The sequence below is a fragment of the Roseinatronobacter sp. genome, assembly GCF_051859525.1.
Classification (GTDB): Bacteria; Pseudomonadota; Alphaproteobacteria; order Rhodobacterales; family Rhodobacteraceae; genus Roseinatronobacter.
In genome coordinates, this window is the sequence record NZ_JBHYFM010000009.1 from 1 (window position 1) to 108,978 (window position 108,978).

At 61.0% G+C, this 108,978-nt stretch carries 115 protein-coding genes and 3 tRNA genes (1 of these 118 only partly in view); 68 read left to right on the plus strand and 50 right to left on the minus strand.

The window, feature by feature from the left end; all coding sequences use genetic code 11:
* From ACTIE1_RS09095 to ACTIE1_RS09120, 6 genes are all read left to right on the plus strand, one after another.
* Positions 1-365, plus strand: a 365-nt coding sequence (locus tag ACTIE1_RS09095) for a PhnD/SsuA/transferrin family substrate-binding protein (protein ID WP_439563346.1), incomplete at its 5' end; no start/stop codon positions are given.
* 85 nt (positions 366-450) lie between these two features.
* A complete protein-coding gene (phnC, locus tag ACTIE1_RS09100; protein ID WP_439562756.1) occupies positions 451-1,269 on the plus strand; it encodes a phosphonate ABC transporter ATP-binding protein in 819 nt (272 codons plus the stop codon).
* A gap of 1 nt (position 1,270) precedes the next feature.
* Positions 1,271-1,513, plus strand: coding sequence for a hypothetical protein (locus tag ACTIE1_RS09105; RefSeq protein ID WP_439562757.1), 243 nt, complete (start codon positions 1,271-1,273; stop codon positions 1,511-1,513).
* Between the two features lie 84 nt (positions 1,514-1,597).
* Positions 1,598-2,203, plus strand: a complete 606-nt coding sequence (gene phnE, locus ACTIE1_RS09110) for a phosphonate ABC transporter, permease protein PhnE (protein WP_439562821.1) — start codon at positions 1,598-1,600, stop codon at positions 2,201-2,203.
* A complete protein-coding gene (gene phnE / locus ACTIE1_RS09115) occupies positions 2,200-3,057 on the plus strand; it encodes a phosphonate ABC transporter, permease protein PhnE (RefSeq protein ID WP_439562758.1) in 858 nt (285 codons plus the stop codon). Before phnE (ACTIE1_RS09110) ends, phnE (ACTIE1_RS09115) begins: the two co-directional genes overlap by 4 nt.
* 81 nt (positions 3,058-3,138) lie before the next feature.
* On the plus strand, positions 3,139-3,771 hold the full coding sequence (locus ACTIE1_RS09120) for a DapH/DapD/GlmU-related protein (protein WP_439562759.1): 633 nt from the start codon (positions 3,139-3,141) through the stop codon (positions 3,769-3,771).
* Between the two features lie 9 nt (positions 3,772-3,780).
* On the opposite strand, the gene ACTIE1_RS09125 is transcribed toward ACTIE1_RS09120, so the two are convergent.
* The 3 genes from ACTIE1_RS09125 to phnF form a co-directional block, all read right to left on the minus strand.
* Positions 3,781-4,329 (minus strand): NUDIX domain-containing protein, encoded by a 549-nt coding sequence (locus tag ACTIE1_RS09125; RefSeq protein ID WP_439562760.1) that lies wholly within the window; start codon positions 4,327-4,329, stop codon positions 3,781-3,783.
* 7 nt (positions 4,330-4,336) lie between these two features.
* Positions 4,337-5,518: an alpha-D-ribose 1-methylphosphonate 5-triphosphate diphosphatase gene (locus ACTIE1_RS09130; protein WP_439562761.1), complete on the minus strand. Its 1,182-nt coding sequence runs from the start codon at positions 5,516-5,518 to the stop codon at positions 4,337-4,339.
* 76 nt (positions 5,519-5,594) lie between these two features.
* Positions 5,595-6,302 carry a phosphonate metabolism transcriptional regulator PhnF gene (phnF, locus tag ACTIE1_RS09135; protein WP_439562762.1) on the minus strand — a complete coding sequence of 236 codons (708 nt, stop codon included), beginning with the start codon at positions 6,300-6,302 and terminating at the stop codon, positions 5,595-5,597.
* 89 nt (positions 6,303-6,391) lie between these two features.
* On the opposite strand from phnF, the gene phnG reads away from it, so the two are divergent.
* The 7 genes from phnG to phnN all read left to right on the plus strand — a co-directional run bounded on the left by phnG (position 6,392) and on the right by phnN (position 11,499).
* A complete protein-coding gene (gene phnG, locus ACTIE1_RS09140; RefSeq protein WP_439562763.1) occupies positions 6,392-6,832 on the plus strand; it encodes a phosphonate C-P lyase system protein PhnG in 441 nt (146 codons plus the stop codon).
* Positions 6,829-7,395, plus strand: coding sequence for a phosphonate C-P lyase system protein PhnH (phnH, locus tag ACTIE1_RS09145; RefSeq protein ID WP_439563347.1), 567 nt, complete (start codon positions 6,829-6,831; stop codon positions 7,393-7,395). The genes phnG and phnH overlap by 4 nt, the downstream gene beginning before the upstream one ends.
* Positions 7,395-8,495 (plus strand): carbon-phosphorus lyase complex subunit PhnI, encoded by a 1,101-nt coding sequence (locus tag ACTIE1_RS09150; RefSeq protein ID WP_439562765.1) that lies wholly within the window; start codon positions 7,395-7,397, stop codon positions 8,493-8,495. The genes phnH and ACTIE1_RS09150 overlap by 1 nt, the downstream gene beginning before the upstream one ends.
* 81 nt (positions 8,496-8,576) lie before the next feature.
* A complete protein-coding gene (locus ACTIE1_RS09155; RefSeq protein WP_439562766.1) occupies positions 8,577-9,428 on the plus strand; it encodes an alpha-D-ribose 1-methylphosphonate 5-phosphate C-P-lyase PhnJ in 852 nt (283 codons plus the stop codon).
* On the plus strand, positions 9,425-10,195 hold the full coding sequence (phnK, locus tag ACTIE1_RS09160) for a phosphonate C-P lyase system protein PhnK (RefSeq protein ID WP_439562767.1): 771 nt from the start codon (positions 9,425-9,427) through the stop codon (positions 10,193-10,195). The genes ACTIE1_RS09155 and phnK overlap by 4 nt, the downstream gene beginning before the upstream one ends.
* A gap of 60 nt (positions 10,196-10,255) precedes the next feature.
* A complete protein-coding gene (phnL, locus tag ACTIE1_RS09165) occupies positions 10,256-10,942 on the plus strand; it encodes a phosphonate C-P lyase system protein PhnL (RefSeq protein ID WP_439562768.1) in 687 nt (228 codons plus the stop codon).
* Positions 10,939-11,499: a phosphonate metabolism protein/1,5-bisphosphokinase (PRPP-forming) PhnN gene (gene phnN, locus ACTIE1_RS09170; protein ID WP_439562769.1), complete on the plus strand. Its 561-nt coding sequence runs from the start codon at positions 10,939-10,941 to the stop codon at positions 11,497-11,499. The genes phnL and phnN overlap by 4 nt, the downstream gene beginning before the upstream one ends.
* On the opposite strand, the gene ACTIE1_RS09175 is transcribed toward phnN, so the two are convergent.
* On the minus strand, positions 11,474-12,154 hold the full coding sequence (locus ACTIE1_RS09175) for a DUF1045 domain-containing protein (protein ID WP_439562770.1): 681 nt from the start codon (positions 12,152-12,154) through the stop codon (positions 11,474-11,476). The two genes, phnN and ACTIE1_RS09175, sit on opposite strands and share 26 nt — an antisense overlap.
* An 80-nt stretch (positions 12,155-12,234) precedes the next feature.
* Between ACTIE1_RS09175 and ACTIE1_RS09180 the strand changes: the two genes are divergently transcribed.
* Positions 12,235-13,389, plus strand: a complete 1,155-nt coding sequence (locus tag ACTIE1_RS09180) for an alpha-D-ribose 1-methylphosphonate 5-triphosphate diphosphatase (protein WP_439562771.1) — start codon at positions 12,235-12,237, stop codon at positions 13,387-13,389.
* Positions 13,390-13,951: 562 nt separating this feature from the next.
* Here ACTIE1_RS09180 and acuI read toward each other — a convergent pair.
* From acuI to ACTIE1_RS09195, 3 genes are read right to left on the minus strand one after another with little or no spacing between them, the layout of a single operon-like run.
* Positions 13,952-14,944 (minus strand): acryloyl-CoA reductase, encoded by a 993-nt coding sequence (acuI, locus tag ACTIE1_RS09185; protein ID WP_439562772.1) that lies wholly within the window; start codon positions 14,942-14,944, stop codon positions 13,952-13,954.
* A 21-nt stretch (positions 14,945-14,965) separates the two neighbouring features.
* Positions 14,966-15,613, minus strand: a complete 648-nt coding sequence (locus ACTIE1_RS09190; protein WP_439562773.1) for a DUF1326 domain-containing protein — start codon at positions 15,611-15,613, stop codon at positions 14,966-14,968.
* Entirely contained in the window at positions 15,610-16,386 is a 777-nt protein-coding gene (locus tag ACTIE1_RS09195) for a DUF2182 domain-containing protein (RefSeq protein ID WP_439563348.1), read from the minus strand. The genes ACTIE1_RS09190 and ACTIE1_RS09195 overlap by 4 nt, the downstream gene beginning before the upstream one ends.
* A gap of 133 nt (positions 16,387-16,519) precedes the next feature.
* Between ACTIE1_RS09195 and ACTIE1_RS09200 the strand changes: the two genes are divergently transcribed.
* Entirely contained in the window at positions 16,520-17,251 is a 732-nt protein-coding gene (locus ACTIE1_RS09200; protein ID WP_439562775.1) for a FadR/GntR family transcriptional regulator, read from the plus strand.
* A 195-nt stretch (positions 17,252-17,446) separates the two neighbouring features.
* On the opposite strand, the gene ACTIE1_RS09205 is transcribed toward ACTIE1_RS09200, so the two are convergent.
* The 7 genes from ACTIE1_RS09205 to ACTIE1_RS09235 all read right to left on the minus strand — a co-directional run bounded on the left by ACTIE1_RS09205 (position 17,447) and on the right by ACTIE1_RS09235 (position 24,243).
* On the minus strand, positions 17,447-18,181 hold the full coding sequence (locus ACTIE1_RS09205; protein ID WP_439562776.1) for a GntR family transcriptional regulator: 735 nt from the start codon (positions 18,179-18,181) through the stop codon (positions 17,447-17,449).
* On the minus strand, positions 18,178-19,065 hold the full coding sequence (locus ACTIE1_RS09210; RefSeq protein ID WP_439562777.1) for an N-acetylmuramic acid 6-phosphate etherase: 888 nt from the start codon (positions 19,063-19,065) through the stop codon (positions 18,178-18,180). The genes ACTIE1_RS09205 and ACTIE1_RS09210 overlap by 4 nt, the downstream gene beginning before the upstream one ends.
* Positions 19,066-19,100: 35 nt before the next feature.
* Positions 19,101-20,102: an ABC transporter ATP-binding protein gene (locus ACTIE1_RS09215; RefSeq protein WP_439562778.1), complete on the minus strand. Its 1,002-nt coding sequence runs from the start codon at positions 20,100-20,102 to the stop codon at positions 19,101-19,103.
* Between the two features lie 19 nt (positions 20,103-20,121).
* A complete protein-coding gene (locus ACTIE1_RS09220; RefSeq protein ID WP_439562779.1) occupies positions 20,122-21,147 on the minus strand; it encodes a Gfo/Idh/MocA family protein in 1,026 nt (341 codons plus the stop codon).
* Positions 21,144-21,980: a carbohydrate ABC transporter permease gene (locus ACTIE1_RS09225; RefSeq protein ID WP_439562780.1), complete on the minus strand. Its 837-nt coding sequence runs from the start codon at positions 21,978-21,980 to the stop codon at positions 21,144-21,146. The genes ACTIE1_RS09220 and ACTIE1_RS09225 overlap by 4 nt, the downstream gene beginning before the upstream one ends.
* Before the next feature lie 9 nt (positions 21,981-21,989).
* The gene (locus tag ACTIE1_RS09230; protein ID WP_439562781.1) at positions 21,990-22,925 is read right to left on the minus strand and encodes a carbohydrate ABC transporter permease; all 936 of its coding nucleotides are present in this window, start codon (positions 22,923-22,925) and stop codon (positions 21,990-21,992) included.
* Positions 22,926-22,989: 64 nt separating this feature from the next.
* On the minus strand, positions 22,990-24,243 hold the full coding sequence (locus ACTIE1_RS09235) for an ABC transporter substrate-binding protein (RefSeq protein WP_439562782.1): 1,254 nt from the start codon (positions 24,241-24,243) through the stop codon (positions 22,990-22,992).
* Between the two features lie 301 nt (positions 24,244-24,544).
* Between ACTIE1_RS09235 and ACTIE1_RS09240 the strand changes: the two genes are divergently transcribed.
* Genes ACTIE1_RS09240 through ACTIE1_RS09250 form a run of 3 tightly spaced genes read left to right on the plus strand, consistent with a single transcriptional unit; the run spans position 24,545 to position 27,623 of the window.
* Positions 24,545-25,447 carry a BadF/BadG/BcrA/BcrD ATPase family protein gene (locus tag ACTIE1_RS09240; RefSeq protein ID WP_439562783.1) on the plus strand — a complete coding sequence of 301 codons (903 nt, stop codon included), beginning with the start codon at positions 24,545-24,547 and terminating at the stop codon, positions 25,445-25,447.
* Positions 25,444-26,466 carry an SIS domain-containing protein gene (locus tag ACTIE1_RS09245; RefSeq protein WP_439562784.1) on the plus strand — a complete coding sequence of 341 codons (1,023 nt, stop codon included), beginning with the start codon at positions 25,444-25,446 and terminating at the stop codon, positions 26,464-26,466. The genes ACTIE1_RS09240 and ACTIE1_RS09245 overlap by 4 nt, the downstream gene beginning before the upstream one ends.
* Positions 26,466-27,623: an N-acetylglucosamine-6-phosphate deacetylase gene (locus ACTIE1_RS09250; RefSeq protein WP_439562785.1), complete on the plus strand. Its 1,158-nt coding sequence runs from the start codon at positions 26,466-26,468 to the stop codon at positions 27,621-27,623. The genes ACTIE1_RS09245 and ACTIE1_RS09250 overlap by 1 nt, the downstream gene beginning before the upstream one ends.
* Before the next feature lie 277 nt (positions 27,624-27,900).
* Here the strand turns inward: ACTIE1_RS09250 and ACTIE1_RS09255 are convergent.
* Together ACTIE1_RS09255 and ACTIE1_RS09260 are read right to left on the minus strand one after the other, a co-directional pair.
* A tRNA-Cys gene (locus ACTIE1_RS09255) sits at positions 27,901-27,974 on the minus strand.
* 49 nt (positions 27,975-28,023) lie between these two features.
* The gene (locus ACTIE1_RS09260) at positions 28,024-28,407 is read right to left on the minus strand and encodes an HIT domain-containing protein (RefSeq protein ID WP_439562786.1); all 384 of its coding nucleotides are present in this window, start codon (positions 28,405-28,407) and stop codon (positions 28,024-28,026) included.
* 89 nt (positions 28,408-28,496) lie between these two features.
* Between ACTIE1_RS09260 and ACTIE1_RS09265 the strand changes: the two genes are divergently transcribed.
* A complete protein-coding gene (locus tag ACTIE1_RS09265) occupies positions 28,497-29,336 on the plus strand; it encodes a sulfotransferase family 2 domain-containing protein (protein WP_439562787.1) in 840 nt (279 codons plus the stop codon).
* 154 nt (positions 29,337-29,490) lie between these two features.
* On the opposite strand, the gene ACTIE1_RS09270 is transcribed toward ACTIE1_RS09265, so the two are convergent.
* The 3 genes from ACTIE1_RS09270 to ACTIE1_RS09280 form a co-directional block, all read right to left on the minus strand.
* Complete coding sequence (locus tag ACTIE1_RS09270; protein ID WP_439562788.1) at positions 29,491-30,936, minus strand: aldehyde dehydrogenase family protein; 1,446 nt, start codon at positions 30,934-30,936, stop codon at positions 29,491-29,493.
* Positions 30,937-31,004: 68 nt separating this feature from the next.
* Positions 31,005-31,709, minus strand: a complete 705-nt coding sequence (locus ACTIE1_RS09275; RefSeq protein ID WP_439562789.1) for a winged helix-turn-helix domain-containing protein — start codon at positions 31,707-31,709, stop codon at positions 31,005-31,007.
* A complete protein-coding gene (locus ACTIE1_RS09280) occupies positions 31,681-31,971 on the minus strand; it encodes a hypothetical protein (RefSeq protein WP_439562790.1) in 291 nt (96 codons plus the stop codon). The genes ACTIE1_RS09275 and ACTIE1_RS09280 overlap by 29 nt, the downstream gene beginning before the upstream one ends.
* 150 nt (positions 31,972-32,121) lie before the next feature.
* Between ACTIE1_RS09280 and ACTIE1_RS09285 the strand changes: the two genes are divergently transcribed.
* The 4 genes from ACTIE1_RS09285 (at position 32,122) to ACTIE1_RS09300 (ending at position 36,497) form a co-directional block, all read left to right on the plus strand.
* Positions 32,122-32,796, plus strand: a complete 675-nt coding sequence (locus tag ACTIE1_RS09285) for a hypothetical protein (RefSeq protein ID WP_439562791.1) — start codon at positions 32,122-32,124, stop codon at positions 32,794-32,796.
* A gap of 39 nt (positions 32,797-32,835) precedes the next feature.
* The gene (locus ACTIE1_RS09290; RefSeq protein WP_439562792.1) at positions 32,836-33,459 is read left to right on the plus strand and encodes a ribonuclease HII; all 624 of its coding nucleotides are present in this window, start codon (positions 32,836-32,838) and stop codon (positions 33,457-33,459) included.
* A 113-nt stretch (positions 33,460-33,572) separates the two neighbouring features.
* Positions 33,573-34,676, plus strand: coding sequence for a site-specific DNA-methyltransferase (locus ACTIE1_RS09295; RefSeq protein WP_439562793.1), 1,104 nt, complete (start codon positions 33,573-33,575; stop codon positions 34,674-34,676).
* A gap of 246 nt (positions 34,677-34,922) precedes the next feature.
* Complete coding sequence (locus ACTIE1_RS09300; protein ID WP_439562794.1) at positions 34,923-36,497, plus strand: gamma-glutamyltransferase family protein; 1,575 nt, start codon at positions 34,923-34,925, stop codon at positions 36,495-36,497.
* 101 nt (positions 36,498-36,598) lie between these two features.
* Here the strand turns inward: ACTIE1_RS09300 and ACTIE1_RS09305 are convergent, their stop codons facing one another.
* The 3 genes from ACTIE1_RS09305 to ACTIE1_RS09315 form a co-directional block, all read right to left on the minus strand.
* Entirely contained in the window at positions 36,599-36,934 is a 336-nt protein-coding gene (locus ACTIE1_RS09305) for a carboxymuconolactone decarboxylase family protein (RefSeq protein WP_439562795.1), read from the minus strand.
* 94 nt (positions 36,935-37,028) lie between these two features.
* On the minus strand, positions 37,029-37,688 hold the full coding sequence (locus tag ACTIE1_RS09310) for a ChrR family anti-sigma-E factor (RefSeq protein ID WP_439562796.1): 660 nt from the start codon (positions 37,686-37,688) through the stop codon (positions 37,029-37,031).
* A gap of 17 nt (positions 37,689-37,705) precedes the next feature.
* The gene (locus ACTIE1_RS09315; protein WP_439562822.1) at positions 37,706-38,266 is read right to left on the minus strand and encodes a sigma-70 family RNA polymerase sigma factor; all 561 of its coding nucleotides are present in this window, start codon (positions 38,264-38,266) and stop codon (positions 37,706-37,708) included.
* 223 nt (positions 38,267-38,489) lie between these two features.
* Between ACTIE1_RS09315 and ACTIE1_RS09320 the strand changes: the two genes are divergently transcribed.
* The 6 genes from ACTIE1_RS09320 to ACTIE1_RS09345 all read left to right on the plus strand — a co-directional run bounded on the left by ACTIE1_RS09320 (position 38,490) and on the right by ACTIE1_RS09345 (position 43,586).
* Positions 38,490-39,788: an NAD(P)/FAD-dependent oxidoreductase gene (locus ACTIE1_RS09320; RefSeq protein ID WP_439562797.1), complete on the plus strand. Its 1,299-nt coding sequence runs from the start codon at positions 38,490-38,492 to the stop codon at positions 39,786-39,788.
* A complete protein-coding gene (locus ACTIE1_RS09325; RefSeq protein ID WP_439562798.1) occupies positions 39,785-40,558 on the plus strand; it encodes a DUF1365 domain-containing protein in 774 nt (257 codons plus the stop codon). The genes ACTIE1_RS09320 and ACTIE1_RS09325 overlap by 4 nt, the downstream gene beginning before the upstream one ends.
* Positions 40,555-41,823: an MFS transporter gene (locus ACTIE1_RS09330; protein ID WP_439562799.1), complete on the plus strand. Its 1,269-nt coding sequence runs from the start codon at positions 40,555-40,557 to the stop codon at positions 41,821-41,823. The genes ACTIE1_RS09325 and ACTIE1_RS09330 overlap by 4 nt, the downstream gene beginning before the upstream one ends.
* Before the next feature lie 2 nt (positions 41,824-41,825).
* Positions 41,826-42,386, plus strand: a complete 561-nt coding sequence (locus tag ACTIE1_RS09335; RefSeq protein ID WP_439562800.1) for a DUF3833 domain-containing protein — start codon at positions 41,826-41,828, stop codon at positions 42,384-42,386.
* Positions 42,383-43,126: an SDR family NAD(P)-dependent oxidoreductase gene (locus ACTIE1_RS09340; RefSeq protein ID WP_439562801.1), complete on the plus strand. Its 744-nt coding sequence runs from the start codon at positions 42,383-42,385 to the stop codon at positions 43,124-43,126. Before ACTIE1_RS09335 ends, ACTIE1_RS09340 begins: the two co-directional genes overlap by 4 nt.
* Positions 43,127-43,256: 130 nt before the next feature.
* Complete coding sequence (locus ACTIE1_RS09345; protein WP_439562802.1) at positions 43,257-43,586, plus strand: DUF3775 domain-containing protein; 330 nt, start codon at positions 43,257-43,259, stop codon at positions 43,584-43,586.
* A 30-nt stretch (positions 43,587-43,616) separates the two neighbouring features.
* Here ACTIE1_RS09345 and ACTIE1_RS09350 read toward each other — a convergent pair whose 3' ends face one another.
* A complete protein-coding gene (locus tag ACTIE1_RS09350) occupies positions 43,617-44,126 on the minus strand; it encodes a holin family protein (protein ID WP_439562803.1) in 510 nt (169 codons plus the stop codon).
* Between the two features lie 300 nt (positions 44,127-44,426).
* Positions 44,427-45,026: a holin-associated N-acetylmuramidase gene (locus ACTIE1_RS09355; protein ID WP_439562804.1), complete on the minus strand. Its 600-nt coding sequence runs from the start codon at positions 45,024-45,026 to the stop codon at positions 44,427-44,429.
* 163 nt (positions 45,027-45,189) lie between these two features.
* Between ACTIE1_RS09355 and ribB the strand changes: the two genes are divergently transcribed.
* The 4 genes from ribB to aat are packed head-to-tail and all read left to right on the plus strand — an operon-like array spanning position 45,190 to position 47,998.
* Positions 45,190-46,317, plus strand: a complete 1,128-nt coding sequence (ribB, locus tag ACTIE1_RS09360) for a 3,4-dihydroxy-2-butanone-4-phosphate synthase (protein ID WP_439562805.1) — start codon at positions 45,190-45,192, stop codon at positions 46,315-46,317.
* A gap of 1 nt (position 46,318) precedes the next feature.
* Positions 46,319-46,867 (plus strand): 6,7-dimethyl-8-ribityllumazine synthase, encoded by a 549-nt coding sequence (locus ACTIE1_RS09365; RefSeq protein ID WP_439562806.1) that lies wholly within the window; start codon positions 46,319-46,321, stop codon positions 46,865-46,867.
* Positions 46,868-46,869: 2 nt separating this feature from the next.
* A complete protein-coding gene (gene nusB, locus ACTIE1_RS09370) occupies positions 46,870-47,352 on the plus strand; it encodes a transcription antitermination factor NusB (RefSeq protein ID WP_439562807.1) in 483 nt (160 codons plus the stop codon).
* Positions 47,353-47,359: 7 nt separating this feature from the next.
* Entirely contained in the window at positions 47,360-47,998 is a 639-nt protein-coding gene (aat, locus tag ACTIE1_RS09375) for a leucyl/phenylalanyl-tRNA--protein transferase (RefSeq protein WP_439562823.1), read from the plus strand.
* Here aat and ACTIE1_RS09380 read toward each other — a convergent pair.
* Both ACTIE1_RS09380 and ACTIE1_RS09385 read right to left on the minus strand, forming a co-directional pair.
* On the minus strand, positions 47,962-48,354 hold the full coding sequence (locus tag ACTIE1_RS09380; protein WP_439562808.1) for a DUF2155 domain-containing protein: 393 nt from the start codon (positions 48,352-48,354) through the stop codon (positions 47,962-47,964). The genes aat and ACTIE1_RS09380 overlap by 37 nt on opposite strands.
* Before the next feature lie 188 nt (positions 48,355-48,542).
* Positions 48,543-48,917: an NADH:ubiquinone oxidoreductase subunit NDUFA12 gene (locus ACTIE1_RS09385; RefSeq protein WP_439562809.1), complete on the minus strand. Its 375-nt coding sequence runs from the start codon at positions 48,915-48,917 to the stop codon at positions 48,543-48,545.
* A gap of 185 nt (positions 48,918-49,102) precedes the next feature.
* Here ACTIE1_RS09385 and msrB point away from each other — a divergent pair, with 185 nt between their 5' ends.
* Positions 49,103-49,546 (plus strand): peptide-methionine (R)-S-oxide reductase MsrB, encoded by a 444-nt coding sequence (gene msrB / locus ACTIE1_RS09390; protein ID WP_439562810.1) that lies wholly within the window; start codon positions 49,103-49,105, stop codon positions 49,544-49,546.
* 392 nt (positions 49,547-49,938) lie between these two features.
* The gene (locus tag ACTIE1_RS09395; protein WP_439562811.1) at positions 49,939-51,366 is read left to right on the plus strand and encodes a protein adenylyltransferase SelO; all 1,428 of its coding nucleotides are present in this window, start codon (positions 49,939-49,941) and stop codon (positions 51,364-51,366) included.
* Positions 51,367-51,408: 42 nt separating this feature from the next.
* Here the strand turns inward: ACTIE1_RS09395 and ACTIE1_RS09400 are convergent, their stop codons facing one another.
* The 4 genes from ACTIE1_RS09400 to tsaD are packed head-to-tail and all read right to left on the minus strand — an operon-like array spanning position 51,409 to position 54,177.
* Positions 51,409-51,828 (minus strand): EVE domain-containing protein, encoded by a 420-nt coding sequence (locus tag ACTIE1_RS09400; RefSeq protein WP_439562812.1) that lies wholly within the window; start codon positions 51,826-51,828, stop codon positions 51,409-51,411.
* The gene (locus ACTIE1_RS09405; protein ID WP_439562813.1) at positions 51,828-52,103 is read right to left on the minus strand and encodes a YciI family protein; all 276 of its coding nucleotides are present in this window, start codon (positions 52,101-52,103) and stop codon (positions 51,828-51,830) included. The genes ACTIE1_RS09400 and ACTIE1_RS09405 overlap by 1 nt, the downstream gene beginning before the upstream one ends.
* A gap of 20 nt (positions 52,104-52,123) precedes the next feature.
* The gene (locus tag ACTIE1_RS09410) at positions 52,124-53,089 is read right to left on the minus strand and encodes an NAD(P)H-dependent glycerol-3-phosphate dehydrogenase (RefSeq protein ID WP_439562814.1); all 966 of its coding nucleotides are present in this window, start codon (positions 53,087-53,089) and stop codon (positions 52,124-52,126) included.
* Positions 53,086-54,177 carry a tRNA (adenosine(37)-N6)-threonylcarbamoyltransferase complex transferase subunit TsaD gene (tsaD, locus tag ACTIE1_RS09415; protein ID WP_439563355.1) on the minus strand — a complete coding sequence of 364 codons (1,092 nt, stop codon included), beginning with the start codon at positions 54,175-54,177 and terminating at the stop codon, positions 53,086-53,088. The genes ACTIE1_RS09410 and tsaD overlap by 4 nt, the downstream gene beginning before the upstream one ends.
* Before the next feature lie 104 nt (positions 54,178-54,281).
* Here tsaD and ACTIE1_RS09420 point away from each other — a divergent pair, with 104 nt between their 5' ends.
* The 5 genes from ACTIE1_RS09420 to ACTIE1_RS09440 all read left to right on the plus strand — a co-directional run bounded on the left by ACTIE1_RS09420 (position 54,282) and on the right by ACTIE1_RS09440 (position 59,475).
* On the plus strand, positions 54,282-55,022 hold the full coding sequence (locus ACTIE1_RS09420) for a uroporphyrinogen-III synthase (protein WP_439562816.1): 741 nt from the start codon (positions 54,282-54,284) through the stop codon (positions 55,020-55,022).
* Between the two features lie 57 nt (positions 55,023-55,079).
* Entirely contained in the window at positions 55,080-56,477 is a 1,398-nt protein-coding gene (locus ACTIE1_RS09425; RefSeq protein ID WP_439562817.1) for a hypothetical protein, read from the plus strand.
* Positions 56,478-56,487: 10 nt separating this feature from the next.
* Positions 56,488-57,966 carry a heme biosynthesis protein HemY gene (locus ACTIE1_RS09430; protein WP_439562818.1) on the plus strand — a complete coding sequence of 493 codons (1,479 nt, stop codon included), beginning with the start codon at positions 56,488-56,490 and terminating at the stop codon, positions 57,964-57,966.
* A 136-nt stretch (positions 57,967-58,102) separates the two neighbouring features.
* A tRNA-Thr gene (locus tag ACTIE1_RS09435) sits at positions 58,103-58,178 on the plus strand.
* Between the two features lie 601 nt (positions 58,179-58,779).
* Positions 58,780-59,475, plus strand: a complete 696-nt coding sequence (locus ACTIE1_RS09440; RefSeq protein ID WP_439563082.1) for a DNA alkylation repair protein — start codon at positions 58,780-58,782, stop codon at positions 59,473-59,475.
* Here the strand turns inward: ACTIE1_RS09440 and ACTIE1_RS09445 are convergent.
* Positions 59,472-59,684 carry a hypothetical protein gene (locus tag ACTIE1_RS09445; protein WP_439563349.1) on the minus strand — a complete coding sequence of 71 codons (213 nt, stop codon included), beginning with the start codon at positions 59,682-59,684 and terminating at the stop codon, positions 59,472-59,474. The two genes, ACTIE1_RS09440 and ACTIE1_RS09445, sit on opposite strands and share 4 nt — an antisense overlap.
* A 354-nt stretch (positions 59,685-60,038) precedes the next feature.
* Here ACTIE1_RS09445 and ACTIE1_RS09450 point away from each other — a divergent pair, with 354 nt between their 5' ends.
* The 3 genes from ACTIE1_RS09450 (at position 60,039) to ACTIE1_RS09460 (ending at position 62,732) form a co-directional block, all read left to right on the plus strand.
* Positions 60,039-60,305 (plus strand): helix-turn-helix domain-containing protein, encoded by a 267-nt coding sequence (locus ACTIE1_RS09450; protein WP_439563350.1) that lies wholly within the window; start codon positions 60,039-60,041, stop codon positions 60,303-60,305.
* Between the two features lie 26 nt (positions 60,306-60,331).
* Entirely contained in the window at positions 60,332-62,023 is a 1,692-nt protein-coding gene (locus ACTIE1_RS09455; RefSeq protein ID WP_439563079.1) for a SulP family inorganic anion transporter, read from the plus strand.
* A gap of 136 nt (positions 62,024-62,159) precedes the next feature.
* The gene (locus tag ACTIE1_RS09460; RefSeq protein WP_439563078.1) at positions 62,160-62,732 is read left to right on the plus strand and encodes a hypothetical protein; all 573 of its coding nucleotides are present in this window, start codon (positions 62,160-62,162) and stop codon (positions 62,730-62,732) included.
* A gap of 102 nt (positions 62,733-62,834) precedes the next feature.
* Here ACTIE1_RS09460 and ACTIE1_RS09465 read toward each other — a convergent pair whose 3' ends face one another.
* The 3 genes from ACTIE1_RS09465 to ACTIE1_RS09475 all read right to left on the minus strand — a co-directional run bounded on the left by ACTIE1_RS09465 (position 62,835) and on the right by ACTIE1_RS09475 (position 66,088).
* Positions 62,835-64,298, minus strand: coding sequence for an amidohydrolase family protein (locus ACTIE1_RS09465; protein ID WP_439563077.1), 1,464 nt, complete (start codon positions 64,296-64,298; stop codon positions 62,835-62,837).
* 94 nt (positions 64,299-64,392) lie between these two features.
* Positions 64,393-65,223, minus strand: a complete 831-nt coding sequence (locus tag ACTIE1_RS09470) for an IclR family transcriptional regulator domain-containing protein (RefSeq protein WP_439563076.1) — start codon at positions 65,221-65,223, stop codon at positions 64,393-64,395.
* A 4-nt stretch (positions 65,224-65,227) separates the two neighbouring features.
* Positions 65,228-66,088 carry a dioxygenase gene (locus ACTIE1_RS09475; protein WP_439563075.1) on the minus strand — a complete coding sequence of 287 codons (861 nt, stop codon included), beginning with the start codon at positions 66,086-66,088 and terminating at the stop codon, positions 65,228-65,230.
* Between the two features lie 116 nt (positions 66,089-66,204).
* Here ACTIE1_RS09475 and ACTIE1_RS09480 point away from each other — a divergent pair, with 116 nt between their 5' ends.
* The 9 genes from ACTIE1_RS09480 to ACTIE1_RS09520 all read left to right on the plus strand — a co-directional run bounded on the left by ACTIE1_RS09480 (position 66,205) and on the right by ACTIE1_RS09520 (position 75,152).
* The gene (locus ACTIE1_RS09480; protein WP_439563074.1) at positions 66,205-67,002 is read left to right on the plus strand and encodes a citryl-CoA lyase; all 798 of its coding nucleotides are present in this window, start codon (positions 66,205-66,207) and stop codon (positions 67,000-67,002) included.
* 3 nt (positions 67,003-67,005) lie between these two features.
* Positions 67,006-68,151 (plus strand): CaiB/BaiF CoA transferase family protein, encoded by a 1,146-nt coding sequence (locus ACTIE1_RS09485; protein WP_439563073.1) that lies wholly within the window; start codon positions 67,006-67,008, stop codon positions 68,149-68,151.
* A 51-nt stretch (positions 68,152-68,202) separates the two neighbouring features.
* Positions 68,203-69,279, plus strand: a complete 1,077-nt coding sequence (locus tag ACTIE1_RS09490; protein ID WP_439563072.1) for a C4-dicarboxylate TRAP transporter substrate-binding protein — start codon at positions 68,203-68,205, stop codon at positions 69,277-69,279.
* A 9-nt stretch (positions 69,280-69,288) separates the two neighbouring features.
* Complete coding sequence (locus ACTIE1_RS09495) at positions 69,289-69,867, plus strand: TRAP transporter small permease subunit (protein WP_439563351.1); 579 nt, start codon at positions 69,289-69,291, stop codon at positions 69,865-69,867.
* The gene (locus tag ACTIE1_RS09500) at positions 69,854-71,167 is read left to right on the plus strand and encodes a TRAP transporter large permease (protein WP_439563070.1); all 1,314 of its coding nucleotides are present in this window, start codon (positions 69,854-69,856) and stop codon (positions 71,165-71,167) included. The genes ACTIE1_RS09495 and ACTIE1_RS09500 overlap by 14 nt, the downstream gene beginning before the upstream one ends.
* 13 nt (positions 71,168-71,180) lie before the next feature.
* On the plus strand, positions 71,181-71,732 hold the full coding sequence (locus tag ACTIE1_RS09505) for an NADPH-dependent FMN reductase (protein WP_439563069.1): 552 nt from the start codon (positions 71,181-71,183) through the stop codon (positions 71,730-71,732).
* A 202-nt stretch (positions 71,733-71,934) separates the two neighbouring features.
* Positions 71,935-72,855, plus strand: a complete 921-nt coding sequence (locus tag ACTIE1_RS09510) for an HlyD family secretion protein (RefSeq protein WP_439563068.1) — start codon at positions 71,935-71,937, stop codon at positions 72,853-72,855.
* 3 nt (positions 72,856-72,858) lie between these two features.
* Entirely contained in the window at positions 72,859-74,013 is a 1,155-nt protein-coding gene (locus tag ACTIE1_RS09515; RefSeq protein WP_439563067.1) for an ABC transporter permease, read from the plus strand.
* Entirely contained in the window at positions 74,010-75,152 is a 1,143-nt protein-coding gene (locus ACTIE1_RS09520) for an ABC transporter permease (protein ID WP_439563066.1), read from the plus strand. The genes ACTIE1_RS09515 and ACTIE1_RS09520 overlap by 4 nt, the downstream gene beginning before the upstream one ends.
* Before the next feature lie 145 nt (positions 75,153-75,297).
* Here ACTIE1_RS09520 and ACTIE1_RS09525 read toward each other — a convergent pair whose 3' ends face one another.
* Complete coding sequence (locus ACTIE1_RS09525) at positions 75,298-76,182, minus strand: LysR family transcriptional regulator (RefSeq protein WP_439563065.1); 885 nt, start codon at positions 76,180-76,182, stop codon at positions 75,298-75,300.
* Between the two features lie 137 nt (positions 76,183-76,319).
* Here ACTIE1_RS09525 and ACTIE1_RS09530 point away from each other — a divergent pair, with 137 nt between their 5' ends.
* The 6 genes from ACTIE1_RS09530 to ACTIE1_RS09555 are packed head-to-tail and all read left to right on the plus strand — an operon-like array spanning position 76,320 to position 83,589.
* Positions 76,320-77,294 carry an ABC transporter permease gene (locus tag ACTIE1_RS09530; protein WP_439563064.1) on the plus strand — a complete coding sequence of 325 codons (975 nt, stop codon included), beginning with the start codon at positions 76,320-76,322 and terminating at the stop codon, positions 77,292-77,294.
* Positions 77,291-78,217 (plus strand): ABC transporter permease, encoded by a 927-nt coding sequence (locus ACTIE1_RS09535; RefSeq protein ID WP_439563063.1) that lies wholly within the window; start codon positions 77,291-77,293, stop codon positions 78,215-78,217. The genes ACTIE1_RS09530 and ACTIE1_RS09535 overlap by 4 nt, the downstream gene beginning before the upstream one ends.
* The gene (locus tag ACTIE1_RS09540) at positions 78,214-79,185 is read left to right on the plus strand and encodes an ABC transporter ATP-binding protein (RefSeq protein WP_439563062.1); all 972 of its coding nucleotides are present in this window, start codon (positions 78,214-78,216) and stop codon (positions 79,183-79,185) included. Before ACTIE1_RS09535 ends, ACTIE1_RS09540 begins: the two co-directional genes overlap by 4 nt.
* Complete coding sequence (locus ACTIE1_RS09545; protein ID WP_439563061.1) at positions 79,182-80,162, plus strand: ABC transporter ATP-binding protein; 981 nt, start codon at positions 79,182-79,184, stop codon at positions 80,160-80,162. The genes ACTIE1_RS09540 and ACTIE1_RS09545 overlap by 4 nt, the downstream gene beginning before the upstream one ends.
* Before the next feature lie 17 nt (positions 80,163-80,179).
* A complete protein-coding gene (locus ACTIE1_RS09550) occupies positions 80,180-81,733 on the plus strand; it encodes an ABC transporter substrate-binding protein (protein WP_439563060.1) in 1,554 nt (517 codons plus the stop codon).
* A 5-nt stretch (positions 81,734-81,738) separates the two neighbouring features.
* Complete coding sequence (locus tag ACTIE1_RS09555; RefSeq protein ID WP_439563352.1) at positions 81,739-83,589, plus strand: CocE/NonD family hydrolase; 1,851 nt, start codon at positions 81,739-81,741, stop codon at positions 83,587-83,589.
* A 303-nt stretch (positions 83,590-83,892) separates the two neighbouring features.
* Here ACTIE1_RS09555 and ACTIE1_RS09560 read toward each other — a convergent pair.
* Positions 83,893-83,979, minus strand: a tRNA-Leu gene (locus tag ACTIE1_RS09560).
* Positions 83,980-84,148: 169 nt separating this feature from the next.
* On the opposite strand from ACTIE1_RS09560, the gene ACTIE1_RS09565 reads away from it, so the two are divergent.
* Positions 84,149-85,141, plus strand: a complete 993-nt coding sequence (locus ACTIE1_RS09565) for a complex I NDUFA9 subunit family protein (RefSeq protein ID WP_439563058.1) — start codon at positions 84,149-84,151, stop codon at positions 85,139-85,141.
* A 147-nt stretch (positions 85,142-85,288) separates the two neighbouring features.
* On the opposite strand, the gene ACTIE1_RS09570 is transcribed toward ACTIE1_RS09565, so the two are convergent.
* The 7 genes from ACTIE1_RS09570 to ACTIE1_RS09600 form a co-directional block, all read right to left on the minus strand.
* Positions 85,289-85,849 carry a fasciclin domain-containing protein gene (locus ACTIE1_RS09570; protein ID WP_439563057.1) on the minus strand — a complete coding sequence of 187 codons (561 nt, stop codon included), beginning with the start codon at positions 85,847-85,849 and terminating at the stop codon, positions 85,289-85,291.
* A gap of 111 nt (positions 85,850-85,960) precedes the next feature.
* Entirely contained in the window at positions 85,961-86,632 is a 672-nt protein-coding gene (locus ACTIE1_RS09575) for an anti-sigma factor (protein WP_439563056.1), read from the minus strand.
* The gene (locus ACTIE1_RS09580) at positions 86,629-87,201 is read right to left on the minus strand and encodes a sigma-70 family RNA polymerase sigma factor (RefSeq protein ID WP_439563055.1); all 573 of its coding nucleotides are present in this window, start codon (positions 87,199-87,201) and stop codon (positions 86,629-86,631) included. Before ACTIE1_RS09580 ends, ACTIE1_RS09575 begins: the two co-directional genes overlap by 4 nt.
* 72 nt (positions 87,202-87,273) lie before the next feature.
* Positions 87,274-87,714 carry a MarR family winged helix-turn-helix transcriptional regulator gene (locus tag ACTIE1_RS09585; protein WP_439563054.1) on the minus strand — a complete coding sequence of 147 codons (441 nt, stop codon included), beginning with the start codon at positions 87,712-87,714 and terminating at the stop codon, positions 87,274-87,276.
* Positions 87,711-88,550, minus strand: coding sequence for a carbon-nitrogen hydrolase family protein (locus tag ACTIE1_RS09590; RefSeq protein WP_439563083.1), 840 nt, complete (start codon positions 88,548-88,550; stop codon positions 87,711-87,713). Before ACTIE1_RS09590 ends, ACTIE1_RS09585 begins: the two co-directional genes overlap by 4 nt.
* 10 nt (positions 88,551-88,560) lie before the next feature.
* Positions 88,561-88,818 carry a glutaredoxin 3 gene (gene grxC, locus ACTIE1_RS09595; protein WP_439563053.1) on the minus strand — a complete coding sequence of 86 codons (258 nt, stop codon included), beginning with the start codon at positions 88,816-88,818 and terminating at the stop codon, positions 88,561-88,563.
* 43 nt (positions 88,819-88,861) lie between these two features.
* Entirely contained in the window at positions 88,862-89,614 is a 753-nt protein-coding gene (locus tag ACTIE1_RS09600; protein ID WP_439563052.1) for a ComF family protein, read from the minus strand.
* 66 nt (positions 89,615-89,680) lie between these two features.
* Here ACTIE1_RS09600 and ACTIE1_RS09605 point away from each other — a divergent pair, with 66 nt between their 5' ends.
* The gene (locus tag ACTIE1_RS09605) at positions 89,681-90,532 is read left to right on the plus strand and encodes an SAM-dependent methyltransferase (protein ID WP_439563051.1); all 852 of its coding nucleotides are present in this window, start codon (positions 89,681-89,683) and stop codon (positions 90,530-90,532) included.
* A 65-nt stretch (positions 90,533-90,597) separates the two neighbouring features.
* A complete protein-coding gene (hemH, locus tag ACTIE1_RS09610; protein WP_439563050.1) occupies positions 90,598-91,698 on the plus strand; it encodes a ferrochelatase in 1,101 nt (366 codons plus the stop codon).
* A gap of 168 nt (positions 91,699-91,866) precedes the next feature.
* On the opposite strand, the gene ACTIE1_RS09615 is transcribed toward hemH, so the two are convergent.
* On the minus strand, positions 91,867-92,061 hold the full coding sequence (locus tag ACTIE1_RS09615; protein WP_439563049.1) for a hypothetical protein: 195 nt from the start codon (positions 92,059-92,061) through the stop codon (positions 91,867-91,869).
* Positions 92,062-92,379: 318 nt separating this feature from the next.
* Between ACTIE1_RS09615 and ACTIE1_RS09620 the strand changes: the two genes are divergently transcribed.
* On the plus strand, positions 92,380-92,925 hold the full coding sequence (locus ACTIE1_RS09620; RefSeq protein WP_439563048.1) for a CAP domain-containing protein: 546 nt from the start codon (positions 92,380-92,382) through the stop codon (positions 92,923-92,925).
* A 343-nt stretch (positions 92,926-93,268) separates the two neighbouring features.
* Here the strand turns inward: ACTIE1_RS09620 and trpA are convergent, their stop codons facing one another.
* From trpA to ACTIE1_RS09635, 3 genes are all read right to left on the minus strand, one after another.
* Positions 93,269-94,060: a tryptophan synthase subunit alpha gene (trpA, locus tag ACTIE1_RS09625; RefSeq protein WP_439563047.1), complete on the minus strand. Its 792-nt coding sequence runs from the start codon at positions 94,058-94,060 to the stop codon at positions 93,269-93,271.
* A 103-nt stretch (positions 94,061-94,163) separates the two neighbouring features.
* The gene (gene pyc, locus ACTIE1_RS09630; RefSeq protein WP_439563046.1) at positions 94,164-97,607 is read right to left on the minus strand and encodes a pyruvate carboxylase; all 3,444 of its coding nucleotides are present in this window, start codon (positions 97,605-97,607) and stop codon (positions 94,164-94,166) included.
* A gap of 87 nt (positions 97,608-97,694) precedes the next feature.
* A complete protein-coding gene (locus ACTIE1_RS09635) occupies positions 97,695-98,846 on the minus strand; it encodes an alpha-hydroxy acid oxidase (protein WP_439563045.1) in 1,152 nt (383 codons plus the stop codon).
* A 160-nt stretch (positions 98,847-99,006) separates the two neighbouring features.
* Between ACTIE1_RS09635 and ACTIE1_RS09640 the strand changes: the two genes are divergently transcribed.
* Both ACTIE1_RS09640 and ACTIE1_RS09645 read left to right on the plus strand, forming a co-directional pair.
* A complete protein-coding gene (locus ACTIE1_RS09640; protein WP_439563044.1) occupies positions 99,007-99,438 on the plus strand; it encodes a BLUF domain-containing protein in 432 nt (143 codons plus the stop codon).
* An 81-nt stretch (positions 99,439-99,519) separates the two neighbouring features.
* Entirely contained in the window at positions 99,520-101,916 is a 2,397-nt protein-coding gene (locus ACTIE1_RS09645) for an ATP-dependent helicase (RefSeq protein WP_439563353.1), read from the plus strand.
* A gap of 535 nt (positions 101,917-102,451) precedes the next feature.
* Here ACTIE1_RS09645 and ACTIE1_RS09650 read toward each other — a convergent pair.
* Both ACTIE1_RS09650 and ACTIE1_RS09655 read right to left on the minus strand, forming a co-directional pair.
* On the minus strand, positions 102,452-102,664 hold the full coding sequence (locus ACTIE1_RS09650) for a DUF1127 domain-containing protein (RefSeq protein WP_439563042.1): 213 nt from the start codon (positions 102,662-102,664) through the stop codon (positions 102,452-102,454).
* Positions 102,665-102,880: 216 nt separating this feature from the next.
* The gene (locus tag ACTIE1_RS09655) at positions 102,881-103,315 is read right to left on the minus strand and encodes an HIT family protein (protein ID WP_439563041.1); all 435 of its coding nucleotides are present in this window, start codon (positions 103,313-103,315) and stop codon (positions 102,881-102,883) included.
* A 135-nt stretch (positions 103,316-103,450) separates the two neighbouring features.
* On the opposite strand from ACTIE1_RS09655, the gene ACTIE1_RS09660 reads away from it, so the two are divergent.
* The 4 genes from ACTIE1_RS09660 (at position 103,451) to ACTIE1_RS09675 (ending at position 107,714) form a co-directional block, all read left to right on the plus strand.
* Positions 103,451-104,521: an Mrp/NBP35 family ATP-binding protein gene (locus tag ACTIE1_RS09660; RefSeq protein ID WP_439563040.1), complete on the plus strand. Its 1,071-nt coding sequence runs from the start codon at positions 103,451-103,453 to the stop codon at positions 104,519-104,521.
* Between the two features lie 155 nt (positions 104,522-104,676).
* A complete protein-coding gene (locus ACTIE1_RS09665) occupies positions 104,677-105,129 on the plus strand; it encodes a hypothetical protein (RefSeq protein WP_439563039.1) in 453 nt (150 codons plus the stop codon).
* 3 nt (positions 105,130-105,132) lie between these two features.
* Entirely contained in the window at positions 105,133-106,650 is a 1,518-nt protein-coding gene (locus tag ACTIE1_RS09670) for a tripartite tricarboxylate transporter permease (RefSeq protein ID WP_439563038.1), read from the plus strand.
* A gap of 137 nt (positions 106,651-106,787) precedes the next feature.
* Positions 106,788-107,714 (plus strand): Bug family tripartite tricarboxylate transporter substrate binding protein, encoded by a 927-nt coding sequence (locus ACTIE1_RS09675; protein ID WP_439563037.1) that lies wholly within the window; start codon positions 106,788-106,790, stop codon positions 107,712-107,714.
* A 48-nt stretch (positions 107,715-107,762) separates the two neighbouring features.
* Here the strand turns inward: ACTIE1_RS09675 and ACTIE1_RS09680 are convergent, their stop codons facing one another.
* A protein-coding gene (locus ACTIE1_RS09680) for a GMC family oxidoreductase (protein ID WP_439563036.1) crosses the window boundary here: on the minus strand, positions 107,763-108,978 show its 3' portion. The gene runs 449 nt beyond the window's last position; 1,216 of the gene's 1,665 nt are visible here — the last part of the coding sequence; the start codon falls outside the window, past its right edge — the gene reads right to left on this strand; its stop codon occupies positions 107,763-107,765.

Consider the following 108,978-nt stretch of genomic DNA (forward strand, 5'->3'; position numbering starts at 1 on the left):
TCGCCGTTCTGAATGGCCAGTATGATGCTGGCGTTACCTGGACTTCGCTGATGGGCGAGCAATCCGAGGGCTACACCCGTGGCAACCTGCGTCGTATGGTCGATAACGGCCTGCTGGACATGAACGACATCCGCATCGTGTGGGAATCGAACCTGATCCCGAATGGCCCGACCGTATTTCGCAACGACCTGCCGGAAGAAGCCCGTGAACTGGCGGTTGCAGGAATGCTGGATATGAAAGAAAGCGACCCCGCTTGCTATGCCGACACCGTGGGCGGCGAAGGCAACGGTTACGCCGAAGTCGACCATTCCTTCTATGAAGGCATTGTGTCCATGCGTGAAGCCGAACTCGCGGGCTCGCGCTGAACGCTATCCCCGAACCTGCGCAGGCTCTTGCGGTTGCAAGGGCCTGCCCCTTTTTCGCGGCCCCGCCGCTGACAGGAGAGACCCCATGCTGGAATTCAAGGGACTGACCAAACAGTTCAACAGCACCGTTGCCGTCAAACCCGCAACCTTCACCATCCCTGACGGGCAGATGGTGGGTATTATCGGGCGGTCGGGCGCGGGCAAATCCACGCTTTTGCGTATGATCAACCGCCTGAACGAACCATCGGGCGGGCAGATGCTGTTTCAGGGGCGCGACATTACCGCGCTGAAGGGGCGCGAGTTGCGCCAGTGGCGCAATGAATGCGCGATGGTGTTTCAGCAATTCAACCTTGTGGGCCGCCTGAACGTGCTGACCAATGTCATGTCGGGGCGGCTGTTCCATCATGGGTTCGCCTCCTCGATGCTGGGGATATTCACCGCCAAGGAACGCGCATTCGCCATTCGCGCGCTGGACCGGCTGGGCATGGCGCATGTGGCACTGCAACAGACCGACACTTTGTCGGGCGGGCAGATGCAGCGTGTGGCCATCGCGCGCGCACTGGTGCAGGAACCGCGCATCATGCTGGCTGATGAGCCCATCGCCAGCCTTGACCCGCTGAACGCCAAGGTGGTGATGGACGCACTGCGCGCCATCAACCGCGAAGACGGGCTGACGGTCATTTGCAACCTGCACACGCTGGATACCGCGCGCCAGTATTGCGACCGTATCATCGGCATGCAGGATGGCGTCATCGTCTTTGACGGCACGCCCAAGGATCTGACCGACCGCGCGGCGCGCGAGATTTACGGCGCCGAAGCCGAAGAGGCGTTTTCCGAAGCCATGACATCAACTGCCCTGCGCCCGAAGCCCGCTGCGCAGCCCGAAGCGCGTGTGGTGAACTGATATGGCCAGCATAACAACAAACGGGCCGGACCACGGCGAGGGCCGCGACCCCGTCACCGTATTTGAACGCCACCGCGCCCAGATGATCCGCGACCGCATGGTCGTCAACGTCACGCTGGGGGTGCTGTTTCTGGCCTTTCTGGCATGGTCGGTCTGGATTTCGCGCTTCACGCCTGACCGGCTGGCAACGGGCATTCCGCGCATATTTGAATATTTCGGCACTGTCATGCCCGCGCTGCAATGAGATCTCCTGTTCGAGGCCCGCAACGCGGAAGGCCGCTTTCCTGCCGGATCAATCGGGTATTGGTATAATGATTTCTGGAAATACCTGCGCCTGATCTGGGAAACCATCCTGATGGCGCTGACGGCCACGATACTGGCCACGGGGCTGGCGGTGGTGCTGTCGTTTCTGGCGGCACGCAATTGCACACCCTTTCCATGGATAGGTGCAGCGGCGCGGCGGTTTCTGGAATTCTGCCGCGGGGTTCCCGAAATCCTGTTTGCGCTGATTTTGGTGTTTGCTGTGGGTATCGGCCCGCTGGCCGGTGTGCTGGCCATCACCATTCACGCCACAGGCGCGCTGGGCAAGCTGTTTTCGGAAGTGAATGAAAACGCCTCCATGCGGCCGGTGGATGGCATCAAGGCTGTGGGCGGGTCGTGGTTTGAACAGATGCGCTATGGCATCCTGCCGCAAGTGCTGCCGAATTTCACATCCTATGCGCTGTGGCGGTTTGAAATCAACGTGCGGGCATCCGCCGTGGTGGGGTTTGTGGGGGCAGGCGGCATTGGCGCCGAACTTAGCCACACCATCAGCTTTTATTCCGATGACCGCGTCACGGCCGTGCTGCTGCTGGTGGTGTTGACGGTGACGGCAATCGACCTGCTGTCTGAACGCGCGCGCCATGCGCTGATCGGCAAGGAGTCCCTGAAATGAGCACATTGACATTCCATGCGATATCCGACGCCGATATCGCCGCCGCGCGCAAACGCCACCCCAAAGCCTTCGGCGACAGGTTTGCCACCACGCTGAAGGCCGCCAGCTGGGCCTTTATCGTGGTCTATCTTGTCTGGTCGCTTGGCTTTTTCGAGATTGGCAAGCTGCTGAATGCCTCCGACAGGGCGTGGGCGCTGATCACGCGCATGGTCGTCTGGCAGGATATGGCCACATGGCAATATGCCAATATCTACAAGGGCATTGCCCAGACCATTGCCATGGCGTTCCTTGGCACACTTCTGGGCACAATCCTGGCGCTGGGGCTGGCCTTCTTTGCGGCGCGCAACACCATGCCGGTGGGGGTGATCCGCCATGCAGTTCGCCGGATGCTGGATGTGTTCCGCGGGATCGACCAGATTGTCTGGGGGCTGGTTTTCGTGCGCGCCGTGGGGCTGGGGCCGCTTGCAGGTGTGCTGGCGATCTTTATCTCGGATACCGGAAATCTGGCCAAACTCTATTCCGAGGCGATCGAGAATATCGACCGCAAACAGGTTGAAGGCGTGCGCGCGACCGGGGCCGATACAGGGCGGATCATCCGCTATGGCTACCTGCCGCAGATTTTGCCGGTGTTCATATCGCTGTCACTGTATTCGTTTGAATCCTCGACCCGGTCGGCGACCATTCTGGGGCTTGTGGGGGCAGGCGGGATCGGCATGATCATCATTGAACGGTTTCGCGCGGGGCTGTTTGATCAGGTGGCGTTTGTGGTTCTGAATGTGCTGGTGGTGATCGCGGTGATCGACTGGGGGTCGGGGCTGATCCGCAAGCGGTTCATCGGCGAGCGCGGGCACTGAGACAGGCCGATGCGCCAGTTTTCCCCGCCGGTGCCTCCGGCGGGGATATTTTTGCCAGAATGAAAACGGGGGTCGGAAAAGATGACACGGCAGCTTTCGCCTGATGGGGCGCTGATCCATCCCGATTGCAGGATTACCGGCAGCCATTTGGGCGCGTTTACCGAAATCGGGGCGGGCACGGTTTTGTCCAACAGCGCTATGGGGGATTACACTTATTGCGCGCGGGGGTGTGATATTGCCAATGCGACAATCGGCAAGTTCGTCAATATTGCGGCCAATGTCCGGATTGGCCCGACAGACCACCCGATGGACCGCGCCAGCCTGCATCATTTTCTGTACCGCTCTGACATGTATTGGCCGGATGCGGCCCCGGATGATGCGTTTTTCGCCAGGCGCGCGGCACGGCGTGTCACCATTGGCCATGATGTCTGGATCGGGCATGGCGCGATTATCCGCCCCGATGTCAGTATTGGAAACGGCGCGGTCGTGGGGGCGGGGGCGGTGGTCACGCGTGATGTGGCCCCCTATACGGTGGTGGTGGGGGTCCCCGCCGAGAAGCTGCGCCGCCGTTTCCCCAAGCAGATCGCGCGCAGGCTGACGGAACTGGCCTGGTGGGACTGGGACCATGACCGCCTGCGCATGGCACTGGCTGATTTCCGCCATCTGGAGATCGAGGCGTTTCTGGCGAAATACGAGGATGTGACGCTGCATTGACGCAGGGCGTCAGGCGTCCACGGACTGGTCTGATAACTTGCCCAGAAACCGTTCCAGATTGGGGTCCGTATCTTCGAGGGGCGCATCATTGAACGCGAACCAGCGCATGGTCCGGTATTCGCGCGCGTCATAATCGGGCAGTCTGTCCGCATCGCCCTTCAGGGCATACCACAGGCAGACATCTTCATGCGGATTTGCCCCGATGGTTTCCGAGATTGTCAGGAACAGGGGGGCGGGGTGCAGGAACTGCGCGGGTCTGCGCAATTCCTCCTGGCATTCGCGTGCCACTGTGTCGCGCGGGTGTTCGTCCGGTTCCACATGCCCGCCCGGCGGCAGCCACAACCCCGAGGAGATATGATCGCCCAGCAGGATATGGCCCCCATCCACCACTGGAAAATAGCTGACCAGATGCATGGGCGGGGTTGCGGGCGGGGCCGTGCGGCATAATGGCTGGCCCGATTGCACCCAGCGGCGTGCGCGGTCCAGATGGTCGTATTCCAGCAGGTCAACCGGCTGGATCATGCGCAATTCGGCTTTGATGATGGCGGCATATGTCATTGACGCGCTACTGTGCCGCAATCGCAAGGCGCGGACCAGCCCGAACAAGACGCGCGGCCGCCTGTGCGCTGGCATAAGTGATCTGGCCGTTGGCGATTGTGGCTTCGATCCGGCGGGTGTTGGGGTTCATCACGACCAGATCGGCACGCGCGCCGGGGATCAGGCGGCCACGGTCGGCCAGTCCCATGATGCTGGCAGGGCGGGTTGAGATCATTTCCCATGCATGCGCGAAGCTTAACGCGCGGGCATCGGCAATGGCCCATGCGGCTTGCGCCAGTGCAGGGACGTAGTAATCCGAGATCAGCGCATCGCACAGCCCGTCCTCGAGTAGTTCCATCGCGGCGATATTGCCCGATTGCGAACCGCCACGCACAATATTGGGCGCGCCCATCAGCACAGGCTCGCCTGCGGCGCGCGCGGCTTGTGCGGCCTCCAGACTGGTGGGGAATTCGCAGACCTGTGCGCCGATCCCGCGATAGAAGGCGCGGGTGGTCGCATCCGGATCGTCATGTGACCCAAGCGTGACACCATGCGCGCGCAGATCTGCAGCAAGACCTGCCAGAAAGGCGGGGATGTCGGGATCGGCCTGTTTGGCGGCGCGCACGATGGCCAGCAGCGCATCAGGGTCATGGCCGTTCTGCGCGGCCCATGTGGCAAAGCGCGCGGGTTTCGTGTCGGCCATTTCCAGTGCTTCGGGCAGGTGGTTGTTGAAGACAATGTAATCCAGATGATAGGCGCGCACCGTAGCCATCAGCGCGGCATGATCATCGGGCATATGGGTTTCGAACCGCAACTGGATGCGGATGTCGCTGCCCAGCCGGTGGGCAATCTGGCGCCGTGCTTCCAGCAGGGCCACGGCCTCATCCGGGGATCGAGAGCCGCCTTCCCATGACCAGCTTTGCGCGAACCACGCCGTTGTAACCCCGTTTCCGGCCAGTTCTGCATCGGCGGCCTGAAGCGCGTGGCGTTTGTCAAAGGGCGCGGTCGGGCGCGGGCGTATGTGGCGTTCGAACCCGTCGCCATGCAGGTCGATAATGCCGGGCAGCAGCCAGTAGCCGGACAGGTCGACATCATGGGTGGTGCTGTCGGGATGGCCGAAGGTGGTGCCGTTCAGTGTCAGGTCACAATCTTCCAGTGTGGAATCGCACAGTGCCAGTGCGCCGGTGAAACGGATATTCAGATTTTGCATTCACAGCATCCCTTCGTGTTTTGGCGCCAGATACTGCAAGCATGTTGCACTTCCATGACAGGAACGCATGCGATGGCTAGTCCAGCACCAGTTCGATGCGCGCGCCGACAAAATAGGTGCGCCCGAATTCGACAGGGGTTTGCGTCGGGCCGATATTGACGGATTCGGACAGGATCAGGGCATCGCCGGTATCGATCTGCAAATGGCGGGCCTGCACGGGGTTGGCATTATGGCCGGTCAGGCGGGTTGATTTGCGGGTGTAGTCACTGACGCCAACCTGCGCCAGTGCCGCCGTCACGGACCCATGCGCGCGCAATGCCGCACCAAGCGCGGGAAAGCGGGTGGCGCAGAAACACGACCGCGCCAGGGACACGGGCAGATCATCGGCAAAACTGATGGATTCGGCCACATGAACGGGGGCGGCGGGGTCCAGCCCCAGTGCCCGCGCTTCTGCGTCAGTGGCGGCCTGAACCCCAAGATGCAGCCACCGCCGAGAGGGCGTGCGCCCCGCCGATAGCAGGTTCTGGCGAAACCGCGTGCGTGTGCCGATCTGGTAGGGGACGGGGGTCGCGCGCACGAACACACCCGCCCCGCGCCGCGATTGCACCAGCCCCTCATCGGACAGCTGCGACAGCGCACGCCGGATGGTGTGGCGGTTTACATCGAAGCGCTGCGCCAGTTCCGCCTCGGTGGGCAGGCGCGCGCCGGCGCGCCATGCGCCCTGTGCGATTTCGGTGCGCAGGGTGTCGCATATGCTTTGCCACAGGGCCGCAGGTTTGGTCATGTCGTGAAACTTTCATAAAAATCCTTTTGAATATAGCGCATAAAGGTTGTATTTGTCTAGTTGTCTAGAACAGATCGAAAGCTCAGACCATGATTGTTGATTCCCTTGCCCGCCGTGATTGGATGGGCCTGATTGCGCGTGCGCCGCTGGCGCGGCTGGAGGCGCTTTGGCCTGATGATCCGCCTGCCTTCACATGGCTGCGCGCGCCCGAGATAGGCGCGATGATGGTGCAGGGCCGTGCTGGCGCGGTTGGTGCCGCGTTCAATCTGGGTGAAGTGACTGTCACGCGCGCCTCGATCCGGCTGGGATGTGGGACTGTGGGGCATGCGCTGGTGCAGGGGCGCAGCCCGCGCAAGGCCGAACGCGCGGCGTTGCTGGACGCGCTGTTGCAGACAGCGGCAGGGGCGGGGCTGCATGCGCAGGTGCTGGGTCCGTTAAAGGATGCCGAATGCCGCGATGCCGACACAAGCGCCCGTCGCGCGGCGGCCACCAAGGTTGATTTCTTCACAATGGCACGGGGGGACGCATGAGTGTGCATCTGACAGCCGGTTTCAACGACCCCGCCCGCGATGGTGCGCGGGCCTTCCGGCAGGTGCTGGATGCAATGGCGCATCCGGGCCGGATTGTAACGCTGGGCGGGCTGGATGTGCCTGCCCCCTGTTCGCCCGCAGCCGCAATTGTGTTGCTGACACTGGCGGACGCCACGACACCGCTGCATCTGGCGGGCGCATATGATTGCGCGGCCCTGCGCGACTGGGTGGCCTTCCATCTGGGCGCGCCGCTGGTCGGGCCTGCGGATGCGGGGTTTGCGCTGGGCACATGGGATGCGCTTGGCCCGCTTGCGGCCTATCCGCAAGGCAGTGCCGAATACCCAGACCGGTCGGCCACATTGATCGTTGAAATGGACGCATTGGACAATGACGGCGCGCGCCTGACAGGCCCCGGCATTGAAACGCAGGCGTTCTTGTCGCTGCCGGATGCGGGGGCGCTGGCGGATAACGCGGCGCGCTTTCCTTTGGGGCTGGATTTGTTGCTGACCTGCGGCCAGCGCCTTGCCGCCCTGCCGCGTTCCACAAAAATAGGGGGCTGCTGATGTATGTTGCGGTAAAAGGCGGCGAGCGTGCGATCGAGCACGCGCATGACTGGCTGGCACAGGCGCGGCGCGGGGATTTGGGCGTGCCCGATCTGGGGGTGGCGCAGATCCGCGAACAACTGGCGCTGGCTGTTGACCGTGTCATGGCCGAAGGGTCGCTGCATGATCCGGATCTGGCTGCACTGGCGCTGAAACAGGCGCGCGGCGATGTGATCGAGGCGGTTTTTCTGATCCGCGCGTTCCGCACCACCCTGCCGCGCTTTGGTTCAAGCGTGCCGGTGGATACGGGCGATATGCAGATCATCCGCCGGATCTCGGCCACCTATAAGGATGCACCGGGCGGGCAGGTGCTGGGGCCGACATTTGATTACACGCACCGTTTGCTGGATTTTGATCTGGCGGGTGATGCCGCACCCGCGCCCGTGGCCGAAGCAGATGCCGGCCCCCGGCGCGTGCCGCATATCCTGTCCCATCTGGGCGAGGAGGGGCTGATGCAGCCCGAACCCGACCCCGCCGCCGACGCGGAGGGCGCGCCGGACGTGCCGGACCTGACACGCGCGCCGCTGGAATTTCCCGCCAGCAGGCCCTTGCGATTGCAGGCGTTGACGCGCGCGGATGAAGGGTTCTTGCTGTCGCTGGCCTATTCCACACAGCGCGGCTACGGGCGCAACCACGCATTCGTGGGCGAATTGCGCATCGGGCATGTGCGGGTTGCAGCGCATTTGCCGGAACTGGGGTTCGATATTGAATTTGCCGATATCATGGTGACGGAATGTGAAACCGTGAACCAGTTTCAGGGGTCGAAAACCCAGCCTGCGCAATTTACCCGCGGCTACGGGCTGGTGTTCGGCCAGTCGGAACGCAAGGCGATTTCGATGGCGCTGGTGGACCGTGCGCTGCGGGCGCGTGAACTGGGCGAGGATAGTGCCGATGCCCCCGCCCAGGACGAGGAATTCGTGCTGTCGCATTGCGACAATATCCAGTCCAGCGGTTTTCTGGAGCATATCAAGCTGCCCCATTACGTGGATTTTCAGGCCGAACTGGAACTGATCCGCAAGCTGCGCCGCGACGCAGGTACCGCGCGCGAGGCTGCACAATGACCCAATGTGGTGCCAGCCGCGCGCGCCCTTGCGTCGCCCACCCACCCACCCGCTCGCAAGGGCGCGCAGGAGGACAAACCGATGACCGCCTATAATTTTGCCTATCTGGATGAAGCCACCAAACGCATGTTGCGCCGCGCCATCCTGAAAGCCGTGGCCATTCCCGGCTATCAGGTGCCGTTTTCAAGCCGCGAAATGCCCATGCCCTATGGCTGGGGCACAGGCGGGGTGCAGGTGACTGCTGCCTGTCTGGTGCCCGAAGACACGCTGAAAGTCATTGATCAGGGCGCGGATGACACGACCAATGCCGTCTCCATCCGCAAGTTTTTCCAGCGTGTCGCGGATGTGGCCGTGACCGAACGCACAGCGCAGGCCAGCATCATCCAGACCCGCCACCGCATTCCCGAAACACCGCTGCAAGCGGGGCAGATTCTGGTGTTTCAGGTGCCCATACCCGAACCCTTGCGGTTTCTGGAACCCCGGGAGGTGGAAACCCGCGTGATGCATGCGCTGGAAGATTACGGGCTGATGCAGGTGCGCCTGTATGAGGATATTGCCCGTCATGGCGAGATTGCGCGCGCCTATGCCTATCCGGTGCGGGTCGAGGGGCGCTATATCATGGACCCGTCGCCCATTCCGAAATTCGACAACCCCAAGCTGGACAACTCGCCCGCGCTGCAGCTGTTCGGGGCAGGGCGCGAATGCCGTATCTATGCCCTGCCACCCTTCACCCGCGTCGAAAGTCTGGATTTCGACGACTACCCTTTTGCCGCGACCAAGGCTGCGGGACAGTCCTGCGCGCTGTGCGGATCAACCGTGTCCTATCTGGACGAGGTGATCACCGATGATGCGGGCGGGCGGATGTTCGTGTGCTCGGACACCGATTATTGCGCGGCCCGCGTGGCCGCAGGCAGCACGGAGGATGCGGCATGACGCCCCTTTTGCAAGTTGAGAACCTAAGCAAGCATTACGGCGCATATCTGGGCTGCGGGGATGTGTCCTTCGACCTTTGGCCCGGCGAGGTGATGGGCATTGTCGGCGAAAGCGGGTCGGGTAAATCCACGTTGCTGAACTGTCTGGCAGGCCATCTGCCCCCCGATGCGGGCCGCGTGTTGTTTGACACGCGCGCGCACGGCCCGCGCGATATACTGGCCATGAGCGAGGCCGAGCGCCGCTGGCTGGCGCGCACGGATTGGGCCTTCGTGCACCAGAACCCGCGCGACGGGCTGCGCATGAATGTCAGCGCGGGCGGCAATGTGGGCGAACGGCTGATGGCTGTGGGCGCGCGCCATTACGGTGATATCCGCGCACAGGCAAGTGACTGGCTGGAACGTGTCGAAATTGATGTGGGCCGCGTCGATGACCGCCCGCGCGCCTTTTCCGGCGGCATGCAGCAACGGCTGCAAATCGCGCGCAATCTGGTGACAGGGCCGCGGCTGGTGTTCATGGACGAACCCACGGGCGGGCTTGATGTCAGTGTGCAGGCGCGGCTGCTGGATCTGCTGCGCGGGCTGGTGCGCAAACTGGGGCTGTCGGCGGTGATTGTCACGCATGATCTGGCCGTGGTGCGGTTGCTGGCCGACCGGCTGATGGTGATGAAGGACGGGCGCGTGGTCGAACAGGGCCTGACCGATCAGGTGCTTGATGACCCGCAGCATGCCTATACGCAGCTTCTGGTCAGTTCGGTGCTGCAGGTCTGACGCCTTGCGCTGGTCGCAATGGCGCAGTGAGTATTTTTGGCAAGATGAAGGGGTCGGGGCATGATCGAGATTGCAGGCGTGGGCAAGCGGTTTGTTTTGCACAATCAGGGCGGCGTTGCGTTGCCGGTGATGGAGGGGGCCGCCTTGCGTGTTCAGGGGGGCGAATGCGTTGCCCTGACAGGGGCATCAGGCGCGGGGAAATCAACCCTGATGCGCATGATCTGGGGCAATTACCGCTGTGATACGGGGTCCATCCGTGTCGCGGGGGTGGAATTGTGCCGCGCGGAGCCGCGCGCGGTGCTGGAATTGCGGCGCGGCACATTGGGCTATGTCAGCCAGTTCCTGCGGGTGATCCCGCGTGTGCCCACATTGCGGATCGTGGCCGAGCCGTTACTGGTGCAGGGCATGCAGGAAGAGGCAGCGCTGGCGCGTGCGCAAGCCTTGCTGGCACGGCTGAACATTCCCGCGCCGCTGTGGTCGCTGTCGCCCACGACATTTTCAGGCGGCGAGCAGCAGCGCGTCAATATTGCGCGCGGGTTCATTCAGGACTGGCCGGTCATGTTGCTGGATGAACCCACAGCCAGCCTTGATGCGGCCAACCGCGCGGTTGTGCTGGACCTGATCTTGCAGGCCAAGGCGCGCGGTGCGGCCATTCTGGGGATCTTCCATGACGCCGATGCCCGCGCCGCAGTGTGTGACCGAGAGGTGGATGTGACAGGTTTCACACCCGCAAGGGTGAGCGCATGAGCGGGGGGCATGGCGGGCGCGGGCTGCTGGTGGCGGTTGTGGGCCCGTCAGGTGTGGGCAAGGACACGCTGATTGCGGAACTGGCACGCGCGCGCCCTGACATTTCCGTGGCGCAGCGCATCATAACGCGTGCCGCAGATGCGGGGGGCGAGGATCATCAGGCGGTGTCGGACGCCCTGTTTGATGCGAAGCTGGCCATGGGGCGTTTCGCATTCCATTGGGGGGCGCATGGTTTGCGCTATGCGATACCCGCCAGCATTGACGCCGATCTGGCGCAGGGGCGGGTGGTTGTGTTCAACGGGTCGCGCAAGGCGCTGCAGGGGATTGCGGCGGCCTATCCGCAACTGATGGTGCTGATGATCACGGCCCCGCCCGAAATGCTGGCCCAACGGTTGCGCGCGCGGGGCCGTGAAGGGGCGCGCGAAATCGCTGCACGCCTGAAGCGCGCCGAACTGGCGCCGCCTGCGGGCGCTGTGGTTGTCATGAATGACAGCACTGTCGAGGCGGCAGTGGCGCAGATGCTGGCCGCGATCACCCGCGCATCGCAAAACGCGTAAGCAGATGAAACCGCCCGTCCCCCCCTTCGCCAAAGACGCACAGCGCATCCAGATGGTGGTCCTGCGCAAGTGCGGGGTCAAACCATGCATGGGCGGCGCGCAGGGCATCGGCCATCTGCGCGGGCGCGCATTTGCCACTCAGGGTGATATGAAAGCGGAATTCATCCATGACATAGGGATACCCCCAGCGCAGCAGCAATGCGTCCTGACGCGCGCTCAGTCCGGCCTTGCGGCGGCGGGCAAGGTCATGGTCGGTCAGCGCCGCGCGATAGGGGTCCAGTTCCTGCACGATCCGCGCGGCGGCATCGGTCAGCGCGCGGGGTTGCGCGTCCGGCACAATCGCCAGAAACCCGTCCATCGGGCGCAACTGCAACCGGCCCAAGGGAACAGGGTCCATGTCAGCCGCAAGGGTTTCGACGGCCTTCAGAAACGCGGGAACGGGGCAGGCAAGGCGCATGGGCGGTGTCAATGTGCCATGCAGGCCGTATTTGCGCGGTGTCTCGGTCAGGGTTGCAAGATCAAGCCCCAGATCAGGATGTGGCACAGCGCGGCCCTGAGCAGCATCCCAGCCCAGCCAGGCGGCGCCGGCGCGCGCAAAAACGCTGTCCGCAGCGGGGGTGTAGTAGATGGCGAAGCGCTGAAAATCTGCCGGCATAATCCCGTCCTTTCTGGTGATGGCCCTGAATGGCACAGGGGTGTGACAAAACGATTACGCATAATTCAAGGACTGCAAAAATGACAGAGCTTGTACTGGCGAATGCCCGCCTTGTGTTACCCGACAGGGTCTGCGCGGGCAGTATTGTCATCCGTGACGGGCAGATCGCCGCGCTGGACACGGGAACGCACACGGGCACGCACCTGCCCGCAGGGGCGGTGGATTGCGATGGCGATCTGATTGCGCCGGGGTTGATCGAACTGCATACCGACAATCTGGAACGGCATCTGGCCCCGCGTCCCGGTGTGGACTGGCCGCACGCCGCCGCCGTGATTGCGCATGACCGCGAACTGGCGGGCACGGGCATAACGACTGTGTATGACGCGCTGCGTATCGGTTCGCTTGTGGGGCAGGATATGCGGGGGCGGGGGCGCTATGCGCGGGCACTGGCCAGCGAATTGCTGGACATGCGCGATGCGGGGGCGCTGTCCATCAGCCATTTCCTGCATCTGCGCGCCGAGATCTGTTCGCAAACCCTGCTGGATGAACTGGATGAATTCGGCCCCACCGACAGGGTTGGTATTGTCAGCCTGATGGACCATACGCCCGGCCAGCGGCAATTTGCGGACCTTGCGCAGTTGCGAACCTATATGCGCGGAAAATACGGCATGGATGATGCGGCATTCGAGGCGCATGTGACGCGGCAGCAGGCGCTTGGCGAACAGGTGCGCGCCCCGCACGAGGCTGCGGTTGTCGCCGCCGCGCGGCGCTATGGTGCGACACTGGCCAGCCATGATGACACCACCACTGCGCAGGTGGCGGCCTCGGCGGGGCATGGGGTACGACTGGCGGAATTTCCCACCACGCTGGCGGCGGCTGATGCGTGCCACAGCCACGGGATTGCCGTGATGATGGGCGCGCCCAACCTGATCCGTGGCGGGTCGCATTCGGGCAATGTGGCGGCACGGGATCTGGCAGATGCGGGCCGGCTGGATATCCTGTCATCGGATTATGTGCCGGCTGCGCTGCTGCTGGGCGCTGTGCGTCTGGGGCAGGGGTGCGGGGATCTGGCGCGCGGCTTTGCTGCGGTCACGCAGGCCCCTGCGCGCGCGGCGGGGCTGAATGATCGCGGGGCGCTGCGCGAAGGGTTGCGCGCCGACCTGATCCGCGTGGCGCTGCCTGCGGCAGTCCCGATGCTGCGCGCGGTCTGGGTGCGGGGCGAGCGCGTGGCGTGACGGGGACCTCTCACGCCGAAGGACCATGCCTCCTACTATCAATCTAACCTTCCGGCATTCATGCAAATAACGTCTTGATCACGAAAGATGAAACGGCCCACAGGGTTCCCTGGGGCCGTCCATTGGCACGACGAATTGCTCTTAGAAAAAGGAGTATGATTTCCAGAGCGAGGCATCGCCACGGTCTTTCCTCATAATCCCCGAGCGCCTCAGCAAGACGTCTGATCATTCGGTCGCTGGGTCGGGGAAACCAAAATCAACACAACGTCACGTTGTTATGACTTTATTATGCTATCCGGTATCCTCCGGACATAACACCCAATTTGCGAACCAAGAGTAGCCGCCCTTGGCCAACTGCCGATGATTTCACCATCACCCCTTACAAGGCGCTCCGTTTGCGCGGCTACACAATCGTCCTAAGTCAGGGGAAACAAAAACAGCCTTCAAGGCGATGCTCCTATCTCCCCCGTCGAATCGAGAGTAAATTGTACATAGCACATAGCGGCGTATAAATCAAATTCTTGTATGTGGCGGGGTCTCGGGCGCAGAATGGGCTATGAGATCAGCCGTTCACATCCACCACCACACGCCCCTTGACCTGGCCTTTCAATATCTCTGCGCCCAAGCGCGGCAGGTCGGCCAGTGTGGCGGGCTGGACCATTGTGTCCAGCTTGTCCATGGGCAGGTCGCGCGCGATCCGGCCCCATGCGCGCAGGCGGTTGTCATAGGGCTGCATCACGGAATCGATCCCCAACAGGTTGACGCCGCGCAGCAGGAACGGCACGACCGTTGCAGGCAGTCCCGCACCCCCCGCCAGCCCCACGGCCGACACCGATGCGCCGTATTTCATTTGCCCCAGCACCCGCGCCAGCATTGCGCCACCAACAGCATCGACGCAGCCCGCCCATATCTCGGATTCCAGCGGGCGCTTGACGGTCTCGTTGATCTCCTCGCGTGCGACGATCTGGCTGGCGCCAAGGCTGCGCAGGTAATCTGCGGTTTCCGGACGTCCGGTCACGGCGGCCACCTCATGGCCCAAGGCGGCCAGAATGGCCACCGCGACAGACCCCACCCCGCCCGCAGCGCCCGTCACCAGCACCGGACCGTTGCCCGCCTTTAGCCCGTGATCTTCCAGCGCAATGACCGCCAGCATGGCCGTGAACCCCGCCGTGCCCACTGCCATCGCCTGTCGTGTGTCCAGCCCGTCCGGCAGCGGCACCAGCCAGTCGGCCTTCACGCGGGCCTTTTGCGCGTAGCCGCCCCAATGCGCCTCGCCCACGCGCCAGCCGGTCAGAACGACCTTGTCGCCGGGGCTGTAGCGCGGATCCTCCGATGCCTCGACCGTGCCCGCAAAATCGATGCCCGGCACATGGGGGTAGTTGCGCACCAGCCCGCCCCCCGGTCCGATGCACAGCCCGTCCTTGTAGTTCACGGTCGAATACTCCACGGCAACGGTCACATCGCCCGCGGGCAGCTGGTCTTCGGTGATCTGCTGCACGCTGGCACGGGTTTTGCCATCGTCGTTCTTTTCGACAACCAATGCGTTGAAACTCATGATGCTCTCCTGTTTTTTGGGTTAGCGGCCGGGGCCGTGCCAGTCGATCTGGCAGATTTCGGCACTGCGGCCATCAAAATCCCAGACGCGGCCAAAGGCACGCACGCGCCCCTTTGTGGCGGTGGCAACCGTTATGTCAGGCCCCATCCAGTATTCGGTATTGGTGACGACAATATCGCGGTCCGGGTCCGCGCCGCGCACTGGCACGACTTCGCCCTGAATTTTCTTGCCCACCATCAGGCGGCGTTTGTCGCCGTCATTTTCATAGCTGACTGGCGCGCGTTCGGCGCCCAGAAATTCACTGACCAACATGCCGAACAGCCCTGTTGTGCCACGTGCCGCGCCCGAAAAGATGTTGACCAGCGCGTCATAGGCCCCGTCTGTGGCGCGGTCGTCAATGAACGCCGCCGCCTGCCAGTTGCCGCGCGCCATCAACCCCGGAATTTCCAGAAGCAGCCCGACATTCAGTCCTGACAGGTCGTCATCGCCGTAATGGCCGCTGTCAATCCGCACCCCCGCCCATGCCTGACAATAGCCTTCGGTGGGCGCGTGTTTGCCCAGACTGACCACACAGGGGCAAAACACGGTGCAGTTGCAGTTCAGGATCAATTCGCCCTTGATCGCCCATGGCACAGTGCCAAGGGCAGGTTTTTCCAGTGTCTCGCTCATGTCCATCCTCCCAGTTCAAGAATTACGACTGCCCAGCCAAGTGCCATCAGCCCGTACCCGAGTGGCCGCGTCAGGACCGCGCCAATTGCGGGCAGTTTTTCCAGCATCATCAGCACCATCGCGCCGCCCATCCACAGCAGGTTCATGGTGCCGCCCACGAAGGCCAGCGCCATCAGCGCCCAGCAACACCCCAGACAGACCGCGCCCAGCCGCAGCCCCATGCGCAAGGGGCCGTCATGCCAGTATTGTATGAAAAATGTCAGCGGGTGGCGGCATTTGGCCAAACAGCTGTCCTTCAATGTTGAAAATTGATAAGCGCCAGCCCCCGCCAGCAGCAGCGCGGTCAGCCATATGTTCACGCTTTCGCCCAACGGGTTCAGCAAACCCGCCCCCGCCAACGCCAGTTGTGCCACTGTCGCCAGCGCCGCAAAGCCCAGCCAGACCGCCAGATACCCCGACAGCAGTGCGCCGAACCCCGCGCCGCGTCCGGTCTGCACCAGATCATCCCATGTCGCCAGTGCAGGCAGCGCAGTGGGTGCCATCATCGCCGCCGACATGACGGCCCACATCAAGAAGATATTCGGTGCCCCTGCCAGCCCCGGTTCAATCCGGCACAGGGCCTGCCAGAATTCCGCGCCATACAGGTTGGCCGCCGCAACCAGATCGGGGGGCAATTGCATCGCATATAGCGTCCCCCATGCCAGCGCGATCAGGGTGTAAAACCCCAGCCAGTGTGGTGCCCGCATTCTTCGTAAACTGGACGCAAGCTGCATGAAAACCTGCCCTTCATCTGGCATGCGGCATCTTGGGGGTTGGCTGGCCTTGTGGCATCCTATATGTAAGACATATCAGGCGGTTGGCGATGTAGCAAATGGTAATTGTCTGACATATGTGAAGGGTGCGCAGGTGAAAACCGATCTGGACAGCGAACGCGACTATTCCCAACAGATTGCGCAGACCATCCGCGATGCAATCATTTCGGGCGATTTGCCGGTGGACGGGCGCTTGCCGTCGGAATCCGATCTGGCCACGCGGTTCAATGTGTCCCGCCCCACAGTGCGCGAGGCGCTGAAACGGCTGGCCGCGCAAAACCTGATCCGGACGCGGCGCGGTGCCACGGGCGGGGCGTTCGTCAACCGGCTGAGTTTCGCGCAGGCGCAAGAACATATGGTCACAACGGCGACGTTGCTTTTGTCCATGAACGCGGTTGATTTTGAAACCGCTGTCGAGGCGCGCTTCGCCCTTGAACGCGCCTGTGTGCCGCTGGCTTGCATGCGGCGCACACCCGCGCATCTGGCCGGCCTGCGCGCCGAAATCGCGCGTCAGGGAACAGACGGTCTGTCGGATGAGGATTTCTGCGCCTCTGATGTGGCGTTTCACCGCGCGCTTGTGGATGCGGCGGGCAATCCGGTGTTGTCATGGCATCTGGCGGGCGCGGTAGAAGCGATGCAACCGCTGATGAACATGATCACTTTCACCGCAAGGTCGCGCGCGCGCATCATTGCGCTGCATGAAGGGCTGACCCATGCCCTTGATGCGGGCGAAACGCCGCCCGCACTTGCTGCCCTAGACGCGCTTGCGGCTTATACGCTGGAACTGGGTAGTGAAATCCGTGCGCGGCGCGGCGCAAGGCGGTAAGGGGACGTTTGGGAAATGCCACGGTGCGGAATCAAGGCCGCGGTCCGCCGCACCATCGGCGGGCCGCAGCCTGCCGGTTTGGCTGATGGCAGGCTAATCCTTGAAAGTCGGAGTAGGCCGCCTGCATAAAGTGAACTCCACCCACGCCGGAGCGGCATACCCCGGCCCACCGATGGCGCGGGCTCCCACCCGATCTCAGATCTCGCGCAATTCGCTGACAAAATCATAGCGGTCCCCGCGATAGGCCGATCTGGTGAGTTCAACCATGGTCCCATCTGCCAGATAGCCGCGCCGTTCAATCCGCAACACAGCCGCCCCGCCGGGCACGCCAAGGTGCTGCGCCTCATCTTCTGACGCAAGCGAGGCGGTCACCCGCTGAAGCCCTGTGACAGGCTTGCTGCCCACGGCATCAAGCGCGGCATAAAGTGAATCCGCAACACTGTCATGGTCGGGCAGATAGGCTTCGGGAATGATCGCATGTTCCAGCGCCAGCGGCTCGCCATTGGCGGTGCGAATGCGCCGGAACCGTTTGACGCGGGCATTTACTGCCAGCCCGAAGGCAATCACTTCGTCAGGCGATGCCGTGTCGGTCGATTTCTCCAGCCAGACCGACCCTGCCACCAGCCCGCGCCTGCGCAGATCCTCGGAAAACCCCGCCAGCAGCGAGGACGGCTGTTCGATACGCGGCGCTATATAGGTGCCCGACCCGTGTTTGCGCGACAGCACGCCTTCGCGCATCAACAGATCGATTGCCTTGCGCACCGTGACGCGCGACACGGCCATGCGTTCGGCAATGTCGCGCTCGGATGGCAGGGCATCGCCTACGGCAAATTCCCCCTGCTGGACTTTTTCGCGCAGAATTGCGGCCAGCCGGACATAAATCGGGGTATCCTCGGCGCGCGATGCCAGCAGGTCGTGATGCAATGTCATGACGCGGCCTGCTGTGCGGCCATGGCGTCACGCAATATGCCGCCTGCGCGCGCAAGGGTGTCATCGGCGTTGTCGGGGGTCGCGCCCATAGCGACCAGAACGGCAGGCTTCACCCGCCAGTTGCATGCTTCCAGTGCGGCGGTGGCGGCCTGTGCGGGCACATCGGCAATGCGCTGGACCATGGCTTGTGCGCGGCCCCGCAGCTTGATGTTCTGGGGCCGCATATCGACCATCAGCCCGTCATGCACATGGCCCAGCCGCACCATGATTTGCGTGGAAATCATGTTCAGGACCACCTTTTGCGCCGTGCCTGCCTTCATGCGGGTGGACCCTGCCACCACTTCGGCGCCGGTTTCGGTGACAACCGCATGTTCCGCCGCATCCAGCAGGGGGGTGTCGCCATTGCAGGCAATCCCCACAGTCAGCGCGCCCGCCGCGCGTGCCGCCGTGATCGCGGCCACTGTAAACGGGGTGCGCCCGCTGGCGGCAATGCCGATGACCACATCGCGCGCGTCAATGCCTGCACGCGCCACCTGATCGCGGGCATCATCTGCATCGTCTTCCGCGCCCTCAATACCCAGCTTCAGCGCGGCCTCGCCGCCCGCAATCAGGTAATGCGTGCGCGCATCCGGCCAGTTGAAGGTCGGGCCAAGTTCGGTGCCATCCTGCACGGCAATGCGGATGGACGTGCCTGCCCCCGCATAGACCAGCCGCCCCCCCGCGCGCAGGCGGGGCAGGGCCGCGTCAACCAGTGCCGCCAGCGCGGGCAGGGCAGGGCCAATGCAGGCAATCGCGGCCATCTGGCTTTCCCAGATGGTGCGCAGGGCGGTCAGACTGTCCCAGCGGTCCAGATCACGATAGCGGGGGTCGGAAAATTCGGTCATGCGCAAGGGCCTTTTATGTCGGTTCTGCGGGTTTATCACATGCTCAGGCGCTGTCCATCTGCGCCAAAATGGAACGCGCGGGCCATGTCGGGCGTCACAAACGCGCGGTCATTGACTGCGGCGGCATGTTCACCAAACAGGCGCACGGTAATCAGCCCATGCGGGTCTGCGCGCAGATAGATCAGCGTTTCACCGCCCAGTTGTTCCACATGGCTGATGCGCCCCTCGATCCGGCCCGCATCGCGCGACAGGGTCAGGTGTTCGGGACGAATGCCAAGGCTTTTGCCCGCCTCCCCCAGCGCGGGCGCATTCAGAAAGTTCATCTTGGGCGACCCGATGAAGCCTGCGACAAATTCATTGACGGGGTTTTTATACAGCTCCATCGGCGCGCCAACCTGTTCAATGCGTCCGTCGCGCAACACCACGATCCGGTCGGCCAGTGTCATGGCCTCGACCTGATCATGGGTGACATAGATCATGGTCGCGCCCAATTCGCGGTGCAGATTGGCAATTTCAATGCGGGTTTGCACACGCAGCGCGGCATCCAGATTGGACAATGGTTCGTCAAACAGGAACAGCTTGGGCTTGCGCACGATGGCGCGGCCAATGGCCACGCGCTGGCGCTGCCCGCCTGACAATTCGGCGGGGCGGCGCGTCAGATAGGCGTCCAGATCCAGCATTTTCGCCGCACGGTCCACCGTTTGCGCAATCTGCGCGCGCGGCTGGCCCGCCTGTTTCAGCCCCAGACCCATATTGTCGCGCACGTTCAGGTGCGGATACAGCGCATAGGACTGGAACACCATGGCAATTTCGCGCTGCGATGGCGGGGTCGTGTTGACCACGGTGCCGTCGATCCGAACCTCGCCTGCGGTAATGTCCTCCAGCCCTGCGATCATGCGCAGCAGGGTGGATTTTCCGCAGCCCGAAGGGCCGACAAAGACGCAGAATTCGCCGTCATTCACGCTAAGATCAACGTCGCGGATCACATCGACCGTGCCGAAGGACTTGCAGACTTTATCAAGTGTCAGATTGCCCATCAGGCCCTCCCTCTATTGGTTATGCAATGCGCACGGTCCGGCCCGTGCGCACGCTTTCATCGGCGGCCAGACAGACGGCCACGGACCGCACGGCATCATTGATATGGCGCGACAGGTCGTGATCATCCGTAATGGCGCGCGCCATCGCTGCGGCCTGCAAATCGCACAGCCCCTGATGGCCGGGGCTGTCCTTGAATGTCGTGACCGTTTCACCCTGTCCCGCAGGCGCAAGGATCAGGTGGTCGGCGGCGGTGTGCCCTTCCACATCGGCCGATCCCACGCCTTGGGGCGCGCGCAGGGACACGGCCCCTTGGGGCGAGATCACATCTTTGACAAAATGCGCCGTTTCCGACATCATCGGGCCCCACCCCGCTTCATACCACCCGCAGGACCCGTCTGCGAAAATCACCTGAAAATGCCCGTAATTATACATGTCTGGCGCAATTTCATCTGACAGGCGCAGGCCCATCCCGCGCACTTCCACAGGGGCGGCATCGGTGATCTGGCACATGACATCGACATAATGCACGCCGCAATCCACAATCGGCGGGGTCGATTGCATCAGCGCCTTGTGAATGTCCCATGCCGGCCCGGTAGATCGTTGGTTCAGGTTCAGCCGGAACACATAGGGCGGCCCCATATCGCGCGCCGCCGCAATCAGCGCCACCCATGTCGGATGATGGCGCAGGATATGGCCCACCATCAGCTTGCGCCCTGTGCGCGCGGCAGTGTCGGCCACGGCCTGACACTCGGCCACGCTGGTGGCCAGCGGCTTTTCGACGAACACATGCGCGCCTGCCTCCATGGCCTTGATGGCATAGGCGGCATGGCTGTCGGAATAGGTGGCGATGGCCACCATATCGGGCTTCAGCCGTGCAAGGGTCGCGTCGAAATCGCGGTCGATGTCCAGATGCGACAGCGCATCGGGCAGGACCACATCGGACCGGTTCACCAGCCCCGCGACCTGAAATTCGGGCAGTTTGGCATAGGCCAGCGCATGGCTAAGCCCCATCTGGCCAAGCCCCACAACCAGAACACGGATCATTTCACAGCCCCCTTGGTAATGCCCCGTATCAACTGACGAGAGAAGATCAGATACAGCACCACCACCGGAAAGATTGCCAGCGTCAGCGCCGCCAGAACCGCGTTCCAGTTGGTGACATACTGGCCAAGGAAAATCTGGCTGCCCAGCGTCAGCGTCTTGGTGGCTTCCCCCGGCGCAAGGATCAGCGGGAACCACAAATCATTCCAGATGGGGATCATGGTGAACACGCCCACTGTGGCCAGCGCAGGGCGCACCAGCGGCAGCGCGATGGTAAAGAAGATGCGGTATTCGCTTAGCCCGTCAATGCGCGCGGCATTCTTCAGGTCATCCGACACCTGCCGCATGAATTCCGACAGGATGAACACCGCCAGCGGCAGGCCCTGCGCGGTATATACAAGGACCAGCGCCGTCAGCGTATTGACCAGATTTGCGGCAACCATGATTTCCAGAATGGCCACAGTGCCCAGCCGGATGGGGATCATGATACCAAGCGCCAGATACAGCGCCATCAGCAGATTGCCGCGAAACCGGTATTCGGCCAGCGCAAACGCCGCCATCGCCCCGAACAGCAGCACGAAAAACAGCGATGCCACTGTCACAATCATGGAATTCTGGAAATACAGCAGGAAATTGCCCTGCTCCAACACGGTATGAAAGCCCACCAGATCAAATGTCTCGCGCGTGGGCAGCGACAGCGGGTCGTTGAATATGGCGCGGCGTGATTTCATCGAATTGATGACGATCAGGACCACCGGATACAGTGCCAGAACCGTATAGGCGATCAGGATCGCGTGGGCGGCGGAACTGCGCAGGATATTGGCGCGTGCAGACATGATGACCCCCTAGAACTGGTAGCGGCGCAGCCGCGTCTGAACACCGAACAGATACAGCGACACACCCGCCAGAATGATGAAGAACATCACTGTGGCCACAGTCGCGCCCATATGCGGATCGCCCAGTTGCAACTGGAACCCGAAGAAGGTGCGGAACAGGAAACTGCCCAGAATATCAGTTGCGTAATTCGGCCCCGCCAGCGCCCCTTGGGTGACATAGATCAGGTCAAACGCATTGAAATTGCCCACGAATGTAAGGATGGAAATGATCCCGATCGTGGGCAGGATCAGCGGCAGCTTGATCTTCCAGAACTGGCTTGCCCCCGTGATGCCATCCATTTCGGCGGCTTCCAGCACCTCATCCGGGATGGACAGCAGCGCGGCATAGATCAGCATCAACGGAATGCCCACGAACTGCCACACCGAAATCAGCGCCAGCGTGGTCAGGGCCGACCGTTCCAACCCCAGCCATGGCGCGAACCAGTTGCCAATGCCCAGCGCGTCCATGAAATTCGGCGCAACCCCCCAAAGGGGCGACAGGATCAGTTTCCACACGAAGCCCACGATCACGAAACTTAATATGGCGGGAATGAAAATTGCCGTGCGGTAGAAGGCCGCAAACCGCAGGCGCGGCGTCGACAGGATGGCCGCCAGCGCAATGCCGATGGGGTTTTGCACCAGCATGTGAATAATGAAAAACCACAGGTTGTTCCATGTCGCGTTCCAGAATGCCCCCGACCAGCGCGGATCGCCGAACAGCGTCGCGAAATTGGCCAGCCCCACAAATTCGCGCGTCCCCCCTTCGCCGCGCGTGAACAACGACAGGTTCAGCGTGCCAAATAGCGGGATGATCATGATCGCAGTGTAGATCAATACGGCAGGGGCCAGGAAAACGGCGATATGCCAGCGGATTGGGCGGCGCGTGGCGCGGCGGGGCAGGGGCATGGAACCCTCCGGTCGTGGCGGGAATGACGCGGCCCCCGATCAGGTCAGGGGCCGCAAACTGCACTTACTGATGCGGCGCGTACCAGGATGACAGGCCCGTTTGCAGCGCTTCGCCTGCTTCTTCGGGAGTCCATGTGCCGCGCATCACATTGGCCGAGGCTGTCCAGCTTTCGTTCGACAGGTTCGGCGTGCCGCGTGACACGATCTGGTGGAAGGGCCGGATGGTGCTTTCGCATTGCTCGCGCCAGCTTAGGAATTCCTGCGCCAGCGGGTCTTCCAGTGTCACCTCGGCCGATGACAGCGGGAAGAAACCGGGAATGGCGTTGGCCAGCAGGCTTGAGGCCTCGCTGCCCGTCAGCCAGCTTAGAAAGGCGCGTCCGGCCTCCTGATTGGGCGATGCGGCATTCAGTCCGATGCCCATATCGGTATGATCCGAGATGAAACACCCTTCTGTCCCTGCAGGCACGGGCGGCGGGAAGGCGCCCATCTCGAAATCGGCCTGTTCGCGGAAACCGGCAATTTCCCATGATCCGGCGGGGAAAATGGCCGCACGGCCCAGCGTGAACAGGTTCTGGCTGTCAGGGTAGCTTTGCGATTCAAACCCGCGGCCCAGATAGGGCGACCAGCGGGCCAGCTGGCGGAACGGTTCCACCCATGCATCATCTGTCAGGCGGCTTTCGCCCGCGATCAACGCTGCGCGGCCTTCCTCGCCGCGCCAGTAATTCACCCCGATATTGGCATAGCCCATGGTCGCGGCTTCCCATTGGTCATTGATGCCCATGGCCATCGGAATATAGCCGCCATCCGCGTCAATCGCGTCCAGAACGGCGAAGAACTCCTCCTCGGTGGTGGGCACTTCAAGGCCAAGTTCTTCAAAAATCTCGACATTGTAAATGAAACCGTGGATGACGGATGCCAGCGGCACACAGAAGGTCTGGTCGCCATCATCCGTGGACCACGCCGATTTCGCCACGTCCGAGAAATTCTCCATCCCGTCCAGATCGGTCAGATCGGACAGCTGGCCGCGTTCAAACAGTTGCAGCGATGCGTCGAAGGCGCGGCAGGTGATGATATCGCCTGCGGTGCCCGCATCCAGTTTGGAATTCAGCGCGGAATTATACTGTGCGGGGGCCATCGGCTGGAAATCCAGCTTGATGCCGTCATGCGCGGCTTCAAACGCCGGAATGATCTGGTTGCGCCAGATGGAAATATCGTCGTTGCGCCAGCTTTCGATTGTCAGCGTGACATCTTGTGCAACTGTGCCTGTTGCGCATAGGGCAATGGCTGTCGACAGGATCAGGGTTTTGCGGGTGGTCATTGCAGTCCTCCTTGTTGTGGCGGGGGGCAGCATGCCGGACCGGCGATCCGTTTCTTTTCGCTTCCCCTGCTGTATATAGAACCAAAAGAATACCATTTGTCTAGAAAATTCGACGACATGGTTGCGGAAGGCACTGAAGAAAACCCAAAGGAATCTTGGATAATCAATCTTTTCATGCGGTAATGTGGCGTTCTTGATGTGTTTGTACTGTGTTGTCCGGTATTCGGCGGGGATCGTGTGCAGAAGAAACCACTTTTCATATGGTATTCTTTTGGTATTATGTTGGTCAAAGGGGGCAGGAATGCGCATCTTCATTGGACTTGATGGCGGCGGTACGGGGTGTCGCGCGCAGGCCGAACTGGCGGACGGACGGCGCACGCAGGTTGTGACCGGCGGCGCAGCCAATGTGTCCAGCGACCCTGAAGGGGCGTTGCGCGAAATCGCGGGGGTGTTGGCGCAGGTGCTGGAACAGGCGCAGGGTTTGGCGCAGGGGTTGCTGCCGGATGGTGGCGCGGGCGATCCTGTCATCGTTTTGGGGCTGGCGGGGGCCAGTGAATCGGGGGCGGCGCAGCGCTTGCAACACGCCTTGCCCTATCCGCAGGTTTGTGTCCTTGGCGATATCGACATTTCGCTGAAAGGGGCGTTCGGGCAGGAGGACGGGATTGTGCTGGCCGTGGGCACCGGATCGGTGCTGGCCTGCCAGCGCGGCGGGCAGATGCAGCGGCTGGGCGGTTATGGCCTGTCGTTGGGCGATGAAGGGGGCGGCGCGTGGATCGGGCGCGCAGCCCTGCGCGCGGCACTGCACGCCCGCGATGGAATCGGGCCGGACGGCCCGCTTGTGCGCGCCATCTGGGCGGATTTCGGCGCGTTGCCCGATGTCATAAGTTTCGCCGCGCGCGCGCGTCCGGCCGATTACGCAGCCCTTGCGCCGCTGGTGGTGGAACATGACCGCGCGCATTGTCCGGTTGCAGGCGCAATCATGGATCGGGGCTGCGCCTACCTGCTGCGCGCCATCAGCCATTTGCAGGCTGGCACATATGATATACCGGTGGCCCCCACGGGCGGGCTGGGGCCGGTGCTGCTGGACCGGATCATCGCGCAGGGCGGGGCATATCTGCGCCGCGCCACCCCCAAAGGAACCGCACTTGATGGTGCCATCTGGCAAGCCCGCCATGGCGCAAGACAAAAGGAAACCCCTTCATGACACAGACCCTTATGGCCCGCGAAATCGCGGAAATCCCGTCCAGTGTCGCGGCCTGCCTTGCGCGGAATGCCGACAGCCTGCAGGTCATTGCCGACAATCTGCGCGCATTTGACCCGCAACTGGTTATCACTGTGGCGCGCGGGTCATCGGACCATGCAGCCAGCTATTTCAAATATGCCTGCGAAATTCTGGCGGGTATCCCCGTGGCATCGGTGGGGCCATCTGTTGCGTCGGTCTATGACGCCAAACTGCGGCTGCCGCGCACATTGGGGCTGGCCATTTCGCAATCGGGCCAAAGCCCCGATATTGTGGCCATGACCCGCGCGGCGCGCGCATCGGGCGCGATAACCGTGGCGCTGACCAATAACCCCGACAGCATATTGGCGCAGGGCAGCAGCTATTGCCTGCCGCTTCATTGCGGGCCGGAACGCAGCGTTGCGGCCACCAAAAGTTTCGTCACCTCGGTGGTGGGGGGGCTGGCGCTTCTGGCCGCTTGGCACGATGACCGCGACCTGACGCGCGCGCTGGCCGCGCTGCCGGATGCCTGCACACAGGCGCTGGCCTGCGATTGGGGCGCGCTGTCCGACAGGCTGGTGCGCGCGCCTGCGCTGTTTGTGCTGGGGCGCGGTGCGGGCTATGCCATTGCCAGCGAGATGGCGCTGAAATTCAAGGAAACATCGGCCATCCACGCCGAAGCCTATTCCGCCGCCGAGGTGCTGCACGGCCCTGCCGCCCTGGTCGAACGCGGCTTTCCTGTGCTGGGCATGATCTGCGAGGATGCCGCGCGCGAAGGCTTCGCCGCAACGGCCCATAAGCTGCACCAGCAGGGCGCAGACGTGTTCGTGACCGCCGATCTGCCGGATCTGGTCGCCCTGCCTGCGCCTGCGGCCCTGCACCCGCTGGTCGATCCGCTGTTGCGGGTGGTGTCCTTCTATGGCTTCATCGAGGCGCTTGCGCGCAGGCGCGGGCTGACCCCCGACACCCCGCGCCATTTGCGCAAAGTCACCGAGACTGTCTGATGAGCATTCAGGTTCTGAAAGCGGCCCATGTTTTCGACGGCACGCGGATGCATGCCAATGCCGCTGTCAGCCTGTCGGCGCAGGGGCGCATTCTGGGCCTGCATGCGGACGGGGACACGCTGCCCGCGCAACCGCAGGATCTGGGCGCGGGCATTCTCGCCCCCGGTCTGGTGGATGTGCAGGTCAATGGGGGCGGCGGGGTGATGGTGGGCGCGGACACCGATGCGGCCCAGCTTGCGCATATCTGCGCCGCGCATGCGCGGCTGGGGGCCTGCGCGATCCTGCCCACCCTGATCACCGATACCCCCGATGTGACACGACAGGTGATCGCCGCAGGGCTGGCGGCTGCGCGCGCCGGTGTGGCGGGCTTCGCGGGCCTGCATCTGGAAGGGCCGCATCTGGACCCCGCGCGCAAGGGGGCGCATGACGCCCGCCTGATCCGGCCCATGAATGACGACGATCTGGCCATGTTGTGCGATGCCGCGCACGCGCTGCCCGCGCTTATGGTCACGCTTGCGCCCGAAGCGGCCACACCCCGCCAGATCGCGGCACTGGCACAGGCGGGCGCAATCGTCAGCCTTGGGCATTCGGGCTGCGATGCGGCCACCGCACTGGCCGCCCACAGGGCGGGCGCACGCAGTGTCACGCATTTATATAACGCCATGGGCGCGCTGCAAAACCGCGCCCCCGGTCTGGTGGGCGCGGCCCTGACCAGCCCGCTTGTGGCAGGGATCATTGCCGATGGCGTGCATGTCGCGCCCGAATGCATGGCGGTCGCGTTGCAGATGAAGGCGCCGGACGGGCTGTTTCTGGTCAGCGATTCGATGGGCTTTGCGGGTACGGATCTGCGCGAAATCACCCTTGGGGGGCGGCGTATCCTGCGCGATCACGGGCGGCTGACGCTGGCGGATGGCACCCTTGCAGGGGCCGATATTTCCCTGCCGCAATCACTGGCCTGTCTGGCGGGGTTGGGTGTGGATGCAGCCCGCGCGCTGTCCATGGCCAGCCGCATCCCCGCCGACCTGATCGGGGCCACAGACCGCGGCCGCATCACCGCAGGCGCGCGCGCCGATCTGGTCCTGCTGTCGCCCGACTGGTCGCTGCGCGCGGTCTGGCAGGCGGGCGCGCGCGTGGCGTTGGTCGAAGGGCGGGCGTGAACGGGGGCATGCACGGGACGAAATTCCCAATTCTGACCCATAGTGAATAGCCCCCTCCTTTGCGCCAGGTATCCCGAATGCGCTGTTTGCAGGTTCCAACCCGCAGAAAAACGTGAAATCGCGCGCTTCATCGGTCATGTTCGCTACGCCTCTTGCCTGCGCGCCTTGAGCGCCAAGGTGCGCAGGAACAAGCCGAAGCCAGAACGTGAAAATTGAAACAGCTTCTGAAACACGCCAATTCGGGGTTTCAATACGCCAGCCAAATTGTTGATTTGAATGGAGGCGAGTACCGGAATCGAACCGGTGTACACGGATTTGCAATCCGCTGCGTAACCACTCCGCCAACTCGCCCCTTGGCCAAGCGGATACGCAGTCTGGCGGGCGGCGTCAAGGCTGTTTCTTAGGGGGGCGCCATCACCATGGGGCCGATATTGCGCCCTGCAAGGATATGCACATGCAGATGCGGCACCTCCTGCACGCCGTCGCGGCCTGCGTTGGAAATCAGGCGGTAGCCTGCACCGTCGGCACCGGGGCTGACGCCCAACTGTGCGCAGACCTGACCAATGGCGCGGGTGAAATCCGCGATCTCAAGATCGGATGCGTCCTGCGCAAAATGGTCGTAACAAACATACGGCCCTTTGGGGATCACGAGTACATGATGCGGTGTTTTGGGTGCGATATCGCTGAAGGCCAGCGAATGCTCGGTTTCCAGAACCTTGTCGCAGGGAATTTCGCCGCGCAAGATCTTCGCGAAGATATTGGAAGTGTCATAGGTGTAGGGCATCGCATCCTCTTGCAATGAACGGGTGTAGCACGCAAGGTAAGCGCAACAGGGCAGGGCGTCACCCCTGAAAACGGACAGGCGGGCAGGGAATGGACTATTCAAGCGGCATGGACCTTGTGCCGGGGCAATATGACGGGTGCTGGCTGGCTTGCGGGGGGGCGCTTGTCTATCGCGAAATGCCCAAAGCGGCCTGTTCGACGCTGGCGCAACTTGTCTATCATGCCGATCATGGCCGGTATTTCGACGGTGATATCCATGATGCGGTGCAGGGCGTCGTCAAATGGCCCTTTGCGCCCGATCTGATGGGGCCTGCGCGGGGCGGGCGGGCCTTCGTGTTTTCGGCAGTGCGCAATCCCTTTGCGCGGATCGTGTCAGGTTTTCATGAAAAGGTCTGCAGGCTTCAGCGTGACGGAAAACCCTATCGCGGGACAATGCGGCAAATGCTGGCCGAACGCTACGGGGCCGATCTGCGCGAAGGGGCCGACCCTGTGGCCGCCTTCCGGCGGTTCTTGCTGTTTGTGCGCGATGTGCATGTCTTCGGGCAGCGGTTCTGGTTTGACCGGCACTGGACGCCACAGGCACAGCATTTGCGGTCGGTCACGTTGAATCAAGTCCCCCTCAGCCATGTGTTCCGGATCGAGGAATGGGAGAGCGGGGTTGCGCCCGTGCTGGAGCATATCCCGCAGGCGCACCGGCCCGAGACCGTGGCGCGGTTCAACCCCGGGCCGAAACCTGTCGAGCCGCTGGCGTCGTATTTTGACGATCTTGGCGTGCATTTCATGCAGGAATTGTATCGTTGGGATTTCGAGTTATTCGGCTATGACCGCTATGATCCGGATGCGCGCGCAGGCGCTGCGCTGGATATTGAGGCGCTAAACCAGCGGCTGGCGGAACCGCATGCACCACATTGGGCGGGGCTTGGCAGCTGAATTTCCCCATGCAAGGTGTCCCCCTTGCAAGGTGTCCTTGCGCAAAGGGGGTGTGGGTCGGGCAAGGGACGGACAGGCCGCCCCTTGCCCGACCCACGGGGGCACCCGCGTTGCGGGTGTTTGCCCCTGCCGGAACGCGCAGGGGCAGGGCGCATCATCCGGCAGCGCTGTCCCAGCCCGATACGGCTTTGACTTCCAGAAAATCCTCGATCCCCCAGATACCGCCTTCGCGACCGTTGCCGGACTGCTTCATGCCACCAAACGGCGCGCCTGCGCCGCGGGATTTGCCGTTCATCTCGATCATGCCCGCGCGCAGATGGCGTGCCATGCGGTTGCGGCATGCGCCATCGCCGCTCTGGACATAATTGGTCAGGCCGTAGACGGTGTCATTGGCAATGCGCAGCGCGTCGTCCTCGGTGTCGAAGGGAATGATGGACAGGACCGGCCCGAAGATTTCTTCGCGTGCGATGGTCATGTCATTGCTGACATCGGCAAAGACTGTGGGGCGCACGAAATAGCCGCGATTCACCCCCTCGGGGCGGCCCAACCCGCCTGCAACCAGACGTGCGCCCTCAGATATGCCTTTGGCAATCAGGTCCTGAATCTTGTCGAATTGCGCTTGGCTGACCACTGGCCCGATATGTCGGCCCGATGCATTGGCGGGACCAACGGCGGTATTTCCGGCCAGTGTGCGGGCGGTTTCCACGGCGCTGTCATAGATGTCGCGCTGCACCAGCATGCGTGTGGGCGCGTTGCAGGACTGGCCCGAATTGTTGAAGCAATGTGCAGCGCCGCGTTGCACGGCCTTTTCATCGGCATCGGCAAAGATGATATTCGCGCCTTTGCCGCCCAGTTCCAGATGCACGCGTTTCAGCGTTTCGGCGGCGTTTTTGGAAATCGCGATGCCCGCGCGGGTTGACCCTGTGAAGCTGACCATATCGACATCCGCATGGGTGGACAGCTGCGTGCCAACACCCGCGCCGTCGCCATTGACCATGTTATAGACCCCCGGCGGGGTTCCGGCCTCATGCAGGATTTCGGACCAGATGATTGACGACAGGGGCGCAATCTCGGACGGTTTCAGCACCATGGTGCAGCCGGCCAGAAGCGCCGGGATGACCTTCAGCGTGACCTGATTCATGGGCCAGTTCCATGGCGTGATCAGCGCGCAGACGCCCACAGCTTCGCGGATGATGCGGTCATCGGGGGCGTGATCGCCCAAGGGTTCGATAAAGCGGATCTTGTCAAAGGCGGTGATGAAATTGCGGATATGCGCAGCACCTGCCCCCACTTGAGAGCTGCGGGCCATGTCAATGGGGGCGCCCATTTCAAGACTGATGGCCTGCGCCATGTCCTGTGCGCGCGCGGCGTATACCTCGCCGATGCGTTTGACCAGCGCCAGCCGGTCGGCAGGGTCGGCATGCATCCAGTCGGGCAGGGCTGCGCGCGCGGCGGCAACGGCGGCATCGGTATCGGCCTGCCCCCCTAACGATATGATTGCGCAGGTGTCTTCGGTCGAGGGGTCGATGACCTGAAGATCACGCCCTTCGCGCGGCGCGACCCAGCCCCCGTTGATATAGAAATTGCGTTTCTCCAGCATGGCTCTCTCCCGTTATGCACATGTTCATTACCTTGCATTCGGGGGCGCGGGTTTCAAGCGGCAGAAAATCAGCGCAGCGATATGACCTTGCGGTCAACCGCCAGCATATACCCCTGCCGCGCGATATTGCGCACCAGCACTTCACTGATCAACTGGTTGCCCAGCGTGTCGCGCAGGCGCTTGATGCGGGTGGCCCCTGCGGCTTCGTCGCAATCAGCCTCGGTGCGGCCGGAAATCACGGCCTCGATCGCGGCGCCGGACAGCACTTCGTCGTCAATGCAGGCTTCGGCCAGCACGGCCAGCGTTTCGACTGCCGCAGGGGTCAGGCGAAACTCCATATCATTCAGGGTGACGGCATTCGTGGCGCGATCAATGACCAGTTGTGACACTTGCAGGCCCTGCTTTTCCACCTGAACCATGCGCCTGTTCAGGGTAATCAGCATCACGATCACCACAAAGGATGTGATCAGCAACCCTGTGGCAAAGACCAGCAAAACAAAGATTACAACCCTGTAGGTCACAAGGGTTTCCGAAAACGCGGTGCCGGATTGCGCCAGAATTTCCAGCAGCTTGATTTCCGCATGGCTGGTCAGGTCTGCATTCTCGATGAAAACGCGTTCCACGCGGGCATTGAACGCGCCCGCATCCGGCAGGTGCATGAACAATGCCACAGCCGTCAGTGCCAGCACGCCCACGATTGTGGCAATGCCCCAGACAACCGCCCGATTGCCCCTGCGCGCCAGATCACTGGCGGAGATGGATTGCCCCTGCATTTCCGCTCCTGCGTTGAAAGTCGGACGGGCCAAAGATGGATTCAATCTGTAGTAGGGTCCAGCCGGTTCGTGAAATGACAGGTTCGGCATAATTGCGTGCGGCCTGCAAATCGGTGCAAGCCGCCTGCGGCAATTCGATGATGCCATATTGCAGGCGCAACGGGTTGTCCTGCTTGGCCTTGTAATCTGCGTAACACTGGGCCGAGGCTTGCCCCGCAAGCGCCAGAACCAGACATGCAGCAGCGCATAGGGTGGTTTTCATGCCGGAACCATCGCACTGGCGCGCGCGTTATTCAATATCAGCCGCGATCCCTGCACGATGTTATCGGATAACAGGGCCGCGTTATTGCGTGACGAAGCGGCGCGGCGGCAGGGTCATGACATGGCCCGTTTTGTGAAAGGAACCTGCGGCATGTCACATTTTTATTCCACCCTGAGAACCAAAGCCACTGGTGCATTGCTGGCGGCAGGTGTCGCCCTTGGCGCAATAGCCCTGCCTGCGACACCAGCAAAAGCGTCGGATGACGCGCTGATCAAATTCCTGCTGGGGGCGGCGGCGGTCGCGGTTGTCGTGCACGCCGCGCGGTCCGACAACCGCAGCAACAGGGGCCGCCCGCAGCCTAACAGCCGCGAATTGCCCGCCCATTGTCAGGAAACATGGTCGGTGCGCAATCGCAATATTTCACTGTATAATGCGCAGTGTTTGCAAAATGCAGGGCTGCGCAACCTGCCGCGCCAGTGTCTGGAAAACTCCCGCACCAATCGCGGCCAGCGCAGCGTGTATCGTGCGGCCTGTCTGTATGATGCGGGCTATCGTCCGGAACGCAGCGCCCCCAATCGCGGGCGTGACCGCCAACAGCCCAATCCACCGCGTGGCGGCGGCTGGCAAAGTGGCAATCTGTTGCCGCAGCAATGCCTGATTTCGTACCGCTATGGCGGGCAGACCCTGGCAGGGTATCGCGCGTCCTGTCTGGAACAGCACCGCGTCCGCGACCTGCCACGCACCTGTCAGGTCCGCAGCACCACCGGCACGATCTATTCCGCACAATGCCTGACGGATCGCGGCTACCGCACCCATCGTCGTTGATGGTTGCAAAAGCGGGGGGGCTTCGGGCATTACAGGCCTATGACCACGAAAACCGCCCCCGATTATGAATACGAGCGCCTTGCAACCCTGCAAGGCGCTTGTCGTATTGTGGGCGTCGATGAAGTGGGGCGCGGGCCGCTATGCGGGCCTGTCACGGCGGCAGCGGTCTGGCTGGACCCTGACGCCCTGCCTGTGGGGCTGGCGGATTCCAAGCGATTGGGCGCGCCCGCGCGTGAACGGGTTTTCGCGGCCGTCATGGCCAGCGCCGATGTGGGCATTGGCCATGCAACAGCGGCCGAGATTGACCAGATCAACATTTTGCAGGCCACCTATCTGGCGATGCAGCGCGCCATTGCGGCGTTGCGCACCCCGCCCGACCATTTGCTGATTGACGGCAACCGCCTGCCGCCCGCGCTGCCCTGTCCGGCACAGGCAATCGTCAAGGGGGACGGGCGGGTTCTGTCCATCGCGGCGGCATCGATTGTGGCCAAGGTCACGCGCGACCGGATCATGGCCGATCTGGCGCTGCGCTATCCCGGATACGGCTGGGACGTGAATGCCGGATATCCGACAAAGCGTCACAAAAATGCCATAGCAGATTTGGGGGTCACCCCAGAGCATAGACGTTCCTTCGCGCCGATACGCAAAATCTTGTGTCCATAGGTTACATGAAGAAAGTTTTTCAAACACCTGATTCAAAAAGAAATTGACGACGAATCGCCTTTGACTCATCTTAGGCCCACAACAAGCGCAAAAAGCGCATAAGCGAGGCAGAGATGGCAGTTTCAACATTGGCGCAGGGGGCGTCTGTGCTACCCTTGGATGAAATTCTTGGCGGAGACTGCATCAAGGTGATGAATTCGCTGCCAGAAGGCAGCATTGACCTCATCTTTGCCGACCCCCCCTATAACCTGCAACTGCGCGGTGAATTGCACCGCCCCGACAACAGCCGCGTTGACGCGGTGGATGATGCCTGGGACCAGTTCGACAGTTTCAAGGCGTATGACACATTTACCCGCGCCTGGCTGAAGGCCGCGCGCCGGTTGCTGAAGCCCAATGGCGCAATCTGGGTGATCGGATCCTATCATAACATCTTCCGCGTGGGCACCGCGTTGCAGGATGCGGGCTTCTGGATTCTGAATGACGTTGTTTGGCGCAAATCGAACCCGATGCCCAATTTCCGCGGCAAACGGCTGACCAATGCGCATGAAACCATGATCTGGGCGTCGAAATCCGAAGGGGCGAAATACACCTTCAACTATGAAGCGCTGAAAGAACTGAATGAGGGCGTTCAGATGCGCAGCGACTGGGTGCTGCCAATCTGTTCGGGCCATGAACGCCTGAAAGACGACAATGGCGACAAGGCCCACCCGACCCAAAAACCCGAATCCCTGTTGCACCGTGTGCTTGTGGGGTCCACCAATCCCGGTGATGTGGTTCTGGATCCGTTTTTTGGCACGGGCACCACGGGCGCAGTCGCCAAACTGCTGGGACGTCATTACATCGGGATCGAGCGCGAGGAAAACTACCGCAAGGTTGCCGCCAAACGGCTGGGGCAGGTCCGCCCGCTGGAGGCCGGCGCGCTGGAAACCACAGTCTCAAAACGCGCACAGCCGCGCGTGGCCTTCGGCCAGTTGGTGGAACGTGGCATGCTGCGTCCGGGCGAAGTGCTGGTCAACCCGCGCGGTCAGGCGGCGAAAGTGCGGGTCGACGGCTCGCTTGTCAGTGCCGAACATCGCGGTTCCATCCATCAGGTGGGCGCGGCACTGGAAAACGCGCCTTCGTGCAATGGCTGGACCTATTGGCAGTTCAAGCGCGACGGGCAGTTGATCCCGATCGATTTGCTGCGCCAGCAAATCCGCGCGGAAATGCACGACTGACCCAACCCGTATTACAGTTACCGCCGGTGTCCTTGGTTCCCGCCGGGACACCCACTGACCCCGCCTGAATTGGCGGGGTTTTTTTTATGCGCTGGACCCGCAGGGCGCGCGGTCTATACTGAACGCGTGAAGCGATGTGACAAGGCATTTTCAGAAAAAGCTGACAGACTTTTTCGGTTCAAGAATGCGGTAAACCAAGAAAGTAAAGCGTTTCGGTGACTCAACGAAACGGTTCAGGAGGGGCAGATGCGCGATTTTCAATATCCCGGCCGGTCGGCGGTCTATGCGACAAATGGCATATGTGCGACCTCCCACCCGCTGGCGGCGAAAACGGCGATCGATATTTTGCAAGCAGGCGGCAATGCCGCTGATGCCGCGATTGCGGCGGCCGTGCTCTTGGGCATATGCGAGCCGCAGATGACAGGGATCGGCGGCGATTGCTTTGTGCTGCTCAAGCCCGCGGGCGAGGATCGCGTGGTTGCGCTGAACGGGTCGGGGCGCGCGCCTGCGGCACAGAATGCAGCCGCCCTGCGCGCCCGCGGGCATGACACGGTGCCGCTGTTCGACGTTGATGCCGTGACCTTGCCCGGCGCCGTGGATGCCTTCTGCCGCCTGAACGCCGATTGGGGGCGCATGGCACTGGCCGATATTCTGGCACCCGCGATCACCTATGCCGAAACGGGCGTGCCCGTTGCGCCGCGCACGGCCTTTGACTGGGCGCGCGCGCAAAACCTGCAAGGGCACGCGCGCGATCATTTCCTGACCGGCGGGCAGCCCCTGCGCGCAGGCCAGATCTTCCGCGCGCCCCAACAGGCCCGCGCCTTGCGGCTGATTGCGCAACAAGGACGCGCGGGTTTTTATGAAGGCGAGGTCGCGCAAGATATCATAGGCAGCCTGCGGGCGCTGGGCGGCACCCACACGCCGGACGATCTGGCGGCCACCCGCTGCAATTACGCGGACCCCATCTCGGGCCTGTATAAAGGCATTGAACTGGTCGAACATGCCCCCAACGGGCAGGGGGCCACGGCCAACCTGATCCTGAATATCCTGTCGCATTTTGATATCGCCGACCTTGACCCCCTGGGTGCCCCGCGCGCCCATCTGGAGGCCGAGGCCACGAAACTGGCCTATGACGCGCGCAACCGCATCATTGCCGATCCCGACCACACATCCAGACTGGCCCATATGCTGGCCCCTGAAACCGCCGCCGCCCTTGCCGCCCTGATCGCGCCCGACCGCATTATCGCCGATCCTGCCCCCGTCACCGAAGCCATCCACCGCGACACGGTCTATCTGACTGTGGTGGACAGCAATCGCATGGCAGTGTCCCTGATCTATTCGATCTTCCATCCCTTCGGGTCGGGGCTGGCCTCGGAAAAATTCGGCATCCTGTTCCAGAACCGCGGCGCGGGCTTCACGCTGCAGGCGGGCCATCCGAACGAATTGCAGGGCGGCAAACGGCCCATGCATACAATCATCCCCGGCATGCTGCGCGAAAACGGACGCGTGACCCTGCCTTTCGGGGTCATGGGCGGGGCCTACCAGCCGGTTGGCCACGCACGGCTTGTGTCAAACCTGACCGATTTCGGACAGGATCTGCAAAGCGCCATCGACGCGCCGCGCGCTTTTGCCGAAAACGGCACCCTGACACTGGAACGCCCCTACCCGAAGGCGACATTGCGCGCGCTTGCCGATATCGGCCATAATGTCACCTATTCCGATAGCCCCATTGGCGGGGCACAGGCAATCCACTTGGGCAGTGACGGTGTTCTGGTGGGCGCATCAGACCCGCGCAAGGACGGCTGCGCCATCGGCTACTGATTTCATCTTGCCCCAAATACTCAAACACGGAACCCCCTGCCCGCAGGGCAGGGGGTGACATATGACCTTGCGGCGCAGCCGCACAATAAGATCAGGCCGGTTCAACCCGCCAGCTGGTCCCAGCAGTCCAGGGCCTTGCCCGCATACATCACCGCAGGCCCGCCCCCCATCTGGATGCACATGCCCAACACATCGGCCAGTTCCTCGCGGGTGGCCCCCGCCTTTGCCAGCGCTTCGACGTGAAAGGCGATGCACGGCTCGCACCGCACCGCAACCGCAATGCCAAGGGCCACGAATTCCTTTTCCTTCACGCCCAGTGTGCCGCTTGTCTTGGCGGCCATCGACAAGGCGCCAAACCCTTTCATCGTGTCCGGAATGGCCTTGGCAAGGGTGCGGGATTTGTCGCGTGTCTCGGCGATAAAAGCGGGGTAGTCCATATTCCACCTCATATATGATGTTGTGAATATGAACTGCCACAGCCGTCTTTGCGCGGCGTTGATCCAGATCAAGCCGCGCAACTGCCGGTCTGGCTCAGATCCTGAAAAACGGTTGCGCCAGTCGTGGCAGCAATGCACGGAACTTCAACGGCGCATCTGTGGCTGCCAGACATATACAATCCGCGCCCGCTTCGGCCACAGGGGTGTGTTCCATATCCTGATCTGCAATCTCGATATCGCCGCGCGCAAACCGGTCTGTCTCGTCCACGAAGGCCCCGTGCAGCACCAGTGTCAACTCCAACCCGCGATGCCCGTGATCGGGCACGGCCGTGCCTGCGGGAATATGCAGCAATCTTGCGCTGGCATCGCGCGATGTGGGCAAAATCGCCTGCCGGACGCCACCGCCGATATTGCGCCATTGCACCTGATCCAGACCACCGCCGACATATTCGCGCAAGGGCGCGGGCAGCACTGCGTCGCGTGGTGCGGTGTTGCGCGGTGTGCTGTGGCCGGCCGCTTGTGCCGGTCCCTGCCTGATCTTGTCCAATGTTGCCGTCAGCGCATCAGGTGACATGGTGGCGGGCGCGACATGCTGGTCCAGAACAGCCCCACCCACTGTGTCGAACCCGGCCAGCCGTGCGCGGCATTCATCGCAAAGCGAGATATGTGTCGCCACAACCAGATTAAACGCCTCTGGCAGGCTGCCGGCCGAATAGGCCATCAACAATTTGTCGCTTATGTGGTGTCTGATCATTGTCGTGCCGTTTCTTTTCAAGTCATGGAATGGCGCAGCCGTTCCAGTGCCAATCTTATGCGGGATTTGATGGTGCCAAGCGGCAATCCCGTCTGATCCGCGATTTCGTTATGGGACAGGTCCCCGAAATACGCGCTTTCGATCATCTTCCGTTGTTTTTCCGGCAGGGCATTCATGGCCTGCGCCAGCTTGTCTGTTTCCTGCTGCAAGGCCAGTACGTCCAACTGGTCGGGTTCTGCATCCGGCCCCCATGGCAGGTCTTCGGGTTCGGGGCGGCGGTCGCGGCGCAACATATCGATGCGCCGGTTCCGCGCGATTGTGAATATCCAGGTTGCCGCACTGGCCCGTGTCGGGTCGAATTGCCCCGCCTTGTGCCAGACTGTGGCCATGACGTCTTGCGCGCATTCCTCGGCAGTGGTGGGGTCTGCGCCCGATTTCATCAAGAACGCCTTCACGCGCGGCGCGAAATGTTCAAACAGCTTGGTGAATGCCTGCGCGTCCTGTGTGTCTGCCACGCGCTTGACCAGTTCCGCCCAAACAATTTTATCCGTGTTGTCCAATCTAACCTGTCCCGCCATCCTGTCCAACATTCCGCCATGCGCGCCGATGTGAACGGGCGTGCCTTGCGCAAGTTGCGTGATTGTATCGTCACAGGTCTGATCAAACATGCCAGTGTTACGGCTGCAAGAGGGTGGCAGATCAAAAAACATGTCATGAGGGACAGAAGTTTTTTTGCAGTGATCTGCCCATGTGGTCCCTGCGTAGAAGATAAAAGCCAGAAAAATACCGGAGTGCCAGTTAATGCCGTTCGAAATGCTAGATGTCCCTGCCCGTCGTATTGCCGTAATCGGGGGGGGGATCTCGGGGTTGGGGGCGGCCTATCTGCTGGCGCAGCGTCACCGCGTCACCTTGTTCGAGTCGGAGCCGCGCCTTGGCGGGCATGCACGCACTGTGCTGGCGGGCAAGACGGGCGCGCAGCCCGTCGATACCGGCTTTATCGTGTTCAACTACACGAATTATCCCAATCTGGCCAATGTGTTCGAACGCCTTGATGTGCCGGTCGCGCCCTCGAATATGAGTTTTGGTGTGTCGTTTGATGCGGGCCGTTTTGAATACAGCCTGTCGGGCATTGACGAAGTGTTCGCCACACGCCGCAATATCGCGGACCCGCGATACTGGCGCATGATGCGCGATATCTTGCATTTCAACAAACACGCGCCGCGCGTGGCTGTCAGTGATCCTGCGCTAAGTATCGGGGGGCTTCTGGACCGGCTGGGCACGGGGAACTGGTTCCGCGACAGGTATCTGTTGCCATTCTCCGGCGCGATCTGGTCCACGCCAACGCGCAAAATTCTGGACTTCCCCGCGCAGGCGATGATGCGTTTCTTCAGCAATCATGCCCTTTTGGGGTATGAGGGGCAGCATCAATGGTACACGGTCAAGGGCGGATCGATCGAATATGTGCGCCGGTTAAGCGACCATCTGGAACGTGTGGGTGTGCGGTTGCGCCCAGCCACGCCTGTGCAATCGGTCACCCGCGGGCCGCTTGGGGTGCAGGTCAAGGCGCATGGTATGGAGGCCGAGGAATTTGACGAAATCGTCTTTGCAACCCATTCCGATGTGACCTTGCGCCTGCTGGCCGATCCGTCCGCGGCCGAGGCCGCAGCCCTTGGCGCAGTGCGCTATCAAAGCAATGATGCGATTTTGCACAGTGATCCTGCCGTTATGCCCAAGCGGCGCAAATGCTGGTCCAGCTGGGTCTATACCGAACGCGGCCCTGCGGATCGTGAGCGTATTTCCCTAAGCTACTGGATGAATTCGCTGCAACCCATCCCGCATGATGACCCCATGTTCGTGACCCTGAATGCAAACCACCCCGTGCGCGAGGAATGCATTTACGACACCTATAGTTTTGACCACCCCGTCTATGATGCGGGCGCATTGCAGGCCCAAAGCGATATTCGCGCGTTCAACGGCACCAATCGCACATGGTTTTGCGGTGCATGGATGCGCAATGGCTTTCACGAGGACGGGTTTGCAAGTGCCGTCGATGTGGCGCGCGCGATGAACGGGGCCGCGCAACAGGTGGCGGCGCAATGACAGGCATTGACCATATCGCGGGGCGCACCTTTCACGGGCGGCGGGGGCCGGTTGACAACCGGTTCAGCTATGGCGTCGATTATGTGCTGTTCGACGCCGAAAAGCCGCTGCGCCTGCCGCGTCTGCTGGTGCGCAACCGTGCCGGTCTGGTGTCCCTGCGCGACCGCGACCATGGCGGCGCGCCGGGGCAGGGAACAGGGGCTGCGTGGGTGCGGCAGGTTCTGGCGGCACATGGTCTGGACAGCGTGGCAGGGGGCGCGCTGTTGTTGCTGACACAGCCGCGCATTCTGGGCCATTTGTTCAACCCTGTCAGTTTCTGGCTGTGCCATGACCCTGCGGGCGGGCTGCGCGCGGTCATAGCTGAAGTGAACAACACCTATGGCGACCGGCATTCCTACTTGTGTGTCAAACCGGACCAGTCTGTCATCACGGCGCAAGATGAACTTGGCGCGCAGAAGATATTCCATGTCTCGCCGTTCCAGCCGGTGGCGGGGCAATATGCCTTCCGCTTCGACATCTCGGATGACAAGGTCAATATCCGCATTTCCTACACCCAGAATGACGAAGCCAGGGGCGCAGGTCTGGTGGCGACCTTGACAGGGCCGCGCGCGCCGCTGACATCGCGCCGTTTGCTGGCGGCGATGCTGCGGCGGCCCTTCGGGTCGCGCAGGGTGCTGGCGCTGATCCATTGGCAGGCAGTCAAACTGTGGTGGCGCGGTGCGCCGTTTCGCGCGCGCCCCGAACCGCCCGCATCCGAGGTCAGCCAATGACGACCGCAAGCGCCGCGACACAACAGCCCCTATCCCCCGCGCTGTGGGGCTATGCCGTGTTTGGCGGGCTGCTGGCCATGGCGGGACTGCCGATCTATATACACGCACCGAAATTCTATGTTGATGAATATGCCGTGTCGCTGGCGGCGCTGGGTACAGTCCTGTTTGTGTTGCGGGGGCTGGATTTCGTGCAGGATCCGGCGCTGGGCTGGCTGGCCGGACGGCTGCGCCATGCGCGCGCGCAGGCTGTGGGGATTGCCGGTGTCCTGATGGCCCTTGCAATGCTGGCGCTGTTTGCCATTCCGCCGGCCTTTTCGCCAATGCTGTGGTTCGCGTTGTCGTTGACGGTGCTGTTCTCGACCTATTCGTTCCTGACGATCTGCTTTTATGCCACGGGCACAGCGCGCGGGACAGAATTGGGCGCGGGCGGGCATGTGCGGCTGGCAGGCTGGCGCGAGACGGGCGCACTTCTGGGGGTGTGTCTGGCGGCTGCGGCACCTGTGGCCCTTGCGGGCGTTCTGGCGCAACCGTTCACGGGGTTTGCACTGGGTTTTGCGATGATGGCGGGGCTTGCGCTTTGGGCGATGCGGTCCGAATGGGGGCGGCTGGCCGCACCCCAGCGCGTTGACGCGCCCGTCTTGCGCTTGCGCGAGATTGCGGCGGACCGCATCGCGCGGCGCTTGTTGCTGGTCGCGCTGGTCAATGCGTTGCCGGTGGCCGTAACCTCGACCCTGTTTTTGTTCTATGCCGAAACGGTGCTTCAGGCGGATGGCTGGGAAGGGCCGCTGCTAATCCTGCTGTTCCTGTCCGCGGCCGCATCCGCGCCGCTATGGGCGCGGCTGGCGCGGCGGATCGGGGCAAAAACGGCGCTGGTTTCAGGCATGGCGCTGGCGGCCACAAGTTTCGTGTTTGTGCTGATGCTTGGCCCCGGTGACATTGCATTATTTGCGCTGATCTGTGTCCTGTCGGGGGCGGGTATTGGCGCTGATTTGACGCTGCTGCCCGCCATTTTCGCGTCGCGCATGGCGGAATTGTCGCCCGATGCGGCGCAGGGGTTCGGCCTGTGGGCCTTCGTCACCAAGGCCACATTGGCGATTGCGGCGGTGATCGTCTTTCCTGTGCTGGATCTTAGCGGCTTTGCCGCCGGACCCGAAAACCCCGACAGCGCGATTTTGGCGCTGGTGCTGCTATATGCTGCGCTGCCTTCGGTATTGAAACTTCTGGCAATAGTGCTGCTGGCACTGACGCCCCTGACGGAGAAATGACCATGACCACCTTGCTGACTGTGCTGACAGGAATGGCCCTGATGCTGGCGCTTCTTGCGCTGATGCAGCGCTTGCGCGGGTTCGGGGCGCAAAAGCCGTCGGATTATGCGGGGTTGGAGCCGCGCATCGACATTCGCCAGCACCTGTCCGGCCCGATCCGCTGCGAAGGGGTGATTTACGGCCCCTTGGGGCGTGTCACATCGCGGTTCACGGCGAATATGGAAGGGCGCTGGGATGGCAATCGCGGCGTCCTGTCCGAACATTTCACCTATGATAGCGGCACCAAACAGGACCGCGAATGGCGGCTGACGCTGGGAAATGACGGCGCGATCAAGGCCGAAGCCGATGACCTGACACGCACCGGTCAGGGCCAGCAGGAAGGATCGGCCGTGTGCCTGAATTACACCATTCGCCTGCCGGAAAGTGCGGGCGGGCATGCGTTGCAAGTCACGGACTGGATGTATCTGGTCGATGACAAGACAATCATCAACCGCAGCCAGTTCCGGAAATTCGGAATCAAGGTGGCCGAACTGGTCGCCACGATGCGCAAGATCGACGCATGAGGGGGCTTTCCGGCAAAACCTACTGGCTGGTCGGCGCATCCGAGGGGCTGGGCCGTGCGCTGGCGCAGCAATTGTCCCTTGCGGGCTGTTCGCTGGTGCTGTCGGGGCGCAATGCCGATACATTGCAGACCCTTGCTGCGGAATTGCCCAATGAGGCGCGTGTCGTAACATGCGATGTGGCCGACAGGGCATCTGTTCTGGTGGCGGCGCGCGAAGCAGGGCCTGTGGACGGGCTGGTGTGGCTGGCAGGGGTTTACTGGCCTTTTGCCGCGCAGAACTGGGACGCCGAGAAGGCAGAGGCGATGTTCGACGTAAACCTGACAGGGGCCGCGCGGGTTCTGGGGCAGGTGGTGCCGAATATGGTGGCGCGCGAACAGGGCCATATCGTGATTGTCGGGTCGCTGTCGGGGTATCGTGGCTTGCCGGGGTCCATCGGGTATAGTTCCAGCAAGGCGGGGCTGATGCATCTGGCCGAATCGATGCATGCGGATCTGCGCGGCACTGGTGTGGATGTGCAGCTTGCCATTCCGGGGTTCATCCGCACGCGGTTGACAGACAAGAACGATTTCAACATGCCCTTTCTGATGGAGCCTGAACAGGCGGCATCGGAAATCATGGCACTGATGCGCGGGCACAAATTCCAGCGCGCCTTTCCGCGTGTGTTCTCATGGCTGTTTCGTGGCGCGAACTTTCTGCCCGATTGGGCCTATTACAGGGTATTTGGCGGCAAATCCGGATGACGCCCGCCTTCGGCCACATCTGGCCCGTCCCCCTTCGCGACCTGTTCGCCAGCACGATGCAAGACGCGAAATCTGTTGCAAGCCAGCGCCCTTTGCGCGACACTTGGCGCGTTGGCAACAGGAGGACGGCATGCTTGCAATCAGCCCGCGCAAGGTTGTTCACATCATCTATCTGGCCCGCGAAGGCGCTGTGGGCGAGGCACAGGTGCATGCCTTCATGGATGCGCTGAACGACGATGAGAAGGCCAGTCTGACCGCCGTTGCGTGGGTCGGACGCGGCGCGTTCGAGCCGGAGGATTACGCCGAAGCTGTCGCAACCGCCATTACCGAAGCCACCACGCCTACGGCAGATTATCTGCTTGGCATGCCACATCTGGCTGAAAACCTTGAAAACGGGCTGGAAGAACTTGGCATCGACGTCACCGGCGAGGAAGAGGATTTCCTGAAACAAGGCTCCTGACAAGCCTTCTGACTGGGGGGGGCGCAGGGCTTAGTCCGTGCGCTGTTGCCATTCCGCAAGGGCGGGGTTTTGCGGCGCATCTTGCGTTTGGGGCTGCGCGACAGGCGTTTGTGTAATCTCCGTTCGTGGTGGCATTCTGGTGCAGCGCAGATGGTGCGCCTCTCGTGCGCCGAAGTAGAAGGCCACAACCGCCCCCAATAACCACCACAAGGGGTCAGGCACCGCAGACAAGGCCAGCATGCGCAGGCCAAAACCGTCAGGGTCTGCCATGGCATAGACGAACAACCCCAATGTGCCAAGCGCCAGAAGCGGGCGGGGCAGGCGGTTCAGCCCGTTCACTGCCGAATCAAACCAGCCTCCGCGCCCGAACTGGAATTCCGCGCTGTGGCTGGCATGGGCGGCCTTGTAGGCATCATGGCCCAGTTCCATCGCGCGGGTGGCATTGGGGCGGAAAACTTCGGCGACGGATGTGACGGTCTGCCCCAATGCGCGGGCTTCGCGGGCACCGCCAAACAGCAGGCCGAACAGGGATCGGATCATGGGATTGGTCCTTTTGCAGGGTTCGGGGTGGAAAGACGGGCAAGGGGGAAGGGGAGGGCATGGCCTGTTGCGGCCATTGGGTATTGCCCCAAAGTGCGGAATCAAGGCCGCAGGCCGCCGCACCATCGGCGGGCCGTCCCGCGGCCTGCCGATTACCCTGATGGCAGGCCAAGCCTTGTAAGTCGAAATATGCCGCCAGCATAAAGTGAACTTCTATGACGTCGGATCGGCAGACCCCGGCCCACCGATAGCGCGGGCTTTATCCAAGTGCGACGGACCGCAACAGGCCAATGCCTGCCACTACCCCCATCCCCGCACCCGTTCACGGTGCTGCGCGTCCGTCAGGTGGAAGCGTGCGCTGATGAATTCCTCGGCGCGGGTGATCCAGCCGCCCTTGCCGCCATCGCGCCTGCGGGCGAATTTGCGGCTGGCGGGGCGTTGGTCGGCAATGCGGTAATAATAATCGCGCCGCGCAATCCCGTAGGCATCGACCAGATGCGACGGTGCCATATCATAGGCACGGTGCGTGGCTGCAATGGTTTGCGGGCCGATCACGCCGTCTGTGGCCACATCCAGCCCCATTTGCACCAGCAGGCGTTGCAGGATGCGCACAGCATTCGCGCCTGCATTCACATACATGTCAAACACCGTGGCCCATAGCGGTTCGGGCAACTCGGTAATGCGGGGGCGGGTGAAATAATGGTCCACATAAATATCGATCGCCTGTTCGCGGGTCAGGGCGCGCACATCGTCCACAGTGACCTGCGCGCCCGGCCGCAGGCGGCGCAGCGTATGGATAGTGACGCCGAAATTTGTGGCCCCGCCGGGATCATCGGGGTCATTGACGAAGCCGCCTTCGCGGGCGACGATTTCCGCAGCAAGGGTCCGGACAGTTTTCATGGGGCACCTGTTTCATCTTGTCGGGATGTGCCAATGTGCCAGCAAGGGACAAATATCCGGCTACCACGGCGTGCGTTGCGTGGCGTTCCCGTGATCCTTTGCCCCTTTTCCCGCCGCCTGCTTTGGGCTATCTGGCCAGATGTAGAATGAAGGATAGCCCGCCATGACCTATGAAACCCCCGGCGAGGTCGAGCAGAACTGGCGTGATGCCATCTCGACCATCGAAGAGATCATCAACGAGGCCCGCAATGGCCGCATGTTCATTCTTGTGGACCATGAGGACCGCGAGAATGAAGGGGATCTGGTAATCCCTGCGCAGATGGCCACGCCAGAGGTGATCAATTTCATGGCGACCCATGGCAAGGGGCTGATCTGCCTGACCCTGCCGGGGGAACGGATCGACCAGTTGGGCCTGCCGCTGATGGCGTCCAGCAATTCATCGCGCCATGAAACCGCCTTCACTGTGTCCATTGAGGCGCGCGAAGGTGTGTCCACGGGCATTTCGGCCTATGACCGTGCGCGCACGGTTGCGGTTGCGATTGACGCTGACAAGGGCGCGGCCGATATCGCCACGCCCGGCCATGTCTTTCCGCTGCGTGCGCGCGATGGCGGCGTGTTGGTGCGTGCGGGCCATACCGAAGCTGCGGTCGATATTTCCCGCCTTGCGGGGCTGAACCCGTCCGGCGTGATCTGCGAAGTTATGAAAGAAGATGGCGAAATGGCGCGCCTGCCCGACCTTGTGGGTTTCGCGCAGAAACACGGCCTGAAAATCGGCACGATTTCGGACCTGATTGCCTATCGCAGGCGGCATGACAACCTTGTGCGGGTCATGCAGGAAGAAAAGATCACCTCGGAATTCGGGGGCGAATGGGTGATGCGGGTGTATTCCGACACGACGCAAGGGGCCGAACATGTCGTGCTGATCAAGGGCGATATCACAACGCCTGACCCCGTTCTGGTGCGCATGCATGCGTTTGACCCCCTGCTGGATATGGTCGGCACAGGCGGCACGGGGCGCGCGGATGAATTCGCAGATGCCATGCGCCTGATCGCGCAAGAAGGGCGCGGCGTGCTGGTGCTGCTGCGCGACACGCATATGAAAATGACCGCGTCCGACAGTTCGCCGCAAACATTGCGTCAATACGGGCTGGGGGCGCAGATCCTGTCATCACTGGGGTTGCATGACCTGATCCTGTTGACCAATTCTGCAACGCCGCGCGTGGTGGGGCTGGACGGCTATGGCCTGTCCATTACCGGCACGCGCAAGATACCTTCTGTGAAAGGCGCCTGATATGGCCGGACATGAAACCCATTACACGCTGCCCCGCCCAGAATTCGACCGCGCGCCGAAACTGCTGATTGTTGTGTCCCCCTATTACAAGGACATCACCGACCAGATGCTGGCCGGTGCCCGCGCCGAGATAGAGGCCGCAGGCGGCAGCCATGACACCATTGAGGTGCCGGGCGCGCTGGAAGTGCCCACGGCCATCGGGCAGGCGTTCCGCATGTCGAATTTCGACGGGTTCGTGGCGCTGGGCTGTGTTATTCGCGGGGAAACCACGCATTATGACACTGTGTGCAATGACAGTTCGCGCGCGATTACCCTTCTGGGCTTGCAGGGGGCCTGCATTGGCAATGGTATCCTGACGGTTGAGAACCGCGCGCAGGCACAGGTCCGCGCCGAGGCCGCGGGCCAGAACAAGGGCGGCGGTGCCGCAGCGGCGGCGTTGCACCTGATCGCGCTTGCGCGGCGCTGGGGGGGCGCGAAACGGTCCGTGGGCTTCCTGCCCGAACGCACGGAATTCGACATTGCGGGCGGTAACGGAACACCGGTAGCGTGAACATGGAACAGAACAAGAAATCCCCGACAGTCGAAGAAAAGCGCGCCCTGCGCGGCGCCGCACGGTTTTATGCCGTTCAGGCCCTGTTCCAGATGGAGGCATCGGATCGCGGCGTCAGCGAGACCCTGCGCGAATTCGAGGCGCACCGCATCGGGGCCGAAACCGAGGATGAAACCTGGGCCGAGGCCGACATCAATTTCTTTCGCCGGCTGGTCGATGCCGCTGTTGAACGACAGGGCGCGATTGACCAGATGACCGACCGTGCCCTTGTGGCAAAATGGCCCATCGCGCGGATTGACCCGACCTTGCGCGCCTTGTTCCGTGCGGCAGGGGCGGAATTCCTGACGGCGCAAACGCCGGTGCGGGTGGTGATCAGCGAATTCGTGGCCCTTGCAGGTGCGTTTTTCCCCGAAAGCCGCGAACAGAAATTCGTGAATGCCGTGCTGGACCATATGGCCCATGAGGCCCGCGCGGCCGAATTCTGACGCGGCCATGCAGCCGCGACTGACCGCCGATATATTGCTTCAGGCGTACCGGCAGGGCGTTTTCCCCATGGCCGAAAGCCGCGATGATGACGCGCTGTACTGGTTTGACCCCGTGGCGCGCGGGGTCATGCCGCTGGACGGGTTCCATATGTCGCGCTCGCTGGCGCGGTGCATCCGGACAACCCCGTTTCAGGTAACGCTGAACCATGATTTCGCGGGCGTGATGGCGGGCTGTGCCGCCCGCGAAACCACATGGATCAATGCCGAAATCACCCGCCTGTTCAACGACCTGCACCGCGCGGGCCACGGCCATTCACTGGAAATCTGGGAAGGGGCGGACCTGGTCGGCGGGGTTTACGGTGTGGCCCTTGGCGGGGCGTTTTGCGGGGAAAGCATGTTTTCGCGCCGCAAGGATGCGTCGAAAATCGCGCTGGCCTATCTGGTCACGCATCTGCGAAACTGCGGTTTCGTGTTGTTTGATACACAATATCTGAACGACCATCTGGCCAGTCTGGGCGGGGTCGAGATCTCGCGTGCGACCTATCGCCGGACCCTGTCGAAGGCCCTGAAACTGAACGCGGATATTCTGGGCCAGCCGCTGCCTGATCCCTATGATGTCTTGCAGTTAAGGACCCAAAGGTCATAGCGCGCATGATCCAGCGCGTTCAGCGCGGGGCTTGACGCGACCATCCAGCCGGAAAACAGCATTTCATCCGCGCGGGTGTCATAGACATCGATCCAGGCAAATGCCTCTCCGGCGGGGTTGTCGGCGGGGTAGCGGCATTCCTTGACCATGGCGATCAGGTGACCGATCCGCGCGTCATTGGACTGGTCAACCTCAAAATCGACACTGGTTCCCGCCACACGGTCCAGCCCGCGTATGATCGCGCCATCAGCGCGCATGAAATGTTCGCTCGCGCCCGGAATGGCGATGCCTTGCGCAAGTGCTGCGGGGGCAAAAAAGGCTGAAACCAGAAAAAATGTAACTGCGCTGCGCACCATGCTGGCCGATCCGTATGAAACCGTCTGTTGCGCTGGGTTATGCACGATACGCGCCCCGAAATCCAGCGCTGCGCAGTCATCTTTGCTTGATCAACGCCGTGATGCCGGCCCGCGCCGTGCCCGCTGGCGTTGCGCCCGCTGGACCATACGCATCAGGCGCAAAACCAGTGAGACAAGGCGCAAACCGTTCATTCCGGCGTCCATGCCTCGTAATCCGTGCGGGGCTGCGGGTTCTGCCGCCGGATTGACCCTTTTGGCGCATAGGCCAGCGCCGTGCCGGTCAGGTTTTCCTGATGCGGTTTTTCCCAGTCCTTGCGCTGCAACGGGCGTTCGCTGGGCAATTCGTCCCATGTGTGATGCAACCAGCCATGCCAGTCGGGGGAAATGCGGCTGGCCTCGGATTCGCCGTTATAGATGACCCAGCGTTTCTTGCTGTCGCGGGAACGGTAGAAGACATTTCCCTGATCATCCTCGCCGACCTTAACCCCCTGACGCCAGGTGAAAAAAGCTGTGTTCAGCGTCGAGTAGTTCCACCAGGTCACGAAGCGAAGCAGGAATTTCATGTCACACCCATAGTCATTTGCCGCATGGCGTTGCGCCCTTATGCACCAGCGGTGCGGGGAAATCCAGTGCCAAGCGTCACAGGATACGGGGGCGCGGTTGCGTCCTGTTACAAGTGGCGTGAAACGCATGGAAACCGCGCGGATTGCACTTATATCCTGCCCATGATCCGCAACAGGAGGTGCTGATGCCCCGCTTTGAACGCCGCCCCGAAATCATAGATGCGCTGACGCCTGAACAGTATCGCGTGACACAGCAAAACGGCACAGAGCGCCCTTGGTCCGGCGAGTATAATGACAATAAACGCGCCGGCATTTACGTCGATATCGTGTCGGGGGAGCCGCTTTTTGCGTCGGCCGACAAATACGAATCGGGCTGCGGCTGGCCCAGTTTTACCAAGCCCCTTGTCCCTGCCCATATCGCTGAATTGCATGATACCAGCCATGGTATGACCCGCGTAGAAGTGCGCTCCACCCATGGCGACAGCCATCTGGGCCATGTGTTCCCCGATGGGCCCCCCGATCGTGGTGGTTTGCGCTACTGCATCAATTCCGCATCGCTGCGTTTCATCCCCAAAGAGGAGATGGAGGCCGAAGGATACGGCGAGTATCTGGATCAGGTTGACGGCTAGGCGCGGGGATCGCGTCGGGGGTAGACCGCGTGCTTGCGGGTGGGTCTGGCCTGTTGCGGACCTTCGCGTTTGGATAAAGCCCGCGCCATCGGTGGGCCGGGGTCTGCCGATCCGACGCTCAAGGAACGCACTTTATGCTGGCGGCATACTCCGTCTTTCAAGGCTGGCCTGCCATCAGCGTAATCGGCAGGCCGCGGGACGGCCCACCGATGGCGCGGCGGGCTGCGCCCTTGATTCCGCGCCTTGGGCATTCCCCCAATGACGGCATCAGACCAAACCGCGAATGCCCCACCGCTCGCGCTGATATGCACCATCCCCAACAGGGGGACTGGATCGCCCGCGCCCCAAGGCTTAGATCATATTCAGATACGCCATGACACACGGATGCAACCATGCCCCTGACCCTTGATCACAGCTATGCCCGCGACTTGCAGGGCCTCTATGTCCCGTGGCAGGGGCAGGACTGGCCTGATCCGCAAATCGTGCTGCGCAATGATGCGCTGGCGGATCATTTGGGGTTGGACGTGGCCGCACTGGATGCGGGCGTGCTGACCGGCCATGCGCTGCCCGACACCGCGCGCCCGCTGGCCATGGCCTATGCGGGCCACCAGTTCGGCGGGTTTTCCCCGCAACTGGGCGACGGGCGCGCGATTCTGCTGGGCGAGGTTGTGGACAGGGGCGGCGCGCGCTGGGACATCCATCTGAAAGGGTCGGGGCGCACACCCTTCGCGCGCGGCGGGGACGGGCGTGCGGTGCTGGGTCCGGTGCTGCGCGAATACCTGATATCGGAATCCATGGCCGCGCTGGGCGTGCCCACCACCCGCGCGCTGGCGGCCTGCACCACTGGCGACCGCGTGTTGCGCCAGAACGGGCTGGAACCGGGTGCGGTGCTGGCGCGTGTCGCGGCCAGCCATCTGCGCGTGGGCACATTCCAGTTCTTCGCGGCGCGGGGCGAAGGGGACAAACTGCGCCAGCTGGCAGATTACGCCATCGCCCGCCATGACCCCGACCTGACCGGCACGCCCGAACGCTACGTCCAGTTCCTGCACCGCGTGGCCGCGCGTCAGGCGCAGACTGTGGCGCAATGGATGGGGCTGGGCTTTGTGCATGGGGTGATGAACACCGACAACACCACCATTTCAGGCGAAACCATCGATTATGGTCCCTGCGCGTTCATGGACCGCTATGACCCCGCCACTGTATTCAGTTCCATCGACCAACAGGGGCGCTATGCCTATGGCAACCAGCCCGCGATCATCTTCTGGAACCTTGCGCGGCTAGCCGAGGCGCTTTTGCCGCTGATTGATGCGGATGAGGACCGCGCCATTGCCCGCGCCTCGGATGTGATTGCGCAGGCACAGGACCAGTATCGCGCGGCATGGCTGGATGTGTTCGCGCGCAAGCTGGGATTGCGCACGCCGGATGCGAGCTTGATCGACGATATGCACCGGATCTGGACAGCGCAGGGGGTGGATTTCACCAGCTTTTTCCGCGCGCTGCCCGATGCGCTGCGCGGCGATGCCACCAGCCTGCGCACCCTGTTTGACGATCCGCAGGTTCTGGACCCTTGGCTGGCCTCCTATCAGGCGCTGGCAGATGCAGACACGCCCGACCGTGCGGCCGCTGCCAATCCGGTCTATATTCCACGCAATCATCTGGTCGAGGCCGCACTGGATGCCGCCAATGCGGGCGACATGGCCCCGTTCATGGCGCTACTGGCGCGCGTGCAGGCCCCGTTCACGCCCATTGACGGGGCCGAAGGCTATGCGCAGCCCGCCCCGCGCGACACCCCCGAAGTGGTCACATTTTGCGGCACATAAGCGGTTTCATCTTGCCAAAAATACTCAATCCTGCGGGTGGGCCTATACCGCCGTTTCGCCAAGGGCGCAGATAATCTCCCATTCCTGCGGGCTGACCGGCTGGACCGACAGGCGCGATGTGCGCACCAGCGCCATATCCTGCAGGCGCGGGTCATCCTTGACCATGGCCAGTGTCACAGGGCGCTTGAAGGGCTTTACTGCGCGCACATCCACACATTCCCAGCGGGGGTCGTCAGTGGTGCTGTCAGGATGCGCGGTTGCAATCACCTCGCATATTCCCACCACGGCCTTGTCGGATTGCGAGTGGTAGAAAAACGCCAGATCGCCCCGCTCCATCGCGCGCATGTTGTTGCGCGCCTGATAATTGCGCACACCGTCCCATTCCTCGCCCGCCGCCCCCTTGGCCACCAGATCTTCCCAGCCAAAGGCATCGGGTTCCGATTTCATCAACCAGTAGCGCATCAGCCGATGACCTTCTTCCATTCCTGAAGGCGCACGGACTCGAACAGTCCGGCTTTCGCATAAGGGTCTTGCGCGCCCCATGCGGTGGCGGCGGCCATGTCGGGCAGGTCCAGCACGATCAGCGATCCCGCCATCTCGCCCGCATCATCCAGCAGCGGGCCCGCCATCTGCACGCAGCCGGTCTGCGCGATGTAATCCAGATGCGCCTGCCGGTTGGCCTTGCGAATGTCCAATGCGCCCGCCTTGTCGGTGCAGACCATCATATATAGCGGCATTCTTGTCCTCCTTTTTGGGTTTATTCTTCGATCAGGGGGCGGGCCAGCAGGGCGTCGCGGGCTTCGGTCACGGTCAGGTAGCCCTCGATCATGGCGGCAACCATGCGGGTGATGGGCATGTCTAGCCCGCGCGATTGCGCAAGGCGCGCCACTGCGCGCGCGGTTGCGGCCCCTTCCACTGTGGTTGCGGGGTCAAATTCGGCCCCCGATCCCAGCGCCAGACCATAGCGGAAATTGCGCGATTTGTCCGACCCGCAGGTCAGGATCAGATCGCCAAGTCCCGACAGCCCTGCCAATGTATCGGGTTGCGCCCCCAGCGACAGGGCAAGGCGCTGCATTTCCGCATAGCCGCGCGCCATCAGCGCCGCGCGCGCGGATTCGCCCATTTCCGCGCCGATCACCATGCCCGCGGCAATCGCGATCACGTTTTTCAGCGCGCCGCCCAGTTCCGCGCCGGTGACGTCCGTGTTGCGATAGAGCCGCAGCGCGTTTGTGGACAGTTCCAGTTGCAGCGCCTTGCCCAGTGCCGCATCCCCGCAGGCCAGTGTCAGGGCTGTTGGCAGGCCGCGCGCGATGTCATGGGCGAAACTCGGCCCTGTCAGAAGGGCCGCGCGCGCATCGGGCAGGGTTTGGGTTATCACCCCCACAGGGCCAAGCAGAACGTCCAGATCAACCCCCTTGGAACAGGCGACCAGCACGCGGTCTGTCAGGAAGGTGGCATTTTCCTGCAAGAACCCGCGCATGGCCTGCATGGGCATGGCCAGCAACAGGGTTTGCGCATCTATGCTGGCCAGTTCATGGGTGACCTGAACACCGTCAGGCAGCGGAATGCCGGGCAGGCGGCGGGTGTTTTCGCGTATCCGCGCCATGTCGTGCGCGTGGTCCGCATCGCGGGTCCAAAGCGTGGCGCGCCCCTGTGCCGCCTGACCCAGCGCGCAGGCCAATGCGGTGCCAAATGCCCCCGCGCCAAGGATTGCAACGCTCATGCCTTTGCCCCTTTCTTGCCTGACCCCAACATGGGGGCGGCGGTTTGGTCCAGCGGCCAGCGCGGGCGCGCGGCCAGTGTCATGTCGTCGCACGCGCCCATGCGCAGCCGTTCCAGCCCCGCCCATGCGATCATGGCGGCGTTATCGGTGCACAGCGCAAGTGGCGGTGCGATGAACTGCACGCCCAACCGCTTCGCCAGCCCTTCCAGCCCTGCGCGCAGCACGGTATTGGCCGCAACCCCGCCAGCCACGGCAAAAACCGGCATGGCCGGTTCAAGCGCCAGATATTGTGCCAGCGCGCGGCGGGATTTGGCGACCAGCACATCGGCCACTGCCTGTTGAAAACCCGCGCACAGGTCGGCGCGGTCCCCCGCGCGCAGCCCGCCATGTTCGGCAATCAGGCTGTCACGGGTGCGCAGCACAGCGGTTTTCAGGCCCGAAAACGACATATTGCAATCATCGCGGTCCAGCAGCGGGCGCGGCAGGGCAAATCGCGCCGCATTTCCGCCTGCCGCCTGCGCCTGCACGGACGGCCCGCCGGGTTGGGGCAGGGCCAGCAGTTTCGCGGTTTTGTCAAACGCCTCGCCGGGGGCATCGTCGATGGTGCCGCCAAGACGGGTAAAGCGGTCGGGCGCATGCGCGATCAGGAACTGGCAATGCCCGCCCGACACCAGCAGCATAAGATAGGGGAAGTCCACCCCGTCTGTCAGGCGCGGGGTCAGCGCGTGGCCTGCAAGGTGGTTCACGCCGATCATCGGCAGGCCAGTGGCGGCTGCCAGCCCCTTGGCCAGCATCACGCCCGACAGCACCCCGCCAATCAGCCCCGGCCCGGCGGTGACGGCAATGGCATCCACCCCGTCCAGTGTCACCGCCGCCTGTTCCAGCGCGGCCTCGACGGCCAGATCCAGTTTCTCGGCATGGGCGCGCGCGGCCAGTTCGGGCACCACCCCGCCGAAGGCCGCATGCAGGTCGGTCTGGTCCAGAACGACATTGGACAGGATTTCGGCGCGGGCAGGGGGCACATGGCGGATGATGGCTGCGGCGGTGTCGTCGCAACTGCTTTCAAGGCCCAGAACCGTCAGGGGCATGTCAGGGGTCATTGTCGCTCCGGTTGCCATGGGGCATGCTTTCCCGCTACCACTTGGGACAGATGCGCACAATCCCGCAGCCGGTTTCAAGGACATATGACCCCATGACTGCCACGCTTTTGCTCACGCGGCCCGCACAGGCGGCGCAAGATTTCGCCAGCGCCATCACGGCTGCGGGCTGGCGGGGCGGCGTGCTGGTGGCACCACTGATGCAGATTGCCTATGTCCCCGCCGATCTTGCGGTCGCGGCGGGCGCGGGCACATTGGTCTTCACCTCTCATCACGGGGTGGCGGGGTGGATGGGCTTGGGCGGTGCATGCAACTTGCCTGTTTGGTGTGTTGGTCCGCGCACGGCGCAGGCGGCGCGCGATGCAGGGTTCAACGATATCCGGCAGGCACCGGGGGGCAATGCCGTGTCGCTGCGCGCGGCCCTTCTGGCGGCACAACCGGTCCGCCCCGTGGTGCATGTGCGCGGCGCACATGCGGCAATGGCCCTTGCGCAGGAACTGGATGCGGCGGGACTTCCCGCGCGCGAGGTGGTGGTCTATGACCAGCGGCCCTGCGACTGGACAGATGCGGCGCGCGACCTGTTGTCGCGCCCCGTGCCGGTGGTGGTGCCGCTGTTTTCGCCCCGCTCGGCCCGGCTTTTTGCGCGGGCCTGCGAAACCCTGCCGCAGATCAGGGCGCAGTTGCATGTCATTGTTATCTCGCATGCCTGCGTGGCCGCCCTGAATGCCAGTAAATGCAGCAGCCTGACGGTTGTGGACCATCCCGACGGCGAAGCCATGCGCAATGCCGTGCTGTGCATGCAGGCCGAACTTGAGGATAATGAAAAGCCGCGATAAGGTGGGACCTGTGAATGAAGTTGCAGCATTGTCTGCGTGAAAGGTGAGGGTTGGATTTTGGCGCGTAACACGACCAGCAAGGGAACGTCATCCCGGACACGGAAACCCAAACCCGCCAGCGATGACCCAAACCCCCAAGCCACTGAAACCACCGCCACCCCCGCGACAAAAGCCGATACACCCGCCAAGGCCGCGCCAGATACCAAGCCTGCCACCAGCGCCGCCGCGAAGCCCGCCACCACTCGTGCCAAGCGCGACAGCGTGGCACCCGAGCAACCCGATGACAGCGCTGCACCCGCACAATCCGAACCGGTCGCGGGGGCGTTGACAGATACCCCGCCGCCGACCGATGGCGTGCCAAGCGCGACCACGGACACGTCGGAAACACAAGCTTTGCCGCAAGGCGCTGATACGCCGGTTCCAGATGCCCCCGATGCCAAGGTCCAGCCGGACGGCACCGATGCCCAGCCTGCGCGCGCCGCGTCACAATCCGAAGGCCCTGACGCGCCCGCGGTTGCGTCAGCGACAATACCTGATGCTGCGCCCGTGCCGCAGTCCGGCCAAAGGCTGGGTTTCTTTCCGTTCCTTCTGGGGGGGATCGCTGCGGGCGCCATAGGCTATACCATGCATTTTTTCACGGCGGATCAAGGCGTTGATCAGGCCGAATTTGCCGCACTTCAGGCCGATCTTGCTGCATTGCGTCAGGATATGCCCGCCGCGCCCGACCTTGCCCCGCTGGAGGTCCAGCTGGCCGATCTGCGCGACGAGATTGCAGCGCTGGATCGCGCCGACGCGGCATCCGGCGATCTTTCATCGCTGGAAGGGCGTATTGACACGCTGGCGGAAAGCTTGCGCGATACGCAAGACCGGTTGGAGGCCGAACTGGCGCAGATGCAGGCCGATATGGCCGATCTGCGCGATCTTGCCGAAAACCGCGTCACCGCCGCCGAAGCCGCAATTGATGCAGCCCTTGCGCAATCGGGGCTTGATTCCATTGTGGCCGCGCTGGAAACAGGGCAACCCTTCGGCGATGCGGTTGAGCGTGTGGCACAGGGCGGATTTGATGTGCCCGATGTGCTGCGCGACAATGCCGCCAGTGGAATTCCCACGCTGGAGATGTTGCAAGACCGCTTCCCGCCTGCCGCGCGTGCGGCTGTCCGCGCCAGCTTGCAAGATGCGCCCGCAGACGGTCCCGCCGAACGCGTGGTCAATTTTCTGCGTGCCCAAACCGGCGCGCGCTCGACCGTACCGCGCGAAGGGGATGACCCGGACGCGATCATGTCACGCGCTGGCGCGGCTGTGGAAGCCGGTGATCTGGGGGCGGCGCTGTCCATCATCGACGAAATGCCCGATGCCGGGCGCGCGGCCATGGACGATTGGTACACCGCCGCCGTCGCACGTCAGCAAGCCATGGCGGAAACCGATATTTTGGCCCAGATGATTACGAAGGAATAAGGACGCAAAGATGTTTTGGACGCTTTTTAAGATCCTTGCCTTCGTGGCCGTGGTTATCGGCCTTGCGTTTGGGGCGGGGCAGTTGATGGATAGCGGGCAGACTGTTGGCCTGCGTATTGTGGATATGGAATTCGAACTGGGCCCGGTGCAGGCCGTTATTGCGCTGGGCCTGCTGGTGCTGGCTGTGTGGCTGGGCCTGAAACTGGTGGGATTGTTGGTCTCGCTGTTGCGGTTCATGAATGGCGACGAAACTGCGCTGCGTCGCTATTTCGCGCATAACCGCGAAAAACGCGGGTTGGATGCGCTGCTGGGGGCGATGATTGCGCAGGCGTCCGGCGATGGCAAAACCGCTGTTGCGAAGGCCGAGAAGGCGCATGCCCTGCTGAACCGGCCTGTCATTACCAGCTTGCTGATCGCGCAGGCCGCAGAAATGAAGGGCAACCGCGCCCTTGCCGAGGATCATTATAAACGCCTGCTTGGGGATACGCGCAGCCGGTTTGTAGGCGTTCAGGGCCTGATCCGCGCCAAGCTGGAAGAAGGCGACACCGAAAAGGCGCGCGTGCTGGCGCAGAAGGCGCTGGAAATGCAGCCCGCCCATGAAGCGACGCAGAACACGCTGCTGCAACTTCAGACCGATGCCGAAGACTGGCAGGGCGCGCGCAAGACCTTGCAAATCAAGAAATCCAGCGGCCACCTGCCGCGCGATGTCTATCGCCGCAGGGACGCATTGCTGGCACTGCAAGACGCCGATTCCCTTGCGGCGGCAGACAATATGGCCCGCGCGCGCGAAGCCGCGATCGAGGCAAACCGCCTGTCACCGGACCTGATTCCCGCAGCCGTTGCCGCCGCACGCGCGCTTGTCGCGCAAGGCAAGGGCAGCTATGCGACCAAGGTCATCAAGAAAGCCTGGAAAGTGCAGCCGCATCCCGAACTGGCCGCAGCATTCGCAGCCATCGAGAAGGATGAAACACCCCTGCAACGGGTGCAGCGTTTCCGCAAATTGCTGGCGATGCATCCCGACCATGCCGAAACCCGCTTGCTGAAGGCCGAATTGCTGATTGCCGCCGAAGATTTCCCCGCCGCGCGCCGCGCGCTGGGCGATCTGGCGACAACCGCGCCGACATTGCGGGCCCTGACCATCATGGCCGCCGTCGAACGTGGCGAAGGGGCGGATGATGCGGTCGTTCGGGGCTGGCTGGCGCGTGCGCTGACGGCCCATCGCGGCCCGCAATGGGTGTGCAGCAAGTGCCAGCATGTGCATGCAAGCTGGCAGGCGATTTGTGACAATTGCGGCGCATTCGATACGCTGGAATGGCGCGACGCACCCGAGAGTGCAGGCCCCTCTGCCACCCAGACCGAATTGCTGCCGCTGATCGTCGGCAGCCTGCAACGCCCCGAACCAAGTGATGACGCCGTCGTCACAGGCGAGGTCGTGACGGACCAGCCCGATGACGCATCACAGGCGGCTGCGCAAGCAAAGCAGGCGTAAGCCTCTGGCGGCAGGGGCAGGGGCATGCGTCCCGCCCACGACGACAAGCCCCGTGCCCGCCGCCGATTTTTGGTGGTTTTGCGTCAAATTGGGGCTGGCCTGCGTCCGGAACCGGTGCTAAAGACAGCGCCACGGTGCCGCTGTAGCTCAGCTGGTAGAGCACGTCATTCGTAATGATGGGGTCGGGGGTTCGAGTCCCTTCAGCGGCACCAGTGAAGTCTCTTAATTTCTCGTTTTTGGACAATAAAATATAATGTTGCTTTGGGTGTATCCCCTAAGTATACACGCTTTGTGGCTTGTTTGGGTTTCGGCACAGCATCCACGATTAATCATGTCGCATCGAGAGACATTGTCACGCCGCCTTGCTTAGTGGTCTGACGATGGCGTCTTGACCCTGTTTGGTCAGATGGACGGTTTTGGCCCAGTCAGCCTGCCGACGCCGCAATCTGGACCGAGCCTGAATAAGCCATTTTCCGGATCATGCCGGTTAATGTGGATGGCCATTCAGCGTATGCCTGCCTCAAACATCATGACCGCCAATGAAATTTGGCGAAATTCATTCGTTCTTTCTGTCAAGCAAGTTCGGCGCAGGTCCGATATCGGAAGGCATCTGTTCGTGGCTGTCGTGTTTACCTCATATCCGAGACCCATTTAAGTATGAATTTGTTATATAGACGATTATCTGTATAACGGTGCCATGGATGCACTAGACACAGTCTTCCACGCTCTTGCTGACCCCACACGCCGGGCAATCCTTGTGCGCCTTGTCGACGGCGAGACCAGCCTCGCTGCCTTGATCACCGAGGCTGTGTGATGGGGACTGCTTCAGAGCTTGTTGCCGCGTTGGAGGACATAGCAGATCCTGAGGATGTCGACTATGTCGCTCGCTTTTATAAGGGGGGCGACGCGGCAACTGAAGTGATGGGCGTGCGCATGCCCAAAGTCTTTCCCATAGCCAAGCAATTCGTATCTATGCATTTGGACGATGTTGCGGCACTTCTGGACGATGACCGATACGAGGTCAGGATGGCCGCTGTCGCCATCATGGATTTTCAGGCACGCAGGAAAAAGCTTGATCCCGCACACCGCAAGGCGCTCTTCGATCTGTACCTTCATCGGCATGACCGGCTGAATAACTGGGACTTCGTGGACCGGGCTGCGCCCCATGTTATTGGCGAATACTTGGTGGACAAGGATCGTTCTGTGTTGCACCGGCTGGCATGCTCGGATGATCCCAGTGCGCGGCGGACGGCCCTTGTCGCAACACATGCGTTCATCAAACGCGGCGAGGTTGGCGATACCTTTAGAATTGCAGAAGTGCTGGCTGCCGACAGGGATGATCATGTACAAAAGGCCATCGGATCATGGGTGCGTGAAGCCGGAAAGCGGGATGAGACCGCCTTGATGGAGTTCCTGTCAAGAAACAAGGATCGCCTCCCTCAAACGACGATCACAGCCGCTGCGAAGCACTTGTCTCAAGAAGTCAAGAAAGGACTTCGCAAGCGCTAGAAGTCGCCAATCACATGGCTGTGGGAAAGTCCCGCACCGAAGATACCAATCTGCGAAATGTGCTGCGGCTGGTTTGAATTGCCGCCCGCAGGGATGTCGTCCCTTACCACCCAATCGGTATCGACTTGTTTCAAAGGCGCGGAATCGTCGTAAGTAGTGACCGAATCGTGCAGTTTTTCACCGTATTTCGTCGGCCGCTGATGTGACAATCATTATGTCCCGCGCTGCATCTGAATTCGCCCATGCATGGTCCCTTTCCCGAATACGCCTGCACGCTGCCGTTCATGCCAGATCGCGCTGAATATTTTGCTCAATATGCGGATGACGCCGTGCCGAAACGGGTGCGACTGGGCGTATCCGGCATGTTCACCCCATAGGCACAAAGGAAAATGCGCACGCTTTCCGTCGCGTGCCTGTGTCGTGCATCGCGGTCGGCTGGCAGAGGTATTACGATTGCGTCATCGTTGAGGACATAATGCCCTGTTGAACTTGACGCCGCTTAAGTCATATTTTAAACCTCATAAATATGTCATAGGGTATCATAAATGATAACTGGTCCTCAGATGCGTGCTGCGCGTGCGCTACTTTCAATTGATCAGAAGCAATTGGCCCTGCTGGCGGGGGTTTCGGTTCAGACAATCCAGCGAATGGAGGCTAGCACCGGCACCGTCAGGGCTGTTGTTGACAGTTTGACGAAAGTTGTTTCCGCGCTTGAAAGCCATGGTGTCGATTTGATCGGAGAGGGCAGCATGAGCGCGGACGGTGGCCGCGGCGTACGTTTGAAACGACAGGCGCTCGACGCGCCATCTCCTGGTGATGGTCACAACTGACGCGGCAATCGCACAAGGAAATCGGCATGCCCATCTTGAAAACCCAGGAGCAACCGGCCCGGCCAGTGCGTGCCAGCTTCGCCGAGATGTTCACTCCGAAGTTGATCACAGTCCTGCAGGAGGGGTACCGGCTTTCTCATTTGCGTGCCGATGCGATGGCGGGCCTTACCGTGGCCATCGTCGCGTTGCCGCTGTCTATGGCAATTGCGATTGCGTCCGGGGCGTCGCCGGCACAAGGCTTGTATACTGCGATCATAGGCGGTTTCATTATTTCGCTTTTGGGCGGTTCGCGGTACCAGATCGGCGGACCAGCAGGCGCATTCATTGTTCTGGTGTCCGGTACCGTGGCATTGCATGGGATCGACGGGTTGATACTCGCAACCTTTCTGTCGGGCATCATACTGGCCGCTTTGGGGTATCTCCGGCTCGGTACATTTGTGCAATTCGTACCTTTCCCTGTGGTTGTCGGTTTCACCGCAGGGATTGCAGTGATCATTTTCGCAAGCCAGATCCAGCCGCTGCTGGGTTTGACCATTGCGGACGAACCGGGCGCGCTGGCCGCAAAACTCTCGGCGCTCTGGAAGGTCAGGGACACGATCACCCCCGCTGCGGTTGCGTTATCGGCAGGGACGGTTGCGATCATTCTGGGCCTGCGTCGTTGGCGTCCAAACTGGCCGGGTATGCTGCTGGCAGTGGTTCTGGGTGCAGTGGCTGTCGCGGTATTGCAACTGCCTGTGGAAACCATCGGAAGCGCGTTTGGCGGTATCCCGTCGTCACTTCCCGCGCCCGGTCTGCCGTCTATATCCGTCGACAAGATTATCAGCGTCTTGCCCGCGGCGATATCGTTCGCAATGCTCGGGGCCATTGAATCGCTTTTGTCGGCCATGGTGGCCGATGGCATGTCAGGCCGTCGACACCGTTCAAACTGTGAATTGGTGGCACAAGGGGCCGCCAATATCGGTTCATCGCTCTTTGGCGGATTTTGTGTGACGGGAACAATCGCGCGCACAGCAACGGCAGTCCGTGCGGGCGCGCACGGTCCGGTAGCGGGCATGCTGCATTCTGTTTTCCTGTTGATGTTCATGCTTCTGGCAGCGCCCTTGGCCGCGTATATTCCATTGGCCGCCTTGGCAGGTGTTTTGACGGTAGTTGCGTGGAATATGATCGAGAAGACCGCAATAGTTGGCCTGTTTCGGGCTGGCTGGGGCGAAAGCACTGTGCTTGCTGTTACTTTCTTTCTGACGATCTATCGCGATCTGATCGAGGCAATCATTGTCGGCGTAGCGCTTGGGTCCATGGTCTTCATTCATCGTGTAAGCCGGACCACAGGCGTTTCGACACAGATGTCGATCTCCCAAAAAGACGAGGGTGATGAAGCAAATCAAGATGCCCATTATCATCCGGATGTTGTTATCTACAGGATAAAAGGGGCGTTGTTTTTCGGCGTGGCAGGATCGATAGGCTCAATTCTTGATAGAATTCAGGACGACCACAGGGCGCTGATCATCGATTTGTCCAATGTGCCATTTCTGGACGCGACCGGTGTTAACATGATTGAAGGAATTGCCCATAAGGCTCGAAAGCGCGGTGTTGACGTGTGGCTGACAGGGGGGAACAGGAGCGTCTGGAAGGCTTTTCTGGCACATGGTGTTAAGACGCCTCTTGTCCATTTTGCACGCACAATAGATGTTGCCTTGGGCAGGATCAGCAAAAACTAGATCAACTCGATTTGCACGAGACATCGACGCCGCCCTCAAACCAGAAACTTCGCGCCGGTTCCTTATTCGTCGTCCTTTGGAGCGGTCAAATAAGGTTTCAGGAACAGCGACACCAGTTCAAACAGAGGAACGAAGAATGACTAAGGTGTTCCCGTTGCATGGATATGCTACAATACGGAAATACGACACGAATGAAGTTACGACTGTTCTGAACAAGCATTTTGATTTTCGTCATTTGATGTCGATCTGCAAGTTCTGTGATCTCATGCTGGAGGGATTAGATCAGGTTCAAATCGAAACATCGAAAATGGCTTTGAACCCTCCTGTCAGAAGAACACAGAGCATGACGATGTCCCTGTCAGACCTGAGAGAATCCGGCTGTTACGTTGAAACAAATCTTTTCTACCGGCCGCTGCTTGGAAGCCTGATAAAGAAGTGTACGAATGGAACAAATGGCGATCAGAGGTATGTCCAAGGCTCGATTGTCATTACCAGGTTCGAGGATATCTTTTTGAAATCCAGGTTTCACTATGCAAGAACAATAATCCAGCAGCTGTATGATTTAAAAATCCCCATCTTTGCGATTGAAGAGAGTAGATTTTCCAAAATAATCAGAGAAATTGAAACTTACCCTGGTCGGGATGAGCTTTATGAAGAAATTATATGGCTCTCCTATGGGTATTACAAAAGCCTGGAGCGCTATTTATGAATAGGGTCTGGACTTCGATAAAGGGGTCAACGCGTAGCGCTACAATTTTTGCGCCTCGCTTATCACGCACTGGCCACAGGCCGTGGCCAGTGCGGGCGTGTATTACCTGAACAGGTTCTGTTCAATTCCTGCTGCATCGAACAGGCGGTCGCGGCTGGCTTCCAGTTTGCTGCGCAGCGCGTCGATGTCATGGCCCAGCATCTGGCCCTGCCATTTGCGCACTTGGCCCGCGCAGATCACTGTTGACACATTCGAGCGTTCCATAAGCGTGACAACCGCGCCCGCGACATGGTTCAAGGGGGCCACGTTCAACGCATTCGCGTCCAGCAAGATAATGTCGGCTTCCTTGCCCGGACGCAGCGATCCGGTCTTGTGTTCCAGCCGCAACCCCTGCGCGCCGTTGATGGTGGCAAAGCGGATGGCGTCCATCGCGCTTAGAAGTTGGGGATATTCTTCGCCCAGCAGCGCTTTCTCGTTGCAGAACATGCGTTGCTGCGTGATCAGGCTGCGCATCTGGGTGAACATGTCGGCGGTCATGGTGCATTCAACATCGGTCGACAGGGACGCCACCATGCCCATATCCAGCACTTTTTGTGTGGGCGGCGTGCCGTGGCGCATCTGCATTTCGATGGGAACCGACAGGGACACATGCGCGCCTGCATCTGCAGCGTATTTCCAGCCTTCCTCCGACATGCCGGTCATATGGATGAATATGTTATCCGGCCCGAACTGGCCAGCGGCCCCAAGTGCGTCAAACACAGGCTGCATGCCAAATGTGCCCACAACATGCAGCGCGATGGGCAGGCCCAGTTCGCGCCCGATCCGCCAGCTTTCTTCATGACCGGGCAAATAGATTTCGCCGCCCATGATCATGGTGACCAACCCGTCATCCGACGTGAAATGCTGGTTGCGGATGCGCGCGGCATCTGTCGGGTATTGCGCCTTTTCGCCCCACCCTTCGAAATAGCCGAAAACGGCGCGGCGTCCGGCGTCATGCAGGGCCTTGATGGCGGCGTCGGAATGTTCGGGGCTGTGGTGAATCTGGCTGACATCCATCACGGTGGTAACGCCTGCATCAATCTGGGACAGGCCGCCGAACAGTTCGCTGATATAGACATCCTCGGGGCTGTAGAGCATCGAGAATTTCTGCAAGATCATCTCGTAATAGTTGTACTCGCCCCCTGGCCTGCCATCATTCATCAACACGGCATCGGCCAGAAAGGCGCGCAGGGCGGTTTCGAACTGGTGATGATGGGTGTCAATGAAACCGGGCATCACAACCTGACCTGTTGCATCAATGACCGCAGCATCGCCCGCGTCGATTTCCGGCGCGATCTGAAGGATTTTCGTCCCTTCGATCAGCACGTCCCCCTTGACGAAATTGCCAACAACCTCGTCCATGGACAGCACATGCCCGCCCTTGATCAGTGTTTTGCGACCGGTCTGGCCGATACCCTCGGGCATGGGGTGGTGCCGGGACTGCGTGGCTGGGCGCGCGGCAGTCCCGCCGGAGCCGCCTTCGGTGGCGGCTGTTCTGGCGGGGCGTGTATTGCAAAGTTTGCACATGGGGTTTCCTCCCGTTTCCATGTTTCGTATAGCGAAAAAATATTCGGATTTTTTGCAGGCTGGCCGACGGCAGGCGCGGCCAGATCTGCCTGATCTAGGAAGACAGCGTGGATTCCAGCACAGGATTGCGCGCAATGTTCTGACCCAGCCGCGATGCGGCGGCGCGCAATTCCTGCAAACGGTCGGCAACCAGTATTTCCGGGGTCACCTGTCCGCTATATCCGGATGAATTCAGCGCCGCGACTGTCTGCCCGCGTGCGCCGCGAATAGGCACGGCCAGTGCCGTGACCCCGTAATCCAACTCGTCCACAGTGGTGGCGAATCCCTGCTCGCGCACCTTATAGATGATGCGCCGCAGGTCTTCGCGGTTGGTGACTGTGCGGCTGGTCAGGGCAACGGGTTCAACCTTGGCAAAATAGGCGTCAAGCTGGTCGTCACTTAGTCCGGCCAGCAAGACGCGGCCCAGTGATGTCGCGTGCGCGGGATAGCGTGCGCCAACCACGGCCGAAGCGCGCCGTGCACGTTGCTGCGAATAATGCGCGACATACAGAACCTCATGCTCTTGCAGGGTCGCAACTGACGACGCATCGCCGAAGCGTTCGACCATGGCCCGCAGATCCGGCTGGAACGCCTGATCTATGCCTGCGGAAAAGTAGAAGGCGGAGCCAAGCCCCATGACTTTGGGGGTCAGGTGAAACCGCTTGCCGCACTGGCCCACATAGCCGAGGGCGACAAGCGTAATCAGGCTACGGCGCGCGGCAGCCGGTGTCAGCTCGGCGCGGCGTGCCACCTCGCTCAGGGTCATTTCATTATGCGTGGCATCGAAGGATTCCAGAATGGTCAGACCCTTGGCAAGGGCCTCGACGAATTCCGGGGGGCGATCTTCGTTCACGCAAACCTCTTGCATAGTGACACTGTCGCGCATGGGATTATTCCGGCGCAAGCACGAAATCGAATTCAAACATCGCATCTGGCTGGCGCTCCAGCGGAACACCGATATCCTGCCCTTTCTTCACAGGTTTAAGCGAGGCAATCAAGGATTTGCGCACACCGAAAACGGCATCATTGTCGATATATTCGGTATTCTCGAAAAACACTTCGGTGGTGATGTCCTTGTAGCCCTGCGCGCGGATGATGAAATGCAGATGTGCTGCACGCCACGCATGCCGGTTGCCTGCGCGCAGCAAATCACCGACCGGCCCGTCATAGGGCACCGTGTAGGGCTTGGGCAGGACAGTGGTGTACCAGTATTCGCCACGTTCATTGGTAGTGAACTTTCCGCGCAGGTCGTATTTGTCCTGCCCGCGTTCCTGTTCCTGAATGGGGTAGGTGCCGGTTGCATCAGCCTGCCATGTGTCAATGATGGCACCCGCCAATGGTTTGCCCAGAATGTCGCGCACAATGCCCTTGGCCAGAATGATCACACCATCGCGGCCCGGTGCCAGATCGGCGCCCATGTCTTTTTCCGGCGCATTGTCCAGATAGAACGGCCCAAGGTTGGAGCCTTCTGTGGCGCCCCCGCGTGTGTTGATCATGTCCACCAGCGCCGAGAACCCCAGCACATCTGACAACAGGATGAATTCGTGACGTTCCGGCGTGGAAATCTTGCCGCAATCATACAGAAAATTCAGCACGCCCATCCATTCTTCATGCGTCAGGTTCGTGGCCCGCGTGTAGTCGTGCAGATGTTCGATGAAGGTTTCCAGAAGGAACTTCAGGCGCGTTCCCTCTTCGGTTTTGAAAGAGTCTTTTACCGCATCGGTCAGGGTAAACTGGTTCAGGTTTCTCATTGCATCCTCCCGCAGAAATGAACTGTCCCGCACAAGCAGGGTTGACGGAAGATTATTTCACGCAATATGATACGGCAAGAGAAAAATTTTGCGCATAGCGAAAAAAGGATGCCGATATGAGAATTGGAAAGACAGATCAGGCATATACCGCCATCTGCACCTCGGATGCCGACACGATTACAGTGCGCGGGCATGACCTGTGTCATGATCTGATCGGCAAGATAGATTTTTCGGAATATTTCTGGCTGTTGGTTCTTGGCGAAAAACCTGCACCAAAACAGCGCGCCATGCTGGATGCCTGCCTTGTGGCGATTGCCGAACACGGGCTGGTGCCCAGTGTTCAGGCCGCACGCATGACGCTGGCCGCTGCGCCCGAAGCGTGGCAGGGTGCCATGTCGGCGGGCCTGTTGGGCATGGGGACGGTTGTGGCAGGATCGACCGAGGTTGCAGGCCGCTACCTTGAAGAAATCCGTCTGGCCGCAGATGAAAATGGCGGCGATGACCGCGCGGCTGTGATTGCCAGTCTTGAGGGGCTGAAAGCGCGCCGCGCCAAGGTTCCCGGCCTTGGCCACCCGCAGCATTCGGGCGGTGATCCGCGCGCCGACAGGTTGCTTGAACTGGCTGACGAGCATGCCGTTTCGGGCAGATATGTGGGCATTTTGCGCCTTCTGGGCGAGCATGCGCCGACCATCATAAACCGCCCGCTGCCGATCAATGTGTCTGGCGCAATTCCGGCGGTTATTCTGGACGCGGGCTGGCCTGTTGACGCCCTGAAGGCCGTGCCGCTTGTGGCGCGCGCAGGCGGGCTGGCTGCGCATCTGCTGGAGGAATCGCGCCGCTCTATCGGGTTTATCCTGTCGCATAATGCGGATCGGGCGATTTCCTATGACGGCAAACCTGCACATAAGGGCTGACACATGGTCAAGATTCTGAAGAATATTCGCGTTGTCGAAATGGGAACCTACATTACAGGGCCAGCCGCAGCGATGCATCTGGCCGATCTGGGGGCGGATGTCATCAAGGTCGAACGTCCGGGGTCGGGTGACCCGTTCCGTGCCTTCAAGGGCGGGCTATATAGTCCCCATTACCAGACGTATAACCGCAACAAGCGATCTATCGCGCTGGATACGCGGGACGCTGACGATCTGGCCGTTTTCCGTGACCTGATCGCCACTGCAGACGTGTTTATCCAGAATTTCCGGCCCGGTGTCGCCGAAAAACTGGGCGCGGGCGAGGCTGACCTGCGCCAGATACGCCCTGATCTGATCTATTGCGCTATTTCAGGCTTCGGCCCGTCCGGTCCTGCGCGCGACCGCCCTGCCTATGACACGGTCGCACAGGCGGCGTCAGGTTTCCTGCGCCTTGTGACCCCGCCCACAGACCCGCGCGTGATCGGGCCTGCGCTGGCCGATGCCATGACCGGTCAATATGCTGCAATGGGCATAATGGCCGCGCTGATCGAGCGCGGCAGCACCGGCGAAGGGCGCAGGCTTGATATCTCGATGCTGGAGGCGATGTGCCATTTCAACCTTGACAGCTTCACCCATTATTACAGCGTAGGCGAAATCATGGGGCCGTTGTCGCGCCCTGTTGTGTCGCAAAGCTACACATTTGAATGCGCGGACGGGAAATGGATCGCGTTTCACATGTCCTCTCCGACCAAGTTCTGGGAAGGCATGCTGCGCGCCACAGGGCAGGAACAACTGGGCACCGACCCGCGCTTCAGCGAAAGGCTGGAGAGGATCAAGCATCAGGACGACCTTATCGAGATCCTGACGCCGGTGTTCCGCACGCGCACACGCGACGACTGGTGTGCGCGCTTCGAGGCGGAAGAAGTCCCCTATTCCCCTGCCTATGATTCCAATGAGGCATTGGAAGACCCGCAGGCGAAGCATCTGCAAATTGCCGTGTCATCCGATCATGCCGAGATGGGTAAATTCACCACTGTGCGTGCCCCGTATAATTTTGACGGCACGCCCGAACTGGACGTGTTGCCCCCGCCGGTTCTGGATGAACATGGCACTGAAATTCGTAACGATCTGGCCAAACGCAAGGCCGGCTAACGCCAACCCGCCTGCGGGGAGCAGGCGGATACACCCCGAGGGAGGACCATCATGAACCACCTATCCAAGGCTGCCTTTGCGGCCTTCCTGACAATCCCCGCCGCAGGTTTTGCACAGCAGTCAATTCCGCTGACGGTCGCATCCAGCCACCCGACGACAATTCCCTGGGTTGGCATGATCCAGACGCATTTCATGGCGGAAACCGACCGTCTGCTTGCGGAAAACGGGAATTACGCGATCGATTGGCAGGAAGCCTTTGGCGGGACATTATACCGCGCAAACGCGACCCTTACGTCGGTAGAGGAGGGGATCACGGATATCGGCTGGGTGTTTTCCTATCTGGAAGGGGCGAAAATGCCACTTTCACAGGTCACGGCCTATACCCCGTTCGCAACCAGCAATGTGCCGGTGCAACTGGATGTCATGCGCCAGTTGTATGAAGAAAACGACGCGTTCCGCAATGAATGGGAACAATACAACATTGTCATGCTGGGTATGACGGCATCCGACAGCTATGACCTGTATACCAAGACGCCGGTAAATACGCTTGCGGATCTGCAAGGCATGCGTATCTCGGCGCCCGGTGTGCTGGGGACGTGGTTGCGCGGCACTGGTGCGAATGCGGTCGATGGTGCGCTGACGACATTCTACACCGATATCCAGACAGGTGTGTCCGATGGCGTTTTGTCGCTTGCGCTGGGGGCACTGCCCACGCGCATTTATGAAGTCGCACCATATGTGACCCGCGTGCAGATGGGCACTGTATTTTCGGGGGGTGTGGCCATCAACCGCGATATCTGGGAAACCCTGCCCGAAGAAGTGCAGCAAGCCATGCTGGAAGCTGGCGATTACTATTCGCGCGCCCATGCGCAAGACATGATGGACCGGCCGGAAGTGGCGATTGAACAGATTGCGACCCTTGGCGCGGACCAGAACCCGCCCGTCACCATCAGCGAAATGGACCCGGCCGAGCGTCAGGCATGGGTCGATGCGTTGCCCGATCTGGCAGGGGAATGGGTTGCGGAAAATGCCGGTCGCGGATTGCCCGCAGATGCGTTTCTGGCCGCCTACATGGACGGGCTGCGCGCGGGCGGAGAAAATCCTGCGCGTGACTGGTCAGGGAACTGATACGCTGTCATGAGCAATGATGACAGCACACAGCCGAATGCGCGCCCTGACAGCGGGGCGCGCATGATGCGTGCCGCGCGGGTTTGGGGCGCGCTGGTGGACGGTTTGGGGGCAATCGGGTCGATGCTGATTGTGGCCCTGATGCTGGTGATCTGCGCAGACGTCCTGTCGCGTAATATCATGGGCGCATCGCTGCCGCTTGTGTCCGAACTAGGCGCGCTGATGGTGGTGATGATTGTCTATCTTCAACTGGCCACGACGCTGCGCCATGACCGTCTGGCGCGTGCAGATGTTTTCTATACGGGGTTTCGTGCCTTGCACCCGCGAAAAGGCGCAGTGCTGGGGGCGTTGTTCGATCTTGCCGGGGCGTGGGTCATCGGTGTCATGGCGCTTGCCACATTGCGTGTTCTGGAACGCGATATTGCATCGGGCCAGTTTATCGGGGTTACCGGCGTGCTGACACTGCCCACATGGCCTTTTCGCGCGGCCATTCTCGCGGGCATGACGATTGCCATGGTGCAATTCGTGCTGTCGGTGCTTGCGGCGTTGCAGATTGCTGTTGCGGGGGAACGTGATGACCGGGCTTGAAGTTGGCCTTCTGGCGATTGCAGTGCTGGTGGGGCTGATCATACTGGGAATGCCCATTGCCATAGGTATGCTGATCGTTTCCTTCGGGGGCGTGACGCTGCTGCGCAGTGACACCGTGGCCATGCGCATGGCGGGGGCCGTCGCAAATGATGCGTTGCGCGAATACCTGTATGCTGTTGTTCCGCTGTTTGTATTGATGGGGCTTCTGGTCACCATATCGGGCGTGGGCAAGGACACGTTTGACGTATTCCAGCACCTTATGCGGCGTGTGCGGGCGGGCTTGGGGGTGGCCACTGTGTTTGCGAATGCGGTTTTTGCATCGATCACAGGTGTGTCCATTGCCTCGGCCTCGGTCTTCTCGCGGGTGGCTGTGCCGGAAATGCTGCGCCACGGTTATCGCAAGGATTTCGCGACAGGTGTTGTTGCCGGCTCGTCGGTGCTGGGTATGTTGATCCCGCCGTCCTTGTTGATGATTGTTTATGCCGTGCTGGCCGAAGAATCCGTGGGGCGTATGTTTCTGGCCGGTATCTTGCCGGGTATCCTGCTGGCAGGGGTGTTTTCCGTGGTTATTGTCCTGATGGCCACAATCCGGCGTGATTTCGTATTTGAACCGCAATCCACCACGCAAGAGATCGAGCGCCTGACGGGGGTGCAGATGGCGGGGAAGTTCCTGCCCATACTGGCCTTGATGGGGCTGGTTCTGGGCGGGCTGTATTCCGGTTTCTTCAACCCCACAGAAGCCGGTGCGGTTGGGGCCGCAGGCGCCTTGATCATTGCGCTGACCCGTCGTTCCCTGAATCCGCGCAGTTTCTGGGGCCTGTTGGTTGAAACCGGCCAGATCACCGTTTCGGTGCTGTTTCTGATTATGGCGGCGACATTCTTCAGCCGTATGCTGGCCATGTCGGGCCTGCCGCGCGCGGTGGCGGATATGTTTTTGTCCGGGCCGCTTGGGCCTTATGGTTTCCTGCTGGTGTTCATCGCGCTGGTCATTGTGCTGGGCTTCATCATCGATTCCATCTCGATCATGCTGATTTTGCTGCCGATTGCGCTGCCTGTTGCGACCGCCGCCGGATTCGACCTGATCTGGTTCGGTGTGATTACCGTGATTGCCGTTGAAATCGGCCTTCTGACACCGCCATTTGGTCTGTCGGTCTATACGATAAAATCCGCAATGGCTGATCCTGGCTTGCGGGTCGGACAAATTTTCCGCGGGGCATTTCCCTTTGTGCTGGCAATGCTGTTCACGCTTGCGCTGATCATTGCCTTCCCCCAAATAGCGATCTGGCTTGCAAGAGCCTGAGACGGAGAAAACGATGACACATTTCCTTGGCATTTCTGGCAGTTTGCGCGCCGCCTCGTCCTCAAGGGCGGTTCTGGAGGCTGTGCTACAGAACCTGCCGGCGGGCACCACGCATGACATCGCGAATATTGGTGACATTCCGCATTACAATGCAGATACCGACGGGGGGGATGCGGCCAAGCGCCTGATTGCCCAGATCGAAGCCGCCAGCGGGCTGGTTTTCGTGACCCCCGAATACAATTATTCCATCCCCGGTGTGTTGAAGAACGCCATCGATTGGGCGTCGCGTCCGGCCTATGCGTCGGTCTTCAAGGGCAAGCCCTGTCTGGTCATCACGGTTTCGGCAGGCGCGCTGGGCGGTGTTCGTGCGCAGGCGCATTTGAAGTATATTCTGAATGGTATGCTGGCCGATGTATTTGCAGGGCAAGAAATCGTGATCCCGCATGCACCAAAACGCCTGATTGATGGCAAATTCACGGATAGTGAAACACTGGCCTTCGTGACTGGCCAATTGAACGATTTTTGCGCGCGCATCGGTGTGGCAGGGCCGCAAAACCGACCATGAGCGCCGAGCATCATCTGCGCAGTCTGAAGTGCAACTGACGTTACGACCATAGGGCATTGTGCGAATTGTGGCCAAGTCGGGCTTCTGATAAATGGCATGCATTGGATTTTTGCCAAAGAAAGTCGTCCAAATGTCGCCAACGCAGATTCCATCCCGCAAGGCCGCCCTTCCTTTTTTAGTTGCAGCGCTTCTCGCAATATCGGTGGCTGCGTCTGTCTGGTGGGTCACGCGTCCTGCGGCGCTGCTGATCCAGGGCGAGGTTGCCGCACCGCGTGTCGATGTGTCCGCGCGCACCTCTGGCCGCGTGTCCGAGATCATGGCCGATCTGGGCGGAAGGGTCGAGGCAGGGCAGATCCTGGCTGAACTGTCCAACCCGCAGCTTGTCACCTCCCACGCGGCCACGGCCTCGGGGTTGGAGGTGGCGCAGGCTTCACAAGCGGCAGCGGGTGCGACACGGCCCGAGGTGATCCGCGCGCGCGAAGCCGAACTGGCTGCCGCACAGGCCGATCTGCGACTGGCCGAGGAACAGGTCACTCGCGACACCGAACTGGCCCAGCAAGGGTTGCGCCCGCAAGCGGCGATTGACCAGACCATGCGCAATGTCGAAACCGCCGCCCGCCGTGTGGAGGCCGCCGAGGCGCAGCTTGATCTGGCCCGCGCCGGTGCATCGCCCGAAGAACGCGCCGTGGCCGCCGCGCAGGTCACACAGGCCGAAGCCGCGCTGGCCCAGCGTCAGGCCGATCTGGATGAGTTGACGATTTACGCGCCGCTTGGTGGCGAAATTTCCGCCCGTCTGATCGAGCCTGGCGAAAATGTCGGCCCCGGTGCGCCCTTGTTCACAATCGTGGATCTTGATCAGGCGTGGTTCACCTTCAACCTGCGCGAAGACCTGCTGACGGGGCTGCAGGTGGGCGATACGCTGTCGGTGCATGTGCCTGCGCTGCAGCGCGATATCGAGGCAGAGGTTACGCTGATCAATGTGCAGGGGCAATTCGCAAGCTGGCGCGCGACGCGGGCCACGGGGGATTTCGATCTGCGCAGTTTTGAATTGCGTGCCCGTCCGCTTACGCCGGTCGAGGGATTGCGGCCGGGTATGTCGGCGCTGATTTCGCTGGGCGGCTAGATCATGCTGGCGGTGATGCTGCGCGAATTCCGGCTGATCCTGCGCCGTCCGGCCCTGCTGGGGCTGGTGATTGTGCTGCCTGTGGTCATGCTGCTGGCGCTGACAGGTATCTTCCGCGCAGGCATCCCGTCCGGCATGGCCGTCACTGTGGTGGATCTGGATCGCTCGGATCTGTCGCGCAGCATTACCCGTATGCTGGATGCGGCCCCTGAAATCACGGTGCGGGAACAGGCGCTGGGCCTGAGTGACGCGCGCGCGCAGATCATCGGGGGGCAGGCGCGTGGCGCGGTCTATTTGCCGCAGGGGCTGGAGCGTGAGATCCTGCGCGGTGCGCGCCCCGAGATCGTGATCTTCTACGACAACCAGCACATGAGCGCGGGGTCCATGGTCGCGCGGGGGGCGCGCGGTGCCATTGATACAGCGCTGGCCGGTCTGCGCCTGTCGGTCCGGCAAGGTCAGGGCGAAGCGCCTGTACAGGCCATGGTCAGCATCCAGCCCATTCCCTTGCAGGCCCATGCGCTGTTCAACCCTGCCTTTGACTATGTGCATTTCCTGCTTGCGGCCCTTGTGCCGACAGTGTTGCAGATCATCGCAGCGGCGGCGACCGCCTATGCCATTTCGCTGGATTTCGGGCCGGGGCGGCATCCGCAGGTGCTGGCACGCATGGCGGGTGGGGTCTTGCCTGCCATGCTGGGCAAAATCCTGCCCTATACTCTGGTGTTCCTGCTGATCCTCGGGCTGTCTGATATCGCACTTTATGGCTGGCTGGGTGTGCCCCTGCGCGGGTCATTGCTGCTGATGGCCACAGGTGCCGTGCTGTTTGTGCTGGGCGTGCAACTGATCGGCGCGGCGGCTTTCGTGCTGACCCGCGACATGGGCCGTGCGGCTAGTATCATCGCGGTAATTACCGCCCCGGCTTTCGGCTTCATGGGGCTGGGCTTCCCGCGCGAGGCCATGTCGCAACTGGCGCAAGTCTGGGGGGCGCTGATCCCCGGCACATGGTATGTGCAATTGCGCATCGACCAGTCCCTGCGCGAGACACCGCTGGATATCTCGGTCTGGTCGGTGGTTTGGCTCGCCTGCATTGCTTTTGCGCTGGGGGCTTTGGTGCTGCTTCGACTGGTCAAGTTACGCCGCGCGATCGAGGCCGCAACATGAGCGATATTCTGACCGCCCTGCGCGCCGAGTTTCGCGGCATTTTTGGTGACCGTCAGGTGCGGTTGATCATTCTGGCCGCGCTGGTGATCTATGCGCTGGTCTATCCCTACCCCTACCGCGCAGAGCTGTTGCGCGATGTGCCGGTGGTGCTGGTCGATCTGGACCGCTCGACCAGTTCGGCGGAACTGGCGCGGCGCGTCGATGCGGCTGAAGCTGTGGGACTGCGCCATGACGCGCCCGACATGATCACGGCCACCCGTCTGGTGCAGGAACGCCGCGCATATGGCGTGCTTTTGATTCCCGAAGGGTTTGAGCGCGCGCTGTTGCGCGGCAATCAAAGCCCCGTCGCGCTGTATGCGGATGCCAGCTATTTCCTGATGTATCAGCGTGTTATGCAAGGCGCCGCCGTGCCCCTGCGCCAGATGGGGGCCGAGGTCGAGATGGGCCGCCTGATCGCGCAAGGCACGGCCCCCGATGTGGCGCTGGCGCAGGTCAGCCCCGCTGCACAGGTCGAAGTGCCGCTGTTCAATCCGGCGGCAGGCTATGCGACTTATGTGCTGCCCGCGGCCTTCGTGCTGATCCTGCAACAAACCATGCTGATGGGGCTGGCGTTGGTCGCGACACGGCGCGGGCAGGGGCTGGGGCACCCGGTCTGGCGGGTTCTGGGGCGCATGGGGGCTTGGGGCGCGCTCTATGCGTTGCTGCTGCCGACCTATCTGATTGTTCTGCCAGCGCTTTATGGCCTGCCCAATCTGGGCAATGTGGCGGCTGTGCTGATGCTGGGTTTGCCCTTCGTGCTGGCAACCGGACTGCTGGCGCAATGCATCGCGGCCCTGTTCCGGCACGGCGAGGTGGTGCAGGTCGTGCTGCTGGCCGTGGGGCTGCCCTTTTTCTTCCTGTCAGGCTTTGCCTGGCCGGTCGAGGCCATTCCCGCACACCTGAACTGGATCGCGCAGATCATTCCGTCGACGGCGGCCATAGATGGCCTTGTGCGCGTCAGCCAGATGGGCGCGACGTTGCCGGACATTGCACACCGCCTTTGGCATCTTTGGGGGCTGGTCGCCATATTCGCAAGTGTCGCGATCTGCCTAGAGGTGTTTGCGCGCCCTTGCAGAAACGCGGATCATCAGCGCGGATGATCGTATCGGGGGCAACAAAACGCGCAACGGCCGAATACCTTTTTGGGGTGACTTCGGACAGGTGATGTCAGCTAAGGTTCTGGCAAAAAAAGACAATGTTGGGGCACTGCGTCAGGACTGGTGCCCATAAACGTGGTTCTCGTCCTTATCGCATCTGCAAAATTTCCTGCGACACTCCTTGGATATGGTGCGAGAATGCCGCCAATGTTCGCGGACGTGAAGGGTTCTTCAAATACGCCAGTGAGAAGCTGTGCTGAAGCGCCGAGGAAAAAGGCCTGCACACAAGTCCATCGCCGGATTCCCCCCGCGCAAGAAGTGCATTCGCAATGGTGACACCCAGCCCTTCGCGCACAAAGCTGCACGCGGCACTGACGGCTTGTGTTTCGATCAGGATTTCCGGTCTTATTCCGGCCTGAAGAAACATTTGATCCAGTTGAACACGGAAGGGCCGGTTGCGACCCAGCAAGATCAGCCTCTCGGATTTCAGGTCCATCGGATGGATCTGGTGTTTGCGCGCAAGCGGGTGATCCTCCAGTAACACGACATCGGTGCCGACGGTGACCAGATCGATCGAGTCCAGCGCCGGATGCTCGACCGGTGCCTTGACGAACCCCAGATCCACACGCCCTGACGCAACAGCGGCGACGATCTCGTAATACGACATGATCTCGGCGATGATCTTCTGGCCGGGCCTGTCCACCTGCAAGCGACGCATGGCGGGGGCGATGATGCGGGTTACGACCCCTGCTGGTGCGGCTACGCGCAGCGGCATTGCCGTCCGGTCAACTTGGGTCAGCAGCCCCTCGACGCCTGCAAGGGTGCGTTCAACATCGGGCAGCAGCAGTTCGGCTGCTTCGCGCGGGGTTAGCCTGCCATTGGCGCGGATGAACAGCCGCTCGCCTGTGGCGGCCTCAAACTCCGCCAGCAAACGACTGACCGAGGGCTGCGAAACCCCCAGCAGGCGTGCGGCCTCGACTGTGGAACCGGTCTGCATGATGGCGCGAAAGGCGCGGATGTGGCGAATCTCCATCTATTCACCATACAAATACCCGCATAAGAATTCATCATAAGATTGCAAGATGAATTGCAAGAGTCGATCCTTCACGCAAATCAGCGCGGTCATGCACCGGCAAGAGTGCCAACACCGCGCAAACCGGGAGTGCAGATTTGGTCTATGTCATCAGACGTTTGCTTCAGGCAGTCTTTCTGGCGCTGGTCATGTCGTTTCTGGTGTTCACCGGAATTTTTGCGGTGGGCAATCCCGTCGACATTCTGATCGACCCAGAGGCGACACAGGCCGAGCGCGTACGACTGATTGCGCAGCTTGGGCTGGACCGCCCGTTTCACGAGCAATATTTTGTGTTCCTTGGCAATGTGCTGCAGGGCGATTTCGGCAACAGCTTTGTCTATAACCGGCCCGCCCTTGGGTTGATACTTGAACGCATGCCCGCAACGCTGGAGCTGGCGTTTGCCGCCATCGTGATTGCGGTGGTGCTGGGTATTCCGCTGGGCATGTATGCCGGGCTGCGCCCCGGAACCGCAGGCAGCCAGACGGTTATGGCCGGATCGATCCTTGGGTTCAGTGTGCCGAATTTTTGGCAGGCGATTATGCTGATCATGATCTTCGCAGTCATGCTGGGCTGGTTTCCGGTGTCCGGTCGGGGGCAAGTGGGCGAGTTTATGGGCATCCGGTCCAGCCTGTTCACGCTGAACGGATTGCAGCATATGGCGTTGCCAGCAATCAATCTGGCCATCGGGCATCTGGCGCTTGTCATCCGGCTGGCGCGTTCGGGCACGCAGGAGGTGAAGGCGCAGGATTTCATCCGCTTCGCCCGCGCCAAAGGGTTAAGCGAGCCGCGCATCGTGATGGTTCATCTGCTGCGTAACATCCTGATCCCGATTGTGACGCTTGTGGGCATGTCATTTGGCGGGTTGATCGCCTTTGCAGTGGTGACCGAGTCCATTTTTGCATGGCCGGGTATGGGCAAGCTGATCATCGACTCGATCCGCCAGTTGGATCGCCCTGTTGTGGTGGCCTATCTGATCGTCATCGTGGTGATCTTCATCATTCTGAACCTGCTGGTTGATTTGCTTTACTCGCTGATTGATCCGCGCATCCGGCTGGATGGGGCGAAGCAATGAGCGATATATCTGTCCCCCCCGCCGTGCAGACGCCGGAGGCCACGCCCCCGCCGGAGCGTCCGGTGTGGCGGATCATCCGCGATTTCCGCAAAAGCCCGCTGGCGCTGTTCGGGCTGGCGTTGCTGGTCCTGATCGTTCTGGCCGCATTTCTGGCACCATGGATCACCCCGCAAAACCCATATGACCTGCGCAGCCTGAGCATTATGGACAGCCGCCTTGCGCCCGGCGAGGTCGGATTTTCCGGTGTCTCGTTCTGGCTGGGAACGGATGGGCAGGGGCGTGACATGTTCTCGGCCATTCTGTACGGGCTGCGCATCTCGTTGATGGTGGGGGTGATTGCCTGCACCTGTGCCCTGATCCTTGGTCTGACATTGGGCCTTGTCGCGGCGTATTTCGGCGGGCGGATCGACACCGTCGTCATGCGGCTGGTCGATTTGCATCTGTCCTTCCCGCCCATTCTGGTGGCGCTGATCCTGCTTGCGATCCTTGGGCGCGGGCTGGAAAATATCATTCTGGCGCTGATCATCGTGCAATGGGCGACCTTCGCGCGCATGGCGCGCGCAACCGCCCTGTCCGAACGCGGGCGCGAATATATAGAGGCCGCGCAAAGCCTTGGCCTGTCACGCACGCGCATTCTGTTCGGCCACCTGCTGCCCAACTGCCTGCCGCCGATGATGGTGCTGTACACGGTCGAGATTGCCAGCGCGATTGCACTGGAAGCCACGCTGTCCTTCCTTGGGGTCGGACTGCCTGCCACGCAACCCAGTCTGGGCCTGCTGATCGCGAACGGCTTTCAGTTCGTGCTGTCGGGCCAATACTGGATCAGCGTTTTTCCGGGCATCGCGCTATTGCTGCTGATCGTGGCGATCAACCTTGTGGGTGACCGGCTGCGCGATGTGCTGAACCCAAGGAACATCACATGAGCCTGTTGGAAATCGACAATCTACAGACGCATTTCTACACCTCTGGCGGGGTCGTCAAGGCGGTTGACGGGGTCAGTTACCGCGTGGAGCGGGGCGAGGTTCTGGCCGTGGTGGGCGAAAGCGGGTCCGGCAAATCCGTCACCGGCCTGTCGGTGATGGGGTTGATCGAAGAACCCGGACGTGTGGTCGGCGGATCGATCCGTTTTGACGGGCGCGAGATTGCCAATCTGCCCGCGCATGAGATGCGGAAGCTGCGCGGCGCGCGCATTGCCATGATCTTTCAAGACCCGATGATGACGCTGAATCCGGTTTTGCGTGTTGACACACAAATGGTCGAAACCATCCACGCGCATCGGGATATGTCAAAATCTGATGCATGGGCGCTGTGCCGTGACACGCTGGGCCGCGTGGGCATTCCTGCGCCGGACGAACGGATGCGCGCCTTTCCGCACCAGTTTTCCGGCGGCATGCGCCAGCGTGTGGCGATTGCTATTGCGCTGTTGAACAAGCCCGATCTGATTATTGCGGATGAACCCACCACGGCGCTGGATGTGACCATTCAGGCGCAAATTCTGCACCTGATGCAGGGGCTGGTCGAAGAAGACGGCACCGGCCTTGTCTGGATCACGCATGATTTGTCGGTGGTGGCCGGATTTGCCGACCGCGTGGCCGTGATGTACGCGGGCGAGATTGTTGAACAGGCCACGACTGACGGGCTGATTGACGCCCCGCAACACCCCTATTCGCGCGGGCTTATCGGATCTGTCCCGTCACGCAACCGGCGGGGCGCGCGGCTGGCGCAGATTCCCGGTGGCGCGCCGCCCGCGCTGAACCGTCCTGAAGGGTGTCGTTTCGCGCCGCGCTGTGCCTACCGGATGGCGGGCTGCGAGGCGCCCCAGGCCCTTCGCGACAATGTGCGGTGCTGGCGTTCGGGTGAACTGCCCACCTTTGAGGAGGTGCTGGCATGAGCGCGCTTCTGACGCTGGAAAATGTGTCCAAACGGTTTTCCAGACCGCAGGATTTCGCCGTGCGTCTGGCGCGCAGGCTGGGGGCGCGCATCCCGAACGAGACTGTGCATGCGGTTGATGATGTCACGCTGTCGGTGAATGCGGGCGAGGTTGTGGGGCTGGTGGGCGAATCCGGTTGCGGCAAATCTACCCTTGGGCGCGTGGCTGCGGGCATACATGCGCCAAGCGCGGGGCGGTTGTTGTGGAAGGGCGAACCGGCCACCGGCACACGCGCGGCGCGCCTGAAAGTGCAGATGGTGTTTCAGGACCCCATGTCCTCGCTCAATCCGCGCCACAGGGTGGACCGGATTATCACTGAGGCCCCGCGCTTTCATGGGCAGATTGCCGCGCGCGAAGCTGACAGTTTTGCGGCCGAGTTGCTGGAAAAGGTCGGGTTGGACCCGAATTTCCGGTCGCGCTATCCGCACCAGTTTTCCGGTGGCCAGCGCCAGCGGATCGCCATCGCGCGGGCCTTGGCGGTGAAACCGGAGATCATTGTGGCGGATGAATCCGTCAGCGCGCTGGATGTGTCGGTGCAGGCGCAGGTGCTGAACCTGTTTATGGACCTGCGCAGTGAATTGGGGCTGGCCTATCTGTTCATCAGCCATGATCTGGGCGTGGTGGAACATATCTCGGACAGGGTGTTCATCATGTATCTGGGCCGCGTGGTTGAAGAAGCCCGCACCGAGGATCTGTTCGCTGAACCACTTCATCCCTATTCGCGCGCGCTTCTGGACGAAGTGCCCCGCCTGACCAAGGGCAAGCGCCGCTTCCAGCCGATCAGGGGCGAAATCCCCTCACCACTCAACCCGCCTTCGGGTTGTCATTTCCACCCCCGCTGCCCGCTTGCAGACGGGGAATGCCGCGCCATGCGCCCTGCCTTGCGGCAGATCGCACCGGGGCGCACCGTTGCCTGCCATAAGGTGGCAGGCCCATAACAGGGAGTTACAACACCATGACAAAACTATCGCAATTTTTGGGTGCAACCGCACTTGTCGCGCTGATGGCAGGTACTGCGGGTGCACAAAGCATCACTGCGGGGCTTGCAGCTGCGCCATCGTCCATGGACCCGCATTTTGCCACGACCGGCCAGAACCAGCAGGTTGCTGCGATTCTGTATGACCGGCTGATCCATATTGGCCCGGATGGCAATTTTGTCCCCGGACTGGCCACGGAATGGAGTGTGTCCGACGACCGGCTGACATGGACCTTCACGCTGCGCGAAGGTGTCACCTTCCATGATGGCAGCCCGTTCACTGCTGCCGATGCTGTGTTCACATTCGAGCGTATTCCCGAAGTGCCCAACAGCCCCGCGCCGTTCACCCAGCGGCTTGCCGCGATTGAAAGCGCAGAAGCGGTGGATGATCACACGCTGGTCATCACCACATCCGCGCCAGCACCGGGCCTGCCCACAGACCTGTCCACCATCTACATCGTGTCGCAAAATGTGGCCGATGCCGAAAGCGCGGATTTCGACCGTGGCACGGCAGCGATCGGCACAGGCCCTTACCGTCAGGTCAGCTATAGCCCCGGCGAGAATCTGGTGATCGAGCGCAACCCCGATTACTGGGGGGATGCGCCTGAATTTGAGGATGTGACCATCCGTTTTCTGGACAATTCCGCCAGCCGTGTGGCGTCCTTGCAGGCGGGCGAGGTGGATTTCATCGACGCCGTGCCGCCCAACGATCTGGACCGCCTGCGCGAGATGGCTGACGTGACTGTCGTGGCGGCGCCATCGGCGCGGATGCTGTATATGGGTGTGGATCAGTTGGAAGATACCACCATCCAGATTGACCCGTCCGTGGGCAACCCGTTCCGCGACCAGCGCGTGCGCGAAGCGCTTAGCCTTGCGATCAATCGCGAAGCGATCATTGACCGCATCCAGTTCAATTCCGGCGCACCGGCCAACCAGTTCGCGCCCGAAGGGATCTTTGGCCATAACCCCGACATTCCGCAGCCCGAATACGCCCCCGAGCGTGCGCGTGAACTGCTGGCGGAAGCAGGCTATGGCGACGGCTGGTCAATGACTATTCACGGCCCTGCCGGACGCTATGTGAATGACACCGATGTGTTGCTGGCCATCGGGCAGATGTGGTCACAGGTGGGGCTGGATATCGAGGTCGAGAATGTGCCCGCCAATGTCTATTTCGGGCAGGCGACCGCGCGCGAATTTTCGGCCTTCATGGTAGCCTTTGGCATCACCACGGGCGAAAGCAGCCTTGCGCTGCGCAATGTGCTGGGCACGGCTGATGAAGATCGCGGCTGGGGGTCCAACAACCGTTTCCGCTATTCCAGCGAGGCGTTTGATGCAGCCCTTGAGCGTGCATTCGAGGCGTTTGAAGATGCCGACCGCGAAGCCGCGTTGCAGGAAGCGGCCGCAATTGCCGCCGAGGATGTGGCGCTGATCCCGCTATATTGGGAAGGAAACAACTGGGCTGTGCGCGGTGAAATCGACTTTACGCCCAGCCCCGATGGCCGTTCGCTGATCACCAATCTCAGCCAGCGGTAATGACAATGTCGGTTGCCAGTAAAAAGACAAAGGCGCACGCGCTGCGCGATGTGATGGTGCCGATGCGTGATGGCATCCGGCTGGCAACGGACGTGTTCTTTCCCGAACATGCGGGCCATGGACCATGGCCCGCAATCCTTGAACGCACCCCCTATGACAAGCGCGAAGCGCGCATCAATGAATATACGCGCGACCATCCGGACGTGTTTGGCCGCGAAGAACTGGCGCGGTTTTTCACCGGGGCGGGTTTCGTTGTTGTGTTTCAGGATTGTCGCGGACGATACGGGTCCGAGGGCCGTTTCACCAAATACCGTGGCGAGGCAGAGGACGGGTTCGATACCCTTGACTGGATTGCCCGACAGGACTGGTGTGACGGGCAGGTGGCCACGATGGGCATGTCCTATTCCGCCCATACCCAGATGGCCAGCGCCTGCCTGAACCCGCCCGCATTGGCCGCGATGATCTGTGATTGCGGTGGGTTCTCCAACGCCTATCAGGGGGGTATCCGCTTTGGCGGCGCGCTGGAGTTGAAGCAGGTGACATGGGCCTTCCGGCACGCGCTGCGGTCGCGTGCGGCTGCCGCCGACCCTGTCGCAAAAGCAGCGCTTGAAGCCATTGACCTGCGCGACTGGATGCATCGCCTGCCATGGCGCGAGGGGCATTCGCCCCTGTCGCCTGTCCCGGATTACGAGCAGTATCTGTTCGAGCAGTGGACGCATAACACATTCGATGACTACTGGAAAATACCGGCGCTTTATGCTGCGGGCTGGCACCAGACCATGCGCAAGATACCCAGTGTGCATATTTCCGGCTGGTATGATCCCTATGCCGTCACTGCGGTCGAGAATTTTACAGGATTGCAGGCCGCAGGGCATGAAACCAGCCTGATCCTTGGCCCGTGGACACATGGCAACCGCTCGCGCAGCTATGCAGGGGATGTGGATTTCGGGCCGGATTGCATGTTCGAGGTGGGCACGGGGCTGGATTTCGTTCAGTTCCGCATTGAGACATTCCGCCGCCATCTTCTGCGCGCAGATCTGCCGGCAGGTCCGGCTGTGCGCTATTTCGTCATGGGGGGCGGGGACGGTCGGCGCAATTCCGCGGGACGCATGCAACATGGCGGGCGCTGGCATGTGGCGAATTCGTGGCCACCCGAAACCTCGGTGCCAGCGCAACTGTTTCTATGTGCTGCGGGCAGCTTGAGTGATGCACCTGCCGAAACTGCGGGCAAGCGAAGTTTCGTTTTCGATCCGGAAAACCCCGTGCCCACAATCGGCGGGCCAATCACCTCTGGTGCCCCGCTGATGGTTGGGGGCGCGTTCGATCAGGTCGAGACGCAAGAGCTGTTCGGGAACACAACCCCCGGTATGCCGCTGGCCAGCCGTGCGGATGTTCTGGTCTTTGAAACGCCGCCCCTTGAGCGCGCGATGACCATCGCTGGCAATGTCTGCGTGCGGTTGTTCATCAGCTCGGACCGCCCGACAACGGACATTACCGCGAAACTGGTGGACGTGTATCCGCCGTCGCCTGATTACCCGCATGGCTATGCCATGAACCTGTCAGACGCAATATTGCGCACATGCTATCGTGACGGGTTTGAACACCAGCGCCCCCTGCCAGAAGGGGAGGTTGTCGAAGTAACCGTGCGCCTGTACCCCACCGCAAACCGGTTCGAGATCGGCCACCGGATCCGGCTGGAAATATCATCGTCGAACTTCCCGCGCTTTGACGTCAATCCAAACCACGAGGTTGGACAAGATTTAAGCGCCGTGAAGTGTCGGGCGCTGAACACGCTCTATTTTGGACCAGACCATCCCTCTTGCTTGCAATACAGCATGTTGCTTGGGGATCAGTAGGCCCTTCGTCTGGCACACATATCCGGAAGTCCACGCTATTGGCGGTCGTGGGCGTCAGGGCGCATGGTCACTTTTGCAAGGTATTGCAGATGGAATTCAGCAAGGCCCCAAGTGTCTCACTTGCCTGTGGCCCGATGGCGTGGGCAAGGCGGCGCTGATGGAAAAAGTGCTGCGCAAAAAGCGCGACCCGACTTACGCGACCCGACGCAATAAGCAATGCCCAAGGGGTCTATAAGTAAGGAGTGTCTGCGCAACCTGCCCATCTGATTAGCTCATACATATCAGCTATTTAAGCTGAAAGCATGGTGCCCAGGAGAGGACTCGAACCTCCACGCCCGTACGGGCACTAGCACCTGAAGCTAGCGCGTCTACCAGTTCCGCCACCTGGGCAGGTTGCGTGAGGGGGTGTTTATGGCGCAGCGCGGGTACTGTCAACGGGGGAAATGAAGGAAAAATGCCGCGCATGAAAAAAACCGTTCGGGCTTGTCGTAGGCAGTGTGCAGGTCTATTGATGCGGGCAGGAAACCACAGGTGTTGAACCGCAGGCGGAGGGCGCAGCATGACGCAGCTTGTTACCATTTTTGGCGGGTCCGGTTTCGTCGGGCGATATATTGCGCGGCGTATGGCGAAAGCGGGCTGGCGGGTGCGCGTGGCCGTGCGCAGGCCAAATCAGGCGCTGCATGTCAAACCGTATGGCAGCGTCGGGCAGGTGGAACCTGTGTTTTGCAATATCCGTGATGATGCATCTGTGCGGGCCGTCATGCAGGGTGCGGATGCGGTGGTAAATTGTGTGGGCATACTGGGTGAAGTCGGGCGCAACCGCTTTGACGCAGTGCAGGCCGAAGGCGCGGGCCGGATTGCACGCATTGCCGCAGAATTGCAAATTGCACGGATGGTGCATGTCTCGGCAATCGGGGCGGATGCGCAGTCGGACAGCAAATACCAGCGCAGCAAGGCCGAAGGTGAGTCGCAGGTGTTGCAGCACTTCCCCGCCGCCGTGATTCTGCGCCCGTCGGTCATATTCGGGGTTGAGGACCAGTTCTTCAACCGCTTCGCAGCAATGACGCGGTTTTCCCCGTTTCTGCCTGTTGTCGGCGCGGATACGCGTTTTCAGCCGGTCTATGTGGATGATGTGGCAAAGGCAGCAGAAGCCGCGCTGTGCCGCGATGTTGCTGCCGGTGTCTATGAACTGGGTGGTCCTGACACGGCCACATTCCGCGAATTGATGCAGACCATGCTGGCGGAAATCCGGCGGCATCGTGTCATCCTGAATGTGCCGTTTTTTGTTGCGGGGCTTATGGGCGGGGCGCTGGACATTGCACAAAAACTGTCGCTGGGCCTGTTCACCAACACAGTTCTGACGCGCGATCAGGTTCGCAACCTGCAACGTGATAATCTGGCCAGTGACGATATGCCGGGGTTGGCCGCGCTGGACATAACCCCGACCCCCATGAGTTCGGTGTTGCCATCGTATCTGTGGGTTCACAGGCAGGGTGGTCAATATAAGGCCATTCATGAATCTGCGGCACGGTTGCGCGATACACAGAACTGAAGATCACGCTTATGAATAATGCCCGCCGCACGGGGGTGCGGCGGGCATTTGCGTTGCGGTGATGCTGTGGGCAAGAAATACCGTCGAACAGAAGGGCAGGCGCATCAGGGATGTGGCCGTATGGCACGCCGCCCGCCTGTGGTCCCGTCAACGTGGCAGCAGGACCGTGTCCACAACGTGAATCACACCGTTTGACTGGTTCACGTCGGAAATGGTCACGCGTCCTGCATTTCCGGACTGGTCATAAATCCACAGCGACCGGCCACGGACCTGCGCACTCAGCGGTGCGCCCGACAGGGTTTCCATGTGGAAGAACCCGTCACGGCTGGCGCGTGCGCGGCGCATCAGTTCAGGGCCGCTAAGGTTGCCCGCGACAACATGCGATGTCAGTACGCGCTGCAATGTGGGTTGGTTTTCCGGTTGCAGCAGCGTGTCCACCGTGCCTGCGGGCAGGGCCTCGAACGCTGCATTCACTGGCGCAAACACTGTCAGGGGGCCTGGGCCTTGCAATGCGTCGACCAGCTCTGCCGCCTGAACAGCCGCGACAAGGGTTGTATGATCCGCAGAGTTTACGGCGTTCTCAACGATATTGCGTGTGGTCAGCATGGGCGCGCCGCCAACCATTGGGTTGTCAGCAGATGCCATCACAGGTGCCAGTCCCGCGGGCGCTGCAAGGGCCAGCATTGTCAGTAATGCGATTTTCTTCATGGTTCACTCCCGATTGATACGCGGGACAGATGCGTTGCTGCGTGTCCCGTGTTCAATGAACGGGCATTCGAAACTGAAAGTTTCACGATGCCGCGACCGGAGTGGCGCAAATCAGCTTTCGCTTAGTTCGGCAACCGCCAGAACATCGCCGGTGGGCAGTCCTGTGGGGGACCCGCCTGCCGGTTCCAGACTGATTGCCAGCACCTGACCCTGTGCCAGTTCTGCCGCGACTGACAGCTCGGCATCGCGCAACACACCAAGCGAGCGTGGAACCTCGGTTTCGTCGATGACCCACAACTCGTAATCCTGATCAGCGCCTGCGTCCTGTCCGCTAAGGGTTATGCGCAATTCCGCAAGGGCCACATCAAACCGCGCCTGCAAGACCAGATCGCGGTCCTGCGCAACCAACTCTGCCTGAAGCATGGGGCCGGTCGGGGCGGGGCGTGACATGTCCCAGACAATCAACGCAATGCCAATAGTTGCGGCAACGGCCGTCCCCGACAGCAGACCCCACAGCCAGGACCTGCGGCTGCGTTGTTGCGGGGCGGGGAACAATTGTGCTTCGATGCGGGCCAGCAGGCCATCGGGCACCTCGGCCTCATCGTAAAATTCGTTCAGGGGGGCCAGACGTGTTTCCCATGCCTGCACCTGTGCTGCGAAGCTGCCATCGACCGCGCATCGCGCCTTGGCGGCCTGCCAGTCATCACCATCCAACAGGCCAAGGACATATTCGGCGGCCAGCACGTCATCGGGAACGGGGGGTTCTGGTGTCTGCTCACTCATCTTTCCAGACACTCCCGCAGGCTGATCAAAGCCCGTCGCAACCATGTACGCATTGTATTCAGGGGCACTTCAAACCGGCCTGCGAGCTCCTGATAGCTTAATCCTTGCAGATAGGCGCCTTGCACGGCGGTTGCGCGATCTTCCGGTAATTCCTTGATGCAGGCAACAACGCGCATCATTTCGGTGCGCGCAAGCGACGTTTCCTCGGCGCCGGGGGTCGGGTCAGGCAGGCGGGCAATCGGGTCGTCCTGATCGTCACCGGAATACCCGCCCGAGTATGCCGTGCGCACCCGTGCCGGACGTGATGCCCGCAGGCAATCCAGTGCATGGTTTCGCGTTATCGCACAGATCCAGCCCATACCCGTTCCTTTTTCGGGGTCAAAGGCCGCTGCACGATTCCATATCTTTATCATGACATCTTGCAATGCATCTTCTGCATCGGGCCTGTTGCCCAACATACGCATCAAAATGCCCATCAGTTTCGGACTGGCGTTATTATACAACGCCCGCAATGCGTGTTTGTCCTGTCGCGTGATGCGGTTCAGCAGTTGCGCGATGTCGTCAGCCACAATCGAAAGACCCTTTTCCCCGAGCATCGCCGGAGATTGACCAACGATACCATATTGCTGCCCGTTTCGCGGTCATGATTCAAGCCGCAATCGCAATTCGCGCAGAACCGGCACTGTCTGGCGGACGCGGTCTTCGCCAAGTGTGTGCGCAATATCATCAATCAGCGGACTGATGGCGGCAAGCGCGGCATCGCGGGCCGCGCGGCCAGCAGGGCTGATTGCAACCATTTTACGCCGCGCATCGTCCCAATCAGGGCGGATATGCACATATCCGGCCCATTCCAGCTTGTTCAACGTGTTGGTCATGGCCCCGCGCGTCACATGAAAGGCGCGCGCCAGTTCGGCGGGGCTGCGTTCGGTTTGCTGGCGGGCCAGCAGGTTCAACACACCAAAATGTGATAATTCCATCCCCTTCGGCAACACTTTTGACAGCCGGTTTCGGGCCAGTTGGTCGGCCATCAGCAACTCGCTGAAAAGGGCATTCGCCAGATCCGAGCGCGGTGCAGAACTCATGGCGTTGCCGGTCCTTCGATTATGCGGTCGTGAAACAGCGCGGGAACACGGCCCCTTGCGCCCACGATCTGGTCAAGATCCAGTGTGACAAACCCGACACCCGGTTCGGTGCCCATGTCCAGCAGCACCTCTCCCCATGGGGCGATAGCCATGGAATGCCCGTAGGTCTGGCGCGGCTGCCCGTGTTGTGCGCAATGTTGTCCGGTTTGTGCAGGGGCCAGAACGAAACAGCCGGTTTCAATGGCCCGTGCGCGCAGCAGGATTTCCCAATGCGCGGCCCCTGTGACCGGACTGAACGCCGCAGGCACTGTCAGGATTTCCGCACCGGCCTGTGCCAAAGCCCGATACAAATAGGCGAATCGCACATCGTAGCACACGCTTAACCCGAAGCAGGCCAGCGCGGTATTCGCAGTCACGGCGCGCGTGCCCGGCCTGAACCCAGACGATTCGCGGTAGGACTCAGCCTCGGACACCTGAACATCGAACATATGAACCTTGTCATACCACGCTGCGATTGTGCCGTCGGGGCCGATCAGGAACGACCGGTTGGCAAACCGCCCGTCCGCATCGCGCGTTTTCAAGGCCAATGACCCGATCAGCACCCAGATACCCAAATCCCTGGCTGCTATGCGCAACGCGGCAAGGGTCATATCATCCGCTTCGTGTTGCAACACCTGTTGCTGATGTGCCCGAGAGGCCGACACGCAATTCGTCACTTCCGGTGTCAGGGCGATATGTGCACCGCCAGCGGCGGCCTTTTGCAAAAATTCCAGCGTGACCGGCAGGTTCGCTACGGGATCGTCGCTAGAGTTCAGTTGCAAAAGCGCAGCACACAGCCCCATCGCGCTATCCCTTCAGAAGGGCGTCAAGTTTACCGGCCCGATCAAGCGCATAAAGTTCATCACAGCCACCGACATGGGTGTCGCCGATAAATATTTGTGGCACAGTATGACGACCGGCGGCGCGTTTCATCATTTCCGCGCGGCGGTCCGGTGTGCGGCTTAGGTCGATTTCGCTGAAGCTGGCCCCCTTGGACGTAAGCAAGCGTTTTGCCGAATGGCAAAAACCGCAGAGCGGCGAGGTATAAATTTCAATCGGTTGCATGGCGGGCGTCCTGTCGTTTCGCGTTGGGCCGCACTATAGCCGATCATTCCGCATGTGCAACGCGCGCAAGGGCAATGACGCGGACCGACGCGGCCCCGCGTGCCAGCAATGTGTCGCTGGCTGCGGCAAATGTGGCCCCGGCTGTCATGACGTCATCGACCAGAAGGATATGGCGGCCTGCGATGCGGTGCACTTGCCGCGGATTTGCGCGGAACGCCCCTTCGACATTTGCGAAACGATCCATGCGCCGACGCCCGTCCTGTGTGCCGGTATAGCGGCTGCGAATCAGCAAATCGGGGCAATGGGCAAGCTGCAGTGTGTTTGCAAGCGCCTGCGACAGCACTGCCGCCTGATTGTAGCGTCGTTTCAGCAGGCGCAGCCAGTGCAGCGGGACTGGGGCGACCAGCATGTCGGGTTGCACCAAGGGTCGGGCCGCGCGTGCCAGCCATTTGCCTGCCACCGGCGCGTGGTCCAGCCGGTCCCGATATTTCAGACCCAGCAGGATCTGGCGTGCCTTGTCGCCATAGACCATGACTGCACGCCCTTGGTCCCAAGGCCGCGCAAGTGTCAGGCAGTCATCACAGATTGCATGCGGGTCGGCCGTCATGTCACCGGGCAGGGGGGTGCCACACAGATCGCAACACTGCCCGAAGATGAAGCCGGTCTGGCGCCAGCAATCAGGGCACAGGGCGCCGTTATCCTCGACCAATGTGTCGCATGTCATGCATTGGGGGGGATATACCGCATGCAGAACACGCTGAACCAGCGCCCTGCCTGTTTCATGCAAGCCCCGCATGGCGTTTTGCCTTTCCAAACGAACTCTCCTACATACGCTGTGACGTTCCCGACCAAAGGCCATGCGATGACCCGAACCCCGCCCGACCTGACCGACCGTGCCGCGCTTGTGCGCAACCGTGCGCGTGTCACAGCGGATCGCCAGACCCCGTTCCTGCACGCGATTGCGCAAGAGGAACTTCAGTTTCGCCTAAGTATGGTTAACAGATCGTTTAATTCGCCAGCCATCGTGACTGGATTACCGCAGGTCTGGGGGGATTTCTTGCCAGATGCGCGCGTTGTGCCGGATGACCCCGTGCTGGATTTACAAGAAGGCGCGCATGATCTGGTGTTGCATGTGATGGGGTTGCACTGGGCGTCCGATCCCGTGGGGCAGTTGGTACAGGCACGCCGCGCCCTGCGTCCCGACGGGTTGTTTCTGGGGGTCTTGTTCGGGGGCCAAACCCTGTCAGAATTGCGCAGCGCCCTTGCGCAAGCGGAATCCGACCTGACAGGCGGGTTATCGGCAAGGGTCGCGCCAATGGCTGAAATCCGTGATCTGGGGGCGCTGCTGCAACGCGCGGGGCTGGCCCTGCCCGTGGCGGATTCGGTCACCCAGTCTGTAGCTTATGGCACTGTGCAAAACCTGTTTGCAGACCTGCGCGATATGGGGGAACGAAACGCGCTTGCGGCGCGCCGCCGAGGTTTGACAACGCCTGCGCTGTTTAGACGCACTGAAGAAATATATGCCGCGCATTTTTCCGACGGGGCCGGACGGTTGCAGGCGACTTATGACCTTATCTTCCTGACAGGGTGGGCCCCTGACGCCAGCCAGCCCCGCCCGCTGCGCCCCGGATCGGCACGAATGTCACTGGCTGATGCGCTGGGAAGTGTCGAAACCGCCCTGCCTGATCAGGTGAAAATCCCCGACAATGATTGAATCCGTTAGAAAAGCGGTTATGTCAGCGGAAAATAATTTAACATACCGGAATGAAAGACCCTGCCATGCTTGATGCAAAGCCACAGTCAACTGCGCGCGGCTGCCCCGTTCATATGGATCATCCGGGGGAGGGGCGTCTGGCCCATGCTGAATCAGACCATCCCCCTGTGCCGCAGGCCAGGATCGGTGTGTTGCTGGCCAATCTGGGAACGCCGGACAATTATGATTACTGGTCCATGCGGCGGTATCTGAACGAGTTTCTGTCAGACAAGCGGGTGATCGATTACCCCGCCTGGAAATGGCAGCCGCTGTTGCAACTGATTATCCTGACCAAACGTCCTTTCACGTCCGGGGCGAATTACAAATCCATCTGGAACCATGACAAGGGCGAAAGCCCGTTGATGACCATCACCAAGGACCAGACAGCGGGCATTGCGGAAGCGGTTGCCGCGCAGTTTGGCGACAATGTCATGGTGGATTTCTGCATGCGCTATGGGAACCCCTCCACACGGTCCAAGGTGGATGAGATGGTCAAGGCGGGCTGCGAGAAGATCTTGTTTTTTCCGCTATACCCGCATTATGCCGGTGCGACATCTGCAACAGCATGCGACCAATTCTTTCGCGCCTTGATGGACCAGAAGTGGCAGCCAGCGGCGCGCACTGTGGCACCCTATTTCGACCATCCTGCCTATATCGAGGCCTTGGCGAATTCGGTTCGGCGCAGTTATGATGCGATGGAGCACAAGCCCGAAGTTCTGGTTGCGTCCTATCATGGCATGCCGAAGCGTTATCTGATGGAAGGCGATCCCTATCATTGCCAATGCCAGAAAACCACGCGCCTGCTGCGCGAGGCGCTGGGCTGGGAAAAGGACAAGGTTCAAACCACATTCCAGTCGGTTTTCGGAACCGAAGAATGGCTGCGCCCCTATACGGTGGAACATGTCGCGGATCTTGCGCGGCAGGGCGTCAAGCGTCTGGCAGTTGTCGCGCCTGCATTCTCTGCGGATTGCATCGAAACACTGGAAGAAATCAACGAAGAAATCTGCGAGAGCTTCGAGGATGCGGGCGGCGAGGAATTCACCTATATTCCGTGCCTGAATGATGATGCCGCGCATATTGACGCATTGGTGCAGGTGATTGCGTCAAACCTGTCGGGATGGACCTGACGCTGTTGTAGTGGTCCCGCGCTGCGGCCTTTTCAATGGCTGAAAACGGGGCGGTTCACGCCCCTTTTTCTTTAGCGACGGGTCGCAGGTTGCGAACGGTCAGGTGTCCGGCAATGAAAAATGGCGGGCACAAGGCCCGCCATTTCCACGAAACAAAAGTTTCGAAACTTATTTTGCGGCAACAGCTGCAGCAACAACCAGAAGCAGCATCAGCGGAACGATGATACCAGCGGAAGAGGAGCTGGTGTCTTCAACGATCACTGCAGGCTCAACGACGGGCTCGGCATATTTGCCGCCCATGCTGCCAGCGAAAGCGGATGTTGCAGCCATGGACAGTGCTGCTGCGAGTGCGATCTTTTTCATAGTAACCTCCAGTATTTACCTGCAACCCAGTCATTGAGGGCAGGCACCCAAGACGAAATGTCGTGGCTTTGGTAAAATCACTTTCCTTCACGAAAGGCAACGGCCACTTGTCAAGGCTTGTGCAGGATTTTGCGGAAATCGTCAAATTCGCAACACTTTCAGGCCGTATTTCGGCGGGTGCATCAAATTAGACGCCAAAACCGGCGGGTCAGATGGTTGCACAAACGCCAAAACCCGCCGCATCACGTCGAGTTGTGTTTGAAAACCATGATTTTAGGGGCTATGCAGCAGTCTGTCGCGAAAAGGATGAATCTGGATATGTTGCGGTCTATTGTTATTTCTTTGCTGGGGGCGCTGTTTCTGGCGGCTTGTGATGTCTCGCCGGTTGCCATGCGCATGGGGCCGGATGGCAAGCCGGTGCCCGCAGTCTATCGAATCAGCGCCAGTGACGCGCCGCGCGTGCGCCAGCGCATGCAGGACGGTTTGAACACAATGCGCGCGCAGCACGGTCAACCGCCGCTTCAGGGCAATGCCGAACTGGCCAGCGCTGCGGCAACGCATGCGCAGGACATGTCATTCCAAAGCCGCCCGTGGCATTGGGGCTCGGACGGGTCCAGCCCCATGCAGCGCGCGCAACGGGCTGGGTATCAGGGCGCTTTCGTCGGTGAAATGGTTTCGGAAACCTTCGAGACCGAGATTGAGACTGTGACTGCATGGATGCAGGAACCGGAAACCCGCGCAGTGATTCTGGACAGTCGTGCACGTGATGTGGGCGTGGGCTGGCATCAGGATGGCAATGGAAAACTGTGGTGGGTCGTCGTGTTGGGGGAACCCAATGCGGGGTTCCAGATGGCAGGGCGTTAAGACCTGATTGCACCTTAGCATTCCACTGGAAAGAGGCCGCGCCCGAAGGGACGCGGCTTTTTCTGTGGCAAGGGGGCGGGCTGTGATGGTGCTGATGTCCTGGACGTCTTGGGGCGTGACGCTGCCCTTCGTGCTTGGATCAAGCCCGCGCCACAGGTGGGCCGGGGTCTGCCGATCCGACATTCTTGGAATGCACTTTATGCAGGCTGCATACTCCTGACTTCAAAGGCTTGGCCAGCCATAAGCCAAATCGGCAGGCCGCGGGACGGCCCACCGATGGCGCGGCGGCCTGCGGCCTTGATTCCGCGCCTTGGGTGGCAGCTTCAGACCGCAGCAGCCCCGCCTATCCGCGATGGGCACCATCTGCCAGTGAACGGACATAATCCAGCACATCCGCGACAGGTTTGCCGGACGCGATTTCCTTGACGATTGCCGAGCCTACGACACAGCCATCGGCCACGCTTGCGATATCTTGCGCGGCTTGCGGTGTGGATATGCCAAACCCTACAATCACGGGCAGGTCCGTCTGGGCCTTGATGCGCGCAACTTCCGGCCCGACCTGCGTGGCTTGTGCCGCTGCCGCCCCTGTAATGCCGGTGATGGACACATAATACACGAAACCTGATGTGTTCTGCAAAACCTTGGGCAGGCGTTTGTCATCGGTGGTGGGCGTTGCCAGCCGGATGAAGTTCAGGCCAGCCGCCTGCGCAGGCAGGCACAATTCGCTGTCCTCCTCGGGGGGGAGGTCGACGACAATCAATCCGTCAACGCCTGCATCTGTCGCCTTCTCCAGAAAATGCGCAACACCCATGCTGTAGATCGGGTTATAATAGCCCATCAGCACGATCGGGGTTGTGTTATTGCCCGCACGGAAGCGCCGGACCATATCCAGCGTCATATCCAGCGTTTGCCCGCGATCAAGGGCGCGCTGTCCGGCCAGCTGGATGGTGGGCCCATCGGCCATGGGGTCGGTAAACGGAACGCCCAGCTCGATAATGTCGACACCGGCATCAGGCAGCCCCTGCATGATGGACAGCGAGGCTTCAAGGTCCGGATCCCCCGCCATGATATAGGCGACGAAGGCCTTGCGACCTTCGGATTTCAGCGCGGCGAATGTGGTGTCGATTCTGGTCATCTGATCCTGTCCCGAGGCTTTTGCAACGGTTTGGGGGAAATCCGCGCGGGAATCAACTGCTCCTGCGCGGATCGGGACCTTTTGGGCCTTGGGCTACGGCCTGTCAGTCCTCGAATTCGACCAACAGGTCCTTTGCTTCGATCTGCGCGCCGGGCTGGACATGTACGGATTTGACCACGGCATCGCGGTCGGCATGCAGGCCGGTTTCCATTTTCATGGCTTCAATCGTCAGCAGCAGATCGCCCGCCTTGACCTTCTGGCCTGCATTGACCCCGACAGATGCAACGACACCGGGCATCGGGGCACCGACATGGGCGGTGTTGGCGATATCGGCTTTTGCGCGTTGCGCGGTCTTGGCTTTCACTTCGCGGTTGGGCACGCGAATGGTGCGCGGCTGGCCGTTCAATTCGAAGAACACCTTCACATCCCCATCATCACCGGTCTCTCCGACCGCAACGACGCGGATTTCCAGTGTTTTTCCGGGGTCGATTTCCGCTGAAATCTCCTCTCCGGGTTCCATCCCGTAAAAGAAGGTCTGTGTGGGCAGGGCGCGCACCGGCCCGTAGACGCGGTGGCGGCCCATGTAGTCCAGAAAGACTTTGGGATACATCAGATAGCCGTTCAGATCCTCGTCATCGACGGTGAAGCCTTCCAGTTCCTCGCTGAGCTTCGCGCGGGTCGCGTCCAGATCGACAGCGGGCAGGCGGGCACCGGGGCGGTCTGTCAGCGGCGCGTCATCCTTCAGCACCTTGCGCAGGATCCCGTCAGGCCATCCGCCCGGTGGTTGTCCCAGATTGCCGCGCAGCATGTCGATGACGGATTCGGGGAAACTGACGTCCTTGTCCGGATTTTCGACATCCGCGCGGGTCAGCCCTTGCGACACCATCATCAGGGCCATGTCGCCTACAACCTTGGAGGAGGGCGTGACCTTGACGATATCGCCGAACATCATGTTCACATCGGCATAGGTGCGCGCCACTTCCGGCCAGCGGTCTTCCAGCCCCATGGACCGCGCCTGTGCCTTCAGGTTGGTGAACTGTCCGCCGGGCATTTCGTGCAGATACACTTCGGAATTGGGGGCCTGCTGGGCGGATTCGAACGCCGCGTAATGGGTGCGCACATCTTCCCAGTAGTCGGAAATCTTGCGGATTGCGCCCATGTCCAGCCCTGTGTCGCGGTCGGTGAAGCGCAGCGCTTCCACAATCGACCCCAGTGTGGGCTGGCTGGTATTGCCCGAAAACGCATCCATCGCGGCATCGGCGGCATCAACGCCCGCCTCGGCGGCGGCCAGAATGGTAGCCCCTGCAATGCCGCCCGTGTCATGGGTGTGGAAATGGATGGGCAGGCCCACATCTTCCTTCAGCGCCTTGATCAGCACCCGCGCCGATGCGGGTTTCAACAGCCCTGCCATATCCTTCAGGCCCAGCACATGCGCGCCCGCGGCCTTCAGGTCCTGACCCATGCGGACATAGTATTTCAGATCATATTTCGCGCGGTCGGGGTTCAGAATGTCGCCGGTATAGCAGATCGTACCTTCGCAGACCTTGTTGGCCTCCAGCACCGCATCCATGGCCACACGCATGTTTTCGACCCAGTTCAGGCTGTCGAACACGCGGAACACATCCACGCCGGTTTCAGCGGCCTGACGCACAAAAAACTGCACCACATTGTCGGGATAGTTCGTGTAGCCGACCCCGTTCGAGGCCCGCAGCAGCATTTGCGTCATCAGGTTGGGCATGCGTGCGCGCAGATCGCGCAACCGCTGCCACGGGCATTCCTGCAAGAAACGGTACGCCACGTCAAATGTGGCCCCGCCCCAGCATTCCATGCTGAACAGTTGCGGCAGCATATGCGCATAGGCAGGCGCCACACGGATCATGTCGATGGACCGCATGCGCGTGGCCAGAAGGGACTGGTGCGCATCGCGCATGGTCGTGTCGGTCAAGAGCAGACGCTTTTCAGCGGCCATCCAGTCGGCCACGGCCTGCGGGCCCTGTTCGTCCAGAATTTGTTTCGCCCCCCGCGCGGGCTGCCCGCTGACGGCAGGCGCGACCGGCGTTTTTATCCCCGCAGGCGGGCGGACCCGTCCGGCGGTTTCCGGATGCCCGTTTACCGTGATATCGGCGATATAGGTCAGAATCTTCGTCGCACGATCGCGCCGTTTGCGGAAATGGAACAGATCATCAGATGTGTCGATGAACTTTGTCGTATAGCTGTAATCCAGAAATGTCGGGTGTTTCAGCAGGTTGATGACAAAGTCGATATTGGTGCTGACACCGCGGATGCGGAATTCGCGCAGCGCGCGGTCCATGCGGGCAATCGATTCCTCTGGCGTGGCGGCCCATGCTGTCACCTTCACCAGAAGCGAATCGTAATAGCGCGTGATGACGCCGCCCGCATAGGCGGTGCCCCCGTCCAGACGAATGCCCATCCCCGTGGCACTGCGATAGGCGGTCAAGCGTCCATAATCGGGGATAAAATTGTTCAGCGGGTCTTCGGTGGTGATGCGGCATTGCATGGCATGGCCCGACAGGGTGACATCGCCCTGACTGGGGGTGCCGGTCGCTTCCGACAAGGTGGCCCCTTCTGCAATGCGGATCTGCGCCTTGACGATGTCAATGCCGGTGACTTCTTCGGTGACCGTATGTTCGACCTGCACGCGCGGGTTCACTTCGATGAAGTAGAATTCGCCACTGTCCATATCCATCAGGAATTCGACAGTGCCCGCGTTCTGGTATCCAACAGCGCGCCCGATTTTCAGTGCTTCTTCGCAAATCTCGGCGCGTTGTTCGGGGCTTAGATACGGGGCAGGGGCGCGCTCGACGACTTTCTGGTTGCGGCGCTGGACAGTGCAATCGCGCTCATACAGATGATACAGATTGCCATGCGTGTCACCCAGCAGCTGCACTTCGACATGGCGCGCGCGCTGGATCATCTTTTCCAGATACCCCTCGCCATTGCCGAAAGCGGCTTCTGCCTCGCGTTTGCCTTCGCGGACTTTGGCTTCCAGTTCCTCGGGGCCGGTGATGGCGCGCATGCCGCGCCCGCCGCCGCCATGGCTGGCCTTCAGCATCAATGGATACCCCACCTCATCGGCCATTTTGCGCACGGCGTCCATGTCATCGCCCAGCACCTCGGTTGCGGGAATGACCGGCACGCCGGCGTCAATGGCCACGCGGCGTGCACTGGCCTTGTCCCCAAGTGCGCGCATGGTTTCCGCCTTGGGGCCAATGAACGTGATGCCATTGGCCACGCAGGCATCAATCAGATTGGGGTTTTCCGACAGCAGGCCATAGCCCGGATGGATTGCATCCGCGCCCGAGAGTTTGGCAACGCGGATGATTTCGTCAATCGACAAATAGGCCGCGACCGGTCCCATCCCCTCGCCGATGCGGTAGGCTTCATCTGCCTTGAACCGGTGCAGGCCCAGCTTGTCCTCTTCTGCGTAAACGGCAACAGTGCGTTTGCCCAACTCATTGGCCGCGCGCATGATGCGGATCGCGATTTCACCACGGTTGGCGATAAGGATCTTCTGAAATTCGGCCATGACGGTCCTTTCTGCGGGTGCAAACCTGTCTTTGGTCATGTGGATAGACCAGTTTTTACAGTTTCGTAAAGGGATTGTAAGGTTTCGTTAGGATTCGGGGGCATGCGCAAGCTGCGTTGCGGCATTCTGCGCGCGGGTAATTCCCATCTGCATCATGCAACTTTTCATGTCTTCGGTCAGAATGTTGTGCAAATGCGCCGGACCGCGCGCCCCCAAGGCACCCAATGCGTAATGCCAACCGCGCCCCAGCATCGCGAAATCGGCCCCAAGTGCCAGCACGCGCAGGATATCAAGGCCCGTTTCCAGCCCCGAATCGCAAATCAGCGGGAATTCCGGCCCGACAGCGGCGCGAATGGCGGGCAGGCAGTGAATTGCAGCAGGGGCCCCGTCGAACTGGCGTCCGGCGTGGTTGGACACCCAGATGGCCTGAACGCCTGCATCGCGCAGGCGCGTGGCATCATCAGGGTCCAGCACCCCCTTGACCACAAGCGGGCCGTCCCATTCCTGCCGCACGGCATGCAGGTAGTCCCAATCCGGGGCGGCACGCAGCAGGTAGCCCGCATGCGCGGTAGAAGGCGCATTGCCGTCAAGTTTCAGGTATTCCTCCATCAAGCGAAGGCGCGGCGGGCCATGGCGCAGGGTTCCGAATGCCCAGGCAGGGCATAGCGCGATTTGCGCCAGCATCGTGGGTGTCACCTTCGGCGGAATCGCAAGTTGCGCGCGTAACTGTCGTTCGCGCCGCGACGGGCCGGGCACATCCACGGTCAGAACCAGCGTTTCAAAACCGGATCTGCGCGCACGCGCCAGCAAATCGCGCCGGATTTCAGGGTCTTTCGGCGGGTAGAGTTGAAACCAGCCCATATCACCGGCAATCGGGCCGATCTCCTCGGGCAGGCGCGTTGCGACAGTGCTGAGGGAATAGGGGATGCGGCAGGTTTGCGCCATGTCCGCAAGCAGCGCTTCCGCACCCGGCCAGATCAGCCCGGACATGCCGACAGGCGCAATACCGATCGGGCAGGAATAATCGCGCCCCAGAAACCGCGTCCCCAGATCCGGCGTGACTGGTCCGCGCAGAATGGCGGGGTTGAACAGAATGCTGTCCAGCGCGGCGCGGTTGCGACCCTTGACCGATTCTGTGCCAGTTGCGCTGTCGACATATTCCCACACGAAATGCGGAACCCGTTTGCGGCAGGCCGATTTCAGGTCTGTAAGGGCGGGGTAACGCTGATCAGGGTGCATCCATCATTCTTCTTACGCAGCAATTCTGCCAGCTGAGCATGCACATCGGGGATTGGCAAGCGTTGCAATGTGTTGCCTTCGGGCAAAAATGCATCAGGGATACACCGGATATTAAGGGTCTGCCGATACCGTGTCTTTTGTCAATCTTGGAACAGGTGCAATGCGCAGGATCGTATATCTTAGCTCGGCCAGAACGGCGCTGGATAAAGAGCAGGTTGAAGAAATTTTGCATCTGTCCCGACGCAATAACCAGGAAGCTGGCATAACCGGATTTCTGGCATATCACGACGGGTGCTTTTTTCAGGTGATTGAAGGGCCGGATGTGGCAATTGAACGTGCACTGACGCGCATTCGCCTTGATACACGGCATTCCGGCATGTTGGTTTTGTCCGACACCGATGCGGAACACCGTGCATTTCCGGACTGGCGAATGGCCTTTGTTGCCAGATCGGAACTGGCGGGTGTCATGGACAAGGCGGCCATACCATTGGCCGACATCGCGCGGCAGGCCAGCAGCCTTAGTGATGATATGCGCGTGAACAAATTGTTCAAAAGCTTCCTTGCCAGCTTTCGGGATTTAACCGCCAGCTAACGGGCGCGCCCGTTGCAATCTGGTGGGAACGTAGTGCGAACACGGCTTTCCCTTCGGCGCGGTTTTGGGTATTGTCGGGGGATGAGTGATTTTAACGCCGATCTGCCCCTGTCCGCCCGCGCCATGGCTGCGCGTCCTGCCCCCTATCTGGACGGGTTGAACCCCGCCCAACGTCAGGCGGTTGAGGCGCTGGACGGTCCTGTGCTGATGCTGGCAGGTGCCGGCACCGGCAAGACCAAGGCGCTGACGGCCCGTATCGCGCATTTGTTGAATTCCGGCCGCGCCTTCCCGTCGCAGATTCTGGCCGTGACCTTCACCAACAAGGCCGCGCGCGAAATGAAACTGCGCGTGGCGGGGTATTTGGGCGAAGCGGTAGAAGGCATGCCGTGGCTGGGCACCTTCCATTCGATCAGCGCAAAACTGCTGCGGCGGCATGCGGAACTTGTGGGTCTGAAGTCCAGTTTTACGATTCTGGACAGCGACGACCAGTTACGCCTGCTGAAACAGTTGATTGCAGCCGCCAATATCGACGAAAAGCGCTGGCCCGCGCGCCTGCTGGCGGGAATCATCGACCAGTGGAAAAACCGCGCATGGACGCCGGAACAGGTGCCCGCCAGCGAAGCAAGTGCCTTCAACAATCGCGGGACGGAACTCTATGCCGCGTATCAGGACCGGCTGAAAACGCTGAACGCCTGTGATTTCGGGGATTTGTTGCTGCATTGTATCCGGATTTTTCAGGCCCATCCTGATGTATTGCAGGGGTATCAGACGCGGTTTCGCTATATTCTGGTGGATGAATACCAAGACACCAATGTGGCGCAATATCTGTGGCTGCGCCTGCTGGCGGGGGCGCATAAGAACATTTGCTGCGTGGGCGATGATGACCAGTCGATCTATGGCTGGCGCGGGGCCGAAGTGGGCAATATCCTGCGGTTTGAACGTGATTTTCCGGGCGCGACGGTTGTGCGGCTGGAACAGAATTACCGGTCTACCCCGCATATTCTGGCCGCTGCCGGACAGGTGATTGCGGGCAATGAAGACCGCCTTGGCAAGACCCTGTGGACCGAAGCGCAATCTGGCGAAAAGGTCCGGCTGATCGGGCATTGGGACGGCGAGGAAGAGGCGCGCTGGATCGGCGAGCAGGTCGAGGATTTGCAGCGTGGCACGCGTGGGCTGGAACCGTTCGCGTTGAACCAGATGGCGATTCTGGTGCGGGCCAGCCACCAGATGCGCGCGTTTGAAGACCGGTTCCTGACCATTGGCCTGCCGTATCGCGTGATTGGTGGCCCGCGATTTTATGAACGCATGGAAATCCGTGATGCGATGGCCTATTTCCGGCTGGCGGTCAGTCCGGGCGACGATCTTGCCTTCGAACGGGTGGTCAATACGCCCAAGCGGGGGCTTGGCGACAAGGCGCAACAGACCATCCAGCGCATTGCGCGCGATGCGGGTGTGCCCTTGGTGCAGGGGGCCGCGCTGGCGTTGGAACAGGGCGCGCTGGGCGGGCGGGGTGCAAAAGCGCTGCGCGACCTGCTGGACGGAATCGCGCGGTGGCATGCGGCCGTGGGGGGCACAATCGCCGGTGCAGCCGATGATGAATTGATTGACACGCTGGACACCGCGCCCTTGCACGCGCAGGTCAGCCATATTGAGTTGGCCGAACAGATACTGGAGGAGTCCGGCTATACCGAAATGTGGCTGAACGACAAAACACCCGAAGCGCCCGGGCGGCTGGATAACCTGAAAGAACTGATCAAGGCGCTGGAATCATTTGAAAACCTGCAAGGATTTCTGGAACATATCGCGCTGGTCATGGACAATGACACGGATGGGTCCGATGACAAGGTCAGCATCATGACGCTGCATGGCGCGAAGGGGCTGGAATTTCCGGTGGTGTTTCTGCCCGGCTGGGAAGACGGGTTGTTTCCGTCACAGCGTTCCATGGATGAAAGCGGACTGAAAGGGCTGGAAGAGGAACGCCGCCTTGCCTATGTCGGCATTACGCGCGCCGAGCAGCTTTGCACCATCAGTTTTGCCGCGAATCGCAGGGTTTACGGGCAGTGGCAGGCGCAGATGCCGTCGCGTTTTGTCGATGAATTGCCCGCAGATCATGTGGATGTGTTGACGCCGCCGGGGCTGTATGGCGGCGCGGGCATGGCGGGCAGCATGGCGCAAAGCACGGTCGAGGATCGCGCCATGCGCGCAGATGTCTATAATTCCCCCGGCTGGCGGCGGTTTCAGGCGGCGCAATCGCGCCCGACAGCCAAGCCGCGGCCCGCATCAAAGATGGTGATAGATGCAACAGCTTTACCGGCGTTCGAACAAGGCGCGCGGGTTTTCCACACCAAATTCGGCTATGGGCGGGTGGCATCGGTCGACGGGGACAAATTGTTTGTCGAATTCGAGAAATCCGGCCCGCGTCATATTGTGGCAAAATTCGTGGTCCCCGCAGATCAGGCGGATGACGTCCCGTTCTAGGACATGTCGCGTTCATTCGTATTCACGCGACATGCTCTAACTTATTGGCTTTGTATGTTCGAGAAGCTCAAAACCGGTTCCCACTTTTGAGCAACATGCTCTAAAGCACGCAGTACAGAAGTTTCTTGCAGGAAGGCGCGTGCGGCCACGGGGTAGAGCAGGGGTACGAATGCGAATGCGCGCGAGCCGCGCCAAGGCGGCACCGCTGGAATGACTGCCATACTCTGGAAAATAAAAAGGCGACAGTCCCAGGGAGGAGGAGGGGGACTGCCGCCGATTTGCCATGACCCCAGGGAGGAGGAGGGGGCCGTTGCAATGTCCGGATCAGGTGATCCGATATTCGAGGGACAGAGCGGCCAGGGAGGAGGAGGGCCACTTTGTCCCAACGATCACCCCTAGGGAGGAGGACGGGGCGGTCGTCTGTGTGCCGGTTTCAAGCTTTCTGCTATCGCCGGAATGGGGTGACGGTGATTGGGGAGGAGGATCAATCACCGTCGCTCTCGGGTCCCAGGGAGGAGGAGGGGACCCAAAATCGTCAATTCTCGTATGCGGCCTCGTATGCCAGGCGCGTGATCATGGAGCGGCTGATGCCAAGGTCATCCAGTTCACGGCTGCTCAGCCGGCTTAGTTCGTCATGCGTGCGCTTGTAAACGCGGTAGCGTGCGAATGTGTCGGCAACGCTTTCAACCCAACCCATCAGGTAAGATACGGGGCGTGCGGACCCTACATTTGCAGTGATATGTGCCATGTTGCACCTTCTCTTTCAGTCTGTCTGCGGTCAGTGCCGCGTCTCGTTGAAATCAAAATAGCAACTTGCTGCGCTTGCACAACATACGATGCTGCAATGCAGCTATGCAGTAGCGTCATGTTTACGTTAGGGAAATTTCAGGACTGCCTGAAAAATGAACCATTTGGTCCAGAAAACTGTCGGGCAGGTCCGGATAACTGCAACCTGAGAGTCAGGTTAACCGGCAATTTGTGCCGCAAAAATGTTAGCGATATCAGCAAGTTCCTGCGCATCAGCTTGTGGGGGCGCGCTGAACGAGTCGATCCCGTCCTGTAAATAGGCGGCAGATGTCACGTCATGCACATGATGCATGGGAACGACATGTGCATGGGCATGCGGGACGTGAATTCCGGTATAAAACATTGAAACCCGCGGCACCTGATAGATTATTTTTTGTGCGCGCGCGATCTTCTGCGCACAGGTCGTTATGCGTGTTGCCAGTTTTTCGGGCAATTCCTCGAACCAGACATGGTGTTCTTTGGGAATCACAAGGCTATGCCCTGCGCGAACCGGGTGCAGGTCCAGAAATGCAAGGATGTGGTCATCCTCATAAATCTTGTGTGCGGGCAGCGCGCCGGTGGCGATTTTGCAAAACAGGCAATCGTGGTCCATCCTGGCACTCCTCTATCATGGATGCCTATATTTGCACGCGACCTGTCCCGTGACAATTTGTATTCAGGCCCGACGCCCCTTGTCGATTGCGCGCGAAAAGTCCATTTGTCGGGGTGCAAGCGGAAGGAAACTGGCATGAATGTAACGCGCGAAACGGTCCTTGAGGCCCTGAAGAAGATCGACCTGCCTGACGGTGGCGATTTGGTGTCGCGTGATCTGGTGCGCGCGCTTGTGGTTGATGGCGGTGCCGTCCGTTTCGTACTGGAGGCTGATACAGCGGAAGCCGCGCAACGGCTAGCACCTGTGCGACAGGCGGCCGAGGCCGCGATCAAGGCCCTTGACGGGGTTGTGCGCGTGTCTGTTGCCCTGACCGCCCATAGTCCGGCCCCAAAACCCAAGGGGGCCGCGCCATCCTTGAAAGTCGGCGGCCACCCGCGTCCGCAGGGGGACAAGCAAAATGTGCCCGGTGTGCGCCATCTCGTGGCGGTCGGGTCCGGCAAGGGCGGTGTTGGCAAATCCACGGTGGCCTCGAATCTGGCGGTCGCGCTGGCGCGTCAGGGTTTGCGCGTAGGCTTGCTGGATGCTGACATTTACGGCCCAAGCCAGCCCAAGATGATGGGGGTCGATCGCAGGCCCGCCTCGCCCGATGGCAAGAAGATCATCCCCCTGCAGGCGCATGGGGTTACGATGATTTCCATAGGCCTGATGCTGAAGGCAGATGATGCAGTCATCTGGCGGGGGCCGATGCTGATGGGGGCATTGCAACAGCTTCTGACCCAGGTGGAATGGGGACAGTTGGATGTGCTTATCATCGACATGCCGCCGGGAACCGGTGATATCCAGCTGACATTATGCCAGAAATTCGATGTGCGCGGCGCGATTGTCGTCTCGACACCGCAAGATGTGGCGCTGCTGGATGCCCGCAAGGCGTTGCGCGCGTTCCAGACATTGAAGACCCCTATTCTTGGGCTGGTTGAAAATATGTCGACTTATATTTGTCCGAATTGCGGGCACGAGGATCATATCTTCGGCGAAGGTGGCGTCCGTGTCGAAGCCGAGAAACAGGGACTGCCCTTCCTTGGGGAATTGCCGTTGAGTGTCGAGGTGCGGCTGGCCGGTGACGGGGGTATTCCTGTCGCGGCCACTGACAGCCCTGTTGCGCGTGCCTATGACCGGATGGCAGCACGGCTGATCGACGTTATCTAGCCCCGTATGCGGCCGCGCTGTGTGCGGCCGCATACGGAGGACCGGATTTCACAAAGCATTTGTTTCGCAAACGGGTTGCCAGTGCTGCGCATCCTGTGCAACAGTTTGTTCATAAGCGACAGCTAGAAGTCGCAAAAATGACAGGGACGAACTTCATGCCAAGATCAGATTTCTGGTCCGGGCTTGCCGTGGCCGCTTTCGGGCTTCTGGCTTTGCTTTGGGCAATACCAAATTACGCGGGGTCGAACCCGTTTGCGCAAATGCCGCCTGAACTGGTGCCGGGAATCGGCGCATGGCTTATGGTCATCTGCGGCGGCATTATTGCCCTGAAGGGCCTTGTTCAACTGCTGCGCGAGCGTTTGACACTGGTCACAACAGAACTGAGTTGGGCCGCCATTGGCTGGGCTGCATGGCCGTTTCTCTATGTCGGGGTGGCAATCTGGTTCATGTCATTCATCAAGATCACATGGTTTGGTGCCTTCCTGATTGCAGGCATGTTGATCCTGCTGGGGGAACGGCGCTGGTATATGATCCTTGGGTGTTCGGTTGTCCCCGTGGTGCTGCTGTATGTTCTGTCAGTGTATATGATGCGCGTCGGGGTGGTGTAGCACATGGATTTTTCCGCAGTAGGTTCTGCCGCCGCCGAAGCGCTGACGCTGGCATCTTTCATTGGAATCGGGGGCGGGGTGCTGCTGGGTTACGTTGTTGGCGTAATTCCCGGCCTGTCGCGGTCCGTTGCGATTTCAATTGCAATTCCGATGACATTCTACATGTCTCCGTATATCGCGATTTCCTTTTTGATAGGGCTGTCCAAGGGCACGGCCGCAGGCAGTGCGGTTTCGGCCATCTTGCTGAACGCCCCGGGCGAGGCATCTTCGGCCGCGACGGCGCTGGACGGCTATCCGATGGCGAAACAGGGCAAACCCAAAACCGCCTTGCAAATCGGCCTGATCGCGTCGGTGATGGGCGACATTCTGGCCACGATCATTCTGATTTTCGTGGCCATTCCGTTCGCCCGTGTGGCGCTGATGTTCGGCCCTTATGAAATGGCGGCCATTCTGGCCTTTGCACTGGTGTTTATCGCGGGCCTGTCGGGGGGCAATATCTTCAAGGGGCTTGCTGCGGGGGGCTTGGGTATTTTTCTGGGAACAGTCGGTCTGGACAACCAGACCGGATTGCCGCGCCTGACCTTCGGATATACCGAACTTATGGACGGCATGCCTTTGATTGCAGTTGCCATCGGCACGCTGGCGCTGTCGGAGATGTTCGTGCAATCCGAAAAGCTGCGGTATGAACGCGGCACAATGTCGGTTGCGCTAAAGAAGGATGACAGCGACCGGATGACATGGCCGATCTTCCGGCGTATTTTTCCAACCATTCTGCGCGGCACAGGTGTTGGCACATTCGTTGGTGCCCTGCCGGGGCTGGGGCCTTCGGTCGGGTCGTTCATGTCCTATGGTATGGCGCAAAAGGCGGCGAAAGACCCGCAAACATTCGGCAAGGGGGAACCCAAGGGGATTGCCGCCGCTGAATCGGCTGATAACGCCGTTATTCCTGCGGCATTGATCCCGCTATTCGGTCTGGGCATTCCGGGCAATGTGTCGGCAGCCCTGCTGATCGGGGCATTCGCCATTCATGGTATCACGGTCGGGCCGCTGCTGCTGCGCGACAACCCCGAACTGCTGTATTCCATTTTTGCAGGCATGATCCTTGCATCGGTCATCATGCTGGCGCTGGGCTGGTTCGGGCTGATGTTTTTTGCACAGATCACACGTGTGCCCCCGCATGTTGTCATTCCTGTTGTCATCTTCTTCTGTCTGGCCGGAATGATGCTTCAGGGCTATGGCACGTTCGGCTTGGTTATTCTGATGGGTTTCGCGCTTCTTGGCTATTTGATGAAAAAATATGACTATAGTTTCGTAACCTTCCTTGTGGCCTTCATCATCACCCCCATGCTGGAGTTGAACCTGCGCCAAAGCATTATTCTGTCGCGCGGGAACTGGGAAATTCTGCTGGGCCGGCCGATTGCGATGTTCTTTATCGCCTGCACTGTGTTGGCCCTTGTCACGCTGATCATCCGCACCTTCCGCACTGACAAGGCCGCTGGTGGCGCCCCAACGTCCGAATAGATCGGGGCTGCGCAACGGGTGTCGCCGAAATTTGTTGCAGTGATCCTGTCTTCAAGACTGCAACAATTCAACCGCCGGACGCTGTCAACAGTAGCACCGGCACCGAGAAGACATATGACCAACAGGAGTAGAGCAAGATGAAAAAGACCTTTGCAGCCATATTGGGCGCAACCATGATGACAGCGCCGATGGCGCTTGCCGCAGATTGGCCAACGCGTCCGCTGACCATGGTCATCGGCTTCGCGCCCGGTGGTTCGACAGATATTCAGGGCCGTGTTCTGGCAAATGTCATGGAAGAATTCCTTGGCCAGCCGGTGAATGTTGTTAACCAGCCGGGTGGCGGTTCTGCGGTTGCGTTTACACGCCTGAAGAACACCGAAGCGGATGGCCACACCTTTTTGTTCGGCGGAACCACAGCGCTGACCTTCACGCCGATCATCACGCCGGTGGAATACGAGATTGACGATTTCGAATATCTGGCCGCCGTGGCCGTAGGCCAGAATGCGATTGTGACATCTGCCGAACAGCCTTTCAGCACCTTTGACGAGATTATCGCCTATGGGAAGGAAAACCAGATGACCTATGCCCAGCAAACCCCGCTGGACGAGGCCATCATTCGCGCCATTGCCGAAGAAGAAGGGCTGGATCTGGCGATTGTCCCCACCGGTGGTGGTGGCGGGATGGCCCCGCTGGTCCTGGGCCGAGAGGTTGATTTCGCCTATTCAGGCGGGACGCATGCGCAATACACGCCCACAGGCGAAATGGTCGTCGCGGCCTTCATGTCGGCCGAGCGCAGCCCGTTCTACCCTGACACACCAACCCTGATGGAGCTGGGATATGACTATTCCATCGAGGATTATCGCAGCATCATCGTGCCGCAAGGTGTCCCCGAGGAGGTGAAAGCCCGTTTGATGGAAGCTGCCGAATACGCAAGCGAAAGCCAGACGTTCAAGGATATCACCGAAGGCAACACCTTCTTTCCGGTTGTGTTCATCGGACAAGAGGAAATGGAAGCCAATGTGCGCCGCATCCGTGCGTCAACAGAAGAAGTGATGGCAGACTGACAGACCTGATGCGATTGCTGCCGGCGGTGTGTCCCACTGCCGGCAGTGTCAGCGCGCGTCCGTGATGATATAGCGCGCGGCTTTCTCGGCGATCATCAAGGTCGGGGCGTTGGTGTTGCCGCTTGTGATCTGCGGCATAACGCTTGCGTCCACAACGCGCAGCCCTTCGATGCCGCGCACCCGAAGCCGTGTGTCGACCACGGCCATCGGGTCATCATCGCGCCCCATTCTGGCAGTTCCGGCGGGGTGGAAAATCGTGTTGGCAATATCGCCCGCCAGCGTCGCCAGTTCCTCATCGGTCTGGAACTCGATCCCCGGTTTCCATTCTTGCGGGTTGAACGCCTGCATCGCCGGTCGGGCCATGATATCGCGCACCTGCCGCAGGCTTTGCGCCGCGACCAGACGGTCGGTTTCGGTGGACAGGTAATTGGGCGCAATTTCGGGCGCATGCGTGAAATGGCCCGACTTTATGCGCACATGCCCGCGGCTGGTGGGGTTCAGGTTACATACGCTTACGGTCATCGCGGGAAACGGGTGCAAGTCTTCACCGAAGGCGTCAAGGCTAAGGGGCTGCACATGGTATTCCAGATTTGCATGCGGCAGGCTGGGATGCGAGCGTGTAAACGCCCCTAACTGGCTGGGTGCCATGCTCATCGGGCCGGATCGCTTCAGCGCATATTCCAGCCCGATGCGGGCCTTGCCCCATAGCGAACCGGCAAGCGTGTTCAGCGTTTTGGTATTTTCCACCTTATAGACCGCGCGGATTTGCAGATGATCTTGCAGGTTTTCCCCCACACCCGCCAAATCCTTGACCACATCAATCCCGTGCGCCCTTGACAATGCCGCCGGACCAACGCCCGAAAGTTGCAGTATCTGTGGTGAGCCAATCGCACCGGCCGACAAGACAACCTCGGCGCGGGCGCTTGCCGTGACTGCCGCGCCGTGCTTGCGGATAACGACACCCGCACAGCGGGTCTGCCCTGTGGCGGTTTTGTCGAAGATCAGACGCTCGGCCTGACTTTCGGTCCAGATTGTCAGGTTCTTGCGCGCTTGAGCAGGGCGCAGGAACGCCTTTGCACTGCTCCAGCGCCAACCCGATTTCTGCGTCACCTCGAAATATCCGACGCCCGAATTGTCGCCAGTGTTGAAATCCCCTGTGCTCTGGATGCCCGCCTCATTGGCCGCGGCGGCAAAGGCTTCCAGCACATCCCAGCGCAGGCGCTGCTTTTCGATACGCAATTCGCCACCGCATCCGTGCAAGTCC

Excerpts from the sequence above, each read along its gene's own strand:
- hemH (WP_439563050.1), top strand. The coding sequence starts at position 90,598 with ATGCTTGATGCAAAGCCACAGTCAACTGCGCGCGGCTGCCCCGTTCAT.
- nusB (WP_439562807.1), top strand. The coding sequence starts at position 46,870 with ATGGAACAGAACAAGAAATCCCCGACAGTCGAAGAAAAGCGCGCCCTG.
- ACTIE1_RS09480 (WP_439563074.1), top strand. The coding sequence starts at position 66,205 with ATGAGAATTGGAAAGACAGATCAGGCATATACCGCCATCTGCACCTCG.
- ACTIE1_RS09230 (WP_439562781.1), bottom strand. The coding sequence starts at position 22,925 with ATGCCCCTGCCCCGCCGCGCCACGCGCCGCCCAATCCGCTGGCATATC.
- phnL (WP_439562768.1), top strand. The coding sequence starts at position 10,256 with ATGATCGAGATTGCAGGCGTGGGCAAGCGGTTTGTTTTGCACAATCAG.
- ACTIE1_RS09540 (WP_439563062.1), top strand. The coding sequence starts at position 78,214 with ATGAGCCTGTTGGAAATCGACAATCTACAGACGCATTTCTACACCTCT.
- ACTIE1_RS09400 (WP_439562812.1), bottom strand. The coding sequence starts at position 51,828 with ATGCGCTACTGGTTGATGAAATCGGAACCCGATGCCTTTGGCTGGGAA.
- ACTIE1_RS09195 (WP_439563348.1), bottom strand. The coding sequence starts at position 16,386 with ATGCAGCTTGCGTCCAGTTTACGAAGAATGCGGGCACCACACTGGCTG.
- ACTIE1_RS09130 (WP_439562761.1), bottom strand. The coding sequence starts at position 5,518 with ATGCAAAATCTGAATATCCGTTTCACCGGCGCACTGGCACTGTGCGAT.
- ACTIE1_RS09475 (WP_439563075.1), bottom strand. The coding sequence starts at position 66,088 with ATGAGAAACCTGAACCAGTTTACCCTGACCGATGCGGTAAAAGACTCT.
- ACTIE1_RS09635 (WP_439563045.1), bottom strand. The coding sequence starts at position 98,846 with ATGCACCCTGATCAGCGTTACCCCGCCCTTACAGACCTGAAATCGGCC.
- ACTIE1_RS09550 (WP_439563060.1), top strand. The coding sequence starts at position 80,180 with ATGACAAAACTATCGCAATTTTTGGGTGCAACCGCACTTGTCGCGCTG.
- acuI (WP_439562772.1), bottom strand. The coding sequence starts at position 14,944 with ATGAGTTTCAACGCATTGGTTGTCGAAAAGAACGACGATGGCAAAACC.
- ACTIE1_RS09645 (WP_439563353.1), top strand. The coding sequence starts at position 99,520 with ATGAGTGATTTTAACGCCGATCTGCCCCTGTCCGCCCGCGCCATGGCT.
- grxC (WP_439563053.1), bottom strand. The coding sequence starts at position 88,818 with ATGCAACCGATTGAAATTTATACCTCGCCGCTCTGCGGTTTTTGCCAT.
- ACTIE1_RS09620 (WP_439563048.1), top strand. The coding sequence starts at position 92,380 with ATGTTGCGGTCTATTGTTATTTCTTTGCTGGGGGCGCTGTTTCTGGCG.
- phnF (WP_439562762.1), bottom strand. The coding sequence starts at position 6,302 with ATGACCAAACCTGCGGCCCTGTGGCAAAGCATATGCGACACCCTGCGC.
- ACTIE1_RS09155 (WP_439562766.1), top strand. The coding sequence starts at position 8,577 with ATGACCGCCTATAATTTTGCCTATCTGGATGAAGCCACCAAACGCATG.
- ACTIE1_RS09470 (WP_439563076.1), bottom strand. The coding sequence starts at position 65,223 with ATGCGCGACAGTGTCACTATGCAAGAGGTTTGCGTGAACGAAGATCGC.
- trpA (WP_439563047.1), bottom strand. The coding sequence starts at position 94,060 with ATGACCAGAATCGACACCACATTCGCCGCGCTGAAATCCGAAGGTCGC.
- ACTIE1_RS09490 (WP_439563072.1), top strand. The coding sequence starts at position 68,203 with ATGAACCACCTATCCAAGGCTGCCTTTGCGGCCTTCCTGACAATCCCC.
- phnG (WP_439562763.1), top strand. The coding sequence starts at position 6,392 with ATGATTGTTGATTCCCTTGCCCGCCGTGATTGGATGGGCCTGATTGCG.
- ACTIE1_RS09380 (WP_439562808.1), bottom strand. The coding sequence starts at position 48,354 with ATGGTGCGCAGCGCAGTTACATTTTTTCTGGTTTCAGCCTTTTTTGCC.
- ACTIE1_RS09500 (WP_439563070.1), top strand. The coding sequence starts at position 69,854 with ATGACCGGGCTTGAAGTTGGCCTTCTGGCGATTGCAGTGCTGGTGGGG.
- ACTIE1_RS09555 (WP_439563352.1), top strand. The coding sequence starts at position 81,739 with ATGTCGGTTGCCAGTAAAAAGACAAAGGCGCACGCGCTGCGCGATGTG.
- ACTIE1_RS09325 (WP_439562798.1), top strand. The coding sequence starts at position 39,785 with ATGACAGGCATTGACCATATCGCGGGGCGCACCTTTCACGGGCGGCGG.
- ACTIE1_RS09675 (WP_439563037.1), top strand. The coding sequence starts at position 106,788 with ATGAAAAAGACCTTTGCAGCCATATTGGGCGCAACCATGATGACAGCG.
- ACTIE1_RS09290 (WP_439562792.1), top strand. The coding sequence starts at position 32,836 with ATGACCACGAAAACCGCCCCCGATTATGAATACGAGCGCCTTGCAACC.
- ACTIE1_RS09180 (WP_439562771.1), top strand. The coding sequence starts at position 12,235 with ATGACAGAGCTTGTACTGGCGAATGCCCGCCTTGTGTTACCCGACAGG.
- ACTIE1_RS09520 (WP_439563066.1), top strand. The coding sequence starts at position 74,010 with ATGAGCGATATTCTGACCGCCCTGCGCGCCGAGTTTCGCGGCATTTTT.
- ACTIE1_RS09565 (WP_439563058.1), top strand. The coding sequence starts at position 84,149 with ATGACGCAGCTTGTTACCATTTTTGGCGGGTCCGGTTTCGTCGGGCGA.
- ACTIE1_RS09640 (WP_439563044.1), top strand. The coding sequence starts at position 99,007 with ATGCGCAGGATCGTATATCTTAGCTCGGCCAGAACGGCGCTGGATAAA.
- phnC (WP_439562756.1), top strand. The coding sequence starts at position 451 with ATGCTGGAATTCAAGGGACTGACCAAACAGTTCAACAGCACCGTTGCC.
- ACTIE1_RS09340 (WP_439562801.1), top strand. The coding sequence starts at position 42,383 with ATGAGGGGGCTTTCCGGCAAAACCTACTGGCTGGTCGGCGCATCCGAG.
- ACTIE1_RS09660 (WP_439563040.1), top strand. The coding sequence starts at position 103,451 with ATGAATGTAACGCGCGAAACGGTCCTTGAGGCCCTGAAGAAGATCGAC.
- ACTIE1_RS09335 (WP_439562800.1), top strand. The coding sequence starts at position 41,826 with ATGACCACCTTGCTGACTGTGCTGACAGGAATGGCCCTGATGCTGGCG.
- ACTIE1_RS09175 (WP_439562770.1), bottom strand. The coding sequence starts at position 12,154 with ATGCCGGCAGATTTTCAGCGCTTCGCCATCTACTACACCCCCGCTGCG.
- phnE (WP_439562758.1), top strand. The coding sequence starts at position 2,200 with ATGAGCACATTGACATTCCATGCGATATCCGACGCCGATATCGCCGCC.
- ACTIE1_RS09125 (WP_439562760.1), bottom strand. The coding sequence starts at position 4,329 with ATGACATATGCCGCCATCATCAAAGCCGAATTGCGCATGATCCAGCCG.
- phnH (WP_439563347.1), top strand. The coding sequence starts at position 6,829 with ATGAGTGTGCATCTGACAGCCGGTTTCAACGACCCCGCCCGCGATGGT.
- ACTIE1_RS09485 (WP_439563073.1), top strand. The coding sequence starts at position 67,006 with ATGGTCAAGATTCTGAAGAATATTCGCGTTGTCGAAATGGGAACCTAC.
- ACTIE1_RS09365 (WP_439562806.1), top strand. The coding sequence starts at position 46,319 with ATGGCCGGACATGAAACCCATTACACGCTGCCCCGCCCAGAATTCGAC.
- ACTIE1_RS09430 (WP_439562818.1), top strand. The coding sequence starts at position 56,488 with ATGTTTTGGACGCTTTTTAAGATCCTTGCCTTCGTGGCCGTGGTTATC.
- ACTIE1_RS09545 (WP_439563061.1), top strand. The coding sequence starts at position 79,182 with ATGAGCGCGCTTCTGACGCTGGAAAATGTGTCCAAACGGTTTTCCAGA.
- ACTIE1_RS09150 (WP_439562765.1), top strand. The coding sequence starts at position 7,395 with ATGTATGTTGCGGTAAAAGGCGGCGAGCGTGCGATCGAGCACGCGCAT.
- ACTIE1_RS09450 (WP_439563350.1), top strand. The coding sequence starts at position 60,039 with ATGCGTGCTGCGCGTGCGCTACTTTCAATTGATCAGAAGCAATTGGCC.
- ACTIE1_RS09505 (WP_439563069.1), top strand. The coding sequence starts at position 71,181 with ATGACACATTTCCTTGGCATTTCTGGCAGTTTGCGCGCCGCCTCGTCC.
- ACTIE1_RS09350 (WP_439562803.1), bottom strand. The coding sequence starts at position 44,126 with ATGATCCGATCCCTGTTCGGCCTGCTGTTTGGCGGTGCCCGCGAAGCC.
- ACTIE1_RS09235 (WP_439562782.1), bottom strand. The coding sequence starts at position 24,243 with ATGACCACCCGCAAAACCCTGATCCTGTCGACAGCCATTGCCCTATGC.
- ACTIE1_RS09220 (WP_439562779.1), bottom strand. The coding sequence starts at position 21,147 with ATGATCCGTGTTCTGGTTGTGGGGCTTGGCCAGATGGGGCTTAGCCAT.
- ACTIE1_RS09455 (WP_439563079.1), top strand. The coding sequence starts at position 60,332 with ATGCCCATCTTGAAAACCCAGGAGCAACCGGCCCGGCCAGTGCGTGCC.
- ACTIE1_RS09405 (WP_439562813.1), bottom strand. The coding sequence starts at position 52,103 with ATGCCGCTATATATGATGGTCTGCACCGACAAGGCGGGCGCATTGGAC.
- ACTIE1_RS09465 (WP_439563077.1), bottom strand. The coding sequence starts at position 64,298 with ATGTGCAAACTTTGCAATACACGCCCCGCCAGAACAGCCGCCACCGAA.
- ACTIE1_RS09495 (WP_439563351.1), top strand. The coding sequence starts at position 69,289 with ATGAGCAATGATGACAGCACACAGCCGAATGCGCGCCCTGACAGCGGG.
- ACTIE1_RS09330 (WP_439562799.1), top strand. The coding sequence starts at position 40,555 with ATGACGACCGCAAGCGCCGCGACACAACAGCCCCTATCCCCCGCGCTG.
- ACTIE1_RS09355 (WP_439562804.1), bottom strand. The coding sequence starts at position 45,026 with ATGAAAACTGTCCGGACCCTTGCTGCGGAAATCGTCGCCCGCGAAGGC.
- phnN (WP_439562769.1), top strand. The coding sequence starts at position 10,939 with ATGAGCGGGGGGCATGGCGGGCGCGGGCTGCTGGTGGCGGTTGTGGGC.
- ACTIE1_RS09280 (WP_439562790.1), bottom strand. The coding sequence starts at position 31,971 with ATGAAAACCACCCTATGCGCTGCTGCATGTCTGGTTCTGGCGCTTGCG.
- ACTIE1_RS09320 (WP_439562797.1), top strand. The coding sequence starts at position 38,490 with ATGCCGTTCGAAATGCTAGATGTCCCTGCCCGTCGTATTGCCGTAATC.
- ACTIE1_RS09285 (WP_439562791.1), top strand. The coding sequence starts at position 32,122 with ATGTCACATTTTTATTCCACCCTGAGAACCAAAGCCACTGGTGCATTG.
- ACTIE1_RS09215 (WP_439562778.1), bottom strand. The coding sequence starts at position 20,102 with ATGGGCAATCTGACACTTGATAAAGTCTGCAAGTCCTTCGGCACGGTC.
- ACTIE1_RS09305 (WP_439562795.1), bottom strand. The coding sequence starts at position 36,934 with ATGGACTACCCCGCTTTTATCGCCGAGACACGCGACAAATCCCGCACC.
- ACTIE1_RS09585 (WP_439563054.1), bottom strand. The coding sequence starts at position 87,714 with ATGAGTTCTGCACCGCGCTCGGATCTGGCGAATGCCCTTTTCAGCGAG.
- ACTIE1_RS09315 (WP_439562822.1), bottom strand. The coding sequence starts at position 38,266 with ATGGCGGGACAGGTTAGATTGGACAACACGGATAAAATTGTTTGGGCG.
- ACTIE1_RS09670 (WP_439563038.1), top strand. The coding sequence starts at position 105,133 with ATGGATTTTTCCGCAGTAGGTTCTGCCGCCGCCGAAGCGCTGACGCTG.
- ACTIE1_RS09225 (WP_439562780.1), bottom strand. The coding sequence starts at position 21,980 with ATGTCTGCACGCGCCAATATCCTGCGCAGTTCCGCCGCCCACGCGATC.
- msrB (WP_439562810.1), top strand. The coding sequence starts at position 49,103 with ATGCCCCGCTTTGAACGCCGCCCCGAAATCATAGATGCGCTGACGCCT.
- ACTIE1_RS09605 (WP_439563051.1), top strand. The coding sequence starts at position 89,681 with ATGACCCGAACCCCGCCCGACCTGACCGACCGTGCCGCGCTTGTGCGC.
- ACTIE1_RS09190 (WP_439562773.1), bottom strand. The coding sequence starts at position 15,613 with ATGAGCGAGACACTGGAAAAACCTGCCCTTGGCACTGTGCCATGGGCG.
- ACTIE1_RS09270 (WP_439562788.1), bottom strand. The coding sequence starts at position 30,936 with ATGCTGGAGAAACGCAATTTCTATATCAACGGGGGCTGGGTCGCGCCG.
- ACTIE1_RS09575 (WP_439563056.1), bottom strand. The coding sequence starts at position 86,632 with ATGAGTGAGCAGACACCAGAACCCCCCGTTCCCGATGACGTGCTGGCC.
- ACTIE1_RS09515 (WP_439563067.1), top strand. The coding sequence starts at position 72,859 with ATGCTGGCGGTGATGCTGCGCGAATTCCGGCTGATCCTGCGCCGTCCG.
- ACTIE1_RS09665 (WP_439563039.1), top strand. The coding sequence starts at position 104,677 with ATGCCAAGATCAGATTTCTGGTCCGGGCTTGCCGTGGCCGCTTTCGGG.
- ACTIE1_RS09240 (WP_439562783.1), top strand. The coding sequence starts at position 24,545 with ATGCGCATCTTCATTGGACTTGATGGCGGCGGTACGGGGTGTCGCGCG.
- ACTIE1_RS09650 (WP_439563042.1), bottom strand. The coding sequence starts at position 102,664 with ATGGCACATATCACTGCAAATGTAGGGTCCGCACGCCCCGTATCTTAC.
- ACTIE1_RS09420 (WP_439562816.1), top strand. The coding sequence starts at position 54,282 with ATGACTGCCACGCTTTTGCTCACGCGGCCCGCACAGGCGGCGCAAGAT.
- ACTIE1_RS09105 (WP_439562757.1), top strand. The coding sequence starts at position 1,271 with ATGGCCAGCATAACAACAAACGGGCCGGACCACGGCGAGGGCCGCGAC.
- ACTIE1_RS09210 (WP_439562777.1), bottom strand. The coding sequence starts at position 19,065 with ATGACCGAATTTTCCGACCCCCGCTATCGTGATCTGGACCGCTGGGAC.
- ACTIE1_RS09250 (WP_439562785.1), top strand. The coding sequence starts at position 26,466 with ATGAGCATTCAGGTTCTGAAAGCGGCCCATGTTTTCGACGGCACGCGG.
- tsaD (WP_439563355.1), bottom strand. The coding sequence starts at position 54,177 with ATGCCCCTGACGGTTCTGGGCCTTGAAAGCAGTTGCGACGACACCGCC.
- ACTIE1_RS09525 (WP_439563065.1), bottom strand. The coding sequence starts at position 76,182 with ATGGAGATTCGCCACATCCGCGCCTTTCGCGCCATCATGCAGACCGGT.
- ACTIE1_RS09120 (WP_439562759.1), top strand. The coding sequence starts at position 3,139 with ATGACACGGCAGCTTTCGCCTGATGGGGCGCTGATCCATCCCGATTGC.
- ACTIE1_RS09615 (WP_439563049.1), bottom strand. The coding sequence starts at position 92,061 with ATGAAAAAGATCGCACTCGCAGCAGCACTGTCCATGGCTGCAACATCC.
- ACTIE1_RS09245 (WP_439562784.1), top strand. The coding sequence starts at position 25,444 with ATGACACAGACCCTTATGGCCCGCGAAATCGCGGAAATCCCGTCCAGT.
- ACTIE1_RS09265 (WP_439562787.1), top strand. The coding sequence starts at position 28,497 with ATGGACTATTCAAGCGGCATGGACCTTGTGCCGGGGCAATATGACGGG.
- ACTIE1_RS09655 (WP_439563041.1), bottom strand. The coding sequence starts at position 103,315 with ATGGACCACGATTGCCTGTTTTGCAAAATCGCCACCGGCGCGCTGCCC.
- ACTIE1_RS09395 (WP_439562811.1), top strand. The coding sequence starts at position 49,939 with ATGCCCCTGACCCTTGATCACAGCTATGCCCGCGACTTGCAGGGCCTC.
- ACTIE1_RS09205 (WP_439562776.1), bottom strand. The coding sequence starts at position 18,181 with ATGACATTGCATCACGACCTGCTGGCATCGCGCGCCGAGGATACCCCG.
- ACTIE1_RS09295 (WP_439562793.1), top strand. The coding sequence starts at position 33,573 with ATGGCAGTTTCAACATTGGCGCAGGGGGCGTCTGTGCTACCCTTGGAT.
- ACTIE1_RS09570 (WP_439563057.1), bottom strand. The coding sequence starts at position 85,849 with ATGAAGAAAATCGCATTACTGACAATGCTGGCCCTTGCAGCGCCCGCG.
- ACTIE1_RS09310 (WP_439562796.1), bottom strand. The coding sequence starts at position 37,688 with ATGATCAGACACCACATAAGCGACAAATTGTTGATGGCCTATTCGGCC.
- ACTIE1_RS09300 (WP_439562794.1), top strand. The coding sequence starts at position 34,923 with ATGCGCGATTTTCAATATCCCGGCCGGTCGGCGGTCTATGCGACAAAT.
- ACTIE1_RS09385 (WP_439562809.1), bottom strand. The coding sequence starts at position 48,917 with ATGAAATTCCTGCTTCGCTTCGTGACCTGGTGGAACTACTCGACGCTG.
- ACTIE1_RS09410 (WP_439562814.1), bottom strand. The coding sequence starts at position 53,089 with ATGAGCGTTGCAATCCTTGGCGCGGGGGCATTTGGCACCGCATTGGCC.
- phnK (WP_439562767.1), top strand. The coding sequence starts at position 9,425 with ATGACGCCCCTTTTGCAAGTTGAGAACCTAAGCAAGCATTACGGCGCA.
- ACTIE1_RS09260 (WP_439562786.1), bottom strand. The coding sequence starts at position 28,407 with ATGCCCTACACCTATGACACTTCCAATATCTTCGCGAAGATCTTGCGC.
- ACTIE1_RS09460 (WP_439563078.1), top strand. The coding sequence starts at position 62,160 with ATGACTAAGGTGTTCCCGTTGCATGGATATGCTACAATACGGAAATAC.
- ribB (WP_439562805.1), top strand. The coding sequence starts at position 45,190 with ATGACCTATGAAACCCCCGGCGAGGTCGAGCAGAACTGGCGTGATGCC.
- ACTIE1_RS09345 (WP_439562802.1), top strand. The coding sequence starts at position 43,257 with ATGCTTGCAATCAGCCCGCGCAAGGTTGTTCACATCATCTATCTGGCC.
- ACTIE1_RS09535 (WP_439563063.1), top strand. The coding sequence starts at position 77,291 with ATGAGCGATATATCTGTCCCCCCCGCCGTGCAGACGCCGGAGGCCACG.
- ACTIE1_RS09275 (WP_439562789.1), bottom strand. The coding sequence starts at position 31,709 with ATGCAGGGGCAATCCATCTCCGCCAGTGATCTGGCGCGCAGGGGCAAT.
- ACTIE1_RS09440 (WP_439563082.1), top strand. The coding sequence starts at position 58,780 with ATGGGGACTGCTTCAGAGCTTGTTGCCGCGTTGGAGGACATAGCAGAT.
- aat (WP_439562823.1), top strand. The coding sequence starts at position 47,360 with ATGCAGCCGCGACTGACCGCCGATATATTGCTTCAGGCGTACCGGCAG.
- pyc (WP_439563046.1), bottom strand. The coding sequence starts at position 97,607 with ATGGCCGAATTTCAGAAGATCCTTATCGCCAACCGTGGTGAAATCGCG.
- ACTIE1_RS09600 (WP_439563052.1), bottom strand. The coding sequence starts at position 89,614 with ATGCGGGGCTTGCATGAAACAGGCAGGGCGCTGGTTCAGCGTGTTCTG.